Below are 115,343 nucleotides of genomic sequence, written 5' to 3'. Positions count from 1 at the left end.
TCAACCTCGCGCTCACGCTCAAGCAGGGCGGCAACCTCCTGCTCCTCGACGAGCCGACCAACGACCTCGATGTCGAGACGCTCTCGAGCCTGGAGAACGCTCTCCTCGAGTTCCCGGGCTGCGCTGTGGTCGTGTCCCACGACCGCTGGTTCCTCGACCGCGTCGCGACGCACATCCTCGCGTACGAGGGGACTGAGGAGAACGAGGCCAACTGGTACTGGTTCGAGGGCAACTTCGAGTCCTACGAGCAGAACAAGGTCGAGCGGCTCGGTCCCGACGCCGCCAAGCCCCATCGCGTGACCCACCGCAAGCTCACGCGCGACTAGCGGCGCCCTGTCTGCCACGGCGGAAGGCCGGCTCCACGCGGAGCCGGCCTTCCGCCGTCGTGCGTGGGTTAGGCGGGTCCGTCGAGATAGGGCAGGCGGATCATCCCCTCCTGGGCGACGCTCGCGACATGCACGCCGCGGCGGTCGAAGATCTTCCCGGCACCGAGGCCCCGGGCGCCTTGAGCGCTGGGAGCCTCCTGGACGTACAGGAGCCAGTCGTCGACCCGGACGGGCCGGTGCCACCACATGGCGTGGTCGAGGCTTGCGACGCTCATCCCGGGTGTGATCCAGGAGAGTCCGTGCCGCCGCAGCACGGGTTCGAGCAGGGTGTAGTCGCTCGCGTAGGCGAGGGCGGCGCGGTGCAGGCCGTCGTCGTCCGGCATGGCGTCGAAGGTCTTCATCCACACGGCGTTGCGTGCAACGTGGGGGCCGGCCGCCGAGACGTACATGGCCGGGTCGACGTGGCGGATGTCGAAGGGCCGGTCGAAGGCCCAGTACTGCGCCACCGGGTGGTCGATCTCGCCGAGGAGGTCGGCGGTGCTCGGCAGCGTCTCGGGGTCCGGGATGCCCTCCGGCATCGCAGACTGGTGCTCGACCCCGTCGGCCTCGATCTGGAACGACGCGATCATGGACAGGATCGGGACGCCGTCCTGGTACGCGTGGACCTGCCGTGCCGAGAACGACCTCCCGTCGCGAAGCCGCTCGACCCCGAAGGTGATCGGCTTGTCCGCATCCCCCGGGCGCAGGAAGTAGGCGTGGATCGAGTGGACCGGGCGCCCATCAGCCACCGTGCGTGACGCGGCGATGAGGCTCTGGGCGAGCACCTGGCCGCCGAAGACGCGGTGCCGCGGCTGCCGCTCGCTAGGTCCGACGAAGACGTCCTTGTCCGTCCGGGCGCCCCCGAGGTCGTCGAGGTCCAGAAGGGTCAGGAGGGCGCCGGTGCTGCCGGCTCGGTGCGCGGGGCTGGTCATGCCCATGACACTAGACGGCGCGGGCGGCGGCGGCCAAGGAGGTCCGCGGGGCGTCGGGTGCGAAGATGGGAGCATGTCCTCGGTCTACCGGTTCCCTCTCCAGCTGCGCTTCGGCGACGTCGACTCCTACGGGCACGTGAACAACGTGCGCTTCCTCCAGTTCCTCGAGGACGCTCGGGTCCACTGGCTCCGTGAGCCGCTGCGGGTACCCGCGGCGGGAGCATCCACGATGGCTGAACTCGTCACCGAGGAGAACTTCACGCTGGTCGGAAGGCACGAGATCGAGTACATGGCGCCGCTCATGTACCGGCGCGAGCCGGTCGCCGTGGACCTGTGGGTGACTCGCGTGGGCGGCTCGAGCTTCGACCTCGGGTACACCGTCCGGGAGCCGGACGGCCCTGACCTGTATGCCTACTGCTCGACCTCGATGGTCCTCGTGAGCCGCTCCACCGGCCGTCCCGTCCGGCTGCCCGCCGCTCTGCGTGCCGAGTTCGACGAGTTCGCCGGGCCGCCCGTGCCGTTCAGGCGCCGGCCGCCCCTGCCGGCAGCTGTGGCCGCGAAGGGGGAGGGTGCATGAGCGCCGCCGACATCCAGACCGCCCTCGACTTCGGCGACCCGCGTGCTGTGGCCGACCTGCGCACCTTCCTGGCGCGTGCTAGGGCCGTGGAGGATGGCGCCGTGCGCTTCCAGGCTGTGGGCGGAGTACTCGCCGTCTACGTGTGCGTCCTGAGCCCCCGCGTCCTCGGCGAGGCGACTCCGACAGTGCTGGGCCTGCGCACGGTCGCGCTCGCCCGGCCGGCGGAGCTGGACGCCACCGTGGCGATCGCCTCGGTCTTCGACCGGTTCGCGCGACTCGGCGAGGATGCGACGCTGCTCGACGTCCCGTCGTCGCACATCCGCGCCCCCTGGGCCGCGGTGAGCCCGCCGCGCGGCCCCTGGCGGCCGCTAAGGCGTCTCGACGGCCAGCAGATCGCAGCGGCGGCGGCAGCGGGCATCGCCGAGGTGGCCGGTGCCGTCCCCGACCGTCCCGGCTCCGCAGTGGTCCACGGCGTGCGGGCTGCGGTGTGGGGGAGGGACCTGGAGGGAACCCCCGGTGTGCCTGCGGGCGCCGCCTTCGCGGCACACACGCTCGGGTTCGCGGCAGCGGGAGAACCGCTGGACCTGTTCGAATCCGGCCCCTGGGTCAGGCTCTCCTCCCACCGCGGACACGTGCTGTGCCGCCGGCCGTCGCTGCTCGGGATGTGAAGGCGCCGCGCCGGCGGGGAAGCTGCCTGGCCTGCGCGGGGCGCCCTCGCGTGGACGGGCGGGCTCAGTCCTCGAAGGAGTTCACGAGGGAGTGTGCGGCGCGCTCGAGGTAGTCCCACAGCGTGGCCTCCTGGAGCGGCGGCAGCCCGAGGGCGTCCACGCCGGTGCGCATGTGCGCGAGCCAGCGGTCCCGTGCCTCCGGGTTCACCTTGTACGGCATGTGCCGCATCCGCAGGCGCGGGTGTCCCCGCTCCGCACTGTAGGTGCCCGGACCGCCCCAGTACTGCTCGAGGAACATCGTCAGGCGCCGCTTGGCGGGTTCCAGGTCCTCCTCGGGGTACATCGGCCGCAGGACCGGGTCCTCCGCCACGCCCTGGTAGAACACGTCCACGAGCCTGACGAAGGTCTCGTGGCCGCCGATCTGGTCGAAGAAGCTCGCCGCGGGGACACCGCCCCGCAGAAGGTCCGGACGTCCCTCCCCGGGGACTCCCGGAGTCGTCATCTCACTCACCCGAACGCTGGCCTCCGTTGCTGTCCTGGGCGGTACTGCCGGTCCGCTCGCCCTTCTCACCATTGTCGTCCGTGCTGTGGCCGTTCGCGGCCACGGGGACGTAGGTTCCCTGCGACCGGTTCCCCACGCGGAGGATCTCGCCGTTGCGCAGGTACCAGATTGTTCCGTCGTCGGCCCGCACCCTCGTGATGCGCAGGCCCACGGACTCCACGGTGCCCACCACCTCGCCGGCACCGGTCTCGATGACGTCCCCGATCCCGAACTGGTCCTCGAGGGTGATGAAGATCCCCGCGAGGAAGTCGCGGATGAGCTGCTGCGCGCCGAAGCCGATGGCCACACCGAGGATCCCGACGCTCGTCAGCAGCGGGGCGAGGTCCACGCCGAGGGCCCGGAGCACATACATCCCCACGATGGTGGAGATGATGGCCGCGACCGTGCTGTTCAGGAGCGAGCCGATCGTCGCGGCCCGCTGGGCGCGGCGCTCCGAGTCCAGGGCCCGCAGCGCGGGCGCCGCCCACCGGAACAGGCGGTGCTCGGCCAGCTGCGGCCCCGCGAGGATGCGCTTGACGATCTGGCGGATGACGAACGTCGCCACGAGCCACACGATGAGCCCGGCGCCCACGGCCAAGCCCACTTCAATGAGCTTCTCGTTGAAGGCCGCGACAGCGGTATCGATGTCCTCGGACACAGGCAGGAGCCTCCTGGGGATGGGGTGCATCGGACCCGTCTACCCTATCGGGCCCCGGCCGTGGCCCGTGGCCGTCACGGCACTTCGGGGAGATGCCTCACAGGGAAGTTCACCGAACGCGCAATGAAGCACACGTCGTGTGCCTCCTCGTGGAGACGGTCCGCGAGTGCCCGCTGCGACTCGTCGGCCAGGCCCACCCGGGGATGGAGGACGACCGAGGTGAACTCGCCGCTGCCGTCCCGGTTGAGGTGCATCGTTCCCTCGGCACTGTCCTCGTACGAGACCACGGTGACCCCGTGGGTCACCGCCACGTGCAGGTACGAGAGCATGTGGCACTGGGCGAGCGCTGTCAGGAGCAGCTGCTCGGGGTTGTACCTGTCGCGGTCGCCCCGGAATGTCGGGTCAGCCGACCCGGGCAGCACGGGCAGGCCCGGAAGCGCGATGTCGTGTTCCCGGCCATACTCGCGGTAGCCGGAGGTCCCCGGACCGCGGTTGCCCGTCCACGTCACGGCGACGGTGTAGTGGTGGTCCCCGATTGCCATGGCGGTCAGGCTACCGGTCCGCGGCCTGCGCGCGCAGCGCCCGCGCGACGCCGTCGCGGTTCTCGAGCATCATGCGGCGCAGGGCTGCCTGGTCGTCGCGCAGGGAGGCCAGGAACGCGTCCGTCCGCTCGAGCGTCTCCGGCGTGGTCTGCCGCGCCGGGTAGAGGCCGACGACGATCTGCTGGGCGAGCGCGTGCGTCCGCTCGGCGACGATGCCGGGGACGGCCTCGAAGTAGCGCTCCGTGAACGGGGCGAGCAGGCCGGCGTCGTGCGCGCGCACGAAGCCGTTGATCGCGGCCTGCTGCATCGCGTTCGAGAGGTCTCCGCGCACGACGACCGCCTCCCACGTCTCCTCCTTGGCCTCGCGGGTGGGCCGAGCCGCCATCGCGAGGGCCGCTGCACACTGCCCGGTGGAGGTGTTGTCCCGGGCAAGCTCCTCGTCGATCCGTTCCTGCCCGATGGCTCCTCCTGCTGCCAGGGAGGCGATGAACTCCCACCGAAGGTCCTGGTCGACCTCGAGGCCCGGCACCTCGACCGAGCCGTCGAGCAGCCCGGCGACCGCCTCGAGGTGCTCGGGCGCTGCCGCGAGCCCGGAGAAGGCCTTGGCGAACTGCAGCTGGGAGTCCGAACCGGCAGCCGCCTCGCGTGTCAGGTCCCAGAGGCGCGCAGCCGTCGCGCCCTTCGTCTCGGACCGGGCCTCGGGAGCGACGTAGAAGTCGAGCGTCGTGGTGAGCTGCCGCAGGAGCGTCTGCACCACTGACGCGTCGGATTCGGAGCCGATGTTGGACAGGACGAGGTCGACGTACCCGCGCGCCGGGCTCTCGCCGTCCCGCGCGCCGTCCCAGGCTGAGCCCCAGACCAGGGCCCGCGGGAGGCTCTCGGTGATGTCCTTGAGGCCCGCAGTGGCGGTCACCAGGGAGACCGCGTCCAGGCGCACCTTCGCGAAGGCGAGGTCGTCGTCGTTCAGGAGCACGAGGGCGGGACGGCGCAGCCCTGCGAGGTCGGGCACCTCGGTCAGCTCGCCCTCGACGTCGAGTTCGGTGCGGTGGGTCCGCACGAGCGAGCCGGCGCCGTCGTGCTCGTAGAAGCCGATCGCGAGGCGGTGCGGGCGGATGGTCGGGTACTCGGCCACAGCGCTCTGGCTCACGGCGAAGCGCAGGATGCGGCCGTCGTCGTCCGTCTCGATCTCGGGGGAGAGCGTGTTCACGCCAGCGGTCTCCAGCCACGCCTGGCCCCAGGCGGTGAGGTCGCGTCCGCTGGCCGCCTCGAGCTCCGCCATGAGGTCCGCGAGGACAGTGTTGCCCCACGCGTGCTTCGCGAAGTAGCGGCGCACGCCCTCCATGAACTTCTCCTGCCCCACCCACGCGACCAGCTGCTTGAGGACGGAGGCTCCCTTGGCGTACGTGATGCCGTCGAAGTTGACCTCCACGTCTGCGAGGTCGGTGATGTCGGCGAAGATGGGGTGCGTCGTGGGGAGCTGGTCCTGGCGGTAGGCCCAGGACTTCTCCACGGACGCGAAGGTGGTCCACGCATGGCGGAAGTCAGTCGCCTCGGCGGCGGCGAGGTGGGACATGAACTCGGCGAAGGACTCGTTGAGCCACAGGTCGTCCCACCAGCGCATCGTCACGAGGTCGCCGAACCACATGTGCGCGAGCTCGTGCAGGACGGTGATGGCGCGGCGCTCGACTGTGGCCTGCGTCGGCTTCGAGCGGAAGACGTAGCTCTCGAGGATCGTGACTGCCCCGGCGTTCTCCATCGCGCCGGCGTTGAACTCAGGGACGAAGAGCTGGTCGTACTTCTCGAACGGGTACTTGCACCCGAATTCCCGCTCGTAGAACTCGAATCCGGCCTTGGTCAGGGAGAAGATGTTCTCCGCGTCGAGGTACTCCATGAGCGACCTGCGCGCGAAGACCCCGAGCGGGATCGTCCTGCCGGCGGAATTGACGAGCTCGTCGTGCACGCTCTCGTAGGGGCCCGCGATCAGGGCGGTGATGTAGCTCGAGATGCGGCCGGTCGGGGGGAAGTCCCAGACTGCGGCCTCCGGGGCGCCGGCAGGCTGCGGCTGCGGCGTGGGGGAGTTGGACACGACCGTCCAACGCGATGGCGCGGTGACCGTGAAGCGGAAGGCGGCCTTGAGGTCGGGCTGCTCGAAGACGGCGAAGACCCGGCGGGAGTCGGGGACCTCGAACTGCGTGTACAGGTAGACCTCGCCGTCGGCCGGATCGACGAAGCGGTGCAGGCCCTCGCCCGTGTTCATGTAGAGTGCGTCGGCGTCGACGACCAGCTCGTTCTCGCCCCTGAGCGAGGGCAGCTGGATGCGGACGCCGTCGCTGACGCGGGCCACGTCGAGCGCCTCGCCGTTGAGCGTCACCGAGCGCACCGTCTCCGTGATCGCGTCGATGAACGACGACAAGCCCTCCTGAGCGGCGAAGCGCACCGTGGTGCGCGAGCCGAAGACCCGATCGCCGCGGGTCAGGTCCAGCTCGACGTGGTAGGACTCCACCCGCCGGATGGCCTTCGCACGTTCCTGTGCTTCGGATCGGGTGAGGTTCGTCCCTGGCATCGTGCCTCCAAACGTCTGTGCTGCGGTGCCGGCGGGCACTGCCGTCCTCTGCCGAGCGCCGAAATGTGGCATGGCTCACTCTGAAACTATTCTTTCGAGTTGTCCCGCCGCAAGCCAGCATCCCATACGCACGATTCTGTGACGCGCCGGTGGAGTAGCGTTGAGCGCATGGCAGGGGAATCGGGGCAGAGGGTCGACCGCAAGGCGCTCCGCTTCGCGATCGGCTACCCCATCCTCCTCGGCGGCGGATTCGCCCTCGCGGCCTTCACGTTCCGTGGACGGGTCCCGGAGCCCGTCGCCTGGCTGTGGAACGCGGACGGAGGGACGGCCTTCACGGCCTTTGCGGGATACCTGGCCGGCGGGGCGGGGCTCATCGCCATCCTCGGCGCCCTCCTGTGCAGCCAGGCCGCCTTCACGCGGCGGCCGCCCATCGCGCGGCGGGTCTTCATGGCCGGCGGCATCGGGATGTCGATGTTCCTTGCTACCGTCCTCGCCGCCGGCCTGCTCGGCCAAGTCGGGCTCGATGACGCGCGGGACTCGCATCCGGACCCGGTCGTCCTCGCGATGGGCTCGGGTGCCACCCTGGCGTTCGCCGTCGTCATGTTCTTCACCTTCAAGCCGGACGAGCAGTGGAGCCCCCGCGACGAGGCGGCGCTCCTCGACGCGCTCGAGCCGGAACGCGTCCGGCTGACCTTCACCTATTGGGCCCACGCGCGCTCGTCCGTGTTCGTCATGCTCGGGATCATCGGCGTCTCGGTCTCGCTCCTGCTCCTCGTGGTCTCGCCGTGGATCTCGCTGGTCCTGACGGTGGGCGCACTCCTGGCGGCCTGCTCGCTCGTGACGCGGGTCTCCGTGAGCCCGGAAGGAGTGGGGGTCTTCCTCGCCGGAATGGTCCCCGTCCTCAGGTTCCGGACCGCGAGCGTGCTGCGGGCGAGCTTCGAGACCGTTGCGGCTCGCCGGTTCGGCGGATGGGGCTACCGGCGGAAGGGGCAGGCGGTCTCGGTCCTCGTGGCCAGCGGCGAAGCCGTGGAGGCAGTCCTCGACGACGGCCGGCAGGTCGTCTTCTCCGGCCGGGACGGGGACACTGCCCGCCGCGTCGTCGACGTGCTGCGCGCCGGCTCCGGAGCGTAGTCTGGACCTCGGCCTGATCTGGCCCGGGGCCCTGATGTCGAGAGAGAGGAACGCCGTGCCGAAGCCGCGCGTCCACATTGCCACCGACCATGCCGGGATGGAGCTGTCGGCCCATCTGGTCGCGCACCTGAGCGGTCAGGGCTACGAGGTGGTCGACCACGGTCCCCGCGAGTACGACCCGCTCGACGACTACCCCTCGTTCTGCATCAACGCCGCGCGCGCTGTGGTCGCCGACCAGGAGGCCGGGACCCAGGCGCTCGGGATCGTCCTCGGCGGGTCGGGCAACGGGGAGCAGATCGCCGCGAACAAGGTCCGCGGCGTGCGCGCCGCGCTCGCCTGGAACCTCGACACCGCCCGTCTGGCCCGCGAGCACAATGACGCGAACGTGGTCGCGGTCGGCGGACGGCAGCATTCCCTCGAGGAGGCGACCGCGATCATCGAGGCCTTCCTCACGGAACCGTTCAGCAACGACGAGCGCCACGTGCGCCGCATCGGCAAGATCGCCACGTACGAGACCACCGGCGAGATCGTCGAGTAGAAGCGGCTGCCGTGCCCGAAGGCCATTCCGTCCACCGCCTCGCCCGGCAGTTCGACGACGTGTTCGCGGGGCAGCGGCTCGCGGTGTCGAGCCCGCAGGGACGGTTCGCCGACGGCGCCGCTCTCCTCGACGGGCGGTCGCTCCTCTCCGCCCGCGCCCACGGCAAGCAGCTCTTCCTCGCGTTCGAGGGCGGCCTCGTCCTGAGGGTCCATCTGGGCCTCTACGGTGCCTGGGACTTCGGCGGCGACGAGACATTCCGCGGAGCCTCGAGCATCGGCGCGCCCCGCCGCGTCGGGGAGCGGGAGCTCGCGGACGACGGCGCCCGGTCCGCACGCCCCTCTCGCGCCTGCTCATGGACCAGGAAGTGGTCTCGGGGATCGGCAACGTGTACCGGGCCGAGCTCCTCTTCCGGGCAAGGCTGGACCCGGCCCTGCCTGGCAGCGGCCTCGGCCGCGAACGGGCCATCGCGCTCTGGGAGGACGCGGCCGAGGCCATGGCGGAGGGCGTCCGCGACGGGAGGATCGTCACCACCGATCCGTCGCACTGGCCGGACGGGCCCGCGGAACTCCCGGCGCCGCAGGACGCCCACTACGTGTACCGGCGGCAGGGGCAGCCGTGCCGGGAGTGCGGCGGGTCGGTGGTCGTGGCTGCCGAGGCGGGCCGGAAGCTGTACTGGTGCCCTTCCTGCCAGCGGTGAGCGCTCAGTAGCCCGGGGCCGCCGGCAGGGCGTAGAACTCCTCGAGTGTCGGGATTCCGTTGAAGCGCATCGCTGAGGCTGCGGCCCGCCCCACGTAGCGGAGATGCCACGGCTCGTAGTCGTAGCCGGTGGCCCACGTGTAGCCCTGCGGGTAGCGGACGATGAACCCGTACCGCCAGGCGTTGTCCCTCGCCCACGAACCGGAGCCCGTGTTCTCGAAGCACGCCTGCAGCCCGCACGCCCCGCTCGAGTCGCCGATGTCGAGCGCGAGCCCGCTCTGGTGCTCGCTGTACCCGGGCCGGGCCGAGATCAGGTCCGCCTGGGCCTGGCCGTACTGCGCGACGTAGCTGTTGTAGAGCGACGCCTGCGACCAGTAGTCCCGGTACCCGCTCACCGTCGTCATGCCGATCCCGGCGGCTCTCGCGTCGGCGAGCAGCGAGCGGGCCCATGCGGCCGCCTCGGACTGCATCGCCGTCGAGCCGACGGTCTCGAGGGGCGCGGGGACATAGTCGATGGGGGAGAGCGGGCGCTTCTTGTTCACGACGATCGTGTCGAGCGCGGTGATCGCGAGCCGCGCGCCGTCCTGGGCGCTCCAGGTCGCGAAGCCGCGCTGGAAGTTCTGCCGGCACGATCCCGACTGGCAGATCTCCGGCCCGACCGGGTAGCCGAGGGGGCCGGCCTCGTAGCCGCGCGTGCCCCAGGCCCAGCGGATTGCCCCCGGCAGGCTCGGCTGCGCTCCCGTGGAGGGGGACCAGTAGACCGAGCCGCCCTGGAAGACCTGCCCGCACCCGCCGTCTCGCATCCCGCACACTTCGGGGCCGAGCGGGTAGCCGAGGACGCCGCCCTCGCTGCCCATGGCCGCCCAGGCCTGGCGGATTGCCCCCGGTGTCATCGGCTGGGCCCCGGAGGCTGCGGTCCAGTACAGGGCGCCGCCCTGGAAGGACTGGACGCAGCCGGCGTCCCGGAGGCCGCACGATTCCCCCGATGTGGGGTAGCCGAGACGCCCGTTCTCGTAGCCCTGGGCGACCCACGCCTGCCGGATGGCTCCGGGCGTGCTGGCGTACGCCCCGGATGCCGGGGACCACAGGATGCCCCCGCCCGCGAACATCTGGTAGCAGCCGCCGTCGCGGAGCCCGCACACCTCGCCTCCCACCGGGTAGCCGAGGCGCCCGTTCTCGCTGCCCTGCGCAGTCCAGGCCTGGAGAATCGCCCCCGGGGTGGCCGCGTTCGCGCCGGTCGACGCCGTCCAGTACAGCGTCCCGCCCTGATAGGTCTGGCGGCATCCGCCAGCGGCCAGACCGCAGGTCTCGGCCGAGGTCGGGTAGCCCAGACGACCGTTCTCGTACCCTTGGGCGACCCAGGCCTGGCGGATGGCGCCGGGGGAGCTCGGCTGCGCGCCCGACGCCGGGGACCACAGGATCCCGACCGTCCCGTACCACTGGTAGCAGCCGCCGTCCCTGAGCCCGCAGACCAGCCCGCCGGTCGCGGAACCCAGGCCCAGCTGCGAGGCCCGCGTGCTGATCGCGGCGCCGGGATCGTCTGCGTGGGCATGCTGGGCGGGGACGCCCAGGAGGAGCAGCACGGCGCAGGCCAGGACGGCGTAGGCCGCGGCCCCTCTCCTGAGGATGCCCCTGAAGGCGGGCCGGGCGTGCGGGTGGTCGGGCTGGTCCATGCTTCCCCCTGACATAGGGCGCCCGGGGCTGGGCGGGATTTGACACGCTCGGCTCGCGTTCGCTTTAGTTGGAGGGCCCCGGGGGCGTAGCTCAATGGTAGAGCGCCAGTCTTCCAAACTGGATACGCGGGTTCGATTCCCGTCGCCCCCTCGTTGGCGCCCAGGGCCCTTCCGACGCCGGAGGGGCCGTTTCCGTGCCCGGGGCCTGATGTGCATTGGCTTGTCGCGGCCCTGTATCGTGGTCTGTGCACTAGACCGGGGTGTAGCTCAGCTTGGCTAGAGCGCCTGCTTTGGGAGCAGGAAGTCGCAGGTTCAAATCCTGTCACCCCGACAGTCGCGTCCTGAGGCATTTCGCCCGAGGGCGGCACCCATCATCCGACCATCCAGGAGAGCCACGCTGTGAAGAGCGCTGCCGAGAACCTCAGCCCCACGCGGGTCAAGCTCAACGTCGAGGTGGCCCTCGACGAGCTGAAGCCGAACATCGATGCCGCCTACAAGGCCGTCGCCGAGCAGATCCAGGTGCCGGGCTTCCGCAAGGGCAAGGTCCCCGCTCGCCTCATCGACCAGCGCGTCGGCCGCGGCTACGTCCTCGAGACGGCCATCAACGAGGGCCTGAACGACTGGTACCAGCAGGCCGTCGCCGAGACCGGCATCCGCCCGCTGTCCCGCCCCGAGGTCGAGATCACCGAGGTTCCCGACCCCGCCGCCACCGAGGGCGAGCTCAAGTTCTCCGTCGAGGTGGACGTGCGCCCCGAGATCGAGCTTCCTGACTACGCCGGCCTCAAGGTCGACGTCGCTGCGGCCGAGGCGGGCGACGAGGACGTTGAGAAGGCCCTCGACGAGCTGCGCGGCCGCTTCGGCACGCTCAAGGCCGTCGACCGTCCGGCCGAGGCCGACGACTTCCTCACGATCGACCTCACGGCGAAGGTCGACGGCGAGGAGGTCGACACCGCGTCCGGCCTGTCCTACCAGGTCGGTTCCGGCACCATGCTCGAGGGCCTCGACGAGGCGGTCACCGGCCTCTCGGCCGATGAGGAGACGGTCTTCGAGACCAAGCTCGCCGGTGGCGAGCACGCGGGCCAGGACGCATCTGTGACCGTCAAGGTCACGGCCGTGAAGGAGCGCGAGCTCCCCGAGGCCGACGACGACTTCGCGCAGCTCGCCTCCGAGTTCGACACGATCGCCGAACTCCGCGAGGACCTCGCCAAGCAGGCGGCGCAGTCCAAGGTCGTCTCGCAGGGCGTCGAGGCCCGCGACAAGGTCCTGGACAAGCTCGTCGAGCTCGTCGAGGTCCCCGTCCCCGAGGGCGTTCTCGCCGAGCAGGTCGAGGCGCACTTCAACCCGGAGAACGGCGGCCACGCCGCCGGCGAGGACCACGACACCGAGGAGCACCGCGCCGAGGTCAAGGCCAACACGGAGCGTGCCTTCAAGAACGAGGTCATCCTCGACGCGATCGCGGACAAGGAGGAGATCGGCGTCTCCCAGTCCGAGCTCATCGAGTACCTCGTGACGACGGCCAGCCAGTACGGCATGGACCCGAACCAGTTCGCCCAGATCATGGACCAGTCGGGCCAGGTCCCGATGATGGTCGGCGAGGTCCGCCGCCGCAAGGCGCTCGCCGCCGTCCTCGGCAAGGCCGAGGTCACCGACTCGGAGGGCAACGCCGTCGACCTCTCCGAGTTCGTCAAGCCGGCCGGCGAGGACGTGCCGCAGGCCGACGAGAGCGCCGAGGCCGAGATCGTCCCGAGCGACGACCCCGCAGCCGCCAAGTTCTGACCGAGCGCTTCGAAGGCCGCCGTCGGTTCCCCGGACAGGGGAACGGACGGCGGCCTTCGCCGTTCTCCCGCGGATTGCGCGGCCCCATGCGCTGGAAGCGAACAGGGGCCGGATGCGGAACAATCGGCCGTGGAAAAAGGCTAGTGTCCCTGTAGCAGCAACAGCCCATGTGCACCAGATCGAGAGGTATCGCACCATGCACCAGCAGGAGAAGACGCCGAGCATGGCAGGGCCGACCGAGGGGAACGGTCAGGACTACATCTACCAGCGGCTCCTCAAGGAGCGGATCATCTGGCTTGGGTCGGAGGTCCGCGACGACAACGCCAACGCCATCTGCTCCCAGCTCCTCCTCCTGTCGGCGGAGGATCCGGCCAAGGACATCTACCTCTACATCAACTCGCCCGGCGGCTCGGTGACCGCGGGCATGGCCATCTACGACACGATGCAGTTCATCCCGAACGACGTCGTCACCGTCGCCACCGGACTCGCCGCCTCCATGGGGCAGTTCCTCCTCTCCTCGGGCACCAAGGGCAAGCGCTACGCGACCCCGCACGCGCGCATCCTCATGCACCAGCCGTCCGGCGGCATCGGGGGCACGGCCTCGGACATCAAGATCCAGGCTGAGCTGATCCTGCACATGAAGCAGGTCATGGCGGAGCTGACGGCGGAGCAGACGGGCCAGCCCGTCGAGCAGATCCTCAAGGACAACGACCGTGACAAGTGGTTCACGGCGCAGGAAGCCCTCGAGTACGGCTTCTTCGACAAGATCGCCGCGCGAGCCGGGCACGTGTCCGGCGGCGGCGGGACGGACAAGTAGACGGCGCTGAGGAACAAGGAGCAAGCAATGAATTTCAGCATGGGCGTCAACCCGGCGAGCCTTCCGACCAGCCGCTATGTCCTCCCGCAGTTCGAGGAGCGCACGCCGTACGGCTTCAAGCGCCAGGACCCGTACACGAAGCTGTTCGAGGACCGCATCATCTTCATGGGCGTCCAGGTCGACGATGCGAGCGCTGACGATATCATGGCGCAGCTGCTCGTGCTCGAGGCGAACGACCCCGACCGGGACATCACGATGTACATCAATTCCCCCGGCGGCTCGTTCACGGCCATGACCGCGATCTACGACACGATGCAGTTCATCCGTCCCGAGATCCAGACGGTGTGCCTGGGCATGGCCGCGTCCGCGGCGGCGGTGATCCTCGCCGCCGGCACGCCGGGCAAGCGCCTGGCCCTGCCGAACTCGACGGTCATGATCCACCAGCCCTCGCTCGCGGGCGGGTCCGGCGGCCAGGCCACCGACCTCGAGATCCAGGCCCGTGAGGTGCTGCGCATGCGCGAGTGGCTCGAGCACACGTGGGCCAAGCACTCGAACAAGACCCCCGACGACATCAGCCGGGACATCGAGCGCGACCTGTTCCTGACGGCTGCCGAGGCGAAGGACTACGGCCTCGTCGACGAGGTGCTCGAATCCCGAAAGATCCGGTCGAGCGCGATCACCCGCTGACCCACGTACCGGGTGTGCTGGCGCCGGTGTCCGGGTAACAGCCCGGACACCGGCGCCGTGGTGTCCCACGAGTGACGGTGCGGTGGCCTACAGTGGGATGGTCAGAAGCTTCTTTCGAAGGGAATTGACGAATGGCGCGCATTGGCGAGAGCGCAGACCTGCTGAAGTGCTCCTTCTGCGGCAAGAGCCAGAAGCAGGTGCGGAAGCTCATTGCCGGCCCCGGCGTCTACATCTGCGACGAGTGCATCGAGCTCTGCAACGAGATCATCGAGGAGGAGCTCGCTGAGGTCTCGGACCTCGGCTCGTTCGAGCTGCCCAAGCCCAGGGAGATCTTCGACTTCCTGCAGGAGTACGTGATCGGCCAGGAGCCGGCCAAGCGCGCGCTTGCGGTGGCCGTCTACAACCACTACAAGCGCATCCAGTCCGGGCACGCGGCGAAGGGCTCGTCCCTCACCGAGGCGCACACGCACGACGACGTCGAGATCGCCAAGTCGAACATCCTCCTCATCGGCCCGACCGGCTGCGGCAAGACGTACCTCGCCCAGACCCTCGCTCGCCGGCTCAACGTCCCCTTCGCCGTCGCCGACGCGACGGCGCTGACTGAGGCGGGCTACGTGGGCGAGGACGTCGAGAACATCCTCCTCAAGCTCATCCAGGCCGCCGACTACGACGTCAAGAAGGCCGAGCAGGGGATCATCTACATCGACGAGATCGACAAGATCTCCCGCAAGAGCGAGAACCCCTCGATCACCCGCGACGTCTCCGGCGAGGGCGTCCAGCAGGCGCTACTGAAGATCCTCGAGGGCACGGTGGCCTCGGTCCCGCCGCAGGGTGGCCGAAAGCACCCCCATCAGGAGTTCATCCAGATCGACACGACCAACGTGCTCTTCATCGTGGCCGGCGCCTTCGCGGGCCTCGAGGAGATCATCGGACAGCGTGCGGGCAAGAAGGGCATCGGCTTCGGCGCTCCTCTCAGTTCCATCACGAAGCATGAGAGTTCCTACGCGGACGTCATGCCGGAGGACCTGCTGAAGTTCGGGCTCATTCCGGAGTTCATCGGGCGCCTGCCCGTCATCACCACGGTCGAGAACCTCGACCGGGCGGCGCTCATGCAGATCCTGACGGAGCCCCGCAACGCCCTCGTGAAGCAGTACGAGAAGATGTTCCACCTCGACGGGGTGGAACTGCACTTCGAACGGGATGCCCTGGAGGCCATCGCCGACCTCGCCCTCGAGAGGGGCACGGGTGCCCGTGGCCTGCGCGCGATCATGGAGGAGGTCCTGCTGCCCGTCATGTTCGACCTCCCGAGCCGCGACGACGTCGGCGGCGTCGTGATCGACCGTGCCGTGGTCCTGGGCAAAGCCGAACCGACCCTCATTCCCCACAGCGTCGCGGCCAAGCGGCGCAACAAGTCCGCCTGACGGCGGCATCGCCCTGACCCTGACCGAAGACCGCAGCGGCAGTGTTGCTGCCGGCTGCTGTCGTGCGACCGAGGAGCTGATCCGTGTCCACTGACGCCACCGCCCAGCAGAGGGCCGACTTCTGGTTCGACCCCGCGTGCCCCTTCGCGTGGGCCACGTCCCGCTGGATCGGCGAGGTCGAGAAGGTCCGCACAATCCAGACCGAGTGGCACGTGATGAGCCTCTCCGTCCTCAACGAGGGCCGCGAGCTCGAGCACGACTACCAGCGCTCCATGGACGAGAACTGGGGGCCGGTGCGGGTCATCGTCGCTGCCTCCGAACTCCATGGAGCCGAGCACATCAAGCCGCTCTATGACGCGATGGGCACGCTCATCCACCAGGAGAACGTCACCGACCGTTCCGAGGTGATCCGGCGTGCGCTCGACGAGGTGGGGCTTCCACCCGAGCTCGCCGAGTACGCCGACTCCGACGAGTATGACCCGCAGCTGCGCGCAAGCCACAGGAAGGGTATCGACCTCGTCGGCCAGGACGTCGGCACCCCGATCGTGGCCATCAACGGGACTGCCTTCTTCGGTCCCGTGATCACGCGCGTGCCGCGCGGGGAAGAGGCCGGGAAGCTCTGGGACGCCGCCGTCGGGCTCGCCTCGTTCCCGCATTTCTTCGAGCTCAAGCGCACCCGCACCGAGCGGCCCAAGGTCGACTGAGCCCCCGGAACTACTCTCCTGTAGTTCGCCCGGAGGCCTTGATTCCACCTGTGGCCAGGATCACAATCGTTAGTACCTGATCCGCAAGGATGAGGACGTGGACACCGAAGGTTCAGTGACAGTCGCCCTGACGCAGCCTCAGGCAAAGTCAACGACTGGCCGCCAGTGACGGGTCGGCACGACCTGGACGCCGAGGAGTCCACCAGACTGCGAGAACGTCACCGAGCAGCCGACAAAGTCGAAGCCCCACCAACGCGATGAACGCTGATGGGGCTTCCCCTTTGCCCGGACGGACCTGCGCGGGGGGCCGGACTAGGCCTCCGTCGGCGCCAGTTCGACGTCGCTCACCACGAGGGCGTCAGCTCCGTCCCGCAGCTCGATGGAGCGCGCGTTCGCCGCCGCCTGAAGGTCCCCGAGCCCGGCCTGCAGCTGGGCCAAGAGCTCGGCGGGGGCAGACACGACGGCGGAGAGCACCTCCGTGCGTTGCTTCACCTTGGCCTCGGACTTCGCCTTCCGGATGCCGGAGAGCGCCTGGCCGACCGTGGGCAGCATCCCGGTGTCCCCATCGGCGACGGGCAGCGGGGCGGGCCACGCGGCGCGGTGCACGGAGCCCGGACGCCACCAGCTCCACACCTCGTCGGTGGCGAACGGGAGGATCGGTGCGAAGAGCCGCAGGATCGCGTCGAGCGTGGTCGCCAGCGCAGCGAGGACCGAAGCCTTCTGCTCCTCGCCCTGGGCGCCGTAGGCACGGTCCTTGATGAGCTCGACGTAGTCGTCGGTGAACTGCCAGAAGAACGATTCGGTGAGCTGGAGTGCGCGGGCCGGGTCGTAGGCCGCGAACGCCGTGCCGGCCTGCTCGACCACGTCGGCCAGCTGCGCGAGCAGCGCCCGGTCCAGTGCGTTGACCAGGACCGGGTCCTGGCCGTCGGAGAGCACATCCGCCTCGGTCGCACCGAGGCCCAGGACGAACTTGGACGCGTTGAGGATCTTGATCGCGAGCCGGCGTCCGATCTTCATCTGGGCGACCTCGTATGCGGTGTCCGCGCCGAGCCTCGCCGAGGCCGCCCAGTAGCGGACTGCGTCGGCGCCGTACTCCTCGAGGATGTCGGTCGGCACGACGACGTTGCCCTTCGACTTGGACATCTTCTTCCGGTCGGGGTCCAGGACCCACCCCGAGATCGCCGCGTGCTTCCACGGGACGGTGCCGTGGAGCTCCTCGCCCCGGACCACGGTCGAGAAGAGCCAGGTGCGGATGATCTCGTGGGCCTGCGGCCGGAGGTCGAACGGGAAGACGTTGGCGAAGAACTCGTCGTCGTGGCTCCACCGCCCCACGATCTGGGGGGTGAGGGAGGACGTCGCCCAGGTGTCCAGGACGTCCGGGTCGCCGGTGAAGCCGCCGGGCGCATCGCGCTGCGACTCGTCGTAGCCCGGGGCAGGCTCGGCGACCGGGTCGACGGGCAGGGCGGAGTCGTCGGGGACGATCGGGTGGGCGTAGTCCGGATTGCCGTCGGCGTCCAGCGGATACCAGACGGGGATGGGCACCCCGAAGAAGCGCTGGCGGGAGACGAGCCAGTCGCCGTTGAGGCCCTCGACCCAGTTCTCGTAGCGCGAGCGCATGAAGCCGGGGTGCCACTCCAGCTCGCGGCCGCGCTGGATGAAGGTCGCGCGGCGGTTCTCGTCGCGGCCGCCGTTGCGGATGTACCACTGTCGCGAGGTCACGACTTCGAGCGGCTTGTCGCCCTTCTCGTAGAAGTTGACCGGGTGGAGGATCTTCTTCGGCTCGCCGTCGAGCAGACCGCGCGCGGACAGCATGCTCACCACGGCCTCCTTGGCCGAGAACGCCGTCTTGCCCGCGATCTCCGCGTAGGCCGCAGTGCCCTCGTCGGTCGTGATCCACTCGGGCGTCTCCGCCTGGATGCGCCCGTCGCGTCCGATGATCGCCCTCGTGGGGAGGTCCAGCTCGCGCCACCAGGTGACGTCGGTGAGGTCGCCGAAGGTGCAGACCATGGCGATTCCGGAGCCCTTGTCCGGCTTCGCCAGCGGGTGCGCCCTGACCTCGACCTCGACTCCGAACAGGGGGGAGGTGACCGTGGTGCCGAACAGGTGCTGGTACCGCTCGTCGTCCGGGTGCGCCACGAGGGCAGCACACGCGGCCAGGAGCTCGGGGCGGGTCGTCTCGATATGGACGGGGGCGCCGTCGTGCGTCGTGAAGGCGTAGCGGTAGTAGGCGCCGGGAACCTCGCGGTCCTCGAGCTCCGCCTGGGCGACAGCGGTGCGGAACGTGACATCCCAGAGGGTGGGGGCCTCAGCGAGGTAGGCGTCGCCGTCCGCGAAGTTCTTCAGGAAGGCCCGCTGGGAGACGGCGCGGGAGGTGCCGTCGATCGTGCGGTACGTCATGTCCCAGTCGACCGAGAGGCCGAGAGTCTTGAAGAGGTGCTCGAAGACCTTCTCGTCCTCGACCGCGAGCTCCTCACAGAGCTCGATGAAGTTCCGGCGGGAGACCACGTCGAAGTCGCGCTGGTTCTTGGCGGGCTGGGCGGGCGGACGGTAGTCGGCGTCGTACGGGACGGCCGGATCGCAGCGCACGCCGAAGTAGTTCTGGACGCGCCTCTCGGTGGGCAGGCCGTTGTCGTCCCAGCCCATCGGGTAGAAGACGTTCTTGCCGGTCATGCGCTGGTAGCGCGCGAGCAGGTCGGTCTGCGTGAAGGAGAACATGTGGCCGACGTGCAGCGAACCCGAGGCGGTGGGCGGGGGAGTGTCGATCGAGTAGACCGCCTCGCGCGTCGTCGCAGGGTCGAACCGGTAGGTTCCCTCGGCGACCCAGCGCTCGCTGAACTTCGCCTCGAGTCCCTCGAGGGCCGGCTTGTCCGGGACGGTAGCGGCGGCGGCCGCCGTGGGCTGCGTAGCGGGCGTGTCTGTACCCGTGGTGTCTGCTTCAGGCATGTCCTTGATTCTTCCATGTTTTGCGCGGGGCTTCCCATGGGCGCTGCGGTGCCTAGCATGGCGCCATGGGCAGCATCAGCATCCGCCGTGTCTACGAGCCACCCGCCGCCGGCGCGCACCGCATCCTGGTCGACCGCGTCTGGCCCCGCGGACTGAGCAAGGAGGACGCGGCCGTCGACCTCTGGCTCAGGGAGGTGGGCCCCTCGACCGAGCTGCGGAAGTGGTTCAACCACGATCCCGAGCGGTTCGAGGAGTTCGCCCGGCGCTACCGCGACGAGCTCGCCGGGTCCGAGGCCTACGCGCGGCTCGTCGAGGAGGCCCGGGCGCACGACGACGTGGAGCTCGCCTACTCGGCGAAGGACACTGAGCACAATCAGGCGGTCGTCCTGCTCGGGCTCCTGGGCGAGGAGTCGCTGTAGGTTGGGGGCATGACCAACCCTGCGCCCATGAACACGACCCATCAGCAGCGCTCCGCCGTCGTCACTGGAGCCAGCACAGGCATCGGCGAGGCCACTGTGAGGGCACTCGCCGCGGACGGCTGGCGCGTGTATGCGGTCGCCCGCCGCGCAGAGCGGCTCGAGCGTCTCGCCGCCGAGACAGGGGCCGTCGCGGTGGCCGCCGACATTGCCGAGGACGACGACGTCGCCCGCCTCCTCGGGGAGGTCGAGGCCGGCGGCGGCATCGACACCCTGGTCAACATCGCCGGCGGCGCGAGGGGCACGGACTGGGTCGCCGAGTCGAAGACCGAGGACTGGGAGTGGATGCTCAGGGTCAACGTGGTGGGCACCATGAAGATCACACGTGCCTTCCTGCCGATGCTGCGGGCCACGGGGCACGGGACGGTCCTGAACCTGACGTCGGTGGCGGGACTCGTCGCCTACGAGGGCGGTGGCGGGTACAACGCCGCCAAGTTCGCAGAGCGCGGGATGACCCGGGCGCTGCGGCTCGAGGAGGCCGAGCACAACGTGCGCGTCATCGAGGTGCTTCCCGGCCTCGTGAAGACGGAGGAGTTCTCGCTGCGGCGCCTGGGCGGCGACGCAGAGGCCGCGGAGAAGGTGTACGCGGGCGTGGAGGAACCGCTGACGTCGGAGGACATCGCCGACATCGTCCGGTATGCCGTCAGCGTGCCGCACCACGTCAACCTCGACGAGATCGTCGTGCGTCCCGTCGCCCAGGCCGCGGCACACAAGCTCATCCGGCGCGGCTGAACGCGGGGAAGTGCACCTCGATCGCGAAGCCGTCGGGGCTCATTCCGGCACGGGCGCCGCAGCCCTCTCCGAGGAGCCGCGTCTCGACGTCCTGCACGCCCCGGCCCAGTGCGAGCAGCTGCTGGAAGCCCGTCTCACCCGGGGCGTTGACGAGGCGGAGGTCGAGCCCCCTGGGGGACCACCGCAGCTCCAGACGGAGGGGGACCGCGGCGTCGGCCTGCTCGGCGACCTGCGCAATGCCCTCGCTGACGGCCCGGACTGCGGCGTCGGTGGCGCCCCGCGCCAGGCGGACCGGGCATCCGGACTGCGCAATGACGAGACGGAGTCCACGGCTCGAAGCTGCGGCGGCGGGCGAAGGCCCTCGCGCGGCCGGGAGCGCATCCCGGCGATCGGTCCTTCCGCCCGGAGGGTGCTTCAGCCTGAGCCGCTGGAAGGCGGCCCGGACGCGGTCCGCCAGAGGGGCTGTTCGGTGCTGCGCCACGGTGGTCACGGGATCCTCCTCAAGTGCACCTCGGTCGATGATGCCGTCAGTATCCGCCTGCGACGGCGGTTATTCCAGACGGTGGACAAAAAGCTCTTCGACAGGAAATGCGCGCCGTGCGTAGACTTGACACAAAGCGTTGACCCGGCCATCACCGGCGAGCTTCCGGAAGAACGGCGCGCCGCGCAGCGGCAGAGCCCAGTAGAACCGGACGGGCAGGCCCGTCACAGCCGTGAATGAGGGGCCCCGGCCGCATGCGGCCGCGGGCAAGTGAGGTGGTACCGCGGTGCCGTCCGGCCGATCCGGGCGAACGCCGTCCTCCCGTCCAGCAGCATCAAGCGAGCCAGGATCCGAGTGAGCGTGTACCCCAAGGCCAGCACAGCAGCGGACGCCGCGCAGGCGTCGAGCACGTCCGTGCGCTTCCCCGAACTCGAGGAGCGCGTCCTTTCCTACTGGGAGCATGACGGGACCTTCCAGGCCTCCGTCGACAACCGCGACGCGGGCAGGAACGGCTCCAACGAGTTCGTCTTCTACGACGGCCCGCCGTTCGCCAACGGGCTCCCGCACTACGGGCACCTTCTGACCGGCTACGCCAAGGACCTCGTGGCGCGCTACCAGACGCAGCGCGGCCGCCGCGTCGAGCGCCGCTTCGGCTGGGACACGCACGGCCTGCCCGCAGAGCTCGAGGCCATGAAGCAGCTCGGAATGAGCGACAAGGCCCACATCGAGACGATGGGGATCGACAAGTTCAACGACGCGTGCCGCGCCTCGGTCCTGAAGTACACCCACGAGTGGGAGGCGTACGTCAAGCGCCAGGCCCGCTGGGTGGACTTCGAGAACGACTACAAGACCCTCAACGTCGAGTACATGGAGAGCGTCATCTGGGCGTTCAAGACGCTCTACGACAAGGGCCTCACCTACAACGGCTACCGGGTCCTGCCGTACTGCTGGAAGGATGAGACCCCCCTCTCCAACCACGAGCTGCGGATGGACGACGACGTCTACAAGGACCGTCAGGACCAGACCGTCACCGTCACCTTCCCGCTGAAGGCGGGGGAGTCCGCGCTCTCGCAGGAGCTTGCCGGCGTCCTCGCCCTCGCCTGGACCACAACGCCCTGGACGCTCCCCACGAACCTCGCCCTCGCCGTCGGGCCCGAGGTGCGCTACGCCGTCGTGCCTCTCGGCCCCGACGGGGTGAAGTCGGGCGTGTCGGAGTTCGGCCCCGGGTGGCGCTTCCTCCTCGCCGAGGACCTCCTCGGCTCCTACGCCAAGGACCTCGGGTACGGGGACGGCGCGGCAGCGGCCGACGCCGTCGAGCGCACCGTCCTCGGCTCCGAGCTCGCCGGGATCCGCTACGAGCCGCTGTGGGACTACTACACGGACACGGAGACGTGGGGCACCGAGAACGCCTGGCAGATCCTCGTCGCGGACTACGTGACCACGACCGACGGCACCGGCGTCGTGCACCAGGCCCCCGCGTACGGCGAGGACGACCAGAAGGTCTGCGAGGCGGCGGGGATCCCCGTGATCCTCTCGGTGGACGAGGGCGCCAAGTTCCTGCCCATGTTCGCCTCCCCTGTCAACGGGCAGGCGCCGCTGGCCGAGATCGCGGGCCTGCAGGTCTTCGAGGCCAACAAGCCCATCACGCGGGTGCTGCGCGAGCAGGGACGCCTCGTCAAGCAGGCGAGCTACGTTCACAGCTACCCGCACTGCTGGCGCTGCCGCAACCCCCTGATCTACCGTGCGGTATCGAGCTGGTTCGTCGAGGTCACCAAGATCAAGGACCGCATGCTCGAGCTCAACGAGCAGATCAACTGGATCCCGGCCAACGTCAAGCACGGCCAGTTCGGCAAGTGGCTCGAGAACGCGCGTGACTGGTCGATCAGCCGCAACCGCTACTGGGGCTCGCCGATCCCCGTGTGGGTCTCCGACGACCCCGCGTATCCGCGCACCGACGTGTACGGCTCGCTCGCGGAGATCGAGGCGGACTTCGGCAGGCTTCCGCTCAACCACGACGGGCAGCCGGACCTGCACCGCCCGTTCATCGACGAGCTCACCCGCCCCAATCCGGACGATCCGCGCACGCCGGAGGACGGCCAGTCCACCATGCGCCGCGTCCCGGACGTGCTGGACGTGTGGTTCGACTCCGGTTCGATGCCGTACGCCCAGGTGCACTACCCGCACGAGAACCGGGAGTGGTTCGCCACGCACAACCCGGGCGACTTCATCGTCGAGTACATCGGCCAGACCCGCGGCTGGTTCTACACGCTGCACATCCTTGCCACCGCCCTGTTCGACCGGCCGGCGTTCCGCAACGTCATCAGCCACGGGATCGTGCTGGGCTCGGATGGGCAGAAGATGTCCAAGAGCCTGCGCAACTACCCGGACGTCTCCGAGGTGCTGGACCGCGACGGCTCCGACGCGATGCGCTGGTTCCTCATGTCCAGCCCCATCCTGCGCGGCGGGAATCTCATCGTCACTGAGCAGGGCATCCGCGACGGCGTCCGCCAGGTCATCCTGCCGCTGTGGAACGTGTACAGCTTCTTCACGCTCTACGCGAACGCGTCGACGGGCACCGCGCCAGCAGAGCACGACGGCGGCGCTCGCGCCGGCTACGACGCGACGCTGCGGTACGGGGGCTACAGCGATCCTCTGGACCGCTACCTCATGGCCGAGACCGGCCGGCTCGTGGGCAGCATGCAGGAACACCTCGACGCGTACGACATCTCGAGCGCTTGCGACGACCTGCGCGGCTACCTCGACATGATGACCAACTGGTACGTGCGCCGGTCCAGGCAGCGGTTCTTCGATGAGGACGCCGATGCGTTCGACGCCCTGTACACAGCGCTCGAGGCAGTGTGCCGCGTGGCCGCGCCGCTCCTGCCGCTGGTCAGCGAGGAGATCTGGCGGGGCCTGACCGGCGGCCGCTCGGTGCACCTCACCGACTGGCCCGACCCGGCGCTCTTCGCCGACGACCAGGCCCTCGTGGAGACGATGGACCGCACCCAGGCCGTGTGCTCCGCCGGATCGTCCCTGCGCAAGGCCGCGAAGCTCCGGGTGCGCCTGCCGCTCAAGGAGCTCACCGTCGTCGTGCCCGCGGCAGCGGCGCTGGCCGGCAGCGAGGCGGTGATCGCCGACGAGCTCAACCTCAAGTCGGTCCGCCTGCTCGACGCCGCCGAGGCCAGCGAGGAGGAGTTCGGGATCGAGCGCAAGCTCGTGGTGAACGCCCGCGCGGCCGGCCCACGCCTCGGGAAGGAGGTCCAGCAGGCCATCAAGGGCTCCAAGTCGGGCGACTGGTCCGTGGCCGAGGACGGAACCGTGACCGCCGGCGGCCTCGCGCTCGAACCGGCCGAGTACACCCTGGAGACGGTGGTCGATCCGGCGAAGGCCGGCGAGCACGCCTCCGTGGCGATGCTTCCCGGAGGCGGATTCGTGGTCCTCGACACCGAGGTCACGCCCGAGCTCGCGGCTGAAGGACTCGCCCGCGACCTCGTCCGGACCGTCCAGCAGGCGCGCAAGGAGGCCGACCTGGAGGTGACCGACAGGATCCGCACGAGCGTCACGGCGCGCCATGCCGTGATCGAGGCCGCCATGGCGCATTCCGACCTGCTCAAGGCTGAGACGCTCACGGTCGACCTCGAGCTGCTCACCGCCGACGTCGACCCGACGGCCGTCGTCGAGCGCGTCGACGCGGAGCAGGCTTCGGCGGGGGAGGGCGCCCAGTGAGCTCCCCGCTCAGCGAGCTGTCCACCGTCGAGGAGGTCTACGCCGAACTCCTCTCCCGCGCCCCCGAGAACAAGATGGAGCCCCGGCTCGCACCGCTGTTCCGCGCCATGGACGTCCTGGGAGAGCCCAACAGGGCCTTCCCGATCATCCACGTGACGGGCACCAACGGGAAGACGTCCACGGCACGCATGATCGAGGCCGGGCTCCGCGCCCATGGCCTCCGCACCGGCCGGTACACGAGCCCCCATCTGTCCAGCGTGACCGAGCGGATCAGCGTCGACGGCGCGCCCGTGCAGGACGCCACCTTCGTGCGGATCTGGAACGAGATCTCCCCGTACCTGGCCATCGTCGACGCCGAGCTCGTCGCCGCCGGGCAGCCGCGCCTGACCTACTTCGAGTGCGTGACCATCCTCGGGTTCGCGGTGTTCGCCGACGAACCGGTGGACGTCGCGGTGATCGAGGTCGGCCTCGGCGGGATCACCGACGCGACCAACGTCGGCGACGGCGCGGTCTCGGTCGTGACGCCGATCTCCCTGGACCACACGGACCTCCTCGGGGACACGACCGAGGACATCGCGCGCGAGAAGGCCGGGATCATCAAGCCCGGCGGCTTCCTCGTGAGCGCTGCCCAGCCGGTCGACGCCGCGCAGGTGCTCCTCGACAAGGCGCGCGAGGTGGGTGTGCCGTTCCGCTTCGAGGGCGTCGAGTTCGGGGTCGAGTCCCGGGCTGTGGCGGTCGGAGGCCAGGTCGTGACCGTCCAGGGGCTCGCCGGCCGCTACACGGACCTCGCGGTCCCGCTGCACGGGGAGCACCAGGCGCAGAACGCCGCGGTCGCCGTGGCGGCGCTCGAGGCGTTCCTCGGCGGCGGAGAGCGGGAGCTGGACGCCGACGTCCTGCGCGAGGGCTTCGCCGAGGTCTCCTCGCCCGGACGGCTCGAGGTGGTGCGCACGTCCCCGACCATCGTGGTCGACGCCGCGCACAACCCGGACGGCATCCGGGTGAGCGCGCGGGCCCTCAAGGAGGCCTTCGACTTCTCGACGCTCGTGATCGTCCTCGGGGTCCTGCGGGAGAAGGACGCCGAGGAGATCCTGCGCACGCTGCAGGCCGAGTTCGCCGACGTCCCGGTCGAATTCTGCTTCACGCAGTCGGCCTCGCCCCGGGCGATCCCGGCTGAGGAACTGAGCGAGATCGCCCTCGACCTCGGCTACGCCGAGGAGGCCGTGCACGTCGCGGAGAAGCTCGACGACGCGATCGAGTACGCCGTCGAGCGCGCCGACGCGGTGGGAGACTTCGGCGGTGGAGTCCTGATCACCGGGTCCATCACCGTGGTCGGCGAAGCCCGCACCCTGCTCGGGAAGGACCAGGGATGATGGCCCGGCTGACGAGGGCCCAGCGCGAGTGGCGGCCCGGCATGCCGAAGAAGCGCCGTTCGGTGCGGGTGATGTTCGCGTCCGTGATCCTCCTCATGGAGGCATTCGTGACGTTCTTCGCCACGCTCGTCCTGTTCGGGCTGCGGGGCCGTGAGCTGGGTGCGGGACTCGTGCTGGGCGGCGGGTTCGGACTCATGGCCGTCTTCATCCTGGCCTGCGCCGTCGTCTCCAAGCCCTGGGGACGCGGCCTGGGTTGGCTCCTGCAGCTCGTGCTCATCGCACTCGGCTTCCTCGAGCCCATGATGTTCTTCGTCGGCGCCATCGTGGCCCTCACCTGGTGGTACGCCCTGCGCACCGGGGCGAAGCTGGACCGGGAGAACGTCGAGAGGGACAGGGCCCAGGCCGAATGGGAGCGCCAGCATCCCGAGCAGGAGAAGTAGCTGGGCCGGGAAAAGTAGACTTGCCCCGGACCCCCTTGCCTTACCCCCAGGAGATTCTGTGACTACCGAACGCACCCTCGTCCTCGTCAAGCCGGACGGCGTGTCCCGCGGCCTCACCGGCACGATCCTCGCCCGCATCGAGGCCAAGGGCTACCGGCTGGCCCAGCTCGCGCAGCTCACCGCCAGCCGTGAGCTCCTCGCCCAGCACTACGCCGAGCACGAGGGTAAGCCGTTCTACGAGCCGCTCCTCGAGTTCATGGCGTCCGGGCCCGTGGTGGCCGCGGTGTTCGAGGGCCACCGCGTCATCGAGGGCTTCCGCGCCCTCGCCGGTGCGACGGATCCGACGGCCGCCGCCCCCGGCACGATCCGCGGCGACTTCGGCCGCGACTGGGGCCTGAAGGTCCAGCAGAACCTGGTCCACGGCTCGGACTCGCCGGAATCGGCCGAGCGCGAGATCGGCATCTGGTTCGGCGCCTGACCGGCCCGTTCCGGCGCACGACGGCGGCCGGTGACTTCCGCGCGGAAGTCACCGGCCGCCGTCGTCCCCGGTGCGGGGCGCGCTACATCGTGGACGGGATGAACATGTGGATGAAGCGGAAGAAAATCGAGGCGATCACACCGACGTAGAGGACGGCGACGATGATCCATCCCCAGTCCGCGAGACCGCGCGCGAGCGCCGGGGGAGCGGGGATCACGCCGTGGACGAGGTTGCGGACTGTGGTCCACACGAACAGGGGGATCATCATGGACCACACGACCATGCACAGCGGGCAGAGGATGCCGATCGCGTAGAGCGCCTGGCTCCAGAGCCACACGACGAAGGCGAAGCCGAGCGTCACGCCGACCTGGAGGCCGATCCAGTACCAGCGGCTGAAGGTGGCGCCGGCGAGGAGGCCCATCGCCGTCGTGAGCGTGACCGCGAACGCCACGATGCCGATGAACATGTTGGGGAAGCCGAACGCCTGGCTCTGCCACGTGTCCATCACCTCGCCACACGAGATCCACGGGTTGACGTCGCAGACCGTCACGTGTCCGGGGTCCCGGAGCTTCTCGATCTTCTCGAGCACGAGCATGCCCGAGGCGATCCAGCCACCGACGCTCGTGACGAGCACGAGCCACGCGAACGGGACGCGCCTGGCCATCGTGGGGACGTCGGCAGCGCCGGTGCTGGCGGGGGAGTCCGCATCGCTGCTGCGGGGCACGGTCTGCGCGCGGCCCGTGTCGGTATGGGGTGTCATTCAGGAGGTCCTTCCTGGGCGGATGCCTCGATTGTAGGCGCGCGGTCTGGTGGGAAGCTGGGCCGAAGGTCCGTCACCGGCTCGCCGGTGTGTGAGACAATGCCTGTGGCCGGGCACTGCCCCACATGCAGTGGCCGGTCCGGTGTACAGCGAGAAGACCGCCGGCCCATGCACGCCCCTCCGGGATCCACAGATCCCCCGCGGGGCTCTGGGCAGGAGCGGCACCTGGCCGGCCCTCACGGGAGGCGGGTTGCACGCGGCACCGGCCCGCGCGACCGAGTCGCACGGGCAACGGACTGACTTTCGTCGGCGCCCGCGGGTGCCGGCTCGTGGCGCCGCCACGGGTGCCGTATGTGGGGGTTGCCCGGGGCGGCTTTGGAGTACGCACAGATGGATATCGAACAGCAGGCCGGCGAAACGGCTCCTGAAACGTCCCCCGCCGAGGTGGAACAGGACAAGCCCCGCCGCAGCACGCGGCGTCGGGCCGCCGAGAACGCCCGTCCCGACGAGGGGGACACGGGCACTGCCGAGGAGGCGCCCGCCAAGCCGAAGCGGGCGACGCGGAGCCGCCGCAAGGCAGAAGGCCCGGCAGCCGAGGAACCCACCAAGGAACATACCGCCGGGGCCGGGCAGAGCGCCCCGTCCGACGGCCCGGCAGCCCCCAGCGAGGAGGCGGCACCGTCTGCGACGGCTGCTGCGCCCGTACAGCAGGAGGCCCCCGCAGAGGTGCCGTCGCGCTCGCGGCGGCGCACCTCTGCCCGGGCGGCTGCGGCCAAGGCCGATTCACAGTCCGCCGCGGCGACGCCGGCGGCGCCGGATGCCAGCGAGCCGGAGACGGCCCAGGCGGACCCAGGCGCCTCGGCGCCGCGGGCGAAGAGCTCGGTCCGTGCGCGCCGCCGCGCGACGGTGTCCCGCTCGGCGGCAGGCGGCTCCGCCGCCGCGCAGACCGACCCCACGCAGACCGACCCCACGCAGACCGCCCCCGCGGAGGAAGCGGCCGGCCGCACTGAGACGGTGGTTAGGGAGACCGCTCCGGCGGCGCCTGCCGCTCTGGAGACCGCGTCCGCCCCGATGGCCGCGGCGAACCAGCCCGCGGCCGAGAGCTTCTCGCCCGCCCAGCCGGAAGCGGTGAGCGCGGAGACCGCGGCCGCCCCGGAGGCGGCGGCATCCCAGGAGCACGGGGTGGACGACGAGGAGCAGGCCTCCGGCTTCACCGGGCTCTTCAGCTCGGCGCTCTCGCCGACCTCGATGATCTTCCAGGCACCCGATCTCAGCGCAATCGTCCGGCCGGAGCCGGAGCCGGAGGAGGAAGCCGAAGAGGACGAGGACGAGGAGGCCGGCGCGGGCAGCCGCCGCCGACGCCGCAACCGCGGCCGCCGCGCCCGCACACGGACGGGCGGCGAGGATGCCGAGTCGGCCGGTGACGAAGGCGACGGCGACTCGGAGGCAGCCGAGGCGGACGGCGAAGAGGTCACCTCGCGCCGCCGTCGTCGCCGCCGCAGGGGAGAGGCCGACCTTGAGCTCGAGGGCGGCCTCGACGACGACCCGCCCGGGACCATCACCCGGGTGCGCGCTCCGCGCACGCCGTCGGAGTCAGCGGGGAACCGCGTGGCGACCGTCAAGGGCTCGACGCGCCTCGAGGCGAAGAAGCAGCGCCGCAGGGAGTCGCGCGAGTCGGGCCGCCGGCGCCATGTGATCACCGAGGCTGAGTTCCTGGCGCGGCGCGAATCCGTGGACCGCCAGATGGTCGTCCGGCAGAAGGAGGACCGCATCCAGATCGCCGTCCTCGAGGACGGGGTGCTCGCGGAGCACTTCGTCTCCAAGACGCAGCAGGACTCGCTCATCGGCAACGTGTACCTCGGCAAGGTCCAGAACGTCCTGCCGTCCATGGAGGCGGCGTTCGTCGACATCGGCCGCGGCCGCAACGCCGTGCTGTACGCCGGCGAGGTCAACTGGGACGCGGCGGGCCTCGATGGTGCCCCGCGCCGGATCGAGAACGCCCTCAAGTCCGGCGACTCTGTGCTCGTGCAGGTCACGAAGGACCCGGTGGGCCACAAGGGCGCGCGCCTGACGAGCCAGATCTCGCTCCCCGGCCGCTACCTCGTCTACGTGCCGGGCGGGTCGATGACGGGCATCTCGCGGAAGCTGCCCGACGTCGAGCGCACCCGCCTCAAGAAGATCCTCAAGGACCGCCTCCCCGAGGACGCGGGCGTGATCGTGCGCACCGCAGCCGAGGGTGCGAGCGAGGAGGAGCTCACCCACGACATCAACAGGCTGCGCGCCCAGTGGGAGTCGATCCAGACCCAGGCGGCCTCGACCAAGGTGCTCGCGCCTGAGCTGCTCTACGGTGAGCCGGACCTGACCATCAAGGTGGTCCGGGACGTGTTCAACGAGGACTTCTCGAAGCTCATTGTGAGCGGCGAAGAGGCGTGGGACACCATCGAGGCCTATGTGACCTATGTGGCGCCGGATCTCCTGGGCCGCCTCGAGAAGTACGAGGGCGACGAGGACATCTTCGCCCAGTGGCGCATCGACGAGCAGATCCACAAGGCCCTCGACCGGAAGGTCTTCCTGCCCTCCGGCGGCTCCCTCGTGATCGACCGCACCGAGGCCATGACGGTCATCGACGTCAACACGGGCAAGTTCACGGGCTCCGGCGGCAATCTCGAGGAGACCGTCACCAAGAACAACCTCGAGGCCGCGGAGGAGGTCGTCCGGCAGCTGCGCCTGCGCGACGTGGGCGGCATCATCGTCATCGACTTCATCGACATGGTGCTGGAGTCGAACAGGGACCTCGTGCTCCGGCGCCTGGTCGAGTGCCTCGGCCGCGACCGGACAAAGCACCAGGTCGCAGAAGTGACCTCTCTGGGGCTGGTCCAGATGACCCGCAAGCGCATGGGCACGGGCCTGCTCGAGGTCTTCGGCGAGACCTGCGAGGTGTGCGCCGGCCGCGGCGTCATCACCCACGACGAGCCGGTCGAGCGCGGGGGAGCCCGTCCCGCGGTCCCCGCTGCCGAGCAGCAGCCGGTCCGCACGGAGAGCGGCGCGGCAGGCGGCCGCAAGCGCCGCCGCCGCGGAGGTGCCCAGAACGGCGAGGTCCAGCCTCAGCCGCTCCCGGCACCCGCAGCCGCGCCGCCGGCGGACGACGCCGAACGGAAGGCCCGCGCCGAGGCAACCCGCGCGGCACTCGCCGCGGTCGCCGCCGCCGCCCACGCTGCACACGTGCACGACGACGAGGTGGCCGCCTCGAGGGGCTCGGGAACCGAGGCCCCGGCGCCGGCCCACGAGGCCGGGCCTGCCGGCGCGGCCCCGGCCCGGGAGGACGCCCGGCAGGCCGAGGCCCCGGAGCCGGTGGTGTCGCCCGTCGCCCCAGCTGTCGAGCACGTCCACACGTCGGAGACACCGGCGGCCGCCTCGGCTGCGGCGGAGCTGGCCCCCGCCGTGCTGACGATCGGTGGCGAGCGGATCGAACTGCCCCACGGCGAGAGCGTGCCGGTGCCACCGGCCCCGGCTCCGGCACTGAGCCTCGACGCGCTGACCCACGCCTTCGACCAGCTCACGGGGGAGCGCCACGCCCCCGCGGGCGAGGAGAAGACCGGCCGACGCCGCCGCAGCCGCGGCGCGCGGAGCGGCCAGGGATCGGCCGAAGTCACGCGCGTCGACGCGGCGGAGGGCGCGGTCGGCGGGCAGACGAGCTCGGCCAAGGCCGCGGCGAAGTCGGCCACGGCGTCATCCGGGTCCGGCGACGAGCCCCTCATCCTGGGCGTCGGCGTCCCGGCGTCGGAGCTGTGAGCGTGGCCCGCGTCCCCCGGGTCCTCAGCATCGCCGGCTCCGACCCCTCGGGAGGGGCCGGCATCCAGGCCGACCTCAAGAGCATCGCTGCCATGGGCGGGTACGGGATGAGCGCCATCACCGCGCTCACCGCGCAGAACACCCGGGGCGTCACCGCGGTGCATACCCCGCCGGCGGAGTTCCTCGTGGCGCAGCTTGAGGCAATTGCCGACGACATCGCGGTCGACGCCGTGAAGGTCGGCATGCTCGCCGACACCGCGGTGATCGGTACGGTGCGCGAGTGGCTCGACGCCACCAGGCCGGGCGTCGTCGTGCTCGATCCGGTCATGGTCGCCACGAGCGGCGACCGGCTGCTGGAGGCCGACGCCGAGGACGCACTCCGCGACCTGCTCACCCGCGCGCACCTGGTCACGCCCAACCTGCCCGAGCTGGCCGCGCTGCTGGCCGAGCCGGTGGCCGCGACGTGGGGTGAGGCCCTCGAGCAGGGCCGGAGGCTGTCCGAGCGCACAGGCGCAGCCGTCCTGGTCAAGGGCGGCCACCTCGACGGCGCGGAGTGCCCCGATGCCCTCGTGGACGCCCGGGCCGTGGGGTCGCCGGTCGTCGCCGAGATCCCTGGCGAGCGCGTGCCGACCCGCAACACGCACGGGACGGGCTGCTCGCTGTCCTCGGCGATCGCGACCGTCCAGGCCCGCACGGGCGACTGGGCGAGCTCGCTCGCCGTGGTCAAGGAGTGGCTCCGCGGCGCCCTCGAGGCCTCCGACGAGCTCGAGGTCGGCTCGGGGCACGGGCCCATCCACCACTTCCACCACGCGCGCGCCGCGGTCCCCCTGGCGCCCGGCGAGTTCGCCGACTCGCTGTGGGAGTCCACGGCCAAGGTCCGCGCCGAGATCGATGCCCTGCCGTTCGTCGCGCAGCTCGACGAGGGCAGCCTCTCCGAGGAGCACTTCGCCTACTACCTCTCCCAGGACGCGCTGTACCTGAACGGCTACTCGCGGGTCCTGGCCCGGGCGAGCGCGCTGGCGCCGTCCGAGGCCGAGCAGGCCTTCTGGGCGGAAGGGGCACGCGTGTGCCTCGAGGTCGAGGCGGAGCTGCACAGGACCTGGCTCAGCCGCCACGTCGCGCACGACGCCGCGTCCTCCGGCGGCGGCCGGGGCACCGGCGGCGCGGTCCCCGGCCCGGTGACGAAGGCGTACGTGGACCACCTGCTCGCTGCGTCGGCGTCCGGCTCCTACGGCGTGCTCGCGGCAGCGGCCCTTCCCTGCTACTGGATCTACGCCGAGGTGGGCGCCGCGCTCCATGCGCGCCACGCGGCCCGCGAGGACAGGGAATCCCACCCGTACGCCCAGTGGATCGGCACCTACGCAGACGAACGGTTCGCGGAGGCGACACGGCGGGCCATCTCCTTCACGGACGCGGCGGGCCGCCGGGCCTCCGCCGTCGAGCGGGAGGCGATGCGCACGGCCTTCACCTCCTCAGCGGTCTACGAGCGCGAGTTCTTCGACGCGCCGCGCCGCTTCGCGTGAGTCCGTGCCGGGCTCGGGATGGGCTAGACTGGACCCTGCGTGCTTTCCGGCCTGAGCGGCTGGCCCCGGCGCATTTGCGACCGGGCGGAGGACTGGCGTATCCTTGATCCTCGGTGCTTGCGCCGTCACTTGGGTGTCATCCCAGGGATTCCCCTCGCGGACTCACGGCAGAAGCACAGCAAGAGCGCCTGACGGACCATGCTTCGGTGTGGGACCCGGGCGCTGCGCGCAAAGAGCTTTAGAAATATCGTCGAGAGAAGTGAGTTCCCAAGTGGTGTACGCGATTGTCCGCGCCGGCGGCCGCCAGGAGAAGGTCTCTGTCGGAGACTTCGTGACCCTCAACCGCGTGGCCGGCGAGGCCGGCAGCACCGTCGAGCTGCCCGCCCTGCTCGTGGTCGACGGTGACAAGGTCACCTCCGCAGCGGCCGAGCTGGCCAACGTGACGGTCACCGCCGAGGTCCTCGAGGACCTCCGCGGCCCGAAGATCATCATCCAGAAGTACAAGAACAAGACCGGGTACAAGAAGCGCCAGGGCCACCGCCAGGAGCTGACCAAGGTCAAGATCACCGGCATCAACGCCTGAACCCTCACCGGTTCACCCAGACCTGACACGATTCTCCCAGGGAGGCACAGCTCATGGCACATAAGAAGGGCGCAAGCTCCACCCGCAACGGCCGCGACTCGAACGCCCAGCGCCTCGGCGTGAAGCGCTTCGGCGGCCAGTCCGTCAACGCCGGCGAGATCCTCGTCCGCCAGCGCGGCACGCACTTCCACCCCGGCAACGGCGTGGGCCGCGGCAAGGACGACACCCTCTTCGCACTCACGGCCGGCGCGGTCCAGTTCGGCACCCGCCGTGGCCGTCGCGTCGTCGACATCGTCGCTGCCTAGCAGGCACAGACGCGAAGGCCGCGCACGCGGCCTGCGCCTTCGGGCGCACAGGTGAGCATCAGGGTGGAGTGGGCCTTCGGCCCGCTCCACCCTTTGCTGCGTCCGGGGTCCTTCTGGGGCCCGGCGGCAGCGAACACTAGAATCGGGTCAGACCCGAACAGCTAAGGAGAATGAAGTGGCCAGCTTCGTGGACCGCGTGGTCCTGCATGTCTCGGGCGGGAACGGCGGGCACGGCTGCGTCTCTGTCAAGCGCGAGAAGTTCAAACCGCTCGGCGGGCCCGACGGTGGCAACGGCGGGAACGGCGGCGACGTCGTGCTGCGCGTGAGCCACCAGACCACGACCCTCCTGGACTACCACCACTCGCCGCACCGGCACGCCCAGAACGGCGGCCCGGGCATGGGCGACTGGCGGGTCGGCCACCAGGGCGAGACGCTCGTCCTGTCGGTGCCGGACGGCACGGTCGTGAAGTCGCCCGATGGCAAGGTCCTCGCGGACCTCGTCGGGGAAGGGGCCGAGTTCGTCGCTGCCGCCGGCGGCCAGGGCGGCCTCGGCAACGCCGCGCTCGCCTCCGCCAAGCGCAAGGCGCCCGGATTCGCCCTCCTCGGCATCCCGGGGGACACCCGCGACATCGTCCTCGAGCTCAAGTCCATTGCCGACATCGCGCTCGTGGGGTACCCCTCGGCGGGCAAGTCGAGCCTCATCGCCGCGATGTCCGCGGCGCGCCCGAAGATCGCCGACTACCCCTTCACGACCCTCGTGCCGAACCTCGGCGTGGTGCAGGCCGGCGACGTGCGCTTCACCATCGCCGACGTCCCCGGGCTCATCGAAGGCGCAAGCGAGGGCCGCGGCCTGGGACATGACTTCCTCCGCCACGTCGAGCGCTGCGCGGCCATCGTCCACGTCCTGGACTGCGGGAGCCTCGAGGCGGAGCGGAACCCCATCGACGACCTCGACGTGATCGAGCGCGAGCTCGAGAAGTACGCCGTGGACATGAGCTACGCCGGGGTCGACGGCGAGGTGGTCCCCCTCAACCAGCGCCCCAAGCTCGTGGCGCTGAACAAGACCGATCTTCCCGACGGGAAGGACATGGCGGAGATGGTCCGGCCCGAGCTCGAGCGGCGCGGCTACCGGGTGTTCGAGGTCTCGGCGACATCCCACGCCGGGCTCCGGGCCCTCGGCTTCGCGATGGCCGAGATCGTCCAGGCCGCCCGCGACGCCGTCGCGACCGCCCCGCCCAAGGTGGCTCCCGCCGTCCTGCGTCCACGGGCCGTCAACGAGGCCGGGTTCACGATCCGGCGCGAGGAGCGCAACCTCGAGCCGCTGTTCCGCGTGCTCGGCGACAAGCCCGAGAAGTGGGTCAAGCAGACCGACTTCACGAACGAGGAGGCCATCGGCTACCTTGCCGACCGGCTCAACCGCCTCGGTGTCGAGGACCAGCTGTTCAAGGTCGGGGCGAAGCCCGGCGACACGGTGGTGATCGGCGAGGACGACGCCGTCGTGTTCGACTGGGAGCCGACCATGATGACCGGGGCCGAGGTCCTCACCGGGCCGCGCGGAACGGACATCCGCTTCGCCGACTGGGAGCGGCCCACCCGCGCCCAGAAGCGCGAGGAGTACGAGGACCGCAAGGCCGCCAAGGCCGCGGCGCGCGAGGAGCTCGAGGCCGAGCGGCGCGCCGGGATCTGGACCGAGTCCACGCGGCGTCGTGCCTCGCAGCGCGACGCGGCGCGGGAGCAGGCCGACGAGGGGGAGTGGGCCGATGACGATGACCGCTGAGCCGCTCGTGCGCGGGCGCGAATGGCTGCCCCAGGCGCAGCGGATCGTGGTGAAGGTCGGCTCCTCCTCGCTCACGACCATCCGGGGCGGGATCTCCGAGCGCGCGCTCGCGGCCCTGGTCGACACGCTCGCCGACCGCGCCAACGCCGGTGCGGAGATCGTGCTCGTGTCCTCGGGAGCCATCGCCGCGGGCCTCGCGCCCCTCGGGCTCGAGCGGCGCCCGAAGGACCTGGCGACCCAGCAGGCAGCCGCGAGCGTGGGCCAGGGCCTCCTCATGGCCCGCTACACCCAGGCCTTCGGCGCGCACGGCGTCACGGTGAGCCAGGTCCTGCTCACCGCGGACGACCTCGTCCGCCGCACCCAGTACGCCAACGCGCACCGCGCGCTCGAGAAGCTCCTGCACCTCGGCGTCGTGCCCGTGGTCAACGAGAACGACACCGTCGCGACGCACGAGATCCGCTTCGGCGACAACGACCGCCTCGCGGCCCTCGTGGCGCACCTCGTCCACGCGGACGCGCTCGTGCTGCTCTCGGACGTCGACGCCGTCTACACCGGGCCTCCATCCGAGGGCGGGGAGCGGATCGAGCATGTGCGCGGTTCCCATGACCTCGAGGGCGTGCGGATCGGGAGCGCCGGCAAGGCCGGTGTGGGGACGGGCGGCATGGCCACGAAGGTCGAGGCCGCCGCCATCGCCGCAGGGTCGGGCATCCCCGCGCTGGTGACCTCGACCGCCGCCGCCGGACGGGCGCTCGCGGGCGAGGACGTGGGCACCTGGTTCAGCGTCAACGGCCGCCGGAAGCCGGTGCGGCTCCTCTGGCTGGCCCACCTCGCCGCGACCCGGGGAACCCTCGTGCTGGACGACGGCGCCGTCCGCGCCGTGCGGGACCGCCACCGGTCGCTGCTGCCCGCCGGGGTGACGTCCGTCGCGGGAGACTTCGAGGCGGGCGACCCGGTGGAACTGGCCGACTCCGCGGGGACCGTGGTGGCCCGCGGACTCGTGAACTTCTCCGCCGGCGAGATGCCGGCCATGCTCGGGCGCTCCACGAAGGACCTCGGGCGGGAGCTCGGGCCCGAGTACGAGCGCGTCCTCGTGCACGTGGACGACCTCGTGCTGGTGTGACGCAGAGCGCCTCGCGCGGCGGGCAGGCTCGGTAGACTTGATCCATGACTGACACCGCCCACGAGACCGTCCCCGCCGAGCAGGCGAGCGCCGCAGCATCACCCGCGGCCTCCGAGCAGCCGAGGCTCTCGCCAGCGGACGTCGAGTCGGCGGTGTTCGCCATAGGCGACCGCGCACGCCGGGCGTCGCGGACCATCGGACGCGCCAACCGGGCCTGGAAGGACCGCGCGCTGCGCGCGATCGGTGCGGCCCTGAAGGAGAACGAGGACGCCATCCTCGCGGCCAACGCGAAGGACCTCGAGGCCGGGCGCGCCGGCGGCACGTCGAAGGCCCTGCTCGACAGGCTCGCGCTCACCCCCCAGCGCATCGACGGGCTCGTCGCCGCACTCGAGAACCTCGCGGGCCTGCCCGACCCCGTCGGCACCGTGGTCCGGGGCCAGACGCTGCCCAACGGCCTGCGGATGCGCCAGGTGAACGTCCCGATGGGCGTCGTGGCCGCCATCTACGAGGCCCGCCCCAACGTGACCGTGGACATCGCCGGGCTCGCGCTCAAGAGCGGCAACGCCGTGATCCTCAGGGGCGGGAGTGCGGCCGCCCACACCAACAGCGCCCTTGTCACGATCCTCCGCGACACGCTCGACTCGGTCGGGCTTCCCGCCGACGCTGTGCAGAGCGTCGACGCGTACGGGCGCGAGGGCGCGAATGTCCTCATGCGCGCCCGTGGCCGCGTGGACGTCCTCATTCCGCGCGGCGGCCGGGAGCTGATCCAGAGCGTCGTGCTCAATTCGACCGTCCCCGTCATCGAGACCGGCGAGGGCAACGTCCACATCTTCGTCGACGCGTCTGCCGACGAGGAGATGGCAGTGGAGATCCTCCTCAACGCCAAGACGCAGCGCCCCAGCGTGTGCAACACCGTGGAGACGGTGCTCGTCCACCGCGACTCGACGGTGCTGCCCGCCGTCGCCCGGGCGCTCGCCGAGAAGGGCGTCCGGCTGCACGTCGACGGCCGCACGATGGCCGCACTCCCGGAGGGCGTGAGCGCAGAGGCCGCGACCGACCACGACTGGGCCACCGAGTACATGGACCTCGACCTCGCCGTGGCCACGGTCGACTCGATCGACGACGCCCTCGAGCACATCCGCCGCTGGAGCACCGGCCACACCGAGGCGATCATCACGAACGACCTCCGCAACGCCGAGCGGTTCATCGCCGAGATCGACTCCGCGGCGGTGATCGTCAACGCGTCGACCCGCTTCACCGACGGCGGCGAGCTGGGCCTCGGAGCGGAGGTGGGCATCTCCACGCAGAAGCTCCACGCGCGCGGCCCGATGGGCCTGACCGAGCTCACGACCACGAAGTGGATCGTGCAGGGCGAGGGGCAGGTTCGCGCCTGAGCCGCGGGGTAGGATGATCTTCAGCAACAGGCGCCGCGAGGCCGGGGGCCGCACGGTCCCCGGCCCTGCGGACGCCGTGAGAACGACTCTGAAGGGGAGACCATGCTGGCAACGCTGATCAGCACCGCAGTCATCGCGTCCGGCCAGGCCGGTGGGCACGAGGAGAAGGCTCCGCTCATCGCCGAGCCGTGGGTGATCGGCGTCACGCTGTTCGCGATCTTCGTCGTGCTCATGTTCGTGACGATGTCGTACTCGAACCTGGGCCGCCGTCACTCGGCGATCGAGGAGCACGCGGACCCGCACCGCCAGCACCCGAACAAGCACGACCGCGGCCAGGGCCACTGAGCCCTCTGGCGTTGGCCCCGGCAGAGGCTGTGGCGCCGTCAGGACAGCGCGGGAGCGGACGTCGAGTCCGCCTGGGAGTCATGGGCGGCACCTTCGACCCGATCCACCACGGCCACCTCGTGGCCGCGAGCGAGGTCGCGTCCAAGTTCAACCTCGACGAGGTTGTGTTCGTGCCGACCGGTGAGCCGTGGCAGAAGTCCAAGCGCCGCGTCAGCACGCCCGAGCACCGCTACCTCATGACGGTGATCGCGACGGCCTCGAACCCGCGCTTCACGGTCAGCCGGGTGGACATCGACCGTCCCGGGCCCACCTACACGATCGACACCCTGCGCGACCTGAGGCGCCTGCGCCCCGAGGCCGACCTGTACTTCATCACGGGCGCGGACGCGATGGCACAGATCGTCTCGTGGAAGGACGTCGACGAGCTGTGGGAGCTGGCACACTTCGTCGGCGTGACGAGGCCGGGCCATGAGCTCCACAACCTGGGGCGCAAGGACGTGAGCCTGCTCGAGGTGCCCGCCATGGCCATTTCGTCGACGGACTGCCGAGCCCGCGTCGCCGTCGCCGAACCGGTGTGGTACCTCGTGCCCGACGGAGTCGTGCAGTACATCGCCAAGTACGGCCTGTACCGGGACGGCCCGGACGGGGACGCGGCAGAAGAGAAGCACGGAGAGGCAGGAGACGCAGCGCCAGCTGCGCGGTGACAGCCATGAGCAACGAGGAGAAGCCCATCACGAGCCGGCGCGAGCGGCGTCTCGCGCAGGCTGGACTTGCAGCGACCGGGCAGGAGCCGCGGCTCACTCCAGCCCAGGCCGAGGCCGAGGCCCGCGCCAAGGCCGCGGCGCAGGCCGAGGCTGCGCGGGCGCACGCAGCGGGAGTTGCGGCCGCCCATGCTGCCGCGGAGGCGCAGGCGCGGCCCTTCGGAGAAGGGACCCAGCCCTCTGCTCAGCCGTCGGAGCCGCTCACGGACCGGACGGCCGCTGTGCGTGCCCGCCGCGCGCTGGACGTGCCGGCTGACAGCGTCCGACAGGGCGGACCCGAGCGCAGTTCGCAGGCGAGGGCCCGCGATCGGGCGGCGCAGCGCAAGCTCCGTGAGCTCGCGGAGAAGGAGCAGGCAGTCCAGGGCTCGTCCAGCCCCTATCCCTCGCGCCGGGCGCTGCGGGAGCGGGAGACCGGCAAGGTGCCCCGGGTCACCCCGCGGGAGGCGTCTTCCGAGGCGCCCGATGCCTCCGAGAGCGAGACGGCCCGCGGACGCCTCGCGGGCTCGGGAGCTCCGCAGCCGGCGGTGTCGCCTGCCCAGCCCCAGGCCCAGCCCCAAGCGAGGTTCCCGGTCCCGGGCGTCGACCCCGCGCCGCCCACGGCGATGCAGGGAATCGTCCCGCAGGGGCTCACCGTCACGCCCGCGCTGGGCCCCGAGACCGGGTCCTTCCGCAAGCTCAGCCACGAGCAGATCGCCGCGGCGCGCGAGCTGCTCAAGGAGCAGGCGAAGAACCAGGCCGCAATGCTCGAGGGCCAGCGCGGGGGCGACGGCACCGACGTCGACCCGGAGGTGCTCGCAGAGCAGGTCAGGATGGCCGAACGTGCCGCCATCCTGAACCGTCGTGCCCAGGCCAAGCAGCGTCTGGCCGAGGAGAGCCGGCGGGAGACCGCCGCTCCCGCGCGGAAGGCGCCAACGCCCACCGCGACGGACAACCTCGCGATGGTGACGCCGCTCGAGTTCGTCAACGTGCCCGGGGTCCCGCACCCCGTCATGAAGCCCCCGACGACCACGCACGTGCCCATCACCACCGGCCAGACGGACCGCCAGCAGAGGCGGCCGGCCGAACGGCGGGCCCCGGCGGAGCTTCCGGAGGGCGCACCCGTCTCGGCCCGCAGCGCCCACGGCCTCACTCCGCTCGATGCCGCGCAGTCCGGGGCACGCCGAGCGGAGCGCGAGCGGCTCATCCTGCTGGGCATCGGCGCCGTGGGCATCCTGGCCCTCATCGTCGCCATCGTCATCATCGTGCTGGGCAGCAGCTAGCTGCCCGCGACCAAGCCTCCAAGGAGAAGAGTGAGCGCAACAGACTCGGCCATCGAGCTGGCCCGCACGGCAGCCCATGCCGCCGCCGACAAGCTGGCGGAGAACATCGTCGCCGTGGACGTGAGCGAACGGCTCGCCATCACGGATATCTTCGTCATCGCGTCCGCCGAGACCGAGCGTCAGGTGAACGCGGTGGTGGACAACATCGAGGACGAGCTCATCGAGCAGCTGGACCGGCGCCCCGTGCGCCGCGAGGGCCGCTCCGAGGGGCGCTGGGTGCTCCTCGACTTCGGGGACGTGGTGGTCCACGTCATGCACGCCGAAGACCGCGCCTTCTACGCGCTCGAGCGGCTCTGGAAGGACTGCCCGGTCCTGGACCTCGGCCTGGACGGCTCGGGAGCGGCCGCGCCCGCCGCGGGCTGAGCCGGTGAAGCCTGACCACTTCCGCGCCGTCGGACGCCGCATCGTCTTCTGGCGCCACGGCCGCACCGACTGGAACGCCGCCGGCCGCTTCCAGGGCCAGACTGACATCCCGCTGAACGACGAAGGGCAGCGTCAGGCTGTTGCGGCCGCGCGACGCCTCGCGTCCCTCCAGCCGAGCGGCATCGTCGCCTCGGACCTCGAACGGGCACGCACGACGGCGGACGCGCTCGCCTCGCTCACGGGACTGCCGGTGGCCGTGGATTCGGGCCTGCGCGAGACGAATGCCGGCGTGTGGCAGGGCCACACCTTCGACGTCATTCGGACGATGGATCCGGAGGGCCTGCACCGCTGGGAAGAGGGCGATGTCCACCTCCCCGCTGGCGGTGCCGAGACCCGTCTCGACGTCGCCGCACGCGTGCACCGGGCGGTGGACCGCGCCCTGGCCGGCGTGCCCGCGGACGGGACACTCGTCGTCGTGAGCCACGGCGGAGCGATCCGCGTGGGCCTCGCGCACCTCCTCGGCCTCCCGCACGGACTGTGGGGCGCTCTCTCGGGCCTGTCGAACTGTTCATGGTCCATCCTCGAGGAGCGGCGCCCGCACGACGACGGGACGCCTCGGTGGCGCCTCGGCGAGCACAATGCGGGCACCCTGCCGGTGCCTGTGACCGTCGAGGAGGGCTGAGCCCACGGCGGTTGAGCGGAGTCGAAACCCGGCCCATCGATTTGTGCGCACGGGCCGAATCGTTCTAAGATATTCGAGTTGCTCCGGACGGGGAGCGGTGATCATCGGTCTCCTCCACACCGTTTGGAATGCGACTCGCGGGGCTGTGGCGCAGCTGGTAGCGCACCTGCATGGCATGCAGGGGGTCAGGGGTTCGAGTCCCCTCAGCTCCACGGGGGTATGGCGCAGTTGGTAGCGCGTCTGCATGGCATGCAGAAGGTCAGGGGTTCGAATCCCCTTACCTCCACCCAAATGAAAGGGCCGTCCGGAAGGGCGGCCCTTTCTGCATTCCCGCTCGCGCCTGTGCGCTCGGTGTACCGCTGGCATTCACCTCGTCGTCGCCCGGCCTCCCTAGACTGGCGCTGCCCAGGCCTGGCCAGAACGATCCGATGATCCGCTCGCCTCCGAGAGGGAACGTGCCGTGAAGCTCCTCGAGTACATCGACCTTGTGGAAGACCTGACGTCCGCAGTCCTGGACGGGGACGCCGCAGCCGCCTCGAGCCTCGCCCAGACCGTCAAGGCGATGGGCAGGGAAGTACGCCATGAGACCGGGGCAGCTGTGGACTGAAGGCCCTAGGCATCGCCCGGCGCCGGCGGCATAGTGGTGCCGACGACCCGGGAGGAAGCCATGACCGACCCCCAGAAGCCGCTGGGCTACCTGCTCAGGACCCTCGACAGGCTCCTCGAGGAGCGCTTCGAGGAGGCCCTCGAGCGGCATCGGCTGAGCCGGCGCCAGTGGCAGCTCCTCAACGTCCTCGCGGAGGGGGAGGAAACGCTCGGGCAGCTCGACGAGGCCATTGCCCCGTTCCTGAACACCGCTGCCGGGGAGACCTCCGAGCGCTACCTCGAACCGCTGCTCAGCGGCGGCCTGGTGGCCGAGAAGGCCGGCGTCTACCGTCTCACGGACGCCGGCCGGGCGGAGCTGCGCACGGCCAGGGAGTCGGTCGAGGGGCTCCGGGACGCCACGGTCAAGGGGCTCGACGACGGCGAGTACGAGCGGACCCTGCGTGCCCTCGAGGCGATGATCGACAACCTCAGCGCCTGAACACCGCACCGGAACCGCACGCTCGAACAGCGCTCCGGGCCGGCCCGCCCCTGCCGCCGGGGGCGCCCTAGGGCCCGGGACGCTGCGAGAGCCCCAGCCCGGGCTTGCGCCCGTGGACGGAGAGGTAGCTGAGCCCGTCCGGTCCCGCGGCGAACGCCCTCCGCGACCGACGCGGCAGCCACACGAGCTTCCCCGGGGATAGCCGGACGTCGCCACCGTCGGTGGAGAGGACTCCGCCGCCCGAGACGATGTGCAGGAGGACGTCCAGGTCCGGCCCGACGTGGTCCTCGATGGTTCCGCCCGCCGGGAGGGCGATCACGTTCGCGTCGAGGTCGCGCGGATCCATGGTGAGCCGGAAGACGGCACCCGACGCCGCGGCGTCGTGCGTCTGGGCCAGCACGCTCGTGTCGGCCAGGATGCGGGGGAGGCCGGTGCCGGACGTCTCTGCCATGACCACACTCTAGGCGTCCCGGCCGCCCGGCCGGGGCGGGCATGATGGTCGTATGACGCGCGAGCACGGCACCCGGATCACCCTCCCCACCCCGTCGGGCGATGTCTCCGCGGTCTTCTCCCGGCCCGATGGGACGGACGCGACGGTCCTCGTGGCCCACGGCGCCGGTGCAGGCATGGACCACCCCTTCATGGTGGGCTACTGCGACGCGCTCAACGAGGTGGGCGTCGCGACGCTCCGCTTCAACTTCGCCTACATGGAAGCCGGCAAGAAGGTGCCCGACCGGGCGCCGAAGGCGATCCCGGTGTGGGCGGCCGTGATGGACGAGGCGCGACGGCGTTCGGCAGGGGAGCCGCTGTGGGCGGCAGGCAAGTCGTTCGGAGGCCGCATGGCATCCATGGCTGCCGCCGAGGGGATCATCGAGCCGGCCGGCCTCGTGTTCCTCGGCTACCCGCTGCATCCCGCGGGCAAGCCGGAGAGGCTCCGCGACGAGCACCTCTACGCGCTCAGGCTGCCGATGCTGTTCCTCCAGGGGACGCGCGACACCCTCGCGTCCGCCGATCTGCTTCAGGGCGTGGTCTCGAAGCTGCCGACGGCGACGCTCGCCTGGCAGGAGGGCGGGGACCATTCCTTCGCCGTCAAGGGCGCGAAACGGACCCCCTACGCCATCGGCGCCTCCCTGGCCGAGCCCACGGCCGCATTCGTCAGGGAGCACGCCCCGCGGGCTTAGGCCAAGGCGGTCGACCACTACTGGTTCACCTCATCCGCGGCGGGTGGGGCAGCGTCCGCGAACGAAAGCCACGTGTATTGCCCGTTCGACCGCCAACAGGACCGACGCCGTCTTCACGGCCATCACCCCCTAGGAGGACCACTGCGGGAAGGCGAGCCGTCCCCCGGCGGCTCGCCGCCGGCGTCGGACGCGCGGCCCTGGCTGCGACCGTCGCCCTCGTCGCGCCCATCGTCATGGTTCCGCTCCTCAGGGTCCGCGCGGTCCCCACGGTCCGCGCGGAGGGCGCGGACGGCGGCGCTCACCGTCGGGTAGAAGTGGCCGGGCCCGAAGCGCGCCCGCGTGCCGAACTTCAGGAGCCGGTCCTTGACCGGTCCCTTGAGCTCGGCGAACACCAGCTCGATCCCGTGCCCGTCGAGCCACTCGTCGAGGTCCACGAGCTCGTCGAGCGCCGTGGTGTCGATCCCCGTGATCGGCTCGGCCGCAATGACGACATGCCGGATGTCGCGGTCGGCCCGTTCGACGAGGGAGCGCACGAACCCGGTGAAGACCGCGCCGTTGGCGAAGAACAGCGGCGCATCGAAGCGGGCGATCACGAGGCCCGGCACGCGGACGCCCTCCGGGTGGCGCGAGAGGTCGTGATAGCCCGGCACGTCCTGGAGGTCCCCGAGCTCGGCACGGTACGGCGACCAGGCCCGCCGCACGAACTCGAGCAGGGCCAGGCCCACCGCGACGAGGATCCCGGGAAGCACGCCCAGCGTCGTCACGCCCACGAACGCGGCGGCCATGAGCGCCGTCTCCGTCAGGCTCATCCGCGCGAGCCGGACGATCGCCGGCCCGTCGACGAGCCCTATGACCGCGGCGATCACGACGGCGGCGAGGGTCGCCGTGGGCAGGTACGCGGTGGCCTCCGGGGCGGCGAGCATGAAGGCCACGACGAGCAGCGAGGCGAAGACCCCTGCAAGCTGGCTCCTGGCCCCCGCCGCCACGGCCACCGGGGTCCGGGACCCGCTGCCGGAGATCGGGAACCCGCCGAACAGCCCCGCGGATGCGTTGGCGATCCCCACCGCGGCCATCTCGCGGTTGCCGGACACGGACTGGCCCTGCTGCCGGGCCAGGCTCTGCGAGAGCACGCCCGTGTCCGCGAACGCCATGAGGGCTATGCCCGCCGCGGGCAGCAGCAGCGCCACCGCGTCAGCGAGGGTGATCCCGCCGAGCGCGGGCGCTGGCAGCCCGCGGGGGAGTGCGCCGGCAACGTGGACACGCTCCCCGAGGCCGGCCGCCCACGTGACCAGTGCCGAGAGCACGACGGCGGGGAGCACGCCCGCGAGCTTCCACCCGAAGGCCCGCACGGCTCCGATGAGGGCCAGGGCGCCGCCGCCGAGGGCGAGGGCGACGAGGTTCGTCTCGCCGAGGACCCCCGCCGTGGCGGCCAGCTTCTGCCAGGGCGTGTCCCCCTGGGCCTCCACGCCGAGGAGCACGGGCAGCTGGGAGGCCACCACGACGAGGGCGAGGCCGCCGAGGTAGCCGAGCCGGATGGGCCGAGAGAGCAGGTGCGTGACGGCACCGAGCCGCAGCGCGGCTCCCGCGGCCATGACCAGCCCCATGAGGATCGCGAGCAGGCCGGCGAGCGCGACGGCGCGTGCCTCGCTGCCCGCAGCAAGGGGCAGCACGGCCGCGGCGATGAGCGGAGCCAGGGACGAATCCGGTGCGAGCACGAGCACGCGGCTCGGCCCGATGGCCGCGTACACGATCATCGGCACGATCGTCGCGTACAGACCGGTAGCCGGCGGGAGCCCGGCGGCCTGCGCATACGCCATGCCCGAGGGGATGAGCAGCCCGAACAGGGCCGCCCCCGCCACGGCATCGCTGCGCAGCCACGCGATCCGGTAGTCAGCGACCCACGGCGCGACTGGGACCCACGAGGGCAGGCGGGCGCGCGCCGTCGTGCGCCGCGCCTCGGTCCTGCCCATGCCGGAATCATGGTCCAGGGCCGCGCCCCACGCCAGTGGCGCTGGTGCTGGTGCGAGGATGGAGGGGTGAGCAGCGCTGTCGTGGTCGGGAGCGGGCCCAATGGGCTCGCAGGGGCCGTGCACCTTGCCATGCACGGACTGGACGTGCGTGTGCTCGAGGCCGAGCCCACCATCGGGGGAGGATGCCGCTCGTCGGTCGAGGACCTGCCGGGCCTCCTCGTCGACGAGTGCTCCGCGTTCCACCCGTTCGCCGCGGCCTCGCCCTACCTCTCGGGCCTCGGGCTCGAGGAGCACGGCCTGCGGTGGCGGGAGCCCGACGTCCAGCTCGTCCACCCGCTGGACGGCGGCCGCGCGGCAGCCCTCTGGCGGGACGAGGCGCGCACCGCCTCCGGCCTCGGGCCCGACGGTCCCGCCTGGGACAGGCTGATCGGCCGTGCCGCCCGCAGCTTCGGCACCCTCGTCGAGGACATCCTGGGCCCCCTCGTCGCCGTCCCCCGGCACCCGTTCGCGCTCGCGCGGTTCGGCCTCGACGCGGTCCTCCCCGCCACCCTGTCGGCTCGCCGCTGGCGGACCGACGAGGCCCGTGCGCTGTTCGGCGGGATCGCGGCGCACGCCTTCGCGCCGCTCGACTCCCCGTTCACGAGCTCGGTCGCGATCGTCCTCGCCGCAGCGGCCCACACGGTGGGGTGGCCCGTGGCCGAGGGCGGCTCCGGCGCGATCACGGCGGCCCTGGCCGCCCGGCTCGCCCGCTTCGGCGGCTCCATCGAGACGGGCCGGCGGGTCGAGGACGTCCGCGAGCTCGACGGCGCCGACGTGGTCCTGCTCGACGTCACCCCGTCCGCTGCCGCGAGGATCCTGGGAGACCGCCTTCCGCCGCGCGTCGCCGCCAGCTACCGCCGCTTCCGCCACGGCCCCGCCGCCTACAGGGTGGACTTCGCCGTGGAGGGCGGCATCCCCTGGGCGTCCGAGCTCGCCCGGCGGGCCGGAACAGTCCATGTCGGGGGGACGCTCGAGGAGATCGCCGAGGCGGAGGCCGCGACGGCCCGCGGCCGCATGCCCGCGCGCCCCTTCGTGCTCGTCGGCCAGCAGTACCTCGCCGATCCGGGAAGATCGAGGGACGGCGTCCACCCCGTGTGGGCCTACGCACACGTGCCGCACGCCTTCGCCGGCGACGCCACCGAGGCCCTCGTCGGCCAGATCGAGCGCTTCGCACCGGGCTTCCGGCGCACGGTCCGGGCCACAGCGGTCCGCGGGCCAGCCGCCCTCGAGGCCCACAACGCGAACTACGTGGGCGGCGACATCGGCGCCGGCGCCAACACCGGGCTGCAGCTCCTCGCCCGCCCACGCCTCACGCCGGACCCCTACGCCACCGGCGCGCCGGGCGTTTACCTCTGCTCCGCCTCGACCCCGCCCGGTGCCGGAACCCACGGCATGGGCGGCTACCGGGCCGCCTCCGCCGCGCTCAGGTGGCTCGCCCGCCGATAGGGTGGACGGGTGCACGACCACCCCGCCCCGGCGCCCTTCCCCTTCGAGGCGCTCCGGCGCTTCCCCGACGTCGAAGCGGAGAACCTCCAGGCCTACGACGCGACGGACAGGCTCCTCGCAACGCGCGGGCTCGGCGAGGCGGCCGCACGGGGGCTCGCCGGCGGTGACGTCGCCGTGGTGGGGGACGCGTACGGCGCGCTGACCCTCCAGCTCGCCGCCGCGGGCCTGCGCGGCCTGCGCGTCCACCAGGACCTCGTGACCGGCCGCGCAGCCCTCGCCCGCAACGCCGACGCGCTCAGGCTCTCCGGGACCTTCGTGCCCTGCGAACTCGGCCCGTCGCTGCTGGCTGGCGCACGGCTCGTCCTCGCCCAGCTTCCCCGCGGCCTCGCCGAGCTCGACGAGGTGGCCGACGCCGTCGCCCGCTGGTCGGCGCCGGACGTCACGTTCATCGCCGGCGGGCGGATCAAGCACATGAGCCTGGCCATGAACGACATGCTCCGCAGTCATTTCGGCGAGGTCTCCGCAGGCCTCGCCGCGCAGAAGTCCCGGCTCCTCACCGCGTCGGGGCCCCTGACCGTTCCCGACCGGCCGCCCTTCCCGGTCTGCGCGGCGCACGACGACGTGGGCCTCACCGTCTGCGCGCACGGCGCCGCGTTCGCGGGGCCACGGATCGACATCGGCACGCGCTTCCTCCTCGGCTTCGTGGACCGCATGCCATCGGGGCGGGCGGTCGACCTCGGCTGCGGCACCGGGGCGCTCGCGGCGGCCTACGCGCTCCGTCACCCGTCCGCCGAGGTGGTGGCCACCGACAGGTCCGCGGCGGCCGTCCGCTCCGCGCGCGCGACGATGGAGGCCAACGCGCTCGCCGGCAGGGTCGCCGTCGAGCACGACGACGCCGCGGCGCAGCTGGGCGAGGCGAGCGCCGACGTCGTGCTCCTCAACCCGCCCTTCCACCTCGGTGCCAGCGTCCACGCGGGGGCGGGACTCAAGCTCATCGCGGCCGCCGCCAGGCTGCTGCGGCCCGGCGGCGAGCTCTGGTGCGTCTTCAACACCCATCTGGACTACCGCCGCGCGCTGCAGGCGCAGGTCGGACCCACTGAGGTCATGGGGCGGAACAGGAAGTTCACGGTCACCAGATCCATGCGGCGCGGCTGAGCGCACGCCAGAGTCCTTGTGCCCTCCTGTGTGCCGCACGGGGTAACGTACTTCTAGACACGCCCTGAACTGCAGAGAGGACCCAGTGACGGAGCCACGTCAGCCCGCTGCCCGCCGGGGGACGAACCTGCCGCGGATGGGGGACTTCAACCTCACGGTGATCGTCGATGCCATCCGCCGCTCGGAGTCAGGGCTCAGCCGTGTGGAACTCGCCCAGATCGTGGGGCTCTCGCCGCAGACCATCTCGAACATCTCCCGCCGCCTCCTCGACCAGGGCCTCATCTTCGAGGCAGGCAAGGAGGGCAGCGGCCCGGGGAAGCCGCGGACCATCCTGCGGCTCAACCCCCAGGGCATGTATGCCGTCGGGGTCCACCTGGACCCGAGCATCATCACGCTCGTCCTCCTCGACCTCGTCGGTGCCATCGTCGCCAAGGAGACCTTCCTGACGCCCCGCTCGCACGAGCCCGAGGAGATCGTCGAGGCGATCGCGGAGTGCGTCGGGCGGCTCATCACCACCTCGGGCGTGCCACGCGCGCTCGTCGGCGGCATCGGGGTCGCCGCCCCCGGCCCCATCGACCTTGACCGCGGAGCCGTCGTCGGGCCGCCGCTCCTGCGCGGCTGGGTCGACGTCCCGCTCCAGGAGATGGTCCAGGAGGCCACTGGCATCGAGACGACCATGGACAAGGACGTCACGAGCGCAGCGGTCGCCGAGATCTGGGCCGGGGGCCCCGGTGGGTCCGAGACGTTCGCCTTCTTCTACCTCGGCACGGGCCTGGGCTGCGGCCTGGCCCTCAACGGCGAGATCTACCGCGGCAGTTCCGGCAATGTCGGCGAGATCGGGCACATCATCGTGGACCCCGACGGTCCCCCCTGCTTCGACGGCTGCGGCATGCGCGGGACGATCGCGACCGTGCTCGAACCCGTCCGCATCGTCGGCGAGGCCATCGACGCGGGGGTCCTGCCGCCGCTCCCGCAGGACCCCACGGCACCCGACTTCCAGAAGGCCTTCGCCCGACTGTGCGAGCTCGTCAACGCCGGGGACGAGCGGGCCGTGGAGATCCTCCGTGCCGCCGCACGTAACCTCGCATGGGCGGCGGCGGTGGTGGGCAACATGCTCGACGTCGAGCGCATGGTGTTCGGCGGCCCGTTCTGGGAACCGGTCGCGGACTTCTGCCTCTCCGTCATGCCCGACATGGTCAACGAGCTCCTCGCCACGCGGGGGATCTACCGCGTGGAGCTGATGGGGACCGGCCTCGGCGACGACGTCGGTGCGGTCGGCGCCGCGTGCCTCGTCCTCGAGCGGGCCCTCGCCCCGCGCGCTGAGCGCCTCCTGCTGGGCGGGTAGCATGGAACACACGAGGGCCGCGAGCTCCGCGCACGGGCCCTCCCACCGTGCACTCGAGGGGGAATCTGTGCCGACTTCTGCCGACACCGCCGAGGCGAACGCGCCGCTCGCCGCGCATGAGCTCGCGCGCTCTGCCGAGGTGATCGCCGCCGTGACGGCCCAGTTCGAGGCCAAGGTGGTGGGGCAGGAACGGCTGCGGGAGACCCTGCTCATCGGCCTGCTCACCGGCGGCCACGTCCTCCTCGAATCCGTCCCCGGCCTCGCCAAGACCACCGCTGCGGCCACCCTCGCCGAGTCCGTGCAGGCATCCTTCAGCCGGATCCAGTGCACCCCGGACCTCCTGCCCAGCGACATCGTCGGAACGCAGGTCTACGACGCCCGGGACGCGAGCTTCACGACCCAGCTCGGACCCGTCCACGCGAACATCGTGCTGCTCGACGAGATCAACCGCTCGAGCGCGAAGACCCAGAGCGCCATGCTCGAGGCGATGCAGGAGCGGCAGACCAGTATCGGCGGCCAAGTCCACCGCCTCCCCGAGCCCTTCCTCGTCCTGGCAACCCAGAACCCGATCGAGCACGAGGGCACCTACCGTCTGCCCGAGGCCCAGATGGACCGGTTCATGCTCAAGGACGTCCTGGACTACCCGAGCCCCGAGCAGGAGGCCGAGGTCCTGCACCGGATGGACCGCGGGGTCTACGCCCCGGGACGGGCTGTCGCGCCCGCGGCCACGCTCGAGGACGTGCGCGCCCTCCAGGACGCCGCACGGCGGGTGTACCTTGACCCGGCCATCACCCGCTACATCGTCGGCCTCGCCTACGTGACCCGGCACGCCGAGACCTACATCGAGCCCCGGCTCGCGCGGTTCATCGAGTTCGGGGCGAGCCCGCGGGCCTCGATCGCCTTCAGCGCCGCCGCGCGCGCCGCGGCGCTGCTCGCGGGCCGGGACTACGTGGTGCCGGAGGACGTCAAGTCCCTCGCGCACCGGGTCCTGCGGCACCGCATCATCCTCGGCTTCGAGGCTGTCGCCGAGCAGGTCCCCGTCGAGACCGTCGTGGACGCGATCATCGCCGCTGTCCAGACCCCCTAGGAACGCCATGACCACGAGCCTCGTCGCAAAGGTCAAGTCGCGCATGTTCATCGTGGCCCACCGCAGGGCCCGGACCATGCTAGACGGCGAGTACGGCTCGGTGTTCCGCGGCAGGAGCCTCGACTTCGACGACCTGCGGGCCTACACCGCCGGGGACGAGGTGCGCGACATCGACTGGAAGGCCTCGGCGCGCTACGGGTCGCCGCTCGTCAAGCGCTACGCCGCCGTGCGGCGGCAGACCGTCCTCCTCGTCGCCGACACAGGCCGCAACATGGCCGCCGTCTCCCGCGGCGGGGACGCGAAGAAGGACGTCGCCGTCATGGCGCTGGGGGTGCTGGGCTACCTGGCCCACCGGCACGGCGACCACATCGCGCTCGTCTCGGGAGACGCGGAATCCTCCTCGAGCCTTCCGCCGCGCGGCGGGGAGGCCCACCTCGAAGTCCTCCTGCGCCGGGTCGACGGAGCGGTCGCGCCCGACGGGGGCCGCAGCGACCTGACAGCGCAGCTCGCCCACGTCGCAAAGACGGTGGCGCAGCGGACCCTGCTCGTCGTCGTCGCGGACGAGGCCGCCCTCGACGACGAGGACGAGGCCCTCATCAGGCGCCTCGCCGCGCAGCACGAGATCCTGTGGCTCACGGTCCGGGACGCCGAGCTCGCGGGGCCGGACGCACCCCGCCGCAGCTACGACGTGGCGGACGGGGGAGTGCTCCTGAGCCTGCTGGCCGACGCCGGGGACGTCCTGGCCGAGTACCGCCGGCTCGTGGAGGAGCGGAACGCCCGCCGCGAGGCGCTCCTGACCCGTCTGGGAATCGTCGAGGGCCACGTCGACTCGGTCGACGGGGTCCTGCCGGCGATCTTCCGGCTGCTCGAGAGGCACCGCCGTGGGCGCTGATCCGGGCTTCTACGGGCCGCTGGGCTACTCCGGGTTCTGGCTCTTCCTCGGACTCGCCCTCGTCGCCGCCGCCCTCGCGTGGGTGTGGTACGCGGTCTCGAGCACGCGCGCGCCGCGGCTCGGCCGCGACGTCCCGATTCCGCGCTTCCACGCGCCCGTGGGCCTGCGGCGCAAGTACCTCGGGGAGATCGACCAGGTCGCCGCCCTCCTCGACCTCGGGGAGATCGGCCCCCGGACCGCCGCCCAGGAGATGTCCCGGATCGTGCGCGGCTTCGTGCAGGAGGTCACCGGGGTCCGGGCCTCCCGCATGACCCTGGACGAGCTCCGCGAACAGTCCACGCCCGCAGTCGCCGCCGCCGTCGAGCACTTCTACCCCGGCGAGTTCTCGCGGGACGGCGAGGCGGACGCCCGGGCCTCGATCGAGGCCGCGCGGACGGTGGTGGGCCAATGGAGCTGATGGCCGCCTGGCTCCTGGTCCCCGGGGCGCTCGCGATCGTGGGCGCCGTCGTGGTCGCGCTGCGCCGCCGTGGCACGCACGACGCCGTTCCGGTCGCCCACGGCGACCGGCTCGCCTCCCTGACCAGCTACCAGCGCCTGGTGAGGAGGCAGCGCTTCTGGCTTGCCGCCGTCGTCCTCGCCGCCCTGGTCCTCGCGGGCGCGCTCCTCTTCGCTGCCGCCCGCCCGGTGCTGACGTCCTCGCAGCGGCCCGAGGAGCGCAGCCGGGACATCATCCTGTGCCTCGACACCTCGGGGTCCATGAGCCGCGCCGACTCGGCCATCGTGGACGTGTTCGCCGGCATGGTCAGGGATTTCCGCGGGGAACGGATCGGCATGACGATCTTCGACGGCAGCGGCGTGCAGGTCTTCCCGCTCACCGACGACTACTCGTACATCGAGGAGCAGCTCCAGCGCGCCCGCGCCGCCTTCGACCGGCGCAGCTCCGACCCGGCCTTCTTCGAGGGGACGTGGCAGGGGCGCGGGACCTCCCTCATCGGCGACGGCCTGGCCTCGTGCGTCCAGGACTTCCCGAAGCTGGCCACCGAGAAGCGCTCCCGTTCGGTGATCTTCTCCACGGACAACTACCTCGCCGGCAAGCCGATCTTCACGCTCGCGCAGGCCACCGACCTCGCGAAGGAGAAGGCCGTGCGCGTCTTCGCGCTCAATCCCGCGGACTTCGGCGGCGGGATCGCCGAGACGGAGGCACGCGAGCTGCGCGACTCCGCCGAGTCGACCGGGGGCGCCTACTTCCCCCTCCGCAGCGCGACGGCGGCGCGCACCATCATCGGACAGATCCAGGCGAGCGAGGCCACCGCGACCCGCGGCTCCGCCCAGGGCCTGGTCGCGGACCACCCCGACGTGCCCCTCGGCATCGCCCTCGCCTCCGGCGCCGTCCTCGCGCTCGGGCTCTGGAGGGTCCGCTCATGACCGTGCTCCCCGTCGTGCCGTGGTGGGCGGCCCTGGCCCTGAGCCTGATCATCCTCGGCCTCGTGGGCTGGGCAGCGTTCCGGGCCGTCCGGTCCGGCCGCCCGCGGACCCCGTGGGTGCTGCGCAGCGTCCTCGCCGTGTGCCTCGTTGCTGCCGCCTGGCGCCCCGGCATCCCCGGGGCCGAGGCGCAGGGCGCCGTCAACGACCTCAACGTGTTCTTCGTCGTGGACCTCACCACGAGCGCCTCCGCCGAGGACTACGGCGGCAGGCCGCGCCTCGACGGCGTGCGGGCGGACATGGAGGCGATCGCCGACCGGCTCGCAGGCGCCAAGTTCGCCGTCCTCACGTTCGACACGAAGGGTGCGGTCCGGATGCCCCTCACCACCGACACCGCCGCGCTCGAGGCGACGGCCGACGTCATGCGCCCGGCCTACTACCTGTACTCGAAGGGCTCGAGCATCTCCGCCGGAGCGGACGTGCTCAAGGCCCGCCTCGAGGCCTCAGCCCACGACTCGCCCGAGCGGGCGCGCATCGTGTTCTACCTCGGGGACGGCGAGCAGACGAGCCCGCAGCCCGCGGCCCCCTTCGGGATCGACCGCAGCCTCATCAGCGGCGGCGCCGTCCTGGGCTACGGGACGGAGTCCGGCGGCCGGATGCTGGAGAACTCGCCGCGCGAGAGCGAGAACACCGGCTACATCAAGGACCCCACCACGGGGGCCGACGCGCTCAGCAGGATCGACGAGGGCGCGCTGCGCGGCATCGCGGGCCAGCTGGGCGTCCCGTACGTGCACCGGGCGCCCGGGGATGCGGTGGACGCCGCGCTCGTCGAGGCGCAGCCGGGTGCGCTCAAGGCGAGCGAGGAATCCGGCCTGTTCGGCCGCTTCGAGCTGTACTGGGCCTTCGCCCTCGCGGGGTTCGCCCTCGTCCTGGCCGAAGTGGTCCGATCGGGCGCAGCGCTCGCAGAGCTCAGGCCGCGGCGGAGGGAGAAGCCATGACACTCCTGGACCGGAGACGGAAGGCCCCGGCCCCCGAACGGAGCGGACCCGGGGGAGCGCAGCCCCGCGAGACCGACGGGGCCCGGGCCGCCCGGCTCCGCCGACGCGCGCGCCTGCTCTCCTGGGGATTCCCCTTCGTGCTCCTCGCCCTCGTGGTCGCGGCCAAGCTCCTGACGATGTCCGCCGCCGCGCAGCAGGCGATCTGGGCCTACGACGCGAAGGACGGCTCAGGCGTCTCCGGGGCCGCTGACTGGATGGGCACGGCCGATGTCGTCGAGACCCACAAGTCCCACTTCGCGCGCGGCGATGCCCTCGTCCTCGCCGGGGACTTCGCCGGGGCGCGCTCCGCGTTCGAGGAGGCCCTGCGCCGCACCGGCAGCGACGACGAATGCACGATCCGCGTGAACCTCGTCCTGGCCACGGAGAAGCTCGGGGACGCCGCGCGCGACGGCGGGGACGCGGTGTCGGCCGACCGGCTGTATGCCGACGCCGCGACGGTCATCAAGCAGGCCCCCGAGGGCTGCTTCGAACCTGACAGCCCACAGAACCAGCAGCAGCAGGGAGACCGGCTCGGCGAGGCACGCGACCGCCTCGAGCGCAAGCGCGCCGAGGAGCAGGCCAGCGGGAACCAGAGCCAGCAGCCGGGGCAGGGGACGCCGCCGCAGTCCCAGCCCAGTGCCGCACCGCCCCGCACCCCGGAGCAGCAGGCCCAGGACGGTCGGGTGGACGCGCTCGAGCGCTCCTCGGAGGCGGGCCAGCAGGAGCGCTCCGAGGGGGACCAGCGGCGGGACTACCTGCAGAACCCGCCGGCTGCGCCCGTCGACCGCCCGTGGTGAGCCCGGCGTCACACGCCGTCACGGTCTGACACATTGCGGAATCTCCTTGAAGCGCACCGGCTCCGCTTCCTAGGCTCGTAACCAAGTTGCCTCTGCAACGTGTCAGCGATCCCCGGTCCCGGGGATGTGGGTGCCCCCGTGTGGGCCTGACATTTGCCGCAGGGAAACTGCCCTCCATGCCGGGCGCCAGCCGCGGCGGCGCCCCACGGGCAGTGCACCCTGCGTTCCTGAAGACACCTCTGCCCTGCAACGCGCATGCCGCTGCGCAGGGACGGACTGGACCGCCAAAGGACGCAAATGTCTCCACCAACCCTGATCGACGCCCCCACATCCATCGCCGCACCAGCCCCTGTGGCCCTCTCCTACGAGCTGTTCCCGCCCAGGAGCCCGGCCGCTTCCGAGACCCTGTGGAAGACCATCCGCGAGCTCGAGGCCACCGACCCGGACTACGTCTCGGTCACGTACGGGGTGAGCGGCTCGAACCACGACACTGCGCTGGACCTCGTCGACCGCCTGCAGCTCGAGACGACCCTGCGGCCGCTCGCGCACCTCACCTGCGTCGGCGGCAGCCCAGCCGAGCTGAGCACCGTGGTCAACGAGCTCCTCGACCGCGGCGTCCGCGGCATCCTCGCCCTGCGCGGGGACACGCCCCGCGACGGCGTGCTGCCTCAGGGCGCGCTGCGGTACGCCCAGGACCTCATCGAGCTCATCCGACGGGTCGAGCTGCGGCGCTCCGCGCAGTTCGCCGCCGGCAAGGTCGCGATCGGTGTGGCCGCCTACCCCACCAAGCACCCTGAATCGCCGAGCGAGGCCCACGACATCGAGGTGCTCCTGGCCAAGCAGCGTTCGGGTGCCGACTTCGCGATCACGCAGGTCTTCTTCCACACGGACCAGTACGCCTCGCTCCTGCACCGGGCGCGCCGGGCGGGCGTGACGATCCCGGTCATCCCCGGCATCATGCCGCTCACGAGCGTCCGTCGGATCGAGAAGCTCGCGAGCCTGTCCGGGGTGCTCCCCGACGCGTCGCTCGTCGACCGCCTCCGCTCCGCGGGCGACGACGAGGCTGCCGCGCGCGGCATCGGCATCGAGGCGAGCGTCGCGCTCGCCGAGGCCGCGCTCGAGGCAGGCGCCCCGGGCCTCCACCTCTACACCTTCAACGAGCACGAGGCCTCGCTCGAGGTCCTCGCGAGGCTCAGCCTCCCGCGTCCCAGCCGGCCCTCCCTGGCTGCCCGGCGCCGGGCCGCGCACTGATTCCGTCCCTTCCGCACGCTTCGCCTGAACACAAGGACTTCCCATGACTGCACAGAACCCTTCCTCCGCCGCGCCCTCCTTCCCGTCGGCGACCATCCTCGGCTACCCCCGCATCGGCCGCCGGCGCGAGCTGAAGAAGGCCGTCGAGGCCTACTGGGCCGGCGCCTCCACCGCCGCCGAGCTGCACGCCGCCGCCGAGCAGATCCAGGCCGCGACGCTGGCCCGGCTCGCCGGGCTCGGCCTCACCGAGCGCTCCTCGGTCCCCGGCACCTTCTCCTTCTACGACCAGGTGCTCGACACCGCGGTCGCGCTCGGCGCGGTGCCCGCCCGCTTCGGGGCGCTGCACGACGCCGATGGGACCCTCGGCCTCGATGCCTACTTCACGCTGGCCCGTGGGAACGCGGAGCAGCAGCCTCTCGAGATGACGAAGTGGTTCGACTCGAACTACCACTACCTCGTCCCGGAGATCGGCCCCGAGACGTCCTTCTCGCTCTCCTCAGAGCGCGTGGTCGAGGACTTCGCCTTCGCCAAGGCCCAAGGGATTGTGACCCGCCCCTACCTCGTCGGCCCCGTCACGTTCCTGCTCCTGTCCAAGGCCTCCGACGACGCTCCGGCCGACTTCGCGCCGCTGTCCCGCCTCGAGGACATCCTCCCCGTGTACGCGCAGCTCCTGGAGAAGCTCGCCGCCGCCGGCGCCGAGTGGGTCCAGCTCGACGAGCCGGCGCTCGTGGCAGACCTCGACACCCCCGCGCTCGAGGTGAGCGACGCCGTCGAGCGCGCCTACGCCGCACTGACCGCCCCCGCCGCCCGTCCGCAGATCCTCCTGTCCGCCCCGTACGGTGGCCTCGGTGCCCAGTCTTCGGCCGTCGCGGCCACCGGTGTCGAGGCTGTGGCGCTGGACCTCTTCAAGGGTGCGCTCCCGTCCGACGCCGAGCTGGCCGGCTTCGCCGGCAAGACGCTCGTCGCCGGTGTCGTGGACGGCCATAACGTCTGGCGCAACGACCTCGCGGCCTCGGCGGCGAAGCTCGACGCCCTCCGGGCGGCCGGCGCCGAGCACGGATTCGCCGTCGCGGTCTCGACCTCGACCTCGACCTTCCACGTCCCGCACGACGTCGAGGAGGAGACCCAGCTGGACGACGCGCTGCGCAGCTGGCTCGCGTTCGCCGACCAGAAGGTGCGCGAGGTCGCCACGCTCGCGGCCTACCTGGCAGACCCGGCCTCGGCGCAGGCCGCCCTCGACGAGGCGACCCGCGTGATCGCCTCCCGCGCCCAGGCACCGGGCGTGCGCCGCCCCGAGGTCCGCGAGCGCACCGCGGCCCTCACCGCGGCCGATTTCTCCCGCTCGGACTATGCCGTGCGCGCCGCCGCGCAGGACGCCGTCCTGAACCTGCCGCCCCTGCCGACGACGACGATCGGCTCCTTCCCGCAGACCGCGGAGGTCCGTGGGGCTCGCGCCCGCCTGAACCGGGGCGCGATCGACGCGGCCGAGTACGAGCGACTCATGAAGGACGAGATCAAGCGCGTCGTCGACCTGCAGGAGGAGCTCGGCTTCGACGTCCTCGTGCACGGCGAGCCCGAGCGCAACGACATGGTCCAGTACTTCGCCGAGAACCTCGACGGCTTCGACGTCACCGTCCACGGCTGGGTGCAGTCCTACGGCTCGCGCTGCACCCGCCCGTCCATCCTGTGGGGCGACGTCTCGCGCGCGGCTGGACCCTCGATCCTGTGGGGCGATGCCTCCACCGGCGCACCGATCACCGTCCCGTGGGCGGCCTACGCTCAGTCGCTCACCGAGAAGCCGCTCAAGGGCATGCTCACCGGCCCCGTGACCATCCTCGCGTGGTCCTTCGTCCGCGACGACCAGCCGCTCGCCGAGACCGCCAACCAGGTGGCCCTCGCCCTGCGCGACGAGATCACCGACCTCGAGGACGCCGGGATCAAGATCATCCAGGTGGACGAGCCTGCCCTGCGCGAGCTGCTCCCGCTGCGCCGTGCCGACCAGCCCGCGTACCTTGACTGGTCCGTGAAGTCATTCCGGCTCGCGACGGCGGGCGCCCGGGACGCGACCCAGGTCCACACCCACCTGTGCTACTCGGAGTTCGGCGTCATCATCGATGCGATCGACGGCCTCGACGCCGACGTGACCTCGATCGAGGCGGCCCGCTCCCGCATGGAGGTCGTCAACGACCTCGAGGCGCACGGGTTCGGCCGCGGCGTCGGACCGGGCGTGTACGACATCCACTCGCCGCGCGTCCCGAGCCAGGCCGAGGTCGAGGAGCTGCTCGAGACCGCGGTCAAGCATGTCCCGGCGCGCCAGCTCTGGGTCAACCCGGACTGCGGCCTCAAGACCCGCGGCTACGCGGAGACCGAGGCGTCCCTGCGGAACCTCGTCGAGGCCGCCAAGGTGGCACGCGCGGCGCTCGCGAAGGTCTGAGGCAGCGGCTGCCAGCACCGCGAGGGGCCCCGGTTCGTCCTCGAACCGGGGCCCCTCGGGCGTCCGCTGGGCGCGGCGCAGCGGCCGCCGGTCAGTCCCAGAGGATCTCGTCGTCCACCACGCCGTCCGCATCGGCGGCGGCCACCAGCATCTCGTCCGTGAAGCCCTCGCCGAGCGTGAGGTTCAGGACGAAGTAGCGCTCGGGCTGGCCCGGGTAGATCCCGACCCGCGCGAGGCGCAGCGCCCGGACGAAGACCTCGGGCGTCAGCTCGGCCGGGTCCTCGACGCCGAAGACCTTCTTCACCGAGCCGTTGCCGAGGTTCTGGCAGTGGAAGTGGCGGAACTGGCTCGCGGCGCTCTCGTCGTCGTCGAGCTCCTGGGTGATGCGCTCGCGGACCGAGTCGATCAGCTCGGGGAGGAAGCGGAGGCGGTAGTCGACCTTGTGCACGGCCGCTTCGTCGAGGTGGTCGTGGTCGGAGATCGTCAGCTCGAGCGGCACGTGCGCGCCCTCGACGCTGAACGTTCCCGGCACGGCCCGGCTGCCTGACGTGGAGAGGACTACGGGGCCGAAATGCTGGCTGACTGCCTCCATGGCATCACGATAGTCCCGGACCCCCGATGGGGCCAGCGTCACGCCAGGCGCTCGAGGAGGGCGACGGCGTCGTGCGGCGCCCGCCCGTCGGCGTCGTTGTCGAAGTAGACGTAGACGTCCAAGCCGTCGTCCATCCATCCCCGGGCCTCGCGGGCCCACGCGTCGAGGGACGCGGCGGAGTACCCGCCGTGGTAGAGCGCGGTCTCGCCGTGCAGCCGGACGTACCGGAAGTCGGCGCCCGGGTGCCGGAACTGGGGGAAGCGGCCGGCCGAGTCCGCCACCACGGTCGCAATCCCGGCCTGCTCGAGCAGGCTCCTTGCGGCCTCCGAACCGAAGCTCTCGTGGCGCGGCTCGAGGGCATGCCGCAGCGGTCCGTCGGCCAGGGCCTCGGTGAAGGCCCGGTCCTCGGGGACCTTCTCGTCGTGCCGCCTGGCGAGTTCGGCCGCCTCGGCGACCGTGCGCGGGAGGAGGTCGAAGAACCCGGCCAGGCGCTCGGCGTCGAACGCGAGGCGCTCCGGCAGCTGCCACAGGAACGGGCCCATCTTCCCCCCGAGCGCCAGGACCCCGGAGGCGAAGAAGTTCGCCAGCGCGGTCTCCGCCTTCTGCAGCTTCAGGAGGTGGGTGATGTAGCGGCCGCCCTTGACGGCGAACACGAAGTCCCCGGGGGTCGCGTCGCGCCAGGCGGTGTACGAGGAGGGCCGCTGGAGGGAGTAGAACGAGCCGTTGATCTCGGCCGAGGGCATGCGTCCGGCGATGTAGGCGAGCTCGTCCCGCTGCCTGAGCCCAGTGGGGTAGAAGTCGCCGCGCCAGCGTGCGTAGCGCCAGCCGGAGACGCCCACGAAGGCGCGGCCCCGGGCCCGCCCACCTCCCGGCGCCCTCATGCGTGCCGCACCAGGCCGGTGAGCGCTTCGGCGACGAGGTCGAGGAAGATCCGTGCCTGCGGGTCGGCGGCCCCACCGGGGCGCAGCCCGAAGATCGTCCGGGCGAGCCTGATCTCCGGCACGTCGACCACGACCACCCCGCCGGGCCGCGACTGCAGGGCCAGCTCGGGCACGAGCGCCGCGCCGAGCCCCGCGGAGGAGAGGCCGAGGCTCGCGTTGAAGTCGTCGCTGTAGGCCACGACGCGGGGCTGGAGCCCGCAGCTGGCGAAGAGGCGGTCGATCACGGTCGCATCGCTCGTCCCCGGATGGTGGACGATCCAGGGCATGTCGCCGAGCTGGTCTGCGCTGACCTGCACCCCTTCGGCGATGCCCCAGGACTCCGGCAGGACCACGCGGAACGGGTCGTCGCCCACCCAGAGCCGGTCCATGGTGTGCGGCCACGCCAGCCCGCTCTGCCCGACCTGGTAGACGAGGACGACGTCGAGGTCGCCGCGGTCGTGCAGTCCCCGGATGGTCTGGCCCGGCTCCGCGACCGACACGTGGAGGTCGAGGCCGAGCCGCCGCCAGCGTTCGCTGCGCAGGACCGAGGGCAGGACATAGGTCGCCAGGCTCGGGAAGATGCCGAGGCGGAGCTCCCGCCCGGCTGCCTCTGCGGCGCGGGCCGTGGCGGCGCGCAGCGCGTCGATGTCCGTGAGGACCTTGGCGGCGTGCCGGGTCATGACGAGGGCGGCCTCGGTGGGGACGATGCTGCGGGCCGTGCGGTGGAAGAGCTCGACGCCGGTCTCCCGCTCGAGCGCTGCCATCTGCTGGGACACGGCCGACGGCGTGTACCCGAGCTGGGAGGCGGCTGAGGCGAAGCTTCCGAGGCGGACGACCTCCAGGAGGGTCTGGAGATGGACCGGGTTGACCACGCTCGCTCCCTTCCTGTGGGCCGCTCCAGCGTACGACACGCCGAGAGATTAACGACACGCCAACACAGCGCGCTGTGCGTTCGCCGCGTCCACAGGGTGTGGACGACGGGCCCTGAACCGCGGGAATACGCGGGTCTTCCCGGTGCATTAAGTGTGTGGATTCTGTGGACTCACGGCCCGAAGAATGACATACTTGTAAGACAACATCTTGGGGTCCGCAGCGGCGCCGTGCACTACATGTAGTATCGAGGGCACCGGGGCGGCCATCAGGATGAGGGGCAGCCGTCGGTGCGGCAGCGGCGGAGAGGACGCCTCGGCCGGGCAGAGCTTTCGCGTAAGGGGTAAAGGAACCATGAACGTCACGGTCTACACGAAGCCGGCGTGCGTGCAGTGCAACGCTACCTACCGCGCCCTCGACAAGAAGGGCATCGCCTACCAGAGCGTTGACGTCACCCAGGACCCTGAGGCCCTCGCGCGCCTCAAGGCCATGGGCTACATGCAGGCCCCGGTCGTCGTCGCCGACGGTGACCACTGGTCCGGGTTCCGCCCGGACAAGATCGCTGCCCTCGCCCAGGGCAGCGCCTCCGCGTCGGTGGCCTGAGCCGCCGTCATCCGCTTCGCTTCCAGGGGGTGCTTGAGATGGCCTCCCAGGTCATCGTGGACACGGCCAGCGTCGGGGCGACGGGCTCGGATTCCGGGCCCCGCCTCGTGGCGAGCCGCCTGATCTACTTCTCCTCTGCTTCCGGCAACACCCACCGGTTCGTGGGCAAGCTCGGTCTGGATGCCGAGCGGATCCCGCTCCATGCCAACGAACGCCCGCTGCGCGCCACCGAGCCGTTCGTGCTCGTCGTGCCCACGTACGGCGGGACCGGGGGAGCGGGCTCGGTCCCGAAGCAGGTCATCAGATTCCTCAACGATCCGCAGAACAGGGGCCTCATCCGAGGCGTCATCAGCGCGGGCAACACGAACTTCGGGGACAACTACTGCGCTGCGGGCGACATCGTCGCCGTCAAGTGCCATGTTCCCCACCTCTACCGATTCGAGCTCATGGGCACGTCCGAGGACGTGGACCGAGTCACCAAGGGATTGGACGCATTTTGGACACGACTGTCGCAGACGCCGCAGTAGCCGCGGTGGACCCCAAGGAACTGCCCGCCAAGTACAAGGGCCTGGGCTACCACGAGCTCAACGCGATGCTGAACCTGTACGGCGAGGACGGGAAGATCCAGTTCGACGCCGACCGGTACGCGGCGCGCCAGTACTTCCTGGACCACGTCAACACCAACACGGTGTTCTTCCACGACCTCGACGAGAAGCTCGACTACCTGGTCAAGAAGGACTACTACGAGCGCGAGACGCTCGACCAGTACACGATGAACTTCATCCGCGACCTCTTCAGCCGCGCGTACAAGAAGAAGTTCCGGTTCGAGACGTTCCTCGGCGCGTTCAAGTTCTACACGTCCTACACGCTCAAGACCTTCGACGGGAAGCGCTACCTCGAGCGCTACGAGGACCGGGTCTGCATGGTCGCCCTGCACCTTGCGCGCGGTGACGAGAAGCTCGCGACACAGCTTGTGGACGAGATCATCGCCGGCCGCTTCCAGCCGGCGACCCCGACGTTCCTCAACGCGGGCAAGAAGCAGCGCGGCGAGCTCGTCTCCTGCTTCCTCCTGCGCATCGAGGACAACATGGAGTCGATCGCGCGCGGCATCAACTCCGCCCTCCAGCTCTCCAAGCGCGGCGGCGGGGTGGCGCTCTCGCTCACGAACATCCGCGAGCACGGCGCCCCCATCAAGCAGATCGAGAACCAGTCCTCGGGCGTCATCCCCGTGATGAAGCTCCTCGAGGACTCCTTCTCGTACGCGAACCAGCTGGGCGCGCGTCAGGGAGCGGGCGCGGTCTACCTGCACGCGCACCACCCCGACATCTACCGCTTCCTCGACACCAAGCGCGAGAACGCGGACGAGAAGATCCGCATCAAGACCCTCTCGCTCGGCGTCGTGATCCCGGACATCACGTTCGAGCTCGCCAAGAAGAACGAGGACATGTACCTCTTCTCGCCGTACGACGTCGAGCGCGTCTACGGGGTGCCGTTCTCCGACGTCTCGGTGACCGAGAAGTACTACGAGATGGTCGACGACGCCCGGATCAAGAAGACGAAGATCAACGCGCGCGAGTTCTTCCAGACCCTCGCCGAGATCCAGTTCGAGTCGGGCTACCCGTACATCATGTTCGAGGACACGGTGAACCGGGCCAACCCCATCGCGGGCAAGGTCACGATGAGCAACCTGTGCTCGGAGATCCTCCAGGTCTCCACCCCGAGCGAGTACAACGAGGACCTGACCTATGCCGCGGTCGGCAAGGACATCTCGTGCAACCTCGGATCGATGAACATCGCCAAGACGATGGACTCCGGGGACTTCGGCCTCTCGATCGAGACCGCCATCCGCGCGCTGTCGGCCGTGTCCGACATGAGCTACATCCAGTCGGTGCCGTCGGTCGCCGAGGGCAACGCGAAGTCCCACGCGATCGGCCTCGGCCAGATGAACCTCCACGGCTACCTTGCCCGCGAGCGGGTCCACTACGGATCCGAGGAGGGCCTGGACTTCACGAACATCTACTTCTACACGGTGCTGTTCCACGCCCTGCGTGCCTCGAACCTCCTCGCGAAGGAGCACGGGCAGGCGTTCGGGGGCTTCGAGAACTCGAAGTACGCCTCGGGCGAGTTCTTCGACAAGTACACCGAGCAGGAGTGGGTGCCCCAGACCGAGAAGGTCAAGGAGCTGTTCGCCAACGTCCACATCCCCACCCAGGACGACTGGCGCGCGCTCAAGGCCGAGGTCATGGAGCACGGCATCTACAACCAGAACCTTCAGGCGGTTCCGCCGACCGGCTCGATCAGCTACATCAACAACTCGACCTCGTCGATCCACCCCGTCGCCTCCAAGGTGGAGATCCGCAAGGAAGGCAAGATCGGCCGCGTCTACTACCCGGCCCCGTACCTGACGAACGAGAACCTGGACTACTACCAGGACGCCTACGAGATCGGCTACGAGAAGATCATCGACACCTACGCTGCCGCCACGCAGCACGTCGACCAGGGCCTCTCGCTCACGCTGTTCTTCAAGGACACCGCGACGACGCGTGACATCAACAAGGCCCAGATCTATGCGTGGCGCAAGGGCATCAAGACGCTGTACTACATCCGCATCCGCCAGCTCGCGCTCGAGGGCACGGAGGTGGAGGGTTGCGTCAGCTGCATGCTCTAGGAACGGCTACCCCTCAGTTCGCGGGAAAGGACCAGCGATGACACCCGAGAAGCTCAAGCTCCTCGACCACGTCCAGGCGATCAACTGGAACCGGATCCAGGACGAGAAGGACGTCGAGGTGTGGAACCGCCTCGTGAACAACTTCTGGCTGCCGGAGAAGGTGCCGCTCTCCAACGACGTCCCGTCGTGGGCCACCCTGACCCCGCAGGAGCAGCAGCTCACGATGCGCGTGTTCACGGGCCTCACGCTGCTCGACACGATTCAGGGCACCGTGGGCGCCGTCTCGCTCATCCCCGATGCGGTCACGCCGCACGAGGAGGCCGTGTACACGAACATCGCGTTCATGGAGTCGGTCCACGCGAAGAGCTACTCGTCGATCTTCTCCACTCTGTGCTCGACCAAGGAGATCGACGACGCGTTCCGCTGGAGCGTCGAGAACGAGAACCTCCAGCGCAAGGCGCACATCGTCATGGACTACTACCGGGGCGACGAGCCGCTCAAGCGCAAGGTCGCCTCGACCCTGCTCGAGAGCTTCCTCTTCTACTCGGGCTTCTACCTGCCCATGTACTGGTCCTCGCGGGCCAAGCTCACGAACACCGCCGACCTCATCCGCCTCATCATCCGTGACGAGGCGGTGCACGGGTACTACATCGGCTACAAGTTCCAGAAGGGGCTCGAGCAGGTCTCCGAGGAGAAGCGCCAGGAGATCAAGGACTACACCTTCGAGCTGCTCTTCGAGCTGTACGAGAACGAGGTCCAGTACACGCACGACCTCTACGACCCGGTGGGCCTGTCAGAGGACGTCAAGAAGTTCCTCCACTACAACGCCAACAAGGCCCTCATGAACCTCGGCTACGAGGCCATGTTCCCCTCGTCGGTGACGGACGTGAACCCCGCCATCCTCTCGGCCTTGAGCCCCAATGCGGATGAGAACCACGACTTCTTCTCCGGCTCGGGATCGAGCTACGTGATCGGCAAGGCCGTGAACACCGAAGACGAGGACTGGGACTTCTGAGATTGCGTGATGAGCCGCCGGCCTGCTGGGAACTGCTCCCCGCAGGCCGGCGGCTTTGTCGTCGACGGCCCTAGGGGAGGGACGCCAGCAAGGCTGCTCCCTCCGCGAGCAGGGGCTCGCGGTCGGCTGGTTGGGGGACCATCCGGCGCACATCGTCCAGAAGGGTCTCGACATAGCGCCGGACCACGGCCCGATGCGACTCGTCCCCGAGCCCTGCGAGGTCACTGCAGACCCGCAGGAGGGCCCTCACGACGCGCGGCTCGTTCGCCCCATAGCGGCGCACCTGCCCCAGGGCGAGCTCCAGAAGGTAGCCGAAATCCCTCGCAGGCACGTAGAGCCTGACGACGCCGCGGGCGTCCCTCGCTGCTCGCGGGCCATGCTGCCGCTCCGTGAGGGCCGCCAGGATCGTGGCCAAGTGGTCGACGGCCTGGTTGGCCGTGTAGGGGTCGTTGACGGCGGGCGAGAGCGCCTTGGAGGCGATATCCGCGAGCTGTCGGATACCGAAGGCGACGTCCTGCTCGAGGGTCCGTTCGTAGCCCACGCGCACCATCGTCGGCAGCGCCCTCCGCAGCTCGGCGATCGCCTCCTGCAGCGGTGGACGCGCGCCGTCGTCCTCCCATACCCACACGATGGGCGTGCCCGCAACCACATGGCGGCCCACCACGGGAACGATCCGGGCCGTGAGGCGGCGCCTCGACAAGGCTGCGACGAAGGCCTCGACGTGGAACGCCTGGACATACCCCGACCCCGGTGCCGGAAGCGCCACCGCACCGCGCGGCGGCTCCGGCACCCGGAGATCAGGGTCTCCCTCGGCGAACGACCGCTCGAGCACTCTCAGGGTCCCTCTCTCGACGCCCTTCATCACCTGGTCTATCTGGATCGAGTGAGCGAGATGATGCACGAAGAAGACGAGCATGACCATGCTCACGAACAGCAGGAGCAGCGCCCCGCTCACAGCGATGCGCGGGAAGTCCTCGATGCGCTGGCCGCTGGCGACGCCGACGGTGTAGAGGCCCGCGGTGCTGTACGCGAAGGTCGCGACGAAGACGCTGAGCGTCAGCTGGTTGGGAATGTCCCGGAGGAAGCTGCGCAGCAGCCGGGGGCTGAACTGCGTCGACGCGAGCTGGAGGGCGACGATGGTGAGGCCCAGGACGAGGGCGATGACCGTGACGATCGTGCTCGCAATGCTGATGAGGAGGCTCCGCGCGTCGTCGGACGTGCCCTGGAACACGAGGACGGCCAGAGGAGAGGCCGGGTCGATCCGGATCGACGACACCCCGGCTCCCGCGATGAGGGCGAGGATGACGGCGGCGGTCGGCATCGCCCACAGGGCGCTGGCCAGGTACTCCCTGATGGCCTCACGTCTCACAGCGCAACTCTCGGCCGAGCTGCCTCGGCGGTCAAGAAGGAAGACGCGGATCTGCGGCGCTGCGCTGCCCGTGGGGCGCTTGGTGTCACGGTCTCGACGTCGGGGTAGTGCTCCGGCATCACCAAGACGGCAACCGGAGGAGACACCATGGACATCAGGAAACTCGGCTCGGCTGGACTTGCTGCGACCGCCGCGGTCGCGCTGGCGGCATGCACCGGCGGAGGCGGGGGAGGCGGAGCGTCCTCGTCCTCGGCCAGCCCCTCCAAGACGGACAAGGTGTACAGCGAGAACGAGCTGCGCAGCATGATCTCGGGCCTCAAGGACGGCGACGGCAACGAACTCAAGCTGTACTCCCAGGACCAGGTCGCCCAGGGCAAGAGCATCGGCGACCTCCTCCTGAACACCGCCACCGTGGACCCGTCGGACTGCAAGTCCATCGCGACCGCGGGCCTCAAGACGAGCGTGGACAGCGGGTCGGTGGCCGTGGCCATCTCGGACAGCAAGCAGCCCCGGACGGTGTCCGCGCAGTCGGGCTCCGACGGCCCCGATGCGGTCCAGGTGCTCAAGGACATCGAGGGCAAGATGGACAAGTGCGCGAACTTCAGCGTCCAGGTCCTCACCAACAAGGTCAGCGTCTCGAGCAAGAAGCTCGACGCGAAGACCGACGCGACGGAGACGTTCGGCACCGTCAGCACCCGTGACGGCAAGAATGAGGACATGCTCATGCAGATCTCCGGCGCCAAGGGCCGCCTGCTGGTGGTCGCGACCAAGAGCGGGTCGAATCTTGCTGACCAGGAGCGCAAGGAGCTGGAGGGCCTTGTGAACGACGTCCTGAAGAAGGCCGACTCGTCCTCGACCGGATCCACGTCGACGTCCTCGTCGTCGTCCTCGGGCAGCAGCTCGAGCAGCTCGTCCTCGACGAGTTCCCCGAGCACCAGCTCGAGCAGCAGCTCCAGCAGCATGGGCGGCGAGCCCGGCACGTCGAGCGCGACCGCGACGTCGAAGCCGAGCTCCACGTCGACTCCGTAGTCCCCTCGTGACAAAGGCCGGGTCCATGGGCGCGCTGACCCTATGATGCCTCCCATGGACCTGGCCGACGTCGCCGTCGAACTGTACGCCCTGCCGCTTGTCGAGTTCACCGGAGCGCGGAACGCCCGGGCCAAGCGGGCGCGCTCCGAGGGCCAGCCCCTCCTCGCCAAGCAGATCGCGAAGCTGCCCAAGCCGTCGACGGCGGCGTGGGCGGTGAACGTTCTGGCGCGGCGCCGGCGCGAGGAGTTGGGCCAGGTCCTCGACCTCGGGGCGTCGCTGCGCGAGGCGCAGGCGGACCTCGACTCGGCCGCCATGCGCGCGCTGGGCCGTGAGCGCTCGAGGCTCCTCGCCGCAGTCGTGCGCGACGGCAGGGAAGCGGCCGGCGAGCTCGGGGTGAAGGTCTCCGACGCCGCCGCGGAGGAGATGGAACAGACGCTTCATGCGGCGATGGCAGACCCCCAGGCGGCGGAGGCCGTACGGAGCGGCCTGCTGGTGCGGACGCTGACGGGCAGCGGCCTCGAACCGGTTGACCTCGCCGGTGCCGTTGCCGTCCCCGGCGCGCTGCCCGAGCCCGCCGCCCCGGCGGCCGCCCAGCAACGTCCAGCCCCGCATCGCCCCGCCCGCGGCGGCGAGCCAGAGGGCACCGAGACGCCACCGACGCGGCGGGCCAACGTCGACGCCGAAGCGCGGGCGCGGGAAAGAGCGCAGCAGGAGACAGCGCAGCGGGAAGCCGAACAGCGCGAAGCCGAGGAGTCAAGGCGCCGCGTGCGGGATCAGGCAGAGTCGGACCTCGCCGACGCGGAGCAGGGCCTCGAGGAGGCCGAGGCCGAGCTGGCCGATGCGCAGGCGCAGGCTGACGCGGCCGCCGTTCGACGGAACGAGATCGCGGACGAGCTGGACAGGCTCCACCGCCGCATCGATGAGCTCGAGGAGGATTTCGCCGCTGCCGAGCGCGAGGGCGCCCACGCAGACCGCGCCCGGCGGCTCGCCTCCCGGCTCGCGGAGCAGGGGCGCCGGGCGGTCCAGCGGGCCCGTGACCGGCTCGCGCAGCTGCCCTGACGCGGAACCTGCGTCAACCGGCCGGGGTCAGATCAGGCGCCGCTGCGCCGGGTGCTGGATCCGCAGCCACGCGTAGCCGTAGCCCGCGAGCGGCACTGTCACCGCGCCGTCGTCCGCCACGGGGATGCCGTCTTCGGGATAGTCGCCCGAGGGGAGGAGGTCTACGAGCACGACGCCGCGCCACCCCTGATCCGTTTCACCGGAGGGCCCGAGCGGCGGGTCGCCGAGCACGAGGGAAACCGTCACAGCTTCCGACGACAGGTTGTGCACGGCGAGCATGCTCGCGTCGTCCCACGTGCACCGGTGCGCGAGGACTGAGGGCGTGCGGTGCGAGAGGACCTCATAGTGGCCCCAGCCCAGCTCGGGGCACTCGCGGTACCGCTGGGTCAGGAGCGTGATGAACCTCAGGAGCGATCCCTCGTCGCGCCGCTGCCCGGCAACGTTCACATGCTCCGGCCCGTACCCGCCTCCCGTGACCCGGGCGACCAGGCGGTGCGGGGGCGCCGTCGAGAAGCCCGCACTGGCGTCCGCCGTCCACTGCATCGGAGTGCGCACCGCCATCCTGCCTTCGGCCTCGAGGTTCTCGCCCATCCCGATCTCCTCGCCGTAGTACAGCACTGGTGTGCCGGGGAGGGTGAACAGGAGCGAGTACATGAGCCGGATCCGGCGCGGGTCCCCGTCCATCATGGGAGGGACGCGCCGCTTCAGCCCCCGGCCGTAGACCTGCATCGACGGGTCCGGCCCGAACGCGTCGAAGACCTCCTGGCGCTCGCTGTCGCTGAGCTTGTCCAGCGTGAGCTCGTCGTGGTTCCTGACGAAGGTGGCCCACTGGCAGTCGGGCGTCGTCTGCGGGCGGTCCTTGAGGGCCCGGGCCAGCGGCCGCGCGTCCTGACGGGCCATGGCGAGGTACGTGTTCTGCATGAGGATGAAGTCGAACATCATGGTCAGCTCCCCGCCCTCGGCTCCGCCGAAGTACTCGAGCTGCTCCTTGTACGGCAGGTTCACCTCCCCGAGGAGCACCGCGTCGCCGCAGCGGCGTCCCATGAACTTTGCCAGCGCCCGCAGGTACTCGTGCGGGTTGGCGAACTCGGCCAGTTCCTTGCTGTCGACGCCGAGCATCGAGAGGAAGTAGGGCACCGCGTCGACACGGAAACCGCTCAGTCCGACCTCGAGCCAGAACCCGATCGCCTTGGCGATCTCGTCCCGGACCTGCGGGTTCGCGACGTTCAGGTCCGGCTGGTGCCTGTAGAAGTGGTGCAGGTACCACTCGCCGGTCTTGTCATCCAGCGTCCAGATGGACTGCTCCTGGTCCGGGAACACCACCTCCCGGGAGGTGTCCGGGGGCGGGTCGGAACGCCAGACGTAGAAGTCCCGGTAGGGGCTGTCCTTCGACGATCGCGCCGACTTGAACCACGGGTGGCGGTCCGAGGTGTGGTTGACCACCAGGTCCGCGATGACGCGCATCCCCCTGTCGCGGGCGGTCCTGATGAGTTCGACGAGGTCCCCGTGGTGGCCGAGCCGGTGGTCGACACCATAGAAGTCAGTGATGTCGTACCCGTCGTCCCGGCCTGGGGTGGGGTAGAAGGGCATGAGCCACAGGCAGGTCACCCCGAGTTCGGCGAGGTAGTCGACGCGCTGGGCGAGTCCGGCGAGGTCGCCGATTCCGTCGCCGTCGGAATCGAAGAACGTCTCGACGTCGACGCAGTAGATGACCCCGGTCTTCCACCAGAGGTCGGACGTGTCTGTGATGCGCATGCGTGCTCCTGGAGGTCAGCGCCACTCAGGGCCTCTGTCTAACAGCGCCGCCCCCGGCTGTCGAGGGTGCACACGGAACCCGGCCGACTCGACGCTCCCCGCGGGCAGGTGGAAGGCTTGACCCATGCCCCCCATGCCACGCCCTGATTCCCCGGCGCCCAGGCGGACCCTTGCATGGCGGGCGACGGCCCTCCGTGCAGGCGTCCGCCAGGCCGCCTCCCGCGAGCGGCTCCTGCTCGCGGCGAAGAGCGCCTTTGCCGCCGGCCTCGCCTGGATCGTGGCCCAGTACATGCCCGGACCAGCCGCGAACTATCCGTACTACGCCCCGCTCGGCGCCCTGGTGAGCATGTACCCGACCGTCGCCGACTCCTTCCAGAGGGGACTCCAGAGCCTGCTGGGGCTCACGCTCGGCATCGGGGTCGCGATCGCCGTCGGCACGTTCTCGGGCCCGACGGCGCTCGCGGTCGCCCTCGTGGTCGGCACCGGCGTCCTCGTGGGCGGGCTTCCCCGGATGGGGTCCGCTGCGGACTGGGTCCCCATGGCCGCACTGTTCGTGCTGGTGATCGGCGTCAATGGCCGGGACGAGTTCTCTCTCGGTTACCTCCTCCAGATGGCGGCCGGCGTGGCCATCGGCTTCGCCGTGAACTGGTTCATCCTGCCGCCACTGCACTATCGGGCCGTCACCCCCGCCTTCAGGCGGCTGCGGCACGCGCTGGCCGGGCAGCTCGAGGACATGGCGGCGGCCATGACCGAGCCGTGGCCGCCGAGCCACCAGGACTGGGCCGAACGCGAGGGCATCCTCGCGCAGACCGCCGCCGAGGTCCGCGCCGCCGTCGACCGCGCCGACCTGAGCGCGCGAGCGAATCCGCGCCGTAGACGCCACCGACGGGACCTTTCGGCGGACCTCGCGGACCTGCGCACCGTGGAACGGGCCACCTTCCAGGTGGAGGACATCACCGACGTGCTGGCGAGCGTCATCTGGGACGAGAACGCCGTCGCCTCGGTGCCACCCGATCTAGCGAACGAGCTCGCCGACGCGCTCGCCGCGACGGGCACCGTGCTGCGGACGTGGGGGGAGTCGGACGACGTCGACGGCCACCTCGACAGCGCGCAGGAGGCGATCGATGCGCTCGCCGTCGCCGTCCACGGCGCTGCCGTGCGCGACGCGCCGGTCGCGTCGGCGGCTTCGGTCAGTCTCGACCTCGCCCGCATCGTCCGGGGCGTCCGGTCGCGGACAGACGGCCAGCCGGAGGCCTGACTCAGTCCCGCCCCCCGCTCTCGGACTGGTCCCCGACCGCTGCGCCGGCCGCCGTCGGACGCCCCCGGTCCCGCGGCATGGCGAGGACGGCGACCACGGCGAGGAGCGCTGCTACCAGGACCGAGAGGAACACCGCGGCGGAGGCGGGGACGACGGCGGCCGCGTGGTCGGCCGCCCCCCGCGCGTAGACCGCGTTGGCGACCGCTCCGAACATGGCCACGCCGAGCGCGCTGCCGATCGAACGGGCAAAGAGGTTGGTGCCGGTGACCACGCCGCGCTCGTTCCAGTCGACGCTCGCCTGGGCGGCGATGAGGGTCGGGGAGGCGACGAGGCCCATGCCCAGGCCGGTGACGAAGCAGCTCGCGGCGACGAGGAACACATTCGGCGTGAGGGCCGTCGCGGCCAGGACGGCCGTTCCGGCGACCGCTGTGACGGCGCCGATGACCGCCGTCCGCCGGAAGCCGATGCGCAGGTAGAGCCTGCCTGACTGCGACGCGCTGATCGGCCACCCGATGGTGAGCGCCGCGAGCGCGAGTCCGGCCACCACAGGCGACGCGGACAGGGCCCCCTCGAGGAAGGTCGGCACGTACGAGGTGAGCCCCAGGATGATCGCCCCCACGCCGAAGGACACGAGCGTGGTGGTCAGCAGGAGCCTCCGGGAGACCACCCAGAGCGGGAGCACCGGCTCGGCGGCCCGCCGCTCGGCCGCCAGGAAGGCTGCGAACAGCAGCCCGCCGGCCGCGAACGCGCCGATGCTCAGCGGTGAGTCCCACGCCCACGCCTGGCCGCCCTCGAGCGCGCCGAGGATGAGCAGTGTCATGGAGACGGTCAGGAGCGCCGAGCCGAGGTAGTCGATCCGGTGCCGCGAGCGCGGGACCGACTCATGGAACGTGCGTGCGAGCATCCACCCGGCGAGCACGCAGAGCGGGATGTTGACGAGGAAGATCCCGCGCCAGATGCCGAGCTGGGCGAAGACCCCGCCGAGCGTCGGCCCCACCACCGAGGAGACGGCCCACACGCTCGCGAGGTATCCCTGCACCTTCGCCCGCTCGGCGACCGTGTAGATGTCCCCGGCGATGGTGATCGACATCGGCTGGACCGCGCCGGCGCCGAGGCCCTGGATGACCCGGAACGCGATGAGCGCCCCCATGGAGCCCGCGATCCCGCACAGCACGGACCCGGCCAGGAACAGTCCGATGCCGGCGAGGACCACCGGCTTGCGGCCCAGCGTGTCCGCGAGCTTCGCGTACACCGGCACGGAGACGGCCTGGGCGAGCATGTACGCCGAGAAGAGCCAGGGGAACGAGGAGAACCCGCCGACGTCCGCCACGATCGAGGGAACGGCGGTCGCCACGATCGTCGCGTCGATCGCCACGAGCCCGGTGGTCAGCATCAGGGCCGCCAGGATGGGGCCGCGCTCGGAACGGAGGCCGACGTCGGCGCGAGAGATGCTCATGGTGGCGTAGAACCGCGCAGAGGCGCGGATTAGTCCCGGCGACGGGTGGACTAAGCTGAATGATTAGGGCAGTAGTTCCTGCCGTAATCAGTTCAGGGGGGTGTGCGTGGACCAGATCCTCTCGCTGCCCTTCGGGGTCGCCTGGGCCGTCCTCTTCGTGATCGTCCTCGCCCGGACGAACGCCACCTACTGGCTCGGCCGCGGGATCGCGGCGGGGGCCGCGCGCAGCGCCCGGATCGCCGAGAGGCTCGAGCGGCCGGCCTCGGCCCGCAGGATCGCCCGCGCGCAGAAGCTCCTGGACCGCTGGGGCCCGTTCGCGATCGTGCTGACGTTCCTCACCGTCGGGCTCCAGACGGCGGTGAACCTGGCCGCCGGCCTCGGGCGGATGCACCTGCGCTACTACATCCCGGCGACGGCTGTCGGGTCCGTGGTCTGGGCGTTCCTCTACGCGACGGTCGGGCTCGCCGCGTTCGACCTCTGGTTCGAGCACGCCTCGGCCTCCCCGTGGCTGTGGGTGATCGTCGCCGCGGCGGTGCTCGTCGCCGTCGTGCGCGTGGCCCTGCTGAGACGGGCCCGCAAGGGCGCGGCGACGCACGACGGCGGCGGGGCGGCTAGTGTGGACGGGGTCGCCCGAGGAGGGGCGGACCAGGAGAGGAGCGGGACGTGACGCAGCAGGCATCGGCACAGTCTGGGTGGAGTCAGCAGGAGCTCCCCGAGCTTGCCGACGGTGACTTCTACTACGAGGACCTCGGCGGCGGCAGGTTCCGCTCGACCATCCACGCGCAGGGCGCCTGGAACCCCCACGAGCAGCACATGGCGCCGGCGTCGGGCATCATCGCCCACTGCCTCGCGCTCCACGAGCCCCGCCCGGACATGCGCATTGCCAGGATCGGCTACGAGATCCTGGGACTCATCCACGCCGGCGAGTTCGAGGTCACGACCCGCACGGTCCGTCCCGGCAGGACGATCGAGCTGGTCGAGGCCGAGCTCACCGCGAACGGGCGCGTCGCGATCCGGGCCAGCGCGTGGCGCCTCGTGACGTCGGACAGCTCCGAGGTCGCCGCCGTCGAGGACGCCCCGATCACCCCGCGCCAGGAGTGCGAGCGCTGGGACGGGGCCACCGAGTGGCCGGGTGGCTACATCCGCTCGCTCGAGATGTACCAGGCCCCGCACCACCGCTCGGGGCGCGGGACGGTCTGGATCCGCACGGCGCACCCGCTCGTCGGAGGCGTGGAGACGCCCGACTGGGCTCGCCTCATGGGCCTGGTAGACACCGCCAACGGCATCGCCACGCGCGTTCCGCCGGGGCCGGGGAGCTGGGTCTTCCCCAATGTGGACCTGCAGATCCACCTCTACCGGCTGCCCCACGGCGAGTGGCTCGGCATCGACAACGCGGTCTCCTTCGGCGCGGACGGGATCGGCCTGACCTCCTCCGTGCTCCATGACGTGGACGGCCCGTTCGGCCGGGCCGAGCAGATCCTCACGCTCCGCCGGAGCTGAGCGTGGCGGTCTGGAACGAGGGGGAAGACGTCACCCTCGACGTCATCATGGGCAGCGGCCTGCCGGACAGTGAGGCTGGTGACGCGGCAGCTGGCGACGTGCACGCCGCCGCGGAGCTGTCCCGGGCCGCGGAGCTCCTCGACGAGGTCAAGCGGGGCGTGAGGGGCGGCACCCTCCGGCTGTACCGGCCGCGCCCCACGATGGCGTTCGGCCAGCGGGACACGAGGTTGCCGGGCTTCGAGGCGGCCCGTGCGGCGAGCCTCGCGCACGGCTTCGAGCCGGTGGTGCGGAAGGCCGGGGGCCGCGCGGCCGCCTACCACGAGGGCACGCTCATCGTGGACCACATCGAGCCGGCCCGCGAGGCCATGGTCCATCACCGCCGCCGCTTCGAGGTCTTCGGCGAGGTCTATGCCGAAGTCCTGCGCGGCCTCGGCGTGGACGCGCGCGTGGGCGAGATCCCCGGTGAGTACTGCCCGGGCGAGTTCAGCGTCCACGGCGTTCCCGCCCCGGGCACGGTGCCGGGCAGCCGGCTCAAGCTGGTCGGCACCGCCCAGCGCGTGGTCTCCGGTGCGTGGCTGTTCTCCTCGGTGTTCGTCGTCTCCCATGCCGCTCCCGTCCGCTCGGTCCTCACCGACGTGTACCGCGCGCTGGAGCTCCCGTTCGACCCGGCGACCGCGGGCGCCCTCGACGACCTCGTCCCGGGCCTGGGCGTCGGCGAGGTCGAGCAGGCCCTGCTGTCGATGTACCGGGAGCACGGCGCGCTCGGCTGAGACGCCGACGGCCGGCGCCTTCGTGGGGGAGGGGCCGGCCGTCGGGCGCTGCAGCGCCGGGCCTCAGACTCCGAGCTTGGCCTTCACCTGGGCCGCGGAGGGGTTCGTCGCCGCGGAGCCGTCGGGGAAGATCACGGTCGGAACGGTCCGGTTGCCGCCGTTGATCTGCTCGACGAGCTCGGCCGTCCCCTCGACCTCCTCGATGTTCACCTCGGTGTAGCCGATGCCCTGGGCGTCGAGCTGCTTCTTCAGCCGGTTGCAGTAGCCGCACCAGGTGGTGGAGAACATCGTGATCGTGCCGTCGGTGGGGGTGAAGGTGTCCATAGGTGTGCTCCTGGAGGGGTAGGTGGATCCGAAAGGTGTCAACGGCGCGCAGCCGCAGCGTATTCCGAGCCTCAGCCCACGGGCTCGATGAGCTCTGGCCCGTTGTTCCTGACGCTGTTGACCATGGTGCCGACGATCCGCGGCGTCAGGTGGGGCTCGGGCATCGAGTCGATGAGCGCCCGGACGTCCTCCTCGCGGGTCGTCTCCGGGTTGAGCCAGTCGTCCCACATCCCGCGGGGGACGATCACCGGGGTCCGGTCGTGGATGTAGCCGAGCGTGTCCGACGCCGGGCCGGTGAGGATCGTGCAGGTCCGGAGCCACCGCTCGGGGTGGTCCGGGGGCAGCGTCGGGTCTGGCCAGTTCTCGAACAGGGCCGCGAAGGCAAGCAGGCCGCCGTCGGCCGCGTGGAGGTACGTGGGGATCTTCTCGACCTTCCCGGCCTTGCCGGCAGCCTCCTGCGCCGCCCGCTTCTCCCACTCGTAGTAGCCGTTCGCCGGCACGAGCGCCCGCTTCGACGCGGCCGCCTTGCGGAACGAGGGCTTCTCGGTCACGGTCTCGCGGCGGGCGTTGATGAGCCTCGCGGCCCCCTTGGTGTCCTTGGACCAGGGCGGCACGAGGCCCCACCGGGCCGGGACGAGCTTCCGCGACGTGCCGCCGGTCTCCCTGTCGCGGCGGTCCAGGACGATCGGCACGGGGTCGGTGGGGGCGATGTTGTACGAGGGCTCGACCGTCTCGACGTAGGTCTCGTCGACGTCGAACTCCGCCACGAGGTCGCCCACGGACTGGGCCATCACGTATCTGCCGCACATGAGGCCATTATTGCCCGCCCTGCAGGACCCGCGCCGGGTTGATGCCCGTCGGGGTCGGGCTAGACTGGGCTGGTTCGAAGATACCTTCGATTGAGGCTGATGCGAGGAAGGACCCTGTCAGGATCCCGATGGCCCCGTTCACCCATCTCCATGCCGCCGGCGCCTTCAGTCCCGGCCACGGGACCTCGTGGCCCGAGGACTTCGCCGAGGCGGCCGCCGCGGACGGAGCAGCCGCGCTCGCGGTCACCGACCGTGACGGGCTCTATGGCGCCCTCCGGCATGTGCGGGCGTGCCTCGGACACGGGCTGGGAGCCATCGTCGGCGTCGACCTCGCCGTGCTCGCCGAGGATCCGGCGCACGACGGCGCGTCCGTGCCCGGGCGGGGAGGCGCGGGAGTGGCGGGACGGGTCGTCGTGCTGGCCCGCGGCGGCAACGGCGGGGCGGGCTGGGCGGCACTGTGCCGGCTCGTGTCCGATGCCCATGCCCACACCGGCCGGAAGCCGAAGGGGACGGTGCCGGTCGGTGTGCTGCGGTCCGAGCTCGCCGCGCGCTGCCTCGACCGGCGCAGCGGCCGTCCCGTCCTGACGGTCCTGATCGGGCCGGACTCGGATGTGGGGCGCGCGATGCACGGACCCCGGTTCCTCCGTCCACGCACCCTGTTCCGCGAATGGCTGGAGGCGCTGCCGCCGGGGGTGGCCGCCGTCGAACTCGTGGCCCCAGCGGACGGCGAGGCGGAGGCTCCGATCGCCGGGGGCACCGTGCGGATGCTCCGCCTGGCCGCCGAGCACGGGATCCCCGCCGTCCTGACCAACGCCGCCCGCGCCGCGGTCCCGGGGGACGAAGGGGTGGGAGCGTCGTGGCTCAAGCCCGCGGGGCTCATGCACGAGGCCGCGCGGCGGATCATCACTGCGGCAGGACTGGGTCCCGCGGACCTGGGGAACCTCCTGTCCAACACCGAGAGCATCGCCGGCCGCTGCCGGCTCGACCCCGGGCCGGACCTCGGCTGGGGAGCGATCGGGGCCGCCGCAGCGGTCGCCGACGATGTCGCCCAGACCCTCCGGGAGCTGGACGTCCGGTTCGCGCCGTGGGACGCCGGTTCCGGCCTCCCCGGGCACGGGTTCGACGTCGAGGCCGCGCAGGTCGAGCGGGTCTTCCGGCGCGTCGTCGCGCGCTTCGGCCCGGACCGCGCCGTGCTGGCGGCTGCGCCCCATGGCGCTCCAGCCACGACCGCGGCGGCACCGGCGCCGCCCGCGTGCGGGCAGCCCGAGCTGCTCCCCGCCGCCCGGCCGGCGCAGGGCCCTGTCCCGGCGGATCCCGTCGGCATCGTCCTCGGTGACGCCGGGCTCCTGGGCCGCGTGCCGGTGCAGCCCAGCCGTCTGGGTCTGCCGGCGGCCCAGTTCGCGCCCGAGGACCTAGCCTTCCTGGGACTGGGCCCTGTGGGCCTGCGTGGATCGGCGCTGCTGGACATCGTGGCGTACGCGGATGCCGACGCCCGGCGGATGGGCGGCGCCGGCCTGGGCCCGGAGGCGGCGGGGACGGCTGCCGACGACCAGGCCCGCTGGCTCGAGGAGCACCATCCCGAGGCCTTCCTCGCCGCCAGGCTCGAGCACTGCCGTGACCCCCGCTCCCAGCGCGACCTCCGCGCCGAGGCAGAGAACCTCGGCATCCCGCTCCTGCCCGTCGACGTGGCCCTGAGCGGGGCCGGCCACCGCGTCGAGCGGGTCGCCGCGGGGCCGGAAGAGGGTCGGCTCGGGGTCCGGCTCCCGCTTGGGAGCGTGCCGGGTCTGTCCCGGGGCGACGTGGGCCGGCTCGTCGCCGGCCAGCCGTACGCGTCGATCGCCGAGGTGCGGGAGCGCGCGCGCCTCTCGCCGTCGGCCCTCCGCCGTCTCGCCGATGCCGGCGCCCTCGATGCCCTGCACCGGGCGGCGGCGAGCGCGGGCACCCACGCCGACGTCGTCGCGCACCTCGCCGAACTCGTGTCCACGCCGTCGGGCAGGACCACGCCGCCGGTGACGGGCCAGCTCGCCCTCGAGCTGGCCTGAGCCGCCCGGCGTGCCCGGCGTCCGATAGGCTTGTCGGTGGCTGGCTGTGGTCCCCGTACGCCACAAGCTATGAAGCCCACAGATGAAGAGGAGACCCCCGTGTCAGATGCCCAGCAGATCACCATCACCGTCGACGGCGAGGAGCGCACCGTCGCGGAGGGCGCCACGGGGACCGGCCTCTTCGAGGGGCGCCGTGAGATCGTCGTCATGCGCGTCGACGGCGTGCTGAAGGACCTCGACCAGCCCGTGCCGGCCGGCGCCGCCGTCGAGGGCGTCGACATCGCGAGCCAGGACGGCCTGAACGTCCTGCGCCACTCGACCGCCCACGTCATGGCCCAGGCGGTCCAGCAGCTGCGGCCCGACGCGAAGCTGGGCATCGGCCCGTACATCAAGGACGGCTTCTACTTCGACTTCGACGTCGACGAGCCCTTCACCCCCGAGGACCTGCGCGCCCTCGAGAAGATGATGCTCAAGATCGTCAACCAGAACCAGCTCTTCAAGCGCCGCGTCGTCACCGAGGTCGAGGCCGGCGCCGCCATGGCGAACGAGCCGTACAAGCTCATCATCCTCGGCGCCAAGGACGACACGTCGAAGACGCACGAGGCCGCGGCCAAGGAGGGCGCGAACGTCGAGGTCGGCGCCGGCGAGATCACGATCTACGACAACGTGGACCGCAAGAGCGGCGAGGTCGTCTGGTGCGACCTGTGCCGCGGCCCGCACCTGCCCAACACGAAGCTCATCTCCAACGCGTTCGCGCTCACCCGCTCGGCCGCGGCCTACTGGCTCGGCTCCGAGAAGAACAAGCAGCTGCAGCGCATCTACGGCACGGCGTGGCCTACCAAGGAAGCCCTCAAGGAGTACCAGGACCGCATCGCCGAGGCCGAGCGCCGCGACCATCGCAAGCTCGGCGCCGAGCTGGACCTGTTCTCTTTCCCGGACGAGCTCGGCTCGGGCCTTCCCGTGTTCCACCCCAAGGGCGGCATCATCAAGCGCGAGATGGAGGACTACGTCCGCCGCCGCCACATTGAGGAGGGCTTCCAGTACGTCGGGACGCCGCACATCTCCAAGGACGGCCTGTTCCACACCTCGGGCCACCTCCCGTACTACGCGGACACGATGTTCCCGCCGCTCCACGTCGACGAGGAGCGCGACGACGAGGGCAACATCACCAAGCCGGGCCAGGACTACCGCCTCAAGGCCATGAACTGCCCGATGCACAACCTCATCTACCGTTCGCGCGGCCGTTCCTACCGCGAGCTCCCGATGCGCCTCTTCGAGTTCGGCCACGTGTACCGGTACGAGAAGTCGGGCGTGGTGCACGGCCTGACCCGCGTGCGGGGCTTCGCCCAGGACGACTCGCACTCGTACGTCACGAAGGAACAGGCGCCGGCCGAGGTCAAGCACCTGCTGGACTTCATCCTGTCCCTCCTGCGCGACTTCGGCCTGGACGACTTCTACCTCGAGCTCTCCACCCGTGACCCCGAGTCGGACAAGTTCATCGGCACCGACGAGCAGTGGGAGGAGGCCACCGCCGTCCTGGAGCGGGTGGCCCGCGAGACCGGTCTCGAGCTCGTCCCGGACCCGGGCGGGGCGGCCTACTACGGCCCCAAGATCTCGGTGCAGGCGCGGGACGCGATCGGCCGCACCTGGCAGATGTCCACGGTGCAGTACGACTTCAACCAGCCGGCCCGCTTCGGCCTCGAGTACCAGGCCGCCGACGGCACGCGCCAGGAGCCGGTCATGATCCACGCGGCGAAGTTCGGCTCGATCGAGCGCTTCCTCGGGGTCCTCACCGAGCACTACGCGGGGGCGTTCCCCGCGTGGCTCGCCCCGGTGCAGGTCGTCGCGATCCCGGTCGCCGAGGCGTTCAACGACTACATGTTCGACGTCGTCGCGCGCCTGAAGAAGGAGGGCATCCGCGCCGAGGTGGACGCCTCGAGCGACAGGTTCCCGAAGAAGATCCGCACGGCGAGCAAGGAGAAGGTGCCGTTCGTGCTGATCGCCGGCGGAGAGGACGCCGAGGCCGGAGCGGTCTCGTTCCGCTTCCGGGACGGCAGCCAGGACAACGGCGTGCCCGTGGACGAGGCGGTCAAGCGCATCGTCGAGGCCGTGCGCACGAGGGCGCGCTGACATGGCGGACCCCACCGGCGCGCAGAGCGCTCCTGCGGGCCCCGCGCCGCAGGACAGCGAGGTGACCGACGACTTCGAGCTCCCGGGCACGCCCGACGCCTTCGGGCGTCTGTGGACGCCGCACCGCATGGCCTACATCAAGGGCGGCCAGGGCCAGTACAAGGACAAGGAGTGCCCGTTCTGCGCTGCGCCCGGCCGGACCGACGAGGAGGCCCTCATCGTCCACCGCGGCCGCACGTGCTTCGCCATCCTGAACCTGTACCCGTACAACCCCGGCCATGTCCTCGTGTGCCCGTACCGCCACGTGGCCGACTACACCGACATCACCGCCGAGGAGACGGCTGAGATGGCGGAGATCACCCAGACCGCGATGCGCGTGATCCGCAAGGTGGCCGGACCGCACGGCTTCAACCTCGGCATCAACCAGGGCGACGCCGGCGGGGCGGGCATCGCCGCGCACCTCCACCAGCACGTCGTGCCCCGCTGGGGAGGCGACGGCAACTTCCTGCCGATCATCGCCCAGACCAAGCAGATCACCCAGACTCTCGGGGAGACCCGGGAGGTCATCGCGGAGGCCTGGCCCACCGTGGCGGGGACGGGGGAGGACGACGGCGAGCGGCTGGCCGGGCGCGGGCCGGGGACGGGGGAGGACGACGGCGAGCGGCTGGCCGGGCGCGGGCCGGGGACGGACACGGGTGCTCAATAGGCACGCGCGGGCGCTCTTCACACGGCTCTTCACGCCGCTCGCGGCATTCCTCCTGCGCCTGGGCGTGTCCCCGGACGCCGTGACCGCCGTGGGCACGCTCGGGGTGACGGCCTCGGCCCTCGTGCTCTATCCGCTCGGCGAGCTCTTCTGGGGCACGATCGCGATCACGGTGTTCATCTTCTCGGATGTCCTCGACGGCATCATGGCCAGGCTGACGCGCCGCACCGGCCGGTGGGGGAGCTTCCTCGACTCGACCCTGGACCGCGTCCAGGACGGTGCCGTCTTCGCAGGAATCGCGTTCTGGTTCTTCGGAGCGGGCGGGAGCCCCGCCGTCGGCGTCCTCGCCGTCGTGTGCCTTGCCCTCGGGAACCTCGTCTCCTACGCCCGTGCGAAGGCGGAGTCCCTCGGCTTCGACGCGAACGTGGGCATCGCCGAGCGGGCCGAGCGCCTCGTCCTCACGCTGGTCGTCACGGGACTGTGCGGGCTGGGGCTGCCGACCGTGGTCCTGGCCTGGGCCCTGGGGGTCCTCGCCGTCGCCAGCGCGGTCACCGTGGGGCAGCGGATCGCGACCGTCCGGGTTCAGGCCGCCACTGGGGACGCGCCCGCCTGACGGGCGATAGACTGGGGTGTCCCACCAGACGTATCCAAGCTTTTTCGCGCGACAAGAAAGACGAGTACGTGTCTACTGAAGCAAACGCCTCGGCACCCACGACCGGCAGCAGCCGGGTCAAGCGTGGCATGGCCGAGATGCTCAAGGGCGGCGTCATCATGGACGTCGTCAACGTCGAGCAGGCGAAGATCGCCGAGGACGCCGGGGCCGTGGCGGTCATGGCGCTCGAGCGCGTCCCTGCTGACATCCGCGCCCAGGGCGGCGTGTCCCGCATGTCGGACCCGGACATGATCGACTCGATCGTCAACGCGGTCTCCATCCCGGTCATGGCCAAGGCCCGCATCGGCCACTTCGTCGAGGCCCAGGTCCTGCAGTCCCTCGGGGTCGACTACATCGACGAGTCCGAGGTCCTCACCCCGGCCGACTACGAGAACCACATCGACAAGTGGGCCTTCACCGTCCCGTTCGTGTGCGGTGCGACCAACCTCGGCGAGGCGCTGCGCCGCATCAACGAGGGCGCGGCAATGATCCGTTCCAAGGGCGAGGCCGGCACCGGCGACGTCTCGAACGCGACCACCCACATGCGCAAGATCCGGGCCGAGATCAAGCGCCTGTCCTCGATGCCCGAGGACGAGCTCTACGTCGCGGCGAAGGAGCTGCAGGCCCCGTACGAGCTCGTGCGCGAGATCGCCGAGACCGGCAAGCTCCCGGTGGTGCTCTTCACCGCCGGCGGCATCGCGACCCCGGCGGACGCGGCGATGATGATGCAGCTCGGCGCCGACGGCGTGTTCGTCGGGTCCGGCATCTTCAAGTCCGGCAACCCGGCCCAGCGCGCGGCCGCCGTCGTGAAGGCCACGACCTTCTTCGACGACCCGGACATGATCGCCAAGGTCTCCCGCGGCCTGGGCGAGGCCATGGTGGGCATCAACGTCGACGACATCCCGGCACCTCACCGCCTCGCCGAGCGCGGCTGGTAGCAGGCGCTCAACGCCCAAACGGCAGCCTTGAGGCTCTGGCCTCTCTCGGTAGAGGTCTCGGGTGCTCGATTGCGGGGTCCCTGGCAGACGCCAGGGACCCCGCATTGCGTTGCCACCGGCCGCACACCGTCAGGCCAGGTGCTCGGCGAACCAGTCCCGGGCGAGGCGCGCCACGGCGTCGAGCGTGCCAGGCTCCTCGAAGAGGTGGGTAGCGCGCGGGACGACCTCGAGCCGGTGCGGGCACCTGAGGTGCCGGGCCGCCTCGCGGTTGAGCTCGAGGACCTGGTGGTCCGCCCCGCCGACGATCAGGAGCGTGGGCGCCTGCACATCGCCGAGGCGCCCGATCGCGAGGTCCGGGCGGCCGCCGCGCGAGACCACGGCCGAGATGCCGGAGTCCGGCTCCGCCGCTGCCCACAGGGCGGCTGCCGCGCCGGTGCTGGCCCCGAAATACCCGACGGTCCTGGACCCGGCGCGCTCCGAGCGCAGCCAGTCGGTCGCTGCCGTGAGGCGGGAGGCCAGGAGCCCGATGTCGAAGACAGCCCGGCGCTCCAGCTCCTCGTCCGGGGACAGGAGGTCGAGCAGGAGGGTGCCGAGTCCGGCGTTCTGGAGGACGCGGGCCACGGCCCGGTTCCGCGGGCTGTGCCGGCTGCTGCCGCTTCCATGGGCGAACACGACGACGCCGCCGGTGGCCGGGAGGTGGAGGCTGCCCTGGACGGTGACCCCGTCGAGCGGGATGAGCACGTCCTCGTGCACCGGTGCGGAATCCTTCTGCGGGGACACCGCGGCCGGGCGCCGCGCGGCCGCATCGAGGAGGTGGAGGACCTCGTCGTCCTCCGTCGCGGAGAAGTCGTTGTAGAAGCGCCCCACCGCCCGGAACGGAGACGGAGTCGTCAGGCAGACCACGTCGTCGGCCTCCGGGAGGTCCCCGACGGTGTCCTTCGGGCCCACCGGCACGGCGAGGATGACGTGCTCGGCGCCGAGCGCGCGGGCGACCCGGCAGGCGACCCGGGCGGTCGAGCCGGTGGCGATGCCGTCGTCGACGATGACGGCTGTCTTCCCGTGGAGGTCCTCGGGCGGGCGGACGGCCCGGATCTGGGCGACGCGCTTCTCGAGGACTTCGCGTTCCCGCGCCTCCACCAGCGCGAGTTCGCGCTCGGTCACCCCGGACAGCGAGCGTACCCGGTCGTCGAGGACACGGACGCCGTTCTCGCCGACCGCCCCCATCGCGAGCTCAGGCTGGAAAGGTACGCCGAGCTTGCGGACCACGATCACGTCCAGAGGGGCGTCTAGGGCCACAGCGACCTCGAAGGCCACCGGGACGCCGCCGCGGGGGAGCCCGAGGACGACTGTCCCCGGCCCGCGGAAGCGTGTGAGCGCGCGGGCAAGTTCACGGCCGGCCTCGGACCTGTCCTTGAACACGTGCATCTGGTCCTCCTCGCGTGTCCCCTCCACTGTCGCGCAGGTGCGCGTGCGCGGGCAGGGGCGAAGGGCCGTGTTCCGCCCGGTGCCCGGTTCAGGCGAGGCCGCGCCGGGCGAGGAGCGGGCCGATGTCGGCGTCCCGGCCGCGGAGAGCACGGAAGGATGCCAGGGGGTCGCGGGAGTTGCCGCGGGAGAGCAGCTCGCGGCGGAACGCGTCGCCGTTGGCGCGCGTGAGTCCGCCGTTCTGCCTGAACCACTCGACCGTGTCCGCGTCGAGCACCTCGCTCCAGATGTACGACCAGTAGCCGGCGGCGTACCACCCGCCGGCGAAGATGTGCTGGAAGTAGCCGGTGCGGTACCGGGGCGGCACGAGAGGCACCGCGACGCCCGCATCGGCGAGCGCCTTCGCCTCGAACGCCGCGGGATCGCCGGGCTCGTCGCCAGCGCGCAGGCTGTGCCACGCGAGGTCGAGCAGCGCGGCTCCGAGGTATTCGGTCGTGGCGAATCCCTCGCCCCAGAGGCGGGCGGCATCGAGGCGCTCGAGCACTGCGGCGCCCAGCAGCTCTCCCGTGGCATGGTGCCGCGCGTAGTTCCGCACCACCTCGGGCGCGAACATCCACATCTCGTTCACCTGCGAGGGATACTCGACGAAGTCGCGGGGAACGTTCGTCCCCGAGAACCGCGGGTACGCGACGTCGGACAGCAGCCCATGCAGGGCATGCCCGAACTCATGGAACACGGTGCGCAGCTCGTCGAGCGTCAGGAGGGCCGGCTCGCCCGGAGCGGGCTTGGGGACGTTGAGGTTGTTGACCACCACGGGGCGGAGGCCGAGGAGGCGGGACTGCTCGACGAGCGAGTTCATCCACGCGCCGCCGCGCTTGGTGGGACGGGCGAAGTAGTCCCCGAGGAAGAGGCCCAGCCCAGTCCCGTCGGTGTCGAGCACCTCCCAGACCCTCACGTCCTCGTGGTAGCCGACGAGGTCGTCGCGTTCGCGGAACGTCAGGCCGAACAGCTGGCCCGCGGCGTAGAAGGCGCCATCCTCGAGGACCCGGTCGAGCTCGAGGTAGGGCCGCAGCGCCTGCTCGTCCACCGCGAACTTCTCGCGGCGCACCTTCGCCGAGTAGAACTCCCAGTCCCAGGGCGCGAGCTCATGGCCGGCCGCCCGGGCGAGGACCTCGGCCTCCGCCGCAGCGTTCCGCACCGCGGCCGGCGCGAGCTGGGCAAGCATGTCCCTGACCGCGGCGATGGAGGGCGCGGTCTGATCGTCCACTGCAAGCTCCGCGAAGTCCGCGAAGCCCAGCAGGGCCGCCTTCTCGGCGCGCAGGCGGGCCATGTCCGTGACGAGCCCGAGGACGTCCGTCGCGCCGCCAGAGCTCCCGCGCGCCACAGACGCCTCGAAGATGCGGCGCCTGAGCCCGCGGTCCTCGAGGACCGCGAGATGCGGCTGGCCCGTGGGCTGGATGAGGGTCAGGAGCCAGCCGGACTCGTGCCCGGCTGCTCGGGCCGCCTCAGCGGCGGAGGCCCTGTCGTCCTCGGGCATGCCGGCGAGTTCAGACTCGTCCACCACCAGGACGGCGGCGTCGTTGATGCCCCTGGCCACCCGCTGGCCATACTCCGTGCCGAGCCGCGAGAGCTCGGCGTTGATCGCGCGGAGGCGGGCCTGCCCGGCGTCGTCGAGCGCGATGCCCGCACGCCGGAACGCGGCGAGCCATTCGGACACGAGGCGCGCGGACTCCTCGTCGAGGCCCTCCGTGGGGATGGCCGCGAAACGCTCGTGGAGCGCCCGGTTGAGGTACACCGCGTCCTCGTGCGCCGTGAGCTCGGGCATGAGCTCCGTCTCGAGAGCGCGGATGCCCTCGGTGCCGTGGGAGGACACAAGGGTCATGAACGCCGAGACCGCCCGGTTGAGCAGGGTTCCCGCACGCTCCATCGCCACAGCGGTGTTCTCGAAGTCCGCCGCCTCGTCCGAGCCGGTGATCGCCTCGATCTCGGCCAGATGCTCGGCGAGGCCGGCCCGGACGGCCTCCGCGTAGTCCTCCTCGCGGAGGACGGCGAACGGCGGGAGCCCGTAGGGCAGCGGGCTGGGCGAGCGGAGCGGGTTAACCAAGGTGCGTTCAGTCCTGCGCGAAGACGAGGGACATCGGCGTGGCCTGGGAGCCCTGCCCCTGGGGGTTGTCCTTGAACATCCCGGCGATGGTCTCCTTCGGCAGATCGGTGTCGTGGCCCATGACGACGACGCCGAGGTCGTTCGCGTCCATGACCGCGCTGCCGCCGAACGACGCCGCCGCCTCGGCCGGGAGCGCCGCCCTCACCGCCGCGCTGAGGGCGCGGGCGACGCCGTCGGGGTCCTTGGGTGCGAGCTTCACCGAGTTGCTGGCCGCGCCGAGGCTGTACGGGGTCGCGCCGTCGATCGCGTTGATGTTGTGGCCCACCACGTCGTAGAAGACGCCGCTCTTGCCCTGCAGCTTCCCGACGACCGAGGCGGCGGCGGCCTTCGCGATGAGCGGCAGGCCGACCTCGTTGATCGCGATCTGCATCGACCACGGGCTGCCGAGGCCGATCCCGGCCGGGGTGCGCGTCACGAATTTGGAGAGCACGCGCGCCGCAGGAGTCACCTTGATCTCCCAGACGGGGAACGAGCGGCCCTGGGTGATCGCGACGATCTTCTCGCTCACGAGGAGGTACCACTTCTTGCCCTCGACGGCGGTCCGCGCCTCGGCGGGCGCGTCCGGCAGCCCGTCGAAGAAGCGCTTGACGTAGGAGGTGACGCCGGCGGCGAGATCGGTGTCCTTCGCGAAGACGTCGGTCTGCAGCGGGTAGCGCCGGAACACGGAGCCGTTCGAGGCGATGTCGAGCTCCTTGCCCGGGTTTGCCTCGTAGTCGCTCTTGTTGGCCTTGACGTCCGCGGGGGCCTCGTCCTTGTCGATGAACTCGCGCAGCCAGAGCTCGACGTTCAGCAGGCGCCAGAAGATCATCGTGTCCGCGTCGTTCTTGCCGTCGAGGTACTCCTCGAAGGCCGTCAGGACCTGCTCGCGGTCCCAGTAAGGGCGCGAGTAGAACGAGTTGGACATGAAGATCTTGTAGAGGCGCTCCTTCATGAGCGTGAACCACTCCGCCTCGGGGGTGGTGAAGCCGATCTTGTTGCGCCGGTTGCTGATGAGCTCGGGGAGCAGCCCGCGGGTGGCGTCGCGCAGGACCCGCTTGTTCCAGCCTTCCTTGATGATCGCCTCGTCCGAGAGCGAGAAGAGGTACTTCACGACCTCCTTGTCGAGGAACGGCACGCGGCCCTCGAGCGAGAAGCGCATCGTGTTCTTGTCCTCGTAGCGCAGGAGCGAGGGCAGGGACTTGGCGAAGAGGTCGTCGATGAGGCGGAGCTTGAGGTTCGCCGGGATGTTCCCGAAGGTCTCGCCCGCGAACTGCTTGGTCCATGCCTTCTTCAGGAGCGAGCCCATGCTGACGGTCTTCTTGCCGCTGACTTTGCCCTGGAGGCGGAACCGGCCGAGCCGGTAGAAGATGTCGAGGCTCGACGCCGTCTCCTTGGCGAGCGTGGCGTAGTCGCCCTTGGCCTTGAGCTGGCGCAGGTAGGCGAAGTAGTAGGGGATGTAGCCGGCCATCATCTCGTCGGCGCCCTGGCCATCGAGGAGCACGGTCACATGCTTGCTGGCCTCCTTCATCACGCAGTACTGCGCGTAGGGGCCCGAGGAGATGATCGGCTCCTCCATGGTGCGCACAAAGTCGACGAGGTCGGCGTCGAATCCTTCGGGGGTCGGCTTGATCTTGTGAGCCGCGATGTTGCCGCTGCAGACGTTGATGGCCGCGTCGGCGTACTTCTCCTCGTCGTTGATCGCGTTCGGGAAGACCGCGCTGAAGGTGTTCTGCTTCGCGCCGACGGCCTCGAGACCCTCGGCGTTCTCCTGCATGAGGCGGTTGATCGTCACCACGACGGCGGACGAGTCCAGGCCCCCCGAGAGGGCGCTGCCCACGGGGACCTCCGAGTTGAGGCGGATGCGGATCGCCTCCGTGAACCGGCGGCGGTACTCGTCGACGACCTCGGGCGTGTACGGCGTGCCGACCTTGGCGAGCTCCTCGAGCTCCTCGCGGAGCCGTGTGTACGAGGAGATGCGAAAGCGTCCGGTGCCGAGGTCGACCGTCATCATCTCGCCGGGCAGGAGCTTGTTGACCCCCTCGAAGAAGGTCTCCGCGGTGTCGTCGTGGATCCGGTACTGGAGGTACCGGTAGAGGATCCGCTCATTGGGCTTGGCCTCGATGAGGTCCGTGGCGAGGATGGGGCGGATCTCGGAGGCGAAGAGCAGCTGCGGCTCGGACTCGGTGCCGGCGTTGGCCCAGTAGAGGGGCTTGATGCCGAAGTGGTCGCGCGCCAGGACGAGCTGGTTGCGGCGTCGGTCGAAGATGGCGAGGCCGAACATGCCGTTGAAGCGGTCGAACGCTTCCGTGCCCCACTGCTCATAAGCCTGGAGCACGACTTCCGTGTCGGAGGCGGTGCGGAAGGTGCGGCCGAGCGCCTCGAGCTCGCCCCGCAGCTCCCGGTAGTTGTAGACCTCGCCGTTGTAGACGAGAACCGTCTCCTCGTCCGCGCTGACCATCGGCTCCTGGCCGTGGGCGATGTCGACGATGGCGAGCCGGCGGTGCGCCAGGCCGACCTTCCCGTCGGCGAAGTACCCCTCGCCGTCGGGCCCCCGGTGCAGGATGCAGGAGTTCATCTCCTTCAGGAGCGATTCGTCGAGCCCGGCGCCGAAGTATCCGGCGATTCCGCACATAGTGCTGTCCTCATCTGTTGTCCGTCGGGGTCTGGGCTCCATGCTACCGGCGGCCTGCGCACTCGGGGGCGGGCCACTCGCGGTGACGGCGGGCTGACTAGACTGTCCCGGTGACTTCTCTCGTTCCGCCCCCTCCGTCCGAGCGCACCGGAAACGCGCCCCTTGTCGGCGTGCTCGCCCTCCAGGGGGACGTCCGCGAGCATCTCGCGGCACTGACGCACGTGGGCGCCCGCGCCGTGAAGGTCAGGCGGCCTGAAGAACTGGACGACCTCGACGGGCTCGTGATCCCCGGCGGGGAGTCGACGACGATCGACAAGCTCGCCCGGGCCTTCGGTCTCACCGACCCCCTGCGCGCCAAAATCCGGGAGGGCTTCCCGGTCTACGGCTCGTGCGCTGGGATGATCCTGCTTGCAGACGAGATCGCGGACCCCACGGCGGACCTCTCCGGGAAGCCGCAGGAGACGTTCGGCGGACTCGACATCACCGTCCGCCGCAATGCCTTCGGGCGCCAGCGCGAGTCGTTCGAGACGGACTTGGACTTCAAGGAGGTCGACCAGTCGGGGGGCCCGGTCCACGCCGTCTTCATCAGGGGACCCTGGGTCGAGCGGGTGGGGCCCGATGTCGAGGTGCTCGCCGAGGTGGATCCCGCGCACGCGTCGCACACGGCCGCGCTCGGGGGCAGGTCTAGAATTGTCGCAGTGCGTTCTGGACGGCTGCTCGCCACATCGTTCCATCCCGAGGTGACGGGCGAGACACGGATCCATGAACTTTTCATCCGCATGATCAGAGGAGAAGCGTAGGCATGTCCGGCCACTCCAAATGGGCGACCACCAAGCACAAGAAGGCGGTCATCGACGCCAAGCGTGCCAAGGCGTTCGCCAAGTACATCAAGACCATCGAGGTTGCCGCGAGGCTTGGCGGCCCGGACCTCTCGGGCAACCCGAACCTCGAGCTCGCGGTCAGCAAGGCGAAGAAGAACTCGGTCCCGAACGACAACATCGACCGCGCCATCAAGCGCGGCGCCGGCCTGACCGGCGAGGCGATCGACTACACCGAGATCATGTACGAGGCCCGCGGCCCCCAGGGTTCTGCGCTCCTGATCGAGTGCCTCACCGAGAACCGGAACCGCGCCGCGGCCGACGTGCGCCTCGCGGTCACCCGCAACGGCGGCAGCATGGCCGACCAGGGCTCGGTCAACTACCTCTTCAACCGCAAGGGCGTCGTGAGCCTGCCGAAGAACGGACTCTCGGAAGACGACGTGCTCATGGCCGTCCTCGATGCGGGGGCGGAGGAGGTCAAGGACGGCGGCGAGAACTGGGTGGTCTATTCGGAGCCCGCTGACCTCCAGGCGATCCGCGATGCTCTGGCCGAGGCCGGGATCGAGTACGACACCGACGAGGCCGAGTTCGTGCCCTCGATGGAGGTCCAGCTCGACGCCGACGGCGCCCGGAAGTTCGTCCGCCTCGTCGACGCGCTCGAAGACCTCGACGATGTGCAGAACGTGTACACGAACGCTGACATGAGCGAGGACGTCATGGCGGAGCTCGAGAACGACTAGCTGTGGCGCCTTCTGATGGAGCCGCAGCTCCCGTGAGGCCCGGGTCTGCCCTGCGCGTGCTGGGCGTGGACCCGGGCCTCACGCGCTGCGGTATCGGGGTCGTCGACGTCGAGCGCGACCGCCGGGCCACGCTGGTCGGCGTCACCGTGGTCGGGACGACGGCGCAGGAGCCCCTCGACGCGCGGCTCCTCGCCATCGCCCAGGCTGTGGAGGACTGGCTCGACCGCTTCGAACCGGAGGTGGTCGCCGTCGAGCGCGTGTTCTCGCAGATGAACGTGAGCACCGTGATGGGAGTCGCGCAGGCGTCCGGCATCGTGATCGCCGCCGCAGCGAAGCGCGGCATCCCGGTGGCGCTCCACACGCCGTCCGAGGTCAAGGCCGCCGTGACCGGGAGCGGGCGCGCCGACAAGGCCGCCGTGACCAGGATGGTGATGAAGATCCTGCGGCTCGAGACGGCGCCGCGCCCCGCCGACGCCGCCGACGCCCTCGCGCTGGCCCTGGCCCACGCGTGGAGGGGAAGCGCTCCGGGCTCGCCGTCGGCGGCCGGGCGCACGACGGCGATGACGGCGACGGCGCTGACACCGGCGCAGAGGCTATGGCAAGAAGCCGAAGCGAAGGCGCGCCGCGGCCGATGAGGCGAGGGGAATCCGGGTGGCGGACGGTGCGGGCCGAAGCGAAGGCGCGCCGCGGCCGATGAGGCGAGGGGAATCCGGGTGGCGGACGGTGCGGGCCGAAGCGAAGGCGCGCCGCAGCAGATGAGGGGACTGGGCGCCGTCGGCCGCTAGAGTTCTCGTAGATATGTTCGGTTTGTGGGTGACAGGCAAGGAGTCCCGGTGATCAGCTTCCTCCGCGGTCCGGTGGCGCATGTGGGCCTGTCGTCAGGCGTGATCGATGTCAACGGGGCCGGTATGTCCTTCTGGGCCACGCCGCAGACCCTCGCGGGGCTCCGGGTGGGCGATGAGGCTGTCGTGCACACGTCGCTTGTGGTCCGCGAGGATTCGATGACGCTCTTCGGCTTCGCAGCGCCCGAGGAGCGCGAGGTCTTCGAGGTGCTCCTGGGTGTCTCCGGGGTCGGGCCCCGCCTCGCGCTGGCGGTGCTGGCGGTGCACAGTCCCGAGGCAGTCCGGGTGGCAGCCCATTCCGAGGACGCGAAGGCGTTCACGAAGGTTCCGGGGATCGGCCCGAAGGTCGGCGCGCGGCTCGTGCTCGAGCTCAAGGGCAAGCTCGTGCCGCTCGGCAGCGGGGATGCGCCTGCGCCGGCCGCGGCCACCGACGGCGCCGGGTGGAAGCCCCAGGTCATCGAGGCGATGTCGTCGCTGGGCTGGAGCGAGAAGGACGCGGCATCCAGCATCGACAAGGCCATGGCGGACCAGCCCGACGTGGCCGAGACGGGAAGCGTGCCGGAGATCCTCCGTGCGACCCTGCGCTGGCTGGGCCAGGGGACCCGGGGCGTGAAGGCGGGGTCGCGTGGCTGAACCGTCGCTCGTCGCGAGCCAGGAGGAGCCCGAGGAACGCGTCATCGAGGCCGCTCTCCGGCCCAAGTTCCTCGACGAGTTCGTGGGGCAGGCGCGGGTGCGCCGCCAGCTCTCGCTGGTGCTCGAGGCGAGCCGGCTGCGCGGCCGCACTGCCGACCACGTGCTGCTCTCAGGGCCGCCGGGGCTCGGGAAGACCACGCTCGCCATGATCATCGCGGGCGAAATGAACGCGCCGCTGCGCATCTCCTCGGGCCCAGCGATCCAGCACGCGGGGGACCTCGCGGCCATCCTCTCGTCCCTGTCGGAGGGCGAGGTCCTGTTCCTCGACGAGATCCACCGCATGTCCCGGCCTGCCGAGGAGATGCTGTACATGGCCATGGAGGACTTCCGCGTCGACATCGTGGTCGGCAAGGGCGCCGGCGCGACCGCGATCCCGCTCGACCTGCCGCCGTTCACGCTCGTGGGTGCGACGACGCGCGCGGGCCTCCTGCCCGGGCCCCTGCGGGACCGCTTCGGGTTCACGGGCCACCTCGAGTTCTACTCCGTCGAGGAGCTCGAGCTCGTGCTGCGGCGCTCGGCGGGCCTGCTGGACCTGAGGGTCACCTCAGCGGGGTTCACCGAGGTGGCCGGTCGGTCGCGGGGGACGCCGCGCATCGCGAACCGGCTTCTGCGCAGGGTGCGCGACTGGGCGCTCGTGCACCAGATCGACCAGATCGATGCGCGGGCTGCCGGTGCTGCCCTGGACATGTACGAGGTGGATGCGAAGGGGCTGGACCGCCTCGACAGGAACGTCCTGACGGCGCTCGCGACGAAGTTCGGCGGGGGCCCCGTCGGGCTCTCGACCCTTGCGATCGCGGTGGGGGAGGAGCCGGAGACGGTCGAGACCGTTGCCGAGCCCTACCTCGTGCGGGAGGGCCTGATGGGGCGCACGCCGCGCGGTCGCGTCGCGACCCCGCTGGCCTACGAGCACCTCGGGCTCCCTGTGCCGGCGTCAGCTCCGTTCGCCGAGAGCGCAACCCTCTTCGGTCTGGGCTCGGATGAGCCCGATGAATCGTTGGAGGAGTGAGCGGCGCGCTGCGCGTGTGCGCTTAGACTGAATACACGCTCCCGCCTTGCCGGGGGCCGCTACGCTGTGCCCGGGCCCGCCCGGTGGCCGGTGTCCGCGCCGACGAAAAAGATTGGACCTTCCATGGACTTTATGACCATCCTCCTGCTGGCTGTCTTCGCCTTCTTCATCTTCACGATGTTCCGTCGGAACAAGAAGGCGCAGCAGCAGCAGGCGCAGATGCAGTCCAAGTTCGGCCCGGGCGTCGAGGTCATGACGAGCTTCGGCCTCTACGGCACGATCATCTCCATCGACGAGGCCGAGAACAAGGTGGTTCTCGAGCTCAGCCCCGGCAACGAGGCCACCGTGCACCGCCAGGCGGTCACGAAGATCGTCGAGCCGGTCGCTCCGGCCGCCGACGCTGCGCTCTCCGAGGAGCCCGGTGACGCGGCTCCTGCTGGCGGGACCCTTGGGCTCGACAAGCGTGAGACCCCCGCGGCGGGCACGCAGTCGCAGCTGAATGAGACTCCCGAAGAGACGATCAGGCGCCTCAACGATGAGGGCAAGAACGACAAGTAGTCCCTGACGCGCCGCCCGGCCCGCAATCCCGGGCTGCGCGGCGTCAGGCGCTCCAGGCGCTGATGGCGCGCACGCTCCCTCACCCGAAGGACCACCATGGCACGATCCCGCACGCGGCCGGGACTGAAGACACTCCTCTCGCTCGTCGTCCTCCTGCTGGCCCTCGCCGGCATCCTCGCCGGTGGCACGATCGCCGGCCAGGCCTCCTGGGCGCCGAAGCTCGCGCTCGACCTTGAGGGCGGCACCCAGATGATCCTCGCGCCGAAGGTCGCCGGTGGCTCCCAGATCAACCAGGAGCAGCTCAACCAGGCTGTCGAGATCATCCGCCAGCGCGTCGACGGCTCCGGCGTCTCCGAGGCGGAGATCAGCACCCAGTCGGGCCGCAACGTCGTCGTGAGCCTGCCGGGCACCCCGTCTGCTGAGACCCGCCAGCTCATCCAGGCCTCGGCCGACATGAACTTCCGTCCCGTCCTCGTGGCCGGCAACCCTGCCGCGGTGCCTGCAGAGCAGCGCACTCCCGCGGACCAGCTCCCGAAGCCGACGGCCGCACCGGCCAACGCGAGCGACACCAACTGGATCACCGCCGACGTCTACCAGCAGTTCGAGGCCCTCGACTGCACCGGGGCACTGCCGGAGACCACCCAGCGCTCCGATCCCTCCAAGCCGCTCGTCACGTGCGAGACCGCTGGGAGCGGCGCCGGCGCGGTGAAGTACATCCTCGGCCCCGTCGAGGTCCTCGGCACCGAGATCGCCGGTTCCTCGTTCCAGCTGCAGCAGGGCCGGCAGGGCGCCGTGACCAACGAGTGGGCCGTCAACATCCAGTTCAACGACTCCGGTACCGAGAAGTTCAAGGCCGTGACGCAGCGCCTCAACGGGTTCTACGTGGCGAACCAGAACGATCCGAAGGCACAGTTCGCGATCGTGCTGGACGACAAGGTCATCTCGGCGCCGCGCTCCCTCGCCGTGATCACGGACGGTCGTCCGCAGATCACCGGCAACTTCACCGAGGCAACCGCCAAGACCCTTTCCGACCAGCTCCGCTACGGGGCGCTGCCGATCAGCTTCGAGATCCAGAGCGAAGAGCAGATCTCGGCCACCCTGGGCAGCCAGCAGCTCGAGATGGGCCTGCTGGCCGGCGGAATCGGCCTCCTGCTCGTCGTCATCTACTCGCTCTTCCAGTACCGGGCGCTCGGCTTCGTCACGATTGCCTCGCTCGTTGTCGCCGGGGTCCTGACCTACCTCGCGATCGCGATCCTCGGCTGGACGGAGAACTACCGGCTCTCCCTGGCCGGCGTCGCGGGCCTCATCGTCGCGATCGGCCAGACGGCGGACTCCTTCATCGTGTACTTCGAGCGCATCCGCGACGAACTCCGCGAGGGCCGCGGTCTGGTCTCCGCCGTTGAGAACGGCTGGAAGCGTGCCAAGCGGACCGTGCTCGCGTCCAAGGCCGTGAACCTCCTCGCGGCCGTGGTGCTCTACTTCGTGGCGGTGGGCAACGTGCGCGGCTTCGCGTTCACGCTCGGCCTCACGGCGATCGCCGACCTCCTCGTCGTGTTCATGTTCACCCACCCGATGCTCCAGGTCCTCGCGCGGACCAGGTTCTTCGGCGAGGGCCACCGGTTCTCCGGCCTCGATCCCGAGCGGCTCGGCGCGGTCCCGCTGTACCGGGGAGCGGGGCGCCTGCGCGAGGCGTCGGAGGCGGCTAAGGCGAACCTCAGGCCGAAGAACGCGGCTGCTGCCCGCGAGGCCGGGCGGCGCATGACCATCGCAGAACGGCGCGCGGCCGAGGCGGAGCGGGCACGGGTCTCGTCGCCGGCGGGACGCGCCAGCCGCGCCGACGGGCGTTCCGAGGAGGAGAACTGATGTCCAACTTCTTCGCACGGTTCGGCAACGAGCTCTACACGGGCAAGCGCTCCTACGGGTTCGTCCAGAACAAGAAGATCTGGTTCGGGGTCGCGGGGATCCTGGTGCTCGCCTCGATCCTCATCCCCGTCCTCGCCGGCGGATTCAACCTCGGCATCGAGTTCCGCGGGGGCAGCGAGTTCCGCGTGTCCCAGGTGTCCACGACCGATGCCCACCTCGGCGAGGCGGCAGTGACGTCGGTGGCCGCCGACAGCGCTCCACGGGCCAGCAACATCGCCCCGGGCACGATGCGCGTCCAGACCGAGCGCCTCACCGACGACCAGACCATCCAGGTCAAGGACAAGCTCGCGCAGGCGTACGGCGTCGGGGCGGACAAGGTCACGTCGTCGTTCGTCGGCCCGACCTGGGGCGCTGACGTGACCCAGCAGGCGATGATCGGGTTCGTGGTCTTCGTTCTCCTCGCCGCCGTCCTCATGGCGCTGTACTTCCGGACATGGAAGATGTCGCTCTCGGCGCTCACCGGGATGCTCGTCACCATGGTGGTCACCGGCGGCGTCTACGCGGCCAGCGGCTTCGAGGTCACCCCCTCGGCGATCATCGGCTTCCTCACGATCCTGAGCTACTCGCTGTATGACACCGTCGTGGTGTTCGACAAGATCCGGGAGAACACCGCGGACATCACGGCGTCGACCCGGCGGACCTTCGCGGAGGAGGTCAACCTCGCGGTGAACCAGACGCTGGTGCGGTCGATCAACACGATGATGGTCGCGGTCCTTCCCGTCGCGGCGATCCTGTTCATCGGTGCGGGCCTCCTCGGTGCCGGCACCCTCAGGGACCTCTCGCTCGCCCTGTTCGTCGGCATCCTCATCGGCACCGCGGCGACGATCTTCATTGCGGCTCCCATGTATGCGTGGCTGCGTGAGCGCGAGCCCGAGCTCGTGAAGCAGGCGGACCGGGTGCGGTCGCGTCGGTCCACAGCGAACGCGGGCGTCTGAGCGGTTCGACGAGGCATACACTGAGGGAATCCCGACGAGAAGTGTGGAGGTGCCGCCAGTGGTAGAGCGTCCGACGCCAGCTCAGCCCGCGGCGCCCGGCGCCGCAGACAGCGGCACGCCCGACACGACGTCGCCGGCCGCCGCCGACCCTGTGGCGGCGGCCCTCGCCGATGCGCCGGCCGGGGGCAACAGCCTCCTCGAGCGGCCCACGCTGGGCCGCCGCGACTGGACGTTCTCGCGCCTCGCCCGGCTCACCGGGCGAGGCCCGAACGCCCATTCGCCGATCCTCGAGCCCCTCCTGCGGACCGTCCGGGCCAACAACCCCCGGGAGGACTTCGACCTCATCCGGCGGGCCTACGAGGTTGCCGAGCGCAGCCACCAGGGGCAGAAGCGCAAGAGCGGCGACCCCTACATCACCCACCCCGTCGCCGTCGCCACCATCCTCGCCGAGCTCGGCATGACAGGCACGACCCTTGCGGCCGCGCTGCTGCACGACACGGTCGAGGACACCCCCTACACCCTCGACGACCTCAGGCGTGACTTCGGCCCCGAGGTCGCCATGCTGGTCGACGGAGTCACGAAGCTGGACAAGGTCCAGTTCGGTGACGCGGCCCAGTCGGAGACCGTGCGCAAGATGGTCGTGGCGATGGCCAAGGACATCAGGGTCCTCGTGATCAAGCTCGCGGACCGCCTGCACAACGCCCGCACCTGGCGCTTCGTTTCCCCGGAGTCGTCGGCGCGGAAGGCGCGCGAAACGCTCGAGATCTTCGCGCCCCTCGCGCACAGGCTCGGCATGAACACGATCAAGTGGGAGCTCGAGGACCTCTCCTTCGCGGCCCTCTACCCGAAGGTGTACGAGGAGATCGTGCGGATGGTGGGGGCACGCACCCCGGAGCGCGAGAAGCAGCTGTCGGTGATCCGCGCGCAGATCGCCGAGGACCTGCGCTCCGCGCGGATCAAGGCCGAGATCACCGGGCGCCCGAAGCACTACTACTCCATCTACCAGAAGATGATCGTCCGGCAGAAGGAGTTCGACGACATCAACGACCTCATGGGCGTGCGCGTGCTCGTGGACTCGGTACGCGACTGCTACGCCGCCCTGGGCACGCTCCACGCGAGGTGGAACCCGCTTCCGGGCAGGTTCAAGGACTACATCGCGATGCCGAAGTTCAACATGTACCAGTCGCTCCACACGACGGTCATCGGGCCGAGCGGGAAGCCGGTCGAGATCCAGATCCGCACCCATGAGATGCACCGCCGCGCGGAGTACGGCGTCGCCGCGCACTGGAAGTACAAGAACCAGCCGAACGGGCAGAGCCATACTCCCAGCGGCAAGGCCTCCGAGATGGGCTGGCTGCGCTCGCTCGTGGACTGGCAGCAGGAGACCTCCGACCCGGGGGAGTTCCTCGACTCGCTCCGCTTCGAGATCAACGCCAAGGAAGTCTTCGTCTTCACGCCGAAGGGCGAGGTCATGGCCCTCCCGGCCGGATCGACCCCGGTCGACTTCGCCTACGCCGTCCACACGGAGGTCGGCCACCGCACCATCGGCGCCCGCGTCAACGGGAAGCTGGTGCCGCTCAACAGCGAGCTGAACCACGGCGACTGGGTGGAGATCTTCACGTCGAAGGCGGAGGGGGCCGGTCCGAGCCAGGACTGGCAGCACTTCGTCAAGAGCGCCCGCGCGCGCAACAAGATCCGGCAGTGGTTCACCAAGGAGCGGCGTGAGGAGGCCATCGACAAGGGCAAGGAGCTGCTCACGCGCGCGATGCGCAAGCAGAACCTCCCGCTCCAGCGCCTCCTGAGCCACGACGCCCTCCTCGCCGTCGCCCAGGAGTTCCGCTACCAGGACATCGCCGGGCTCTACGCAGGGATCGGCGACGGCCACGCCTCCGCCCAGTCGGTCGTGGAGAAGCTCGTCGACAGCCTCGGCGGCGCCGCGGGCGCGGCCGAGGACATCGCGGAGACGATCGCCCCGACCAAGGGCAGCATCCCGCCCAAGTACTCGAACTCCGGCGTGATCGTGAAGGGTGTCGGGGACGTCTGGGTCAAGCTCGCGCGGTGCTGCACCCCCGTGCCGCCGGACCCCATCGTCGGCTTCGTCACCCGCGGTTCCGGCGTTTCCGTCCACCGCACTGACTGCACGAACATCGCGACGCTGCGGTCGGAGCCGGACAGGATGGTGGACGTCGAGTGGGCGCCGACGCAGTCGAGCGTGTTCCTCGTCGAGATCCAGGTCGAGGCCCTCGACCGCAAGAGCCTCCTCTCGGACGTGACCCGTGTGCTCTCCGACAACCACGTGAACATCCTCTCCGCGCACGTGCACACGTCCACCGACCGTCTGGCCGTCTCGCGCTTCGCGTTCGAGATGGGCGACCCGAAGTACCTCAGCCACGTGCTGAGCGCCGTGCGGCGGATCGACGGGGTCTTCGACGTGTACCGCACGACCGGCAACCGCCGGCGCACCTGAGGGGATTCACGACGCCGGCGCTCCCGCCACCCGGGCGATGACGCGGCGCGCCCGCGCCAGGTGCGGCTGCCGTGGGAGTGCATCGAGCCCGCGCGCCACGAGACCGACCGTGAGGCCGAGCCGCGGCTGGGCGAGCATCCTGCGGAGCACCGGGACGGACACGCCGTCCTCGGAGTGGATGGCGAGGTCGACGGCGGTGCGCAGCGGGCTCGTGACCCTCACCCCGGCCAGCTCGACAATGTCGAAGGGCCCGAAGTGCACCTCGTGGACGAGCAGCCGATGAGCAGCACGCAGGGTGGACATGCGTCGGGAACCGTCGACGAGGAGGACCGGCATGTCCGGCGTCCCCGCGCAGCCGTAGACCCACGCGGCCGTCAGGCGGCCGACCACCGTCCGGTGGACAAGGCGCGGCGCGAGGATCGAGGAGAGACCGCGAGCCCGGAGCTCCGGAACTTCCCTGCACTGGACCGGCACGTACGCGTCGGCGATCAGGCGGCGGAGCACGCCGTCGTGCTCCATCGCCTGGAGCTCGACTGCGGTGAACGGGCCGCCGGCGACAAGGACCGGCGGATCGGCGTCTGGCGCCGGTGCGGGATGGAGCGGGGTAGGCATGGGGACATCATGCTCACGTGCGCGCGAACCGCGCATCCCGTCCGCTGCCCCTGTGGATAAAGCGGGAGGGGGCCCGCAGCGGCTTGCTGCGGGCCCCCTCCCGGAGGCGGAACGTCGGGGCTCAGCCGAGCTCGCCCGCGGACCGCTGCAGGGTCTCGAGCCAGGCGCGGCGGGCGTCCAGGGCCTCGCGGGCCTTGGAGGCGGCACGTGCGTCGCCGGACTTCTCGGCGTCGGCGAGCTCGCCCTCGAGGGCGGCGATCGACGACTCGAGCTGCGTGAGGGCAGAATCAGTGCGCGCCTTGGTCTCGGGGTCCGTCCGGCGCCAGTTCTCCTGGTCCGCGTGGGCGATGGCGTCCTCGACCTTGCGCAGGCCGGCCTCGACACGGCCCATGTCTGCCCGGGGAACGCGGCCGGCCTCCTCCCAGCGGTCACGGATGGACTGGAGCGCCTTCTTGGCGGTCGCGAGGTCGGTGATGGGCAGGAGCTGCTGGGCCTCCGCCAGCAGCTGCTCCTTGACCTTCAGGTTGGCCGAGTACTCGCGGTCCACAGCCTCGTTCGCTGCCTGGCGGGCCTCGAAGAAGACGTTCTGCGCCGCCCGGAAACGCAGCCAGAGGGCGTCGTCGTCCTTGCGGCTCGCCCGCGGCGCGGCCTTCCACTCGTCCATGAGGCGGCGGTACTCTCCCGCGGCCCATCCCCACTCGGTGGATGTCTGCAGCGACTCGGCCTCGGCGATCAGGCGCTCCTTGACGGACTTGGCCTGCGCGTTGAGGCTGTCCAGCTGCGAGAAGTAGGCGCGGCGGTGGCGGTCGAACTGGGTGCGCGCGGCGCGGAAGCGCTTCCAGAGGGCATCCTCGGTGGCCCTGCCCAGACGGAGCCCGGACTTCTGGGAGGTCTTCCACTCCTCGAACAGCTCGTTCATGCGGGCGCCGCTGGACTTCCACTGCGTGCGCTCCGGGTCCTGCCCGCTGATCTGCTCGGCCTCGGAGACGATGGCCTCGCGGCGGGCGAGTTCCTCTGCGCGGGCGGTCTCGTGGGCGGCCTTCTCCTGGGCCTCGGCGTCGGCGAGGGAGGCTTCGAGCGCGTCGAGGCGGCCCTCGGCGGAGCGCACGTCGCCGACCATGGCCCGCTCCGTGAGCTGCTCGCGCAGGTGCGTGACGGCCTTGCGGACGTCCGCAACCGAAGCATGGGAGCTCACGCGCTGCTCCAGCAGCGAGATCTGCGCGACGACGTCCTCGAACTTCCGCGCGAAATAGGCAAGGGCTTCTTCAGGGGAGACCCCCGGGTACTGGCCCACCGGGTGCTCTTCGCCGTCGACAGTGAGGAAGACGTGGCCGTCACCCTCGACGCGGCCCCACTTCGCGGCCTCCGTGAGCGACACCGGCGGTGCCGGTGCCGGGGTCGGCGCCTGGGGCGCCACGACCGCGGGCGAAGCCGGCCTCGGCTTCGCCGCGAAGGCAGCGGGGGAGGGAACGGGAGCGGCCGAAGGGGCCGCGGTGTCGTCGGATTTCTGACTTTCGGTCACCGCTAGAACTCTTTCGCTTAGAGGTTGCATTTCAGGTGGCACTGCCGGCACAGCAGTAGGCACGGGCCGCCACGTCACTTCACCGTGAACGAGTCTATCGTGACAGGTGTCACCGGGGCCCCGTCCTCGCCGGTCGTGACACCGCCGGCCGCGATGGCCTGGACGGCGTCGAGGCCCGAGGTGACCTTGCCGACGACGGTGTACCCGCCCGCACTGTCCGCAGGGATCGTGGTGTCCCGGTACACAATGAAGAACTGCTGCCCGTTGCCGTACGCATTGTTCGCCGTCCTCGCGACGGCGATGGTCCCCGCCGGGTACATCGCGTCCGCGGGGGTGTTCTCGAGCGGCCCCCACGTGTAGTCCGGCTGGGGCTGGCCCTCGGCCACTTGCCCGCACTGCAGGAGCGCGAACTGCGCGCCCGTGGTCAGCCGCGCGCACGAGCGCCCGTTGAGGGTGCCCGCCTGGGCGAGCGAGGAGAACACCGCCGCTGCCTGCGGCGCCTTCGTCCCGTCGAGCTCGACCCCGAGCGTCTTGCCGTTGAGCACGAGGTCCCCGGTGAACGTCTTCCCCGCGGCGGTCTCGGGCGAGGGGATCTGCGGCCCGTTACTCGCGCTGGGGGAGGGGCTGGCCGAGGCCTGGTTGAGCCCGGCCTGCACAGCGGCATAGTCCGCCGCGGTGGGATTGGAGGCGAAGACCGTCCCCTGGAGCACGGCGGCGAGCACGATGGCCCCTGCGGCCACTGCGGCCGCCATGGTGTTGTCGCGCCGGCGACGCCGCTCCTTCTCCCGGCGCAGCTGCGCCTTCGCCTCCATGAGCCGGACGCGACGGCGGTCCTCACGCACGTTCCGCTTGGCCACCGACGTCTCCTCCTACGCTCTGGCGCTTCTGGGTGGATGAGAGGCGCATAAACTTGTGCAGCAGTCAGTCTACGCACAAGGAGTTCTTCACCCATGGCACGTACCGCCTCGCTGTCCGGATTCCCCGAGTGGCTTCCGCAGGAGAGGCTCGTGGAGCTCCATGTGCTCGACACGCTCCGGCGCACCTTCGAACTGCACGGCTTCGCCTCGATCGAGACCCGCGCCGTGGAGACGGTGGGCCAGCTCCTCCGCAAGGGCGAGATCGACAAGGAGGTCTACGGGCTCTCCCGCCTGCAGGACGACGAGGACTCGGCGTCGAAGGACGATTCGAATGCCCTCGCGCTCCACTTCGACCTCACTGTCCCCTTCGCGCGCTATGTCGTGGAGAACGCCGGGTACCTCGCGTTCCCGTTCCGTCGCTACCAGATCCAGAAGGTGTGGCGCGGCGAGCGGCCCCAGGAGGGGCGCGCCCGCGAGTTCACGCAGGCTGACATCGACGTGGTGGGCGACGGCGAGCTGCCGTTCCGCTACGACGTCGAGCTCGCGCTCGTCATCGCGGAGGCCCTCTCGGCGCTCCCGATCCCGCCGTTCAGGCTGCGGGTGAACAACCGCAAGCTGGCCGAGGGGTTCTACCGGGGGATCGGCCTCGCCGACACGGCCGGCGTCCTGCGGAGCATCGACAAGCTCGAGAAGGTCGGCCCAGAGAAGGTCGCCGAGCTCCTCCAGCAGGAGCTGCGCGCCACACCCGAGCAGGCCAAGGCCGCCCTCGAGCTCGCGTCGATCCGCACCGAGGACACCTCGTTCGTGGACCAGGTGCGGGCGCTCGGGGTGCAGGACGAGCTCCTGGACGAGGGCCTCGCCGAGCTCGAGCAGGTCATCGCCGCCGCGTCCGCCGTGGCCCCGGGCAAGGTGGTCGCGGACCTGAGCATCGCCCGCGGCCTCGACTACTACACGGGCACCGTGTACGAGACGGTCCTGGTGGGCCACGAGCAGCTCGGCTCGATCTGCTCCGGCGGCCGCTACGACGCGCTGGCGACCAAGGGGAACCGCAAGTTCCCCGGCGTGGGCCTCTCGATCGGCGTCACGCGCCTCGTATCCCGCATCCTGAGCCAGGACCTCGCGGCCGCGAGCCGCTCGGTCCCCACGGCGGTGCTGGTCACGCTCGTCGACGACGACTCGTGGACCGACGCGCAGCGCGTTGCCGCGCAGCTGCGCAGCAGGGGCATCCCGGTGGAGGTCGCGGCGAAGGCCGAGAAGTTCGGCAAGCAGATCAAGTACGCGGACCGCCGTGGGATCCCGTTCGTCTGGTTCTCCCACGCGGACGGCCGCCACGAGGTCAAGGACATCCGCTCCGGCGAGCAGGTCGAGGCAGATCCGGCGAATTGGATGCCCCCTGCCCCGGACCTCGTGCCGCAGGTCCTCCCCGCCGGCCGTTAGGCGCCGGCGAGGCGCGCGCCTCAGCCGGCCCGGCGCCGTCGTGCGGCGAGCACGACGGCGCGTCCGGCCACGCCCGCCGCGAGCACTCCGGCCATGACGAGGGCCGAGGTCAACGGCAGCGTGAACGCCAGGGCGAGGCACGCCACGGCGCCGGCGGCGTTGAGCCAGCGGGGCGAGTACCACGGCCGCTCGGGACGGGGAAGCGTGAACGCCGCGGCGTTCGCCACGGCGTAGTAGACGAGCACGCCGAAGCTCGAGAAGCCGATCACGGTCAGGACGTTCCCGCCCACCACGAGGAGCACGACGGCGGCGCACACCGCGAGCTCCGCCGCCCACGGGACCCTGTGCGACCCGGCGATGCGTGCGAGCGCCCCGGGCAGGTCCCCCTCGCGCGCCATGGCGAGCGAGGTGCGGCCCACCCCCGCGATGAGCGCCAGCAGCGCCCCGAGGCACGCCGCAGCCGCCCCGGCCTGGACGATCCCGCCCGCAGCGGGTCCCGCCCCCGCGACCAGATCGTGGACCGGGGCCGCTGCCTCCGCGAGCCGGGGCCCGAGGCGCGCCGAGAGGACGAGCGCGAGGCCGGCATAGATGGCGAAGGCGCCGGCGAGTGCCCCCAAGATCGCGCGGGGGATGGTGCGGGAGGGGTCCTTCACCTCCTCGCCCAGCGTCGCGATGCGCGCGTAGCCGGCGAAGGCGAAGAACAGCACCCCGGCGGCGGTGACGGGGCCGAGGGGGCCGGGCGGCGCGCCGTCGTGCGCGGAGGCGGACAGCCCGGGCGCAGGCAGCGCGAGCCCTGCCGCAGCGGCGAAGGCCAGGACGGCGAGGACGACGGCGAGGAGCACCTTCGTGACCAGGGCCGTCCGCGTGATCCCGGCCAGGTTGACCCCGGTCAGCGCCACCACAGCGGCCACCGCGACGGGCACCGCATGCTCGGGCGCGACATAGTGAGCGAAGGTGAGGGCCATCGCCGCGCACGAGGCGCTCTTGCCCGTGACGAAGCCCCAGCCGGCGAGGAAGCCCGCCCAGGGGCCGAGCCGTTCCCGGCCGTAGACATAGGTGCCACCGCTCGAGGGGTACTTGGCCGCGAGCGCCGCCGAGGCGACCGCATTCGCGTACGCGACGGCGCCGGCGAGGAGAAGCGAGAGCAGCAGGAGCGGGCCCGCGAGCGCAGCCGCCGGGCCGAAGACGGCGAAGACACCGGCCCCCAGCATCGAGCCGAGGCCGATCGCCGTCGCGTCAAGCGTTCCAAGGCGTCGGCCGAGGCGGGGGGCGGGCGGCACGGGACCTCCGGGTAAACTCGATGCGAACCACTGTCGATCCTAGTGAAGGAAGACCTTTGCTGCGCACACACGGCCTCGGGACACTGCGCCCCGAGCACATTGGCCAGACCGTCACCCTCGCGGGCTGGGTAGCCCGCCGCCGCGACCACGGCGGGGTGGCCTTCGTGGACCTCCGCGACTCCACGGGCGTGTCGCAGATTGTGGTCCGCGAGGAGGAGGTCTTCCACGGCCTGCGCAACGAGTTCGTGCTGCAGGTCACCGGAACGGTCGAGCGCCGCCCTGAGGGCAACGAGAACCCGCAGCTCGCCACCGGTGAGATCGAGGTCATCGCCGAGAAGGTCGAGGTCCTCAACACCGCCGACCCGCTCCCGTTCCAGGTGGACGAGCACGTCGAGGTCGGCGAGGAGGCGCGTCTGCGCCACCGCTACCTGGACCTCCGCCGCCCAGGCCCGGCCCGCGCCATGCGCCTGCGCTCGGAGGCGAACCGCGTGGCCCGCGAGCTCCTGCACGGCGAGGACTTCCTCGAGGTCGAGACCCCGACGCTGACCCGCTCGACCCCCGAGGGCGCCCGGGACTTCCTCGTGCCCGCGCGCCTCGCGCCGGGCTCGTGGTACGCGCTCCCGCAGTCCCCGCAGCTGTTCAAGCAGCTCCTGCAGGTGGGCGGGATCGAGAAGTACTTCCAGATCGCCCGCTGCTACCGGGACGAGGACTTCCGTGCCGACCGGCAGCCGGAGTTCACGCAGCTGGACATCGAGGCCAGCTTCGTCGAGCAGGACGACATCATCGCGCTCGGCGAACGGATCGTGTCCGCGCTGTGGAAGCTCATCGACGTCGAGATCCCGACTCCGATCCGGCGCATCACCTACGCCGAGGCCATGGCGAAGTACGGCTCCGACAAGCCGGACCTCCGCTTCGGGCTCGAGCTCACGGACCTTACCGAGTACTTCAAGGACACGACGTTCGGCGTGTTCAAGGCACCGTACGTCGGTGCGGTGGTCATGCCCGGCGGCGCCTCGCAGCCCCGCCGCACGCTCGACGCGTGGCAGGAGTGGGCCAAGCAGCGCGGCGCCAAGGGCCTCGCATACGTCCTGTTCAAGGAGGACGGCGAGCTCGCCGGGCCGGTCGCGAAGAACCTGACCGACGCCGAGCGCGCGGGCCTCGCCGCGGCCGTCGGCGCGAACCCGGGCGACTGCATATTCTTCGCCGCGGGCGCCAAGGATGACGCGCGCGCCCTTCTCGGCGCAGCGCGCGTCGAGATCGGCCACCGCACCGGCCTCATCGACCCCAACGACTGGGCGTTCGTGTGGGTTGTGGACGCGCCCCTGTTCGAGCCTGCGGCGAACGCGACCGCCTCGGGCGACGTCGCCCTCGGCTACTCGGCGTGGACGGCCGTGCACCACGCCTTCACCTCGCCCAAGCCCGAGTTCATGGACACCTTCGACGAGGAGCCCGGCGAGGCCCTCGCCTACGCCTACGACATCGTGTGCAACGGCAACGAGATCGGCGGAGGGTCAATCCGTATCCACCGCCGCGATGTCCAGGAGCGCGTGTTCAAGGTCATGGGCATCGACCAGGACGAGGCGCAGGAGAAGTTCGGCTTCCTCCTCGAGGGGTTCAAGTACGGCGCTCCGCCGCACGGCGGCATCGCCTTCGGGTGGGACCGTGTCGTCGCCCTGCTCGCGGGCGTGGAGTCGATCCGGGAGGTCATCGCGTTCCCGAAGACCGGCGGCGGCTACGACCCGCTCACCGCGGCCCCTGCTCCGATCACCCCGGAGCAGCGCAAGGAGGCCGGCGTCGACGCCAAGCCCGAGCCGAAGAAGCCCGAGGCGTAGGCGAGGCAGGGCTGTGTGAATCGTCCTCGTCCCACGCGGTAGCGTAGGGGCGATGGAAGATTTGTTCGGATCGGAGCCTGCCGCTGGGGAACCCTCGTCCGCCCGCGCGGCGGCCGAGGCGCAGCGCGGGCCGCTCGCGGTGCGCATGCGGCCACGCAGCGTCGACGAGGTCGTGGGCCAGCAGCATCTGCTCGGCGAGGGCTCTCCCCTGCGGCAGCTCGCCGCCGGCGCGGCGGGCTCGGGGCCGACCGGCCCCAGCTCGGTCATCCTCTGGGGCCCTCCGGGCACCGGCAAGACCACGCTCGCCCACGTGATCGCCCGGGGACCCGGCCGGAAGTTCGTCGAGCTCTCCGCCATCACCGCCGGCGTCAAGGACGTCCGGCGCGTCATGGACGAGGCGCTCACCGCCCGTGACCTGCACCGGACCACCACGGTCCTGTTCCTCGACGAGATCCACCGGTTCACCAAGGCCCAGCAGGACGCGCTCCTGCCGGGCGTCGAGAACCGGTGGGTCGTGCTCGTCGCGGCAACCACGGAGAACCCGTCGTTCAGCGTCGTCTCCCCGCTGCTGTCCCGCTCGCTGCTCCTCACCCTCAAGCCGCTCACGGACGAGGACATCCGGGACCTCGTCGAGCGCGCAGTGACGGACCCGCGGGGGCTGGCCAGCGCCGTCGTGCTCGCGGACGACGCCGCCGAGCACCTCGTGCGGCTGGCCGGCGGGGACGCCCGGCGTGCCCTGACCGCGCTCGAGGCCGCCGCCGCCGTCGCGCTCAACCAGGCCGGCGAGGGCGGGGACGGGCCCGTCACCATCGAGCTCGCGCACACCGAGAAGGCCGTCGATGCCCACGCCGTCCGCTATGACCGCGCGGGCGACATGCACTATGACGTCGTGAGCGCGTTCATCAAGTCGATCCGCGGCTCGGACGTGGACGCCGCGCTGCATTACCTCGCGCGCATGGTCGAGGCCGGGGAGGACCCGCGCTTCATCGCGCGGCGCATCATCATCTCGGCTGCCGAGGACATCGGCATGGCCGACCCGAGCGCACTCCAGACCGCGGTCGCCGCCGCCCAGGCTGTCCAGCTGATCGGGATGCCCGAAGGCCGGATCGTGCTCGCAGAGGCCGTGGTGCACCTTGCCACCGCGCCGAAGTCCAACGCCGCCTACATGGGCATCAACGCCGCGATCGCGGACGTGCGCGCCGGGCTCGGCACGGGCATTCCGCCCCACCTGCGCGATGCGCACTACGCCGGCGCGCAGCGGCTGGGCCACGGCAAGGGCTACGCGTATGCCCACGACGCCCCGCACTCGGTGGCGCGCCAGCAGTACCCGCCGGACGACCTGGTCGGCAAGGACTACTACCTCCCGACGGGCAACGGGGCGGAGCGCGAGCTGCAGGCCCGCGTCGACCGGCTGCGCGGAATCGTCCGCGGCTCCTAGGCCGTGCTAGAGTTGACGCTCGTCTGGCACGACTGGGACGCCCCTCGATGTGGCACGTCCCGTCGGCAGCAGGAGGCAGTCGCGGGCCAACGCTCTCCACATCCGGAGGCCAGGATTTCCATCGCCGCGGCAGTATGAAAGGACACACGTGTCGAGCACTCGTGCCCGCCGTCAGACGCGCCTCTCGCGCTCTCTCGGCCTCGCCCTCACCCCCAAGGCCGCCAAGTACATGGAGCGCCGCCCGTACGGCCCCGGTGAGCACGGCCGCGCCCGCAAGAAGCAGGACTCGGACTACGCCGTCCGCCTCCGCGAGAAGCAGCGCCTCCGCGCCCAGTACGGCATCCGCGAGGCGCAGATGACCCGCGCCTTCGAGGAGGCCAAGCGCACCAAGGGCCTCACCGGTGAGAACCTCATCGAGCTCCTCGAGATGCGTCTCGACGCCCTCGTGCTCCGTGCCGGCTTTGCCCGCACGATCGCCCAGGCCCGCCAGCTCGTCGTGCACCGCCACATCACTGTGGACGGCAAGCGCGTCGACCGTCCGTCGTTCCGCGTCGCCGAGGGCCAGCTCATCGGCGTCCACGAGCGCTCCGAGACGATGACGCCGTTCCAGGTCGCCGCTGCCGGCGCCCACCGCGACGTCCTCCCGGCCGTTCCCGGCTACCTCGACGTCAAGCTCGAGGCCCTCCAGGCCCGCCTCGTGCGCCGTCCGAAGCGCTCCGAGGTCCCCGTGACCTGCGAAGAGCAGCTCGTCGTCGAGTACTACGCCCGCTGATCCCGCTTCGTCCCCCGAGAGGGGACGGACGGGGTGCACGCAAGGAGCCCGCGGCGCGCGCCGCGGGCTCCTTGCGTGTGTAAGGTAGCCAGAGGGTCCGCACCTGGTGCGGAAATCGGGGAGGAAGAAGAGGTGGAATCCGTGTCCGGAGGGGATATCGCTGGGCTCATCGCCGCAGGCGTGTTCGCCGTCCTCGTGGCGCTGCTGGCCGTGCCGATCCTGAAGCTCGGGAGGGTCCTGGACGAGCTCCGCGGTTCCATCCGCACGCTCGCGGACGGCGCCACACCGCTCATGGACGAGGTCACCGCGACCGTCACGACGGCGCACGGCGAGCTCAAGAGGGTCGATGTGATCGCGGAGAACGTGTCCGACACGACGGCCAACGTCTCTGCCCTGTCATCGCTCGTCGCCGCGACTGTCGGGTCCCCGCTCGTGAAGGTCGCCGCGTTCTCGTACGGCGTCCGCTCCGCCCTCTCCCAGCCGCAGCGCGGTGCCCGCCGGTCCGGCCGGCGGAGCCGCTGAGAAGCAGACGAAGGAACCCACCACGTGAAGCGCATTGTCTGGCTCGGCGTCGGCGTGGCCCTTGGGGTCATCGCCTACCAGAAGATCACCGAGGCCCGCTCGCTGGCCTCGCCCGGCGGCCTGAACCGTGCCGTCGCCTCCCTCGCTGACAGCGTGGCCCACTTCGCCGACCAGGTGAGGGCGGGCATGGGCGAGCGCGAGGCGGAGCTGCGCAAGGGGCTCGGGCTCGAGGCCTAGCCCGGACGCCTAGAATTGATGGAGGCGCCCGCCCGCAGGGGAGGGGGCGCATGCTCGGCGCGGACGCACCGCGCCCGCAACTTTGCGGAAGGTTGAAGCACACGCACATGAAGTCGCACGAGATCACCCGGCGCTGGGTCGACTACTTCGTCAGCAAGGGGCACACGGCCGTGCCCTCGGCGTCGCTCGTCTCCAGCGATCCGTCCCTGCTGTTCACCGTCGCGGGCATGGTCCCCTTCATCCCGTACCTCACCGCGCGCGATGAGCCGCCCTACAGCCGGGCGACCAGTGTGCAGAAGTGCATCCGCACGGCTGACATCGAGGAGGTCGGCAAGACCGCCCGCCACGGCACGTTCTTCCAGATGTGCGGGAACTTCTCCTTCGGCGACTACTTCAAGGAGGACGCGATCACGTTCGCGTTCGACCTCCTGACCAGGAGCGTCGACGACGGCGGGTACGGGCTGCCTGCCGAGAAGCTCTGGGTCACGGTCTACGAGGAGGACGATGAGGCCGCGAGCCTCTGGATCAAGCACACCTCCATCCCGGCCGAGCGCATCCAGCGGATGGGCAAGAAGGACAACTACTGGCACACGGGCCAGGCCGGCCCCGCCGGCCCCTGCTCCGAGATCTACTATGACCGCGGCCCTGCCTACGGGGTCGAGGGCGGCCCCGTGGCCGACGACAACCGCTACATCGAGATCTGGAACCTCGTGTTCATGCAGTACCAGATCGACGACGTGCGCTCGAAGACCGACTTCACGGTCCTGGGCGAGCTGCCCAAGAAGAACATCGACACCGGCCTCGGCATGGAGCGCCTCGCGATGATCCTCCAGGGCGTCGAGAACATGTACGAGACCGACCAGGTCCGCCCCGTGATCGACAAGGCCGCGGAGCTCTCGGGCAGGGAGTACACCTCAGCGGAGTCCGACGAGGACCCCCACCACGCCGACGATGTCCGCATGCGCGTCGTGGCCGACCATGTGCGCAGTGCACTGATGCTCATCGCCGACGGCGTCACGCCTTCGAACGAGGGGCGCGGGTACGTCCTGCGCCGCCTCATCCGGCGGGCCGTCCGGGCCATGCGCCTCCTCGGGGTGGAGAAGCCCGTCCTCCCCGATCTCCTCCCCGCCTCGCGGGACGCGATGAAGGGCGTCTACCCCCAGGTCGAGAAGGACTTCGACCGGATCAGCCGGATCGCCTACGGCGAGGAGAAGGCGTTCCTGCGGACCATCGCCGCGGGCACCGCCCGCCTCGACGAGGCCGTCACGCTCTCCAAGGCCCAGGGCTCGCCGCTCTCGGGCGAGGAGGCCTTCACGCTGCACGACACCTACGGCTTCCCGATCGACCTCACCCTCGAGATGGCCGAGGAAGCGGGAGTCACGGTCGACGAGGCCGGGTTCCGCGCCCTGATGGAGGACCAGCGCCAGCGCGCCCGCAAGGACGCCAAGGAGAAGAAGAGCGGCCACGCCGACCTCAGCGTCTTCCAGGAACTCCATGGCGCCGGCGACACCGTCTTCACCGGCTACACCGAGCTCGACGGCGAATCGCGCATCCGCGGCCTCGTGGCCGCAGGCTCCCGGGTCGACCGCGCCGGCAGCGGCGAGGAAGTCGAGATCATCCTCGAGGAGACCCCGTTCTACGCCGAGGCCGGCGGCCAGGCGGCCGACACCGGCCTCATCACGGGCGACGGCTTCGTCGTCGAAGTGCTCGATGTCCAGCGGCCCATCAAGGGCCTGAGCGTGCACAAGGCCATCGTGCGCGAAGGCGAGCTGAACGCCGACGCCGTCGTGCGCACCACCGTCGACCGCGAGCGGCGCCACGGCGCCGAACAGGCGCACACCGCGACGCACCTCGTGCATGCGGCCCTGCGCCAGATCCTGGGCCCGGAGGCTGTCCAGAGGGGCTCCTTCAACAAGGCCGGGTACCTGCGCTTCGACTTCGCCTGGAGCGAGCAGCTCTCGGGCGCGGCCCGGAGCGAGATCGAGGAGGTCGCCAACCTCGCGATCCGCGACAACTTCATGGTGAACACCGCAGAGATGCCCCTCGCCGAGGCCAGGGCTGCAGGCGCAATGGCGCTCTTCGGCGAGAACTACGGCTCGCGCGTGCGGGTTGTGGAGATCAACGGCCCGTGGTCGATGGAGCTCTGCGGCGGCACGCACGTCGACACGACCGCGCTCATCGGCTCGCTCACGCTGCTCGGGGAGCAGTCCGTCGGCTCGGGCAACCGCCGCGTGGAGGCCTTCGTCGGCCTCGATGCGTTCCGCCACCAGGCCGCGGAGCGGGCGCTGGTCTCGGAGCTGACGGAGATCTTCAAGGTGCCGTCCGCCCAGCTCACCGAGCGCGTCTCTGCAACCCTCGAGAAGCTCAAGGCGGCCGAGAAGGAGCTCGAGCGGCTCCGCAAGGAGAAGCTGCAGGCCGCGGCTGCCTCGCTGGTGGGCTCTGCGAAGGACGTCGCCGGTGTTCGCCTCATCACGCACGACGCCGGCGAGCTGGGTTCCGCTGACGAGCTGCGCGCCCTCGCGCTCGACCTCCGGGCGCGGCTCGGCAGCGGTTCGCCCGCCGCCGTCGCCGTGGCGGGCGTCGCCAAGGGGCGGCCCGCGGTCCTCGTCGCCACCAATGAGGAGGCCCGCGCGGAAGGCGTCAAGGCCGGTGCGCTGGTGCGCGCCGCAGCCGGCGTGCTCGGCGGCGGAGGCGGCGGCAAGGACGACATCGCCCAGGGCGGCGGTACCGACCCGTCCAAGATCGTCGAGGCGCTCTCGGCCGTCGCTGCAGCCGTGGCGCAGCGCTGAGGGCGGGCGCCTATGGCCACCGCTGAAGGCATGGTGTCGGAAGGATTCAGGCGCGGAGTACGCCTGGGAGTCGACGTGGGCACGGTGCGCGTCGGCGTCGCGGTATGCGACGCCGACGGCATCCTGCCGACGCCGCTGAAGACCCTCGCGCGGGATCCGAAGCGCAACAGCGACATCAAGGTGCTCGTGCGTGAGGTGCTCGAACGCGGCGCCGTCGAGGTCTATGTCGGCCTGCCGCGCACCCTGGCAGGCGGGGAGACCGCGTCGGCGGCACTCGCGCGCGGCGTCGCAGAGCTGCTCGCGGACCGGCTGGCCGACGCCGGGGCCGGATGCGAGGTCCGGCTGGTGGACGAACGGTTCTCGACCGTCGAGGCCCACCGGACCCTCCACGCAGCTGGCCTCGACTCGCGCGAGCATCGTAGAGTGGTGGACCAAGTGGCCGCCGTGGGCATCCTCCAGCACGCGCTGGACCTCCTCAGAGGGCGCGGCGAAGCGGGGACTGCAGTGATGGCCCGCAGTCCGCGGAATGGGGAAATCCGTGGCGACGACTCGGATATGAGAGGCTAGCAAGGATGGACCCCCAGGAGAACACGACCCCCGCCGTGCCTGATCGGCCCTTGACCCGCAGGGAGCTGCGCGAGCGCGAGCGTGCCCGGCAGGAGGCGCAGCAGCGCATGCTCACGCCCCAGCGGCGCGCCTACGCGCCGCCGCCCTCGGCGTTCCCGCGCCTGCCGTCGGATCCGACCCCTCCCGCGCCAACCGCCACGCCCTCGCCGGCGGCGGCGGCCGCGCTGAGCGGGGCCTTCCCCACCTCCTCCGTCCAGCCCGCCTCCTCGCCCGCTGCCCCCGCGCACGATCGGGACCGGCAGACGCCCCAAGGCCGCCGTCGCGGATCATTCTCGGCCGCAGCGCCCGCCGAGAGTCCGAGCCGCCCCGAGGCACCCCAGGCCCGGCCTTCATCCGGCACGAGCCCCACCTCCGCCGCCATGGGATGGGGTGCGTACCCGCCGTCGTCCGGCCCCAGCGCGCTCGCGTTCACGCCGCCGTCGCCCGTCCCCGCGGCAGACGCCGGCCCCCCGGCCGTCGTTCCGGAGCCCGTGGTCCCCGCGCCCACACCTGCCCGCTCCGCCGAACCGGCCTTGCCGCCGCCCACCGCCTTCTTCCCGGCCGTCCCCGAGTCGGCGCCCGCGACCGTCCCGGTGAGCCGCGTGAGCTCCCCCGACGAGCAGACCCGTGCCCGTACCGGCTCGGCAGACCAGCAGGACCGGCGCAGCGTCTTCCCGCTCGCCGCCCAGGGCTACACCCGCGGCCACGCCGGTGCCGGCCACCGGCACGCGGACACGCTCGAGGATTCCCGCCGCGACGAATGGCACGTCCAGGCACCCGCCGGCTACGGGGACGAGGTCCAGACGGCCGTGCATGACCATGGGCACGACCACGCGTACGACCATGGGCACGACCACGCGTACGACGAGCCCCACGAGGTGGACCACGCGGTCTTCGGGGAGCCCGTCGTGGCGCCCGCGCCCTCGAAGCGGTCCCGCCGCTTCCGGCTGGTGGTCGGGCTCGGGCTCGCGATCGCGCTCTTCGTGGGCGCCTCCCTCGTCGTCGTCCAGATCCTCAGCCCGGTGCTCGGCATCGGGAAGGTCACCGACTATCCCGGCCCGGGCGAAGGCTCGGTCACGGTGACGGTCCAGCCCGGATCGGGGCCCGCCGCCGTCGCGAACAGCCTCGAGAAGCAGGGCGTGGTCGCCGACGCGAACACCTTCCTCAAGGCCTTCGCTGCGACCGGGGGCAGCCTCCATCCCGGCGACTACACCTTCAAGAAGGAGATGCCCTCGTCGGACGCCGCCCAGGTGCTGGCGGGAACCTCGGGCGAGAAGGTCATCTACCTGGCCCTCAACGCGGGACTGCGCGTCTCGGAGTCCCTCGACGAGATCGCCAAGGCGGCCTCGGTGGACCGCAAGGACCTCGACGCGCTCAACGCCAAGCCGTCCGAGTTCGGCCTGCCGGCCCAGGCGAAGAACCTCGAGGGATACCTCGCCCCCGGCGAGTACCGGCTCCCGGTGGGGAGCTCCGCGAAGGACATCCTGTCCAAGCTCGTCAACACGACCCTCGACGAGCTCAAGCAGGCGGGGGTGACCGACCCGGCGAAGCAGTACCAGGTCCTCACCGTTGCCAGCATCGTCCAGGCGGAGGGCGGCCGAGCCGACTACGGGAACGTCGCGGGCGCCATCTACAACAGGCTCAAGCCCAACCCCGAGACGAACGGCCTCATCCAGTCGGACGCGACCGTCACGTACGGGATCGGGAAGAAGAGCTACCACATCAGCGAGGCCGAGAAAGCGGACCAGGGCAACGCGTACAACACGTACCAGCACGCTGGCCTGCCGCCGGGACCGATCGGCTCGCCGGGAGCCACGGCCATCCAGGCCGCGGCGAAGCCCACGCCCAACGACTACCTGTACTGGGTGACCGTGAACCTGGACACGGGGGAGACCAAGTTCTCCAAGACGTACGCCGAGCACCTCGGGTACGCGCAGCAGTACGAGCAGTGGTGCCAGGCGAACGCGGGGAAGTGCAAGTGACCGGTTCCCCCCGCCGC

The 115,343-nt window shown here is 70.9% G+C and carries 102 protein-coding genes, 4 tRNA genes and 1 pseudogene (2 of these 107 running past the window's edge); 81 read left to right on the top strand and 26 right to left on the bottom strand.

The genetic code is table 11. From position 1 onward, the window contains the following. A protein-coding gene (gene ettA, locus CGQ25_RS08745) for an energy-dependent translational throttle protein EttA (protein ID WP_208712716.1) crosses the window boundary here: on the top strand, positions 1-326 show its 3' end. 1,357 nt of this gene lie to the left of the window's left edge; the window shows 326 of its 1,683 coding nt (coding positions 1,358-1,683); its start codon lies off the left edge, out of view; its stop codon occupies positions 324-326. Positions 327-394: 68 nt separating this feature from the next. Here ettA and CGQ25_RS08740 read toward each other — a convergent pair whose 3' ends face one another. Beyond that, positions 395-1,297 (bottom strand): acyl-CoA thioesterase II, encoded by a 903-nt coding sequence (locus CGQ25_RS08740; protein ID WP_255405697.1) that lies wholly within the window; start codon positions 1,295-1,297, stop codon positions 395-397. A 73-nt stretch (positions 1,298-1,370) separates the two neighbouring features. On the opposite strand from CGQ25_RS08740, the gene CGQ25_RS08735 reads away from it, so the two are divergent. Beyond that, positions 1,371-1,874 carry a thioesterase family protein gene (locus CGQ25_RS08735; RefSeq protein WP_208712714.1) on the top strand — a complete coding sequence of 168 codons (504 nt, stop codon included), beginning with the start codon at positions 1,371-1,373 and terminating at the stop codon, positions 1,872-1,874. Then, positions 1,871-2,542 (top strand): hypothetical protein, encoded by a 672-nt coding sequence (locus tag CGQ25_RS08730; RefSeq protein WP_208712713.1) that lies wholly within the window; start codon positions 1,871-1,873, stop codon positions 2,540-2,542. Before CGQ25_RS08735 ends, CGQ25_RS08730 begins: the two co-directional genes overlap by 4 nt. 64 nt (positions 2,543-2,606) lie before the next feature. On the opposite strand, the gene CGQ25_RS08725 is transcribed toward CGQ25_RS08730, so the two are convergent. Genes CGQ25_RS08725 through pepN form a run of 4 tightly spaced genes read right to left on the bottom strand, consistent with a single transcriptional unit; the run spans position 2,607 to position 6,846 of the window. Continuing rightward, positions 2,607-3,044, bottom strand: coding sequence for a globin (locus CGQ25_RS08725; RefSeq protein ID WP_208712712.1), 438 nt, complete (start codon positions 3,042-3,044; stop codon positions 2,607-2,609). A gap of 1 nt (position 3,045) precedes the next feature. Then, positions 3,046-3,771, bottom strand: a complete 726-nt coding sequence (locus CGQ25_RS08720) for a mechanosensitive ion channel family protein (RefSeq protein ID WP_208712711.1) — start codon at positions 3,769-3,771, stop codon at positions 3,046-3,048. Between the two features lie 44 nt (positions 3,772-3,815). Beyond that, positions 3,816-4,283, bottom strand: a complete 468-nt coding sequence (locus tag CGQ25_RS08715; protein WP_208712710.1) for an OsmC family protein — start codon at positions 4,281-4,283, stop codon at positions 3,816-3,818. Between the two features lie 10 nt (positions 4,284-4,293). Continuing rightward, positions 4,294-6,846 carry an aminopeptidase N gene (pepN, locus tag CGQ25_RS08710; protein WP_208712709.1) on the bottom strand — a complete coding sequence of 851 codons (2,553 nt, stop codon included), beginning with the start codon at positions 6,844-6,846 and terminating at the stop codon, positions 4,294-4,296. A 168-nt stretch (positions 6,847-7,014) separates the two neighbouring features. Between pepN and CGQ25_RS08705 the strand changes: the two genes are divergently transcribed. The 3 genes and pseudogenes from CGQ25_RS08705 (at position 7,015) to CGQ25_RS08695 (ending at position 9,212) form a co-directional block, all read left to right on the top strand. After that, positions 7,015-7,977: a hypothetical protein gene (locus tag CGQ25_RS08705; RefSeq protein ID WP_208712708.1), complete on the top strand. Its 963-nt coding sequence runs from the start codon at positions 7,015-7,017 to the stop codon at positions 7,975-7,977. 55 nt (positions 7,978-8,032) lie between these two features. After that, entirely contained in the window at positions 8,033-8,515 is a 483-nt protein-coding gene (locus CGQ25_RS08700; RefSeq protein WP_255405695.1) for a ribose-5-phosphate isomerase, read from the top strand. An 11-nt stretch (positions 8,516-8,526) separates the two neighbouring features. Further along, positions 8,527-9,212: pseudogene (locus tag CGQ25_RS08695) on the top strand (Fpg/Nei family DNA glycosylase). Between the two features lie 4 nt (positions 9,213-9,216). Here CGQ25_RS08695 and CGQ25_RS08690 read toward each other — a convergent pair. Further along, positions 9,217-10,884 carry a D-alanyl-D-alanine carboxypeptidase family protein gene (locus CGQ25_RS08690; protein ID WP_208712706.1) on the bottom strand — a complete coding sequence of 556 codons (1,668 nt, stop codon included), beginning with the start codon at positions 10,882-10,884 and terminating at the stop codon, positions 9,217-9,219. Positions 10,885-10,964: 80 nt separating this feature from the next. Between CGQ25_RS08690 and CGQ25_RS08685 the strand changes: the two genes are divergently transcribed. The 7 genes from CGQ25_RS08685 (at position 10,965) to CGQ25_RS08655 (ending at position 16,289) form a co-directional block, all read left to right on the top strand. Further along, a tRNA-Gly gene (locus CGQ25_RS08685) sits at positions 10,965-11,035 on the top strand. A 105-nt stretch (positions 11,036-11,140) separates the two neighbouring features. Further along, positions 11,141-11,215 (top strand) — tRNA-Pro (locus CGQ25_RS08680). A gap of 68 nt (positions 11,216-11,283) precedes the next feature. Then, positions 11,284-12,660, top strand: coding sequence for a trigger factor (tig, locus tag CGQ25_RS08675; RefSeq protein ID WP_208712705.1), 1,377 nt, complete (start codon positions 11,284-11,286; stop codon positions 12,658-12,660). A 196-nt stretch (positions 12,661-12,856) separates the two neighbouring features. Next, on the top strand, positions 12,857-13,477 hold the full coding sequence (locus CGQ25_RS08670) for an ATP-dependent Clp protease proteolytic subunit (protein WP_208712704.1): 621 nt from the start codon (positions 12,857-12,859) through the stop codon (positions 13,475-13,477). Positions 13,478-13,504: 27 nt separating this feature from the next. Continuing rightward, complete coding sequence (locus CGQ25_RS08665; RefSeq protein WP_208712703.1) at positions 13,505-14,164, top strand: ATP-dependent Clp protease proteolytic subunit; 660 nt, start codon at positions 13,505-13,507, stop codon at positions 14,162-14,164. Positions 14,165-14,295: 131 nt separating this feature from the next. Further along, positions 14,296-15,585 carry an ATP-dependent Clp protease ATP-binding subunit ClpX gene (gene clpX, locus CGQ25_RS08660; RefSeq protein WP_208712702.1) on the top strand — a complete coding sequence of 430 codons (1,290 nt, stop codon included), beginning with the start codon at positions 14,296-14,298 and terminating at the stop codon, positions 15,583-15,585. An 83-nt stretch (positions 15,586-15,668) separates the two neighbouring features. Then, positions 15,669-16,289 (top strand): DsbA family protein, encoded by a 621-nt coding sequence (locus CGQ25_RS08655; protein WP_208712701.1) that lies wholly within the window; start codon positions 15,669-15,671, stop codon positions 16,287-16,289. A 312-nt stretch (positions 16,290-16,601) separates the two neighbouring features. Here the strand turns inward: CGQ25_RS08655 and valS are convergent, their stop codons facing one another. Next, positions 16,602-19,232, bottom strand: a complete 2,631-nt coding sequence (gene valS, locus CGQ25_RS08650) for a valine--tRNA ligase (RefSeq protein ID WP_208712700.1) — start codon at positions 19,230-19,232, stop codon at positions 16,602-16,604. 65 nt (positions 19,233-19,297) lie between these two features. On the opposite strand from valS, the gene CGQ25_RS08645 reads away from it, so the two are divergent. Then, a complete protein-coding gene (locus tag CGQ25_RS08645; protein ID WP_208712699.1) occupies positions 19,298-19,651 on the top strand; it encodes a DUF488 domain-containing protein in 354 nt (117 codons plus the stop codon). 27 nt (positions 19,652-19,678) lie between these two features. After that, complete coding sequence (locus tag CGQ25_RS08640) at positions 19,679-20,440, top strand: SDR family oxidoreductase (RefSeq protein ID WP_208712698.1); 762 nt, start codon at positions 19,679-19,681, stop codon at positions 20,438-20,440. Here the strand turns inward: CGQ25_RS08640 and CGQ25_RS08635 are convergent. Continuing rightward, positions 20,424-20,930 (bottom strand): hypothetical protein, encoded by a 507-nt coding sequence (locus CGQ25_RS08635; RefSeq protein ID WP_208712697.1) that lies wholly within the window; start codon positions 20,928-20,930, stop codon positions 20,424-20,426. The genes CGQ25_RS08640 and CGQ25_RS08635 overlap by 17 nt on opposite strands. Positions 20,931-21,275: 345 nt before the next feature. Between CGQ25_RS08635 and ileS the strand changes: the two genes are divergently transcribed. The 4 genes from ileS to ndk are packed head-to-tail and all read left to right on the top strand — an operon-like array spanning position 21,276 to position 26,935. Beyond that, the gene (gene ileS, locus CGQ25_RS08630) at positions 21,276-24,647 is read left to right on the top strand and encodes an isoleucine--tRNA ligase (protein ID WP_208712696.1); all 3,372 of its coding nucleotides are present in this window, start codon (positions 21,276-21,278) and stop codon (positions 24,645-24,647) included. After that, the gene (locus CGQ25_RS08625) at positions 24,644-26,017 is read left to right on the top strand and encodes a folylpolyglutamate synthase/dihydrofolate synthase family protein (RefSeq protein ID WP_208712695.1); all 1,374 of its coding nucleotides are present in this window, start codon (positions 24,644-24,646) and stop codon (positions 26,015-26,017) included. Before ileS ends, CGQ25_RS08625 begins: the two co-directional genes overlap by 4 nt. Further along, on the top strand, positions 26,017-26,457 hold the full coding sequence (locus tag CGQ25_RS08620) for a DUF4233 domain-containing protein (protein WP_208712997.1): 441 nt from the start codon (positions 26,017-26,019) through the stop codon (positions 26,455-26,457). The genes CGQ25_RS08625 and CGQ25_RS08620 overlap by 1 nt, the downstream gene beginning before the upstream one ends. 58 nt (positions 26,458-26,515) lie before the next feature. Beyond that, the gene (gene ndk, locus CGQ25_RS08615) at positions 26,516-26,935 is read left to right on the top strand and encodes a nucleoside-diphosphate kinase (RefSeq protein WP_208712694.1); all 420 of its coding nucleotides are present in this window, start codon (positions 26,516-26,518) and stop codon (positions 26,933-26,935) included. Positions 26,936-27,017: 82 nt separating this feature from the next. On the opposite strand, the gene CGQ25_RS08610 is transcribed toward ndk, so the two are convergent. Continuing rightward, on the bottom strand, positions 27,018-27,695 hold the full coding sequence (locus CGQ25_RS08610) for a vitamin K epoxide reductase family protein (protein WP_208712693.1): 678 nt from the start codon (positions 27,693-27,695) through the stop codon (positions 27,018-27,020). A gap of 390 nt (positions 27,696-28,085) precedes the next feature. Here CGQ25_RS08610 and CGQ25_RS08605 point away from each other — a divergent pair, with 390 nt between their 5' ends. From CGQ25_RS08605 to CGQ25_RS08530, 16 genes are all read left to right on the top strand, one after another. Continuing rightward, positions 28,086-31,487 (top strand): ribonuclease E/G, encoded by a 3,402-nt coding sequence (locus tag CGQ25_RS08605; RefSeq protein ID WP_208712692.1) that lies wholly within the window; start codon positions 28,086-28,088, stop codon positions 31,485-31,487. 2 nt (positions 31,488-31,489) lie between these two features. Further along, a complete protein-coding gene (locus CGQ25_RS08600) occupies positions 31,490-33,010 on the top strand; it encodes a bifunctional hydroxymethylpyrimidine kinase/phosphomethylpyrimidine kinase (RefSeq protein ID WP_255405691.1) in 1,521 nt (506 codons plus the stop codon). A 271-nt stretch (positions 33,011-33,281) separates the two neighbouring features. Then, the gene (rplU, locus tag CGQ25_RS08595) at positions 33,282-33,593 is read left to right on the top strand and encodes a 50S ribosomal protein L21 (RefSeq protein WP_208712996.1); all 312 of its coding nucleotides are present in this window, start codon (positions 33,282-33,284) and stop codon (positions 33,591-33,593) included. Positions 33,594-33,646: 53 nt separating this feature from the next. Beyond that, positions 33,647-33,898 (top strand): 50S ribosomal protein L27, encoded by a 252-nt coding sequence (rpmA, locus tag CGQ25_RS08590; protein ID WP_208712691.1) that lies wholly within the window; start codon positions 33,647-33,649, stop codon positions 33,896-33,898. Positions 33,899-34,073: 175 nt separating this feature from the next. Then, entirely contained in the window at positions 34,074-35,675 is a 1,602-nt protein-coding gene (gene obgE / locus CGQ25_RS08585; RefSeq protein WP_208712690.1) for a GTPase ObgE, read from the top strand. Then, positions 35,665-36,795, top strand: a complete 1,131-nt coding sequence (proB, locus tag CGQ25_RS08580; RefSeq protein WP_208712995.1) for a glutamate 5-kinase — start codon at positions 35,665-35,667, stop codon at positions 36,793-36,795. Before obgE ends, proB begins: the two co-directional genes overlap by 11 nt. A 44-nt stretch (positions 36,796-36,839) precedes the next feature. Beyond that, a complete protein-coding gene (locus tag CGQ25_RS08575; protein ID WP_208712689.1) occupies positions 36,840-38,189 on the top strand; it encodes a glutamate-5-semialdehyde dehydrogenase in 1,350 nt (449 codons plus the stop codon). A 102-nt stretch (positions 38,190-38,291) separates the two neighbouring features. Continuing rightward, positions 38,292-38,534, top strand: a complete 243-nt coding sequence (locus CGQ25_RS08570; RefSeq protein ID WP_208712688.1) for a hypothetical protein — start codon at positions 38,292-38,294, stop codon at positions 38,532-38,534. A gap of 71 nt (positions 38,535-38,605) precedes the next feature. Then, positions 38,606-39,238 (top strand): nicotinate-nucleotide adenylyltransferase, encoded by a 633-nt coding sequence (gene nadD, locus CGQ25_RS08565; RefSeq protein ID WP_255405760.1) that lies wholly within the window; start codon positions 38,606-38,608, stop codon positions 39,236-39,238. A 5-nt stretch (positions 39,239-39,243) separates the two neighbouring features. After that, entirely contained in the window at positions 39,244-40,554 is a 1,311-nt protein-coding gene (locus CGQ25_RS08560) for a hypothetical protein (protein WP_208712687.1), read from the top strand. A 30-nt stretch (positions 40,555-40,584) separates the two neighbouring features. Then, positions 40,585-40,977 (top strand): ribosome silencing factor, encoded by a 393-nt coding sequence (rsfS, locus tag CGQ25_RS08555; RefSeq protein WP_208712686.1) that lies wholly within the window; start codon positions 40,585-40,587, stop codon positions 40,975-40,977. 4 nt (positions 40,978-40,981) lie between these two features. Next, on the top strand, positions 40,982-41,659 hold the full coding sequence (locus CGQ25_RS08550; RefSeq protein WP_208712685.1) for a histidine phosphatase family protein: 678 nt from the start codon (positions 40,982-40,984) through the stop codon (positions 41,657-41,659). Between the two features lie 139 nt (positions 41,660-41,798). Further along, positions 41,799-41,871 (top strand) — tRNA-Ala (locus tag CGQ25_RS08545). Position 41,872: 1 nt separating this feature from the next. Further along, positions 41,873-41,945, top strand: a tRNA-Ala gene (locus CGQ25_RS08540). Between the two features lie 174 nt (positions 41,946-42,119). Further along, a complete protein-coding gene (locus tag CGQ25_RS08535) occupies positions 42,120-42,266 on the top strand; it encodes a hypothetical protein (protein ID WP_208712684.1) in 147 nt (48 codons plus the stop codon). Positions 42,267-42,326: 60 nt separating this feature from the next. Then, a complete protein-coding gene (locus CGQ25_RS08530) occupies positions 42,327-42,743 on the top strand; it encodes a MarR family winged helix-turn-helix transcriptional regulator (RefSeq protein ID WP_208712683.1) in 417 nt (138 codons plus the stop codon). Positions 42,744-42,810: 67 nt separating this feature from the next. Here the strand turns inward: CGQ25_RS08530 and CGQ25_RS08525 are convergent, their stop codons facing one another. Further along, positions 42,811-43,194: a cupin domain-containing protein gene (locus CGQ25_RS08525; protein ID WP_208712682.1), complete on the bottom strand. Its 384-nt coding sequence runs from the start codon at positions 43,192-43,194 to the stop codon at positions 42,811-42,813. A gap of 52 nt (positions 43,195-43,246) precedes the next feature. On the opposite strand from CGQ25_RS08525, the gene CGQ25_RS08520 reads away from it, so the two are divergent. Further along, a complete protein-coding gene (locus CGQ25_RS08520) occupies positions 43,247-43,924 on the top strand; it encodes an alpha/beta family hydrolase (protein WP_208712681.1) in 678 nt (225 codons plus the stop codon). A gap of 122 nt (positions 43,925-44,046) precedes the next feature. On the opposite strand, the gene CGQ25_RS08515 is transcribed toward CGQ25_RS08520, so the two are convergent. Next, positions 44,047-45,894, bottom strand: coding sequence for a SulP family inorganic anion transporter (locus tag CGQ25_RS08515; protein ID WP_208712680.1), 1,848 nt, complete (start codon positions 45,892-45,894; stop codon positions 44,047-44,049). A gap of 66 nt (positions 45,895-45,960) precedes the next feature. Here CGQ25_RS08515 and CGQ25_RS08510 point away from each other — a divergent pair, with 66 nt between their 5' ends. From CGQ25_RS08510 to metE, 11 genes are all read left to right on the top strand, one after another. After that, on the top strand, positions 45,961-47,379 hold the full coding sequence (locus tag CGQ25_RS08510; protein WP_208712679.1) for an NAD(P)/FAD-dependent oxidoreductase: 1,419 nt from the start codon (positions 45,961-45,963) through the stop codon (positions 47,377-47,379). Between the two features lie 9 nt (positions 47,380-47,388). After that, complete coding sequence (locus CGQ25_RS08505) at positions 47,389-48,534, top strand: methyltransferase (protein WP_208712678.1); 1,146 nt, start codon at positions 47,389-47,391, stop codon at positions 48,532-48,534. A gap of 85 nt (positions 48,535-48,619) precedes the next feature. Continuing rightward, the gene (locus tag CGQ25_RS08500) at positions 48,620-49,879 is read left to right on the top strand and encodes an ROK family protein (RefSeq protein ID WP_255405689.1); all 1,260 of its coding nucleotides are present in this window, start codon (positions 48,620-48,622) and stop codon (positions 49,877-49,879) included. A 67-nt stretch (positions 49,880-49,946) separates the two neighbouring features. After that, a complete protein-coding gene (locus CGQ25_RS08495; protein ID WP_255405687.1) occupies positions 49,947-50,966 on the top strand; it encodes a MoxR family ATPase in 1,020 nt (339 codons plus the stop codon). Positions 50,967-50,973: 7 nt separating this feature from the next. Beyond that, complete coding sequence (locus CGQ25_RS08490; RefSeq protein WP_255405686.1) at positions 50,974-51,858, top strand: DUF58 domain-containing protein; 885 nt, start codon at positions 50,974-50,976, stop codon at positions 51,856-51,858. Then, entirely contained in the window at positions 51,848-52,315 is a 468-nt protein-coding gene (locus tag CGQ25_RS08485) for a hypothetical protein (protein ID WP_208712676.1), read from the top strand. Before CGQ25_RS08490 ends, CGQ25_RS08485 begins: the two co-directional genes overlap by 11 nt. Next, complete coding sequence (locus CGQ25_RS08480) at positions 52,306-53,283, top strand: VWA domain-containing protein (RefSeq protein ID WP_208712675.1); 978 nt, start codon at positions 52,306-52,308, stop codon at positions 53,281-53,283. Before CGQ25_RS08485 ends, CGQ25_RS08480 begins: the two co-directional genes overlap by 10 nt. Then, positions 53,280-54,278 carry a VWA domain-containing protein gene (locus CGQ25_RS08475; RefSeq protein WP_208712674.1) on the top strand — a complete coding sequence of 333 codons (999 nt, stop codon included), beginning with the start codon at positions 53,280-53,282 and terminating at the stop codon, positions 54,276-54,278. Before CGQ25_RS08480 ends, CGQ25_RS08475 begins: the two co-directional genes overlap by 4 nt. Continuing rightward, the gene (locus CGQ25_RS08470) at positions 54,275-55,114 is read left to right on the top strand and encodes a hypothetical protein (protein ID WP_208712673.1); all 840 of its coding nucleotides are present in this window, start codon (positions 54,275-54,277) and stop codon (positions 55,112-55,114) included. The genes CGQ25_RS08475 and CGQ25_RS08470 overlap by 4 nt, the downstream gene beginning before the upstream one ends. A gap of 297 nt (positions 55,115-55,411) precedes the next feature. Continuing rightward, positions 55,412-56,365: a methylenetetrahydrofolate reductase gene (locus CGQ25_RS08465; protein WP_208712672.1), complete on the top strand. Its 954-nt coding sequence runs from the start codon at positions 55,412-55,414 to the stop codon at positions 56,363-56,365. 43 nt (positions 56,366-56,408) lie between these two features. After that, a complete protein-coding gene (gene metE / locus CGQ25_RS08460; protein ID WP_208712671.1) occupies positions 56,409-58,799 on the top strand; it encodes a 5-methyltetrahydropteroyltriglutamate--homocysteine S-methyltransferase in 2,391 nt (796 codons plus the stop codon). A 91-nt stretch (positions 58,800-58,890) separates the two neighbouring features. Here the strand turns inward: metE and CGQ25_RS08455 are convergent, their stop codons facing one another. Genes CGQ25_RS08455 through CGQ25_RS08445 form a run of 3 tightly spaced genes read right to left on the bottom strand, consistent with a single transcriptional unit; the run spans position 58,891 to position 61,183 of the window. Further along, complete coding sequence (locus tag CGQ25_RS08455; RefSeq protein ID WP_208712670.1) at positions 58,891-59,391, bottom strand: DUF2004 domain-containing protein; 501 nt, start codon at positions 59,389-59,391, stop codon at positions 58,891-58,893. 38 nt (positions 59,392-59,429) lie between these two features. Continuing rightward, the gene (locus tag CGQ25_RS08450; RefSeq protein ID WP_208712669.1) at positions 59,430-60,272 is read right to left on the bottom strand and encodes a DUF72 domain-containing protein; all 843 of its coding nucleotides are present in this window, start codon (positions 60,270-60,272) and stop codon (positions 59,430-59,432) included. Further along, positions 60,269-61,183 (bottom strand): LysR family transcriptional regulator, encoded by a 915-nt coding sequence (locus CGQ25_RS08445; RefSeq protein ID WP_208712991.1) that lies wholly within the window; start codon positions 61,181-61,183, stop codon positions 60,269-60,271. Before CGQ25_RS08445 ends, CGQ25_RS08450 begins: the two co-directional genes overlap by 4 nt. A 352-nt stretch (positions 61,184-61,535) precedes the next feature. On the opposite strand from CGQ25_RS08445, the gene nrdH reads away from it, so the two are divergent. Genes nrdH through nrdF form a run of 4 tightly spaced genes read left to right on the top strand, consistent with a single transcriptional unit; the run spans position 61,536 to position 65,467 of the window. Next, positions 61,536-61,784, top strand: coding sequence for a glutaredoxin-like protein NrdH (gene nrdH / locus CGQ25_RS08440; protein WP_208712668.1), 249 nt, complete (start codon positions 61,536-61,538; stop codon positions 61,782-61,784). A 38-nt stretch (positions 61,785-61,822) separates the two neighbouring features. Beyond that, a complete protein-coding gene (gene nrdI / locus CGQ25_RS08435) occupies positions 61,823-62,311 on the top strand; it encodes a class Ib ribonucleoside-diphosphate reductase assembly flavoprotein NrdI (RefSeq protein WP_208712667.1) in 489 nt (162 codons plus the stop codon). Between the two features lie 20 nt (positions 62,312-62,331). Beyond that, positions 62,332-64,452, top strand: a complete 2,121-nt coding sequence (gene nrdE / locus CGQ25_RS08430; protein ID WP_208712990.1) for a class 1b ribonucleoside-diphosphate reductase subunit alpha — start codon at positions 62,332-62,334, stop codon at positions 64,450-64,452. A gap of 37 nt (positions 64,453-64,489) precedes the next feature. Next, positions 64,490-65,467 (top strand): class 1b ribonucleoside-diphosphate reductase subunit beta, encoded by a 978-nt coding sequence (gene nrdF / locus CGQ25_RS08425; RefSeq protein ID WP_208712666.1) that lies wholly within the window; start codon positions 64,490-64,492, stop codon positions 65,465-65,467. A gap of 70 nt (positions 65,468-65,537) precedes the next feature. On the opposite strand, the gene CGQ25_RS08420 is transcribed toward nrdF, so the two are convergent. Next, positions 65,538-66,836 (bottom strand): DUF2254 domain-containing protein, encoded by a 1,299-nt coding sequence (locus CGQ25_RS08420; protein ID WP_208712665.1) that lies wholly within the window; start codon positions 66,834-66,836, stop codon positions 65,538-65,540. Between the two features lie 147 nt (positions 66,837-66,983). Here CGQ25_RS08420 and CGQ25_RS08415 point away from each other — a divergent pair, with 147 nt between their 5' ends. Both CGQ25_RS08415 and CGQ25_RS08410 read left to right on the top strand, forming a co-directional pair. After that, entirely contained in the window at positions 66,984-67,865 is an 882-nt protein-coding gene (locus CGQ25_RS08415; RefSeq protein ID WP_208712664.1) for a hypothetical protein, read from the top strand. 54 nt (positions 67,866-67,919) lie between these two features. Further along, entirely contained in the window at positions 67,920-68,924 is a 1,005-nt protein-coding gene (locus CGQ25_RS08410; protein WP_208712663.1) for a hypothetical protein, read from the top strand. 27 nt (positions 68,925-68,951) lie between these two features. On the opposite strand, the gene CGQ25_RS08405 is transcribed toward CGQ25_RS08410, so the two are convergent. After that, positions 68,952-70,679 (bottom strand): alpha-amylase family protein, encoded by a 1,728-nt coding sequence (locus CGQ25_RS08405; RefSeq protein WP_208712662.1) that lies wholly within the window; start codon positions 70,677-70,679, stop codon positions 68,952-68,954. Between the two features lie 124 nt (positions 70,680-70,803). Between CGQ25_RS08405 and CGQ25_RS08400 the strand changes: the two genes are divergently transcribed. Beyond that, entirely contained in the window at positions 70,804-71,937 is a 1,134-nt protein-coding gene (locus CGQ25_RS08400; RefSeq protein WP_255405685.1) for an aromatic acid exporter family protein, read from the top strand. Position 71,938: 1 nt separating this feature from the next. Here the strand turns inward: CGQ25_RS08400 and CGQ25_RS08395 are convergent, their stop codons facing one another. Beyond that, positions 71,939-73,393 (bottom strand): MFS transporter, encoded by a 1,455-nt coding sequence (locus CGQ25_RS08395; protein WP_208712661.1) that lies wholly within the window; start codon positions 73,391-73,393, stop codon positions 71,939-71,941. Between the two features lie 106 nt (positions 73,394-73,499). On the opposite strand from CGQ25_RS08395, the gene CGQ25_RS08390 reads away from it, so the two are divergent. The 3 genes from CGQ25_RS08390 to CGQ25_RS08380 are packed head-to-tail and all read left to right on the top strand — an operon-like array spanning position 73,500 to position 75,663. Further along, positions 73,500-74,060 (top strand): DedA family protein, encoded by a 561-nt coding sequence (locus CGQ25_RS08390; RefSeq protein ID WP_208712660.1) that lies wholly within the window; start codon positions 73,500-73,502, stop codon positions 74,058-74,060. Next, positions 74,057-74,893: a thioesterase family protein gene (locus tag CGQ25_RS08385; RefSeq protein WP_208712659.1), complete on the top strand. Its 837-nt coding sequence runs from the start codon at positions 74,057-74,059 to the stop codon at positions 74,891-74,893. Before CGQ25_RS08390 ends, CGQ25_RS08385 begins: the two co-directional genes overlap by 4 nt. A 47-nt stretch (positions 74,894-74,940) precedes the next feature. After that, complete coding sequence (locus tag CGQ25_RS08380; protein ID WP_208712988.1) at positions 74,941-75,663, top strand: lipoate--protein ligase family protein; 723 nt, start codon at positions 74,941-74,943, stop codon at positions 75,661-75,663. Between the two features lie 63 nt (positions 75,664-75,726). Here CGQ25_RS08380 and CGQ25_RS08375 read toward each other — a convergent pair whose 3' ends face one another. Both CGQ25_RS08375 and CGQ25_RS08370 read right to left on the bottom strand, forming a co-directional pair. Then, positions 75,727-75,987 (bottom strand): mycoredoxin, encoded by a 261-nt coding sequence (locus tag CGQ25_RS08375; protein ID WP_208712658.1) that lies wholly within the window; start codon positions 75,985-75,987, stop codon positions 75,727-75,729. A gap of 71 nt (positions 75,988-76,058) precedes the next feature. Beyond that, positions 76,059-76,796, bottom strand: coding sequence for an SOS response-associated peptidase (locus tag CGQ25_RS08370; protein ID WP_208712657.1), 738 nt, complete (start codon positions 76,794-76,796; stop codon positions 76,059-76,061). A 128-nt stretch (positions 76,797-76,924) separates the two neighbouring features. Here CGQ25_RS08370 and CGQ25_RS08365 point away from each other — a divergent pair, with 128 nt between their 5' ends. From CGQ25_RS08365 to pdxS, 5 genes are all read left to right on the top strand, one after another. Further along, positions 76,925-78,838 carry a PHP domain-containing protein gene (locus tag CGQ25_RS08365; RefSeq protein ID WP_208712656.1) on the top strand — a complete coding sequence of 638 codons (1,914 nt, stop codon included), beginning with the start codon at positions 76,925-76,927 and terminating at the stop codon, positions 78,836-78,838. A gap of 99 nt (positions 78,839-78,937) precedes the next feature. Then, entirely contained in the window at positions 78,938-80,968 is a 2,031-nt protein-coding gene (gene thrS / locus CGQ25_RS08360; protein ID WP_208712655.1) for a threonine--tRNA ligase, read from the top strand. A 1-nt stretch (position 80,969) separates the two neighbouring features. Then, positions 80,970-81,674: an HIT domain-containing protein gene (locus tag CGQ25_RS08355; protein ID WP_208712654.1), complete on the top strand. Its 705-nt coding sequence runs from the start codon at positions 80,970-80,972 to the stop codon at positions 81,672-81,674. Continuing rightward, positions 81,664-82,284, top strand: a complete 621-nt coding sequence (pgsA, locus tag CGQ25_RS08350; RefSeq protein WP_208712653.1) for a phosphatidylinositol phosphate synthase — start codon at positions 81,664-81,666, stop codon at positions 82,282-82,284. The genes CGQ25_RS08355 and pgsA overlap by 11 nt, the downstream gene beginning before the upstream one ends. 68 nt (positions 82,285-82,352) lie before the next feature. Continuing rightward, a complete protein-coding gene (pdxS, locus tag CGQ25_RS08345; protein WP_208712652.1) occupies positions 82,353-83,261 on the top strand; it encodes a pyridoxal 5'-phosphate synthase lyase subunit PdxS in 909 nt (302 codons plus the stop codon). 129 nt (positions 83,262-83,390) lie between these two features. Here pdxS and CGQ25_RS08340 read toward each other — a convergent pair whose 3' ends face one another. From CGQ25_RS08340 to asnB, 3 genes are all read right to left on the bottom strand, one after another. Further along, positions 83,391-84,686: a phosphoribosyltransferase gene (locus CGQ25_RS08340; protein ID WP_208712651.1), complete on the bottom strand. Its 1,296-nt coding sequence runs from the start codon at positions 84,684-84,686 to the stop codon at positions 83,391-83,393. Positions 84,687-84,774: 88 nt separating this feature from the next. Further along, positions 84,775-86,787, bottom strand: a complete 2,013-nt coding sequence (locus CGQ25_RS08335; protein ID WP_208712650.1) for a M3 family metallopeptidase — start codon at positions 86,785-86,787, stop codon at positions 84,775-84,777. A 7-nt stretch (positions 86,788-86,794) separates the two neighbouring features. Beyond that, on the bottom strand, positions 86,795-89,458 hold the full coding sequence (gene asnB, locus CGQ25_RS08330; RefSeq protein ID WP_208712649.1) for an asparagine synthase (glutamine-hydrolyzing): 2,664 nt from the start codon (positions 89,456-89,458) through the stop codon (positions 86,795-86,797). 110 nt (positions 89,459-89,568) lie between these two features. On the opposite strand from asnB, the gene pdxT reads away from it, so the two are divergent. From pdxT to CGQ25_RS08285, 9 genes are all read left to right on the top strand, one after another. After that, a complete protein-coding gene (gene pdxT, locus CGQ25_RS08325) occupies positions 89,569-90,258 on the top strand; it encodes a pyridoxal 5'-phosphate synthase glutaminase subunit PdxT (RefSeq protein ID WP_208712648.1) in 690 nt (229 codons plus the stop codon). Between the two features lie 2 nt (positions 90,259-90,260). Then, positions 90,261-91,016, top strand: a complete 756-nt coding sequence (locus CGQ25_RS08320) for a YebC/PmpR family DNA-binding transcriptional regulator (RefSeq protein WP_208712647.1) — start codon at positions 90,261-90,263, stop codon at positions 91,014-91,016. 32 nt (positions 91,017-91,048) lie between these two features. After that, positions 91,049-91,651 carry a crossover junction endodeoxyribonuclease RuvC gene (gene ruvC, locus CGQ25_RS08315; protein ID WP_255405683.1) on the top strand — a complete coding sequence of 201 codons (603 nt, stop codon included), beginning with the start codon at positions 91,049-91,051 and terminating at the stop codon, positions 91,649-91,651. A gap of 198 nt (positions 91,652-91,849) precedes the next feature. Next, on the top strand, positions 91,850-92,491 hold the full coding sequence (gene ruvA, locus CGQ25_RS08310) for a Holliday junction branch migration protein RuvA (protein WP_208712646.1): 642 nt from the start codon (positions 91,850-91,852) through the stop codon (positions 92,489-92,491). Then, positions 92,484-93,557: a Holliday junction branch migration DNA helicase RuvB gene (gene ruvB, locus CGQ25_RS08305; protein WP_208712645.1), complete on the top strand. Its 1,074-nt coding sequence runs from the start codon at positions 92,484-92,486 to the stop codon at positions 93,555-93,557. Before ruvA ends, ruvB begins: the two co-directional genes overlap by 8 nt. Positions 93,558-93,689: 132 nt before the next feature. Then, positions 93,690-94,115, top strand: a complete 426-nt coding sequence (gene yajC, locus CGQ25_RS08300; protein ID WP_208712986.1) for a preprotein translocase subunit YajC — start codon at positions 93,690-93,692, stop codon at positions 94,113-94,115. 96 nt (positions 94,116-94,211) lie between these two features. Further along, positions 94,212-95,978 (top strand): protein translocase subunit SecD, encoded by a 1,767-nt coding sequence (gene secD / locus CGQ25_RS08295; protein ID WP_208712644.1) that lies wholly within the window; start codon positions 94,212-94,214, stop codon positions 95,976-95,978. Beyond that, complete coding sequence (gene secF / locus CGQ25_RS08290; protein ID WP_208712643.1) at positions 95,978-96,973, top strand: protein translocase subunit SecF; 996 nt, start codon at positions 95,978-95,980, stop codon at positions 96,971-96,973. Before secD ends, secF begins: the two co-directional genes overlap by 1 nt. 58 nt (positions 96,974-97,031) lie before the next feature. Beyond that, positions 97,032-99,440, top strand: a complete 2,409-nt coding sequence (locus tag CGQ25_RS08285) for a bifunctional (p)ppGpp synthetase/guanosine-3',5'-bis(diphosphate) 3'-pyrophosphohydrolase (RefSeq protein WP_369802309.1) — start codon at positions 97,032-97,034, stop codon at positions 99,438-99,440. 6 nt (positions 99,441-99,446) lie between these two features. On the opposite strand, the gene CGQ25_RS08280 is transcribed toward CGQ25_RS08285, so the two are convergent. The 3 genes from CGQ25_RS08280 to CGQ25_RS08270 form a co-directional block, all read right to left on the bottom strand. Continuing rightward, entirely contained in the window at positions 99,447-100,052 is a 606-nt protein-coding gene (locus CGQ25_RS08280; RefSeq protein WP_208712642.1) for a hypothetical protein, read from the bottom strand. A gap of 121 nt (positions 100,053-100,173) precedes the next feature. After that, positions 100,174-101,604 (bottom strand): DUF349 domain-containing protein, encoded by a 1,431-nt coding sequence (locus CGQ25_RS08275; RefSeq protein ID WP_208712984.1) that lies wholly within the window; start codon positions 101,602-101,604, stop codon positions 100,174-100,176. 44 nt (positions 101,605-101,648) lie between these two features. Continuing rightward, positions 101,649-102,386: a peptidylprolyl isomerase gene (locus CGQ25_RS08270; protein WP_208712983.1), complete on the bottom strand. Its 738-nt coding sequence runs from the start codon at positions 102,384-102,386 to the stop codon at positions 101,649-101,651. Positions 102,387-102,524: 138 nt separating this feature from the next. On the opposite strand from CGQ25_RS08270, the gene hisS reads away from it, so the two are divergent. Continuing rightward, complete coding sequence (gene hisS, locus CGQ25_RS08265) at positions 102,525-103,868, top strand: histidine--tRNA ligase (protein WP_208712641.1); 1,344 nt, start codon at positions 102,525-102,527, stop codon at positions 103,866-103,868. A 20-nt stretch (positions 103,869-103,888) separates the two neighbouring features. On the opposite strand, the gene CGQ25_RS08260 is transcribed toward hisS, so the two are convergent. Continuing rightward, entirely contained in the window at positions 103,889-105,148 is a 1,260-nt protein-coding gene (locus CGQ25_RS08260) for an APC family permease (protein WP_255405681.1), read from the bottom strand. Between the two features lie 56 nt (positions 105,149-105,204). Between CGQ25_RS08260 and aspS the strand changes: the two genes are divergently transcribed. From aspS to CGQ25_RS08215, 9 genes are all read left to right on the top strand, one after another. Continuing rightward, entirely contained in the window at positions 105,205-106,980 is a 1,776-nt protein-coding gene (gene aspS, locus CGQ25_RS08255) for an aspartate--tRNA ligase (protein WP_208712640.1), read from the top strand. A gap of 52 nt (positions 106,981-107,032) precedes the next feature. Continuing rightward, positions 107,033-108,418: a replication-associated recombination protein A gene (locus CGQ25_RS08250; protein ID WP_208712639.1), complete on the top strand. Its 1,386-nt coding sequence runs from the start codon at positions 107,033-107,035 to the stop codon at positions 108,416-108,418. A 148-nt stretch (positions 108,419-108,566) separates the two neighbouring features. After that, complete coding sequence (rpsD, locus tag CGQ25_RS08245) at positions 108,567-109,190, top strand: 30S ribosomal protein S4 (RefSeq protein WP_208712638.1); 624 nt, start codon at positions 108,567-108,569, stop codon at positions 109,188-109,190. A 141-nt stretch (positions 109,191-109,331) separates the two neighbouring features. Next, positions 109,332-109,712 (top strand): DUF948 domain-containing protein, encoded by a 381-nt coding sequence (locus tag CGQ25_RS08240; RefSeq protein WP_208712981.1) that lies wholly within the window; start codon positions 109,332-109,334, stop codon positions 109,710-109,712. 24 nt (positions 109,713-109,736) lie between these two features. Beyond that, entirely contained in the window at positions 109,737-109,949 is a 213-nt protein-coding gene (locus CGQ25_RS08235) for a hypothetical protein (protein WP_208712637.1), read from the top strand. A 107-nt stretch (positions 109,950-110,056) separates the two neighbouring features. Next, complete coding sequence (gene alaS, locus CGQ25_RS08230) at positions 110,057-112,738, top strand: alanine--tRNA ligase (RefSeq protein WP_208712636.1); 2,682 nt, start codon at positions 110,057-110,059, stop codon at positions 112,736-112,738. A 12-nt stretch (positions 112,739-112,750) separates the two neighbouring features. Further along, a complete protein-coding gene (gene ruvX, locus CGQ25_RS08225; protein ID WP_255405680.1) occupies positions 112,751-113,305 on the top strand; it encodes a Holliday junction resolvase RuvX in 555 nt (184 codons plus the stop codon). A gap of 5 nt (positions 113,306-113,310) precedes the next feature. Further along, entirely contained in the window at positions 113,311-115,326 is a 2,016-nt protein-coding gene (gene mltG / locus CGQ25_RS08220) for an endolytic transglycosylase MltG (RefSeq protein WP_255405679.1), read from the top strand. Further along, positions 115,323-115,343, top strand: the beginning of a protein-coding gene (locus CGQ25_RS08215) for a shikimate dehydrogenase (RefSeq protein WP_255405678.1). 861 nt of this gene lie beyond the right edge of the window; only the first 21 of its 882 coding nucleotides appear in the window; it begins with the start codon at positions 115,323-115,325; the stop codon falls past the right edge of the window. The genes mltG and CGQ25_RS08215 overlap by 4 nt, the downstream gene beginning before the upstream one ends.

This window comes from Sinomonas sp. R1AF57 (assembly GCF_002224485.1).
In the GTDB taxonomy this organism is placed as follows: Bacteria; Actinomycetota; Actinomycetes; order Actinomycetales; family Micrococcaceae; genus Sinomonas; species Sinomonas flava.
Note: the sequence above shows the minus strand (reverse complement) of the source record. Positions and strands in the feature narration are given on the sequence as shown.

Excerpts from the sequence above, each read along its gene's own strand:
- CGQ25_RS08740 (WP_255405697.1), bottom strand. The coding sequence starts at position 1,297 with ATGACCAGCCCCGCGCACCGAGCCGGCAGCACCGGCGCCCTCCTGACC.
- CGQ25_RS08735 (WP_208712714.1), top strand. The coding sequence starts at position 1,371 with ATGTCCTCGGTCTACCGGTTCCCTCTCCAGCTGCGCTTCGGCGACGTC.
- CGQ25_RS08730 (WP_208712713.1), top strand. The coding sequence starts at position 1,871 with ATGAGCGCCGCCGACATCCAGACCGCCCTCGACTTCGGCGACCCGCGT.
- CGQ25_RS08725 (WP_208712712.1), bottom strand. The coding sequence starts at position 3,044 with ATGACGACTCCGGGAGTCCCCGGGGAGGGACGTCCGGACCTTCTGCGG.
- CGQ25_RS08720 (WP_208712711.1), bottom strand. The coding sequence starts at position 3,771 with ATGCACCCCATCCCCAGGAGGCTCCTGCCTGTGTCCGAGGACATCGAT.
- CGQ25_RS08715 (WP_208712710.1), bottom strand. The coding sequence starts at position 4,283 with ATGGCAATCGGGGACCACCACTACACCGTCGCCGTGACGTGGACGGGC.
- pepN (WP_208712709.1), bottom strand. The coding sequence starts at position 6,846 with ATGCCAGGGACGAACCTCACCCGATCCGAAGCACAGGAACGTGCGAAG.
- CGQ25_RS08705 (WP_208712708.1), top strand. The coding sequence starts at position 7,015 with ATGGCAGGGGAATCGGGGCAGAGGGTCGACCGCAAGGCGCTCCGCTTC.
- CGQ25_RS08690 (WP_208712706.1), bottom strand. The coding sequence starts at position 10,884 with ATGGACCAGCCCGACCACCCGCACGCCCGGCCCGCCTTCAGGGGCATC.
- CGQ25_RS08670 (WP_208712704.1), top strand. The coding sequence starts at position 12,857 with ATGCACCAGCAGGAGAAGACGCCGAGCATGGCAGGGCCGACCGAGGGG.
- CGQ25_RS08665 (WP_208712703.1), top strand. The coding sequence starts at position 13,505 with ATGAATTTCAGCATGGGCGTCAACCCGGCGAGCCTTCCGACCAGCCGC.
- clpX (WP_208712702.1), top strand. The coding sequence starts at position 14,296 with ATGGCGCGCATTGGCGAGAGCGCAGACCTGCTGAAGTGCTCCTTCTGC.
- valS (WP_208712700.1), bottom strand. The coding sequence starts at position 19,232 with ATGCCTGAAGCAGACACCACGGGTACAGACACGCCCGCTACGCAGCCC.
- CGQ25_RS08645 (WP_208712699.1), top strand. The coding sequence starts at position 19,298 with ATGGGCAGCATCAGCATCCGCCGTGTCTACGAGCCACCCGCCGCCGGC.
- CGQ25_RS08640 (WP_208712698.1), top strand. The coding sequence starts at position 19,679 with ATGAACACGACCCATCAGCAGCGCTCCGCCGTCGTCACTGGAGCCAGC.
- CGQ25_RS08620 (WP_208712997.1), top strand. The coding sequence starts at position 26,017 with ATGGCCCGGCTGACGAGGGCCCAGCGCGAGTGGCGGCCCGGCATGCCG.
- CGQ25_RS08610 (WP_208712693.1), bottom strand. The coding sequence starts at position 27,695 with ATGACACCCCATACCGACACGGGCCGCGCGCAGACCGTGCCCCGCAGC.
- CGQ25_RS08605 (WP_208712692.1), top strand. The coding sequence starts at position 28,086 with ATGGATATCGAACAGCAGGCCGGCGAAACGGCTCCTGAAACGTCCCCC.
- rpmA (WP_208712691.1), top strand. The coding sequence starts at position 33,647 with ATGGCACATAAGAAGGGCGCAAGCTCCACCCGCAACGGCCGCGACTCG.
- proB (WP_208712995.1), top strand. The coding sequence starts at position 35,665 with ATGACCGCTGAGCCGCTCGTGCGCGGGCGCGAATGGCTGCCCCAGGCG.
- CGQ25_RS08575 (WP_208712689.1), top strand. The coding sequence starts at position 36,840 with ATGACTGACACCGCCCACGAGACCGTCCCCGCCGAGCAGGCGAGCGCC.
- CGQ25_RS08570 (WP_208712688.1), top strand. The coding sequence starts at position 38,292 with ATGCTGGCAACGCTGATCAGCACCGCAGTCATCGCGTCCGGCCAGGCC.
- CGQ25_RS08560 (WP_208712687.1), top strand. The coding sequence starts at position 39,244 with ATGAGCAACGAGGAGAAGCCCATCACGAGCCGGCGCGAGCGGCGTCTC.
- CGQ25_RS08530 (WP_208712683.1), top strand. The coding sequence starts at position 42,327 with ATGACCGACCCCCAGAAGCCGCTGGGCTACCTGCTCAGGACCCTCGAC.
- CGQ25_RS08525 (WP_208712682.1), bottom strand. The coding sequence starts at position 43,194 with ATGGCAGAGACGTCCGGCACCGGCCTCCCCCGCATCCTGGCCGACACG.
- CGQ25_RS08520 (WP_208712681.1), top strand. The coding sequence starts at position 43,247 with ATGACGCGCGAGCACGGCACCCGGATCACCCTCCCCACCCCGTCGGGC.
- CGQ25_RS08515 (WP_208712680.1), bottom strand. The coding sequence starts at position 45,894 with ATGGGCAGGACCGAGGCGCGGCGCACGACGGCGCGCGCCCGCCTGCCC.
- CGQ25_RS08490 (WP_255405686.1), top strand. The coding sequence starts at position 50,974 with ATGACCACGAGCCTCGTCGCAAAGGTCAAGTCGCGCATGTTCATCGTG.
- CGQ25_RS08480 (WP_208712675.1), top strand. The coding sequence starts at position 52,306 with ATGGAGCTGATGGCCGCCTGGCTCCTGGTCCCCGGGGCGCTCGCGATC.
- CGQ25_RS08475 (WP_208712674.1), top strand. The coding sequence starts at position 53,280 with ATGACCGTGCTCCCCGTCGTGCCGTGGTGGGCGGCCCTGGCCCTGAGC.
- CGQ25_RS08470 (WP_208712673.1), top strand. The coding sequence starts at position 54,275 with ATGACACTCCTGGACCGGAGACGGAAGGCCCCGGCCCCCGAACGGAGC.
- CGQ25_RS08465 (WP_208712672.1), top strand. The coding sequence starts at position 55,412 with ATGTCTCCACCAACCCTGATCGACGCCCCCACATCCATCGCCGCACCA.
- metE (WP_208712671.1), top strand. The coding sequence starts at position 56,409 with ATGACTGCACAGAACCCTTCCTCCGCCGCGCCCTCCTTCCCGTCGGCG.
- CGQ25_RS08455 (WP_208712670.1), bottom strand. The coding sequence starts at position 59,391 with ATGGAGGCAGTCAGCCAGCATTTCGGCCCCGTAGTCCTCTCCACGTCA.
- CGQ25_RS08450 (WP_208712669.1), bottom strand. The coding sequence starts at position 60,272 with ATGAGGGCGCCGGGAGGTGGGCGGGCCCGGGGCCGCGCCTTCGTGGGC.
- nrdH (WP_208712668.1), top strand. The coding sequence starts at position 61,536 with ATGAACGTCACGGTCTACACGAAGCCGGCGTGCGTGCAGTGCAACGCT.
- nrdI (WP_208712667.1), top strand. The coding sequence starts at position 61,823 with ATGGCCTCCCAGGTCATCGTGGACACGGCCAGCGTCGGGGCGACGGGC.
- nrdF (WP_208712666.1), top strand. The coding sequence starts at position 64,490 with ATGACACCCGAGAAGCTCAAGCTCCTCGACCACGTCCAGGCGATCAAC.
- CGQ25_RS08415 (WP_208712664.1), top strand. The coding sequence starts at position 66,984 with ATGGACATCAGGAAACTCGGCTCGGCTGGACTTGCTGCGACCGCCGCG.
- CGQ25_RS08410 (WP_208712663.1), top strand. The coding sequence starts at position 67,920 with ATGGACCTGGCCGACGTCGCCGTCGAACTGTACGCCCTGCCGCTTGTC.
- CGQ25_RS08405 (WP_208712662.1), bottom strand. The coding sequence starts at position 70,679 with ATGCGCATCACAGACACGTCCGACCTCTGGTGGAAGACCGGGGTCATC.
- CGQ25_RS08400 (WP_255405685.1), top strand. The coding sequence starts at position 70,804 with ATGCCCCCCATGCCACGCCCTGATTCCCCGGCGCCCAGGCGGACCCTT.
- CGQ25_RS08395 (WP_208712661.1), bottom strand. The coding sequence starts at position 73,393 with ATGAGCATCTCTCGCGCCGACGTCGGCCTCCGTTCCGAGCGCGGCCCC.
- CGQ25_RS08380 (WP_208712988.1), top strand. The coding sequence starts at position 74,941 with ATGGGCAGCGGCCTGCCGGACAGTGAGGCTGGTGACGCGGCAGCTGGC.
- CGQ25_RS08375 (WP_208712658.1), bottom strand. The coding sequence starts at position 75,987 with ATGGACACCTTCACCCCCACCGACGGCACGATCACGATGTTCTCCACC.
- CGQ25_RS08370 (WP_208712657.1), bottom strand. The coding sequence starts at position 76,796 with ATGTGCGGCAGATACGTGATGGCCCAGTCCGTGGGCGACCTCGTGGCG.
- CGQ25_RS08365 (WP_208712656.1), top strand. The coding sequence starts at position 76,925 with ATGGCCCCGTTCACCCATCTCCATGCCGCCGGCGCCTTCAGTCCCGGC.
- CGQ25_RS08355 (WP_208712654.1), top strand. The coding sequence starts at position 80,970 with ATGGCGGACCCCACCGGCGCGCAGAGCGCTCCTGCGGGCCCCGCGCCG.
- CGQ25_RS08340 (WP_208712651.1), bottom strand. The coding sequence starts at position 84,686 with ATGCACGTGTTCAAGGACAGGTCCGAGGCCGGCCGTGAACTTGCCCGC.
- asnB (WP_208712649.1), bottom strand. The coding sequence starts at position 89,458 with ATGTGCGGAATCGCCGGATACTTCGGCGCCGGGCTCGACGAATCGCTC.
- CGQ25_RS08320 (WP_208712647.1), top strand. The coding sequence starts at position 90,261 with ATGTCCGGCCACTCCAAATGGGCGACCACCAAGCACAAGAAGGCGGTC.
- yajC (WP_208712986.1), top strand. The coding sequence starts at position 93,690 with ATGACCATCCTCCTGCTGGCTGTCTTCGCCTTCTTCATCTTCACGATG.
- secD (WP_208712644.1), top strand. The coding sequence starts at position 94,212 with ATGGCACGATCCCGCACGCGGCCGGGACTGAAGACACTCCTCTCGCTC.
- secF (WP_208712643.1), top strand. The coding sequence starts at position 95,978 with ATGTCCAACTTCTTCGCACGGTTCGGCAACGAGCTCTACACGGGCAAG.
- CGQ25_RS08280 (WP_208712642.1), bottom strand. The coding sequence starts at position 100,052 with ATGCCTACCCCGCTCCATCCCGCACCGGCGCCAGACGCCGATCCGCCG.
- CGQ25_RS08275 (WP_208712984.1), bottom strand. The coding sequence starts at position 101,604 with ATGCAACCTCTAAGCGAAAGAGTTCTAGCGGTGACCGAAAGTCAGAAA.
- CGQ25_RS08270 (WP_208712983.1), bottom strand. The coding sequence starts at position 102,386 with ATGGAGGCGAAGGCGCAGCTGCGCCGGGAGAAGGAGCGGCGTCGCCGG.
- hisS (WP_208712641.1), top strand. The coding sequence starts at position 102,525 with ATGGCACGTACCGCCTCGCTGTCCGGATTCCCCGAGTGGCTTCCGCAG.
- CGQ25_RS08250 (WP_208712639.1), top strand. The coding sequence starts at position 107,033 with ATGGAAGATTTGTTCGGATCGGAGCCTGCCGCTGGGGAACCCTCGTCC.
- alaS (WP_208712636.1), top strand. The coding sequence starts at position 110,057 with ATGAAGTCGCACGAGATCACCCGGCGCTGGGTCGACTACTTCGTCAGC.
- ruvX (WP_255405680.1), top strand. The coding sequence starts at position 112,751 with ATGGCCACCGCTGAAGGCATGGTGTCGGAAGGATTCAGGCGCGGAGTA.
- mltG (WP_255405679.1), top strand. The coding sequence starts at position 113,311 with ATGGACCCCCAGGAGAACACGACCCCCGCCGTGCCTGATCGGCCCTTG.